The organism is Herpetosiphon gulosus (assembly GCF_039545135.1).
In the GTDB taxonomy this organism is placed as follows: Bacteria; Chloroflexota; Chloroflexia; order Chloroflexales; family Herpetosiphonaceae; genus Herpetosiphon; species Herpetosiphon gulosus.
The window spans coordinates 1-115,343 of sequence record NZ_BAABRU010000012.1 but is presented as its reverse complement, the minus strand read 5'-3'; the positions used below and the strand labels follow the sequence as shown (position 1 = coordinate 115,343).

The window sequence follows — 115,343 nt, the reverse complement described above, 5'->3', positions numbered from 1 at the left end:
TAGGAGGATAAACCTACAACGAGTTGTTTGAGATGCAGGTAAGGTTATGTCCTCAACTAGGGCATGTTGTTGATGTTGAGAGCATCAAGAGCTACAGAGAACAAGAGAGTTTTTTGTATTCCAATTAATCTCAATTAAATACTATTAGTTAGCCAATCTTTAATAAGCGATTGTTTAACTTGATTTGGCCTCTTTTCCATTCCTTTGGTGCATGTCGCTATGCACTAAGCTTTTTTGACGCGTTTACTTTTATCGAGAGAGTATTTATGTCACTATCATCACGCCTGAAACGAACTGTTTCAGGGGCGTTATTAGCTGCGGTGACCGCTTCAACTATTCCAGCGTCACCAATTGCCGCTCAATCACGCGATACCAATCCAACCACACCATCGTCAACCCCAGAATCACCCTTAGTCGCGACTGTCCGCGAACGCAGTGCGCCAAGTTTGCATGTAACCTTGCACACCGAGCGCTCGTTAGTTGCCGTTGGCGAAACCCTCGGCTTAACCCTTGATCTCAATAATATTGGCAATTTAGTTGCCTCAGATATTGTGGTTCGCTTGCCAGTTCCAGCCCATACCACACCCCTCACCAAGGCCAATCTTTCCGCTGATGGGAGCTATTGGGAGTGGTCGTTGTCCACACTTGCGGCGCATAAAAGCACACGCATGGGTGTGCAAGTCCAAGTCAATCACGCTCCTGATGGGGTTATTCTGACTACCGCTTCAGTCGGTGCAGCGAAATTAGAGCAACCCGTTCAATCACGCGCTGGGGCGATCATTGCTTCTCCCAGCACCGCTCGCTCGGTAACAGCAAGCCGCGGCAGTAGTGCAACAACCGTTCGAACCCTTGATGCTGCGATCGAAGTTGCCATTGCCAAACCAACGGCTGACACAACCCTGACGATTGAACCGCTGGTCAAAGTCGCCAAGCCAAATCCGCAACGCGGCTTACCAGCATTTCGCGTCACCAGCACCACCAACACTGGCGAAATGACGCTGAAAGTCCGTTACACCGAGGCCCAATTGCTGGCCCTTGGCATGTCGGCCAGTGACTTAACCCTCATGACCTACGATGAAACCGCCAACACGTGGACGGTTGTCCCAACGACCCTTGATCTGCAAAACCGCACTGCGGTGGCACGGATTGCGGCTGGTGGCAATTACCAACTCAGCGATGGTTCGTCGCCATCAGAGGCATTCTTGCCAAGCCTGCAAGGTTGGCAAACCAGCCTCTTCACTGGTGCTGCCAGTTCATCGTACCCAATTGATGTGCCAGCAGGCCCAGGCGGTATCAAACCCAATGTTGCTTTGAGCTATAGCAGTAGCAGCACCGATGGCAAGGGCGGCTTACGCGCCAAGCAACAAGCAGGCTGGGTTGGCCGTGGCTGGAGTTTGGATACTGGCTCAGTCTCGTCGAATAAGGTTGCCGATGGCCGAACGTACTATTCATTAGTGTTCAATGGCCAATCATTCGATGTTACCCGTGGAGCAGCCTTAGTTGGCTCGCCGGTTGAAGCCAATCTATCACATTGGACATGGACACCAGTCAATGAAACCTTTGCCAAAGTAACGGCCTTTGAGCTTGGTGATTCGACCGCAAGCCGCGGTGGGAGCCGCTATGGTGCGCCACTCAAACGCTATGGCTGGCGAGTGTGGGCCAAAGATGGCACCAAGTACGAATTTGTTGACGATGCATGGTGGGGCTGGGATACCTGTGCCGTTGATGGCGCTGCCAGCATGGAAACCTATAAATGGTTACTCACAAGTGTCACCGATGTCAACAACAACGTAATCACCTACAACTATGGTCGCGATAGCCTCGCCCGTACAACCTGTAATGGGATTGCAGGCACCGTTGATCGTGAAATTTGGCCAACCAATATCACGTGGGGAGCCAATAGCGGCACAGGTGCAAGTGATCGCTATAAAGTTGAGTTTAATTCATCAACACGGACTGGTGATTTAGCGTTTGAAAATGCTCCTAATCAGCTTGGTGGACCATCAGGAGCACCACGCGAGAGCCGCCAACTCGATACGATCAAGGTCTATAGCAAACCAAGCAGCGCTTGGGAATTAGTGCGTCAATATAACTTGGCTTACGATTATAGTACGCTCTCAGACGCATCAATCAAGGCCAATGGGGTTGGCTCACCCGACACCACGAGCCAAAAACTCACCCTCAAGAGTATCCAACGGGTGGGTAACAATGGCACAAGCGCCTTGCCAGCAACCACCTTTACCTATGGGACAGATCGTGGGACAAATGAACACTATCCATTAGGTGCGTGGAACCGCTTGACCAGTGTCAATAATGGTCAAGGTGGAACGCTGACCTTTACCTATGAAAATATCGGTTTTGTTGTCAACAATCGATTCCTCGAAAACTATCGTCGGGTAACGGCGAAAACCACCACTGACGGGCGCGGCAATAGCTACACCACCAACTATAGCTACACCAGCCCTGCCCTGAATTCGCTGGGGTCGATCTTAGATCCTGGGAGCTTAGCCACCCAAACCTACGCTAACTCCGCGATTTTGTACTACAACAAGTATCGCAATAACACCGATATGAGTTCATGGTTGGTGCATAAAGCTTATAGCGAATTCCGTGGTCATGCCAAGGTAACTGAGCGTGATGCCAACGGTAACGAAACCGACCACTATTTCTATCAAGGCGATACCACTTGTAACCCAGCCGTGTATGGCTCACAGATGGAAACGGATGCCTGTTTCATTGAAATTCGTAACCGCGAAATCTTGAAAGGCAAGGAATATCGCACGGTTCAACGCCAAGGCACAACCAGTACGATGTTGCGCGAAAGCGGCAATTTCTATATGGTCGAATTCTATGGGTTTATGGAATCGCCATTCGCAGGCTTGTGGCGCTCATTTGATTACACCAACGAATCATTCAGCGTCAATTATGATCCCGCTCCTGCTGGCGGCCCTACGGCAACCGTTAACCGCACCAAATACTACTACGACCCAGCCAATCAAGGTGGCGTGCAGTATGGCAATGTCACCAAAGTTGAAGAGTTGGATGTTAGTGGCGCGGTCTATCGCTCAACCACCAATACTTATACACCCAATACAAGCACGGCCTATATTGTTGATCGCTTGACCACGCAAGTTATCCGCGATGGTCAAAATCGCTTGTTGGCCTTGACCGAAAATCGCTACGATGGCGCGGTAACGACTCCAGCGGTTGGGACGCGTGGCTTGCTGACCTTGGTGCGCAAATACAATAATGTGCCATTATCAACCAGCACAACTGGCGTAACCCTCACCAGCAGCGATGCCAGCTATGGCTACGATGCCTATGGCAACCAAACCACGGTTACAAGCTATGCTCAACCAGGCACGCGCTTGTTCAATGGTTCAACCACCACATTTAGCACACCAGGTAATGGCTCAAGCAGCAGCACGGTTACCACAACCTACGATCCAAACTTCCATGCCTTCTCAACCAGTGTGGGCCAACCAACTGGCAACACCAATAGCCCAAGCTTAAACGAAAGCGCTGGCTATGATTATCGTATGGGCACCTTGACCAGTGTGACTGATGCTAATGGTAATATTACCAACGCTGAATATGATGTCTTTGGGCGTATGTCCGCATTAATCAAGCCAGGTGATAGTAGTGCCTTGCCAACCGTCAAAGCCTACTATGCCGATAGCGCCCTGCCCTTCCGCTATTGGACGGAAACCCGCGAGCATGCTGGATTAAGTGGCGTTCAGATTAGTAGTCAGTTCTATGATGGTTTAGGCCGCAAGATTCAAACCAAACAAGAAAGTATCGATGGCAGCCAAAATATTGTGGTTGACACCAAATATGATGGTTTGAACCAAGTTACTCAAGAATCACAACCACGCTATGTCAGCGAAACCAGTGGCACCTTCGGGGTTTACACAACGGTTCCCGGCAGCGGGGTAAATTGGACGACCAAGACCTATGATAGTCTCAGTCGCTTGTTAACCGTAACCACTCCCGATGGGGCCAAAACCACCAAACGCTACTGGCAATACAATAACCTCAGTTTGGTCGATACGATTGACCCCAATCGCAATCGGACGCAACATCGCACCGATCAATTTGGGCGGTTGGTGCAGGTGCAGGAACTCAGTGGCAATTGTACAAGCTTTGCCTTCTTGAGCGACTTCAGCTGTACTGGCAATTACACCACCACCTGGGCCAGCTATGGCATGACAACCTATACCTATAGCCCGCTTGACTTGTTGACTACCAGCACCGATGCCAGCAACAATGTAACCAACATGACCTACGATTCATTAGGTCGCAAGCTGACCATGAACGACCCCGACATGGGTGCATGGAGCTATGGCTACGATGTTGATGGCAATCTGACCAGCCAAACCGATGCCAAAAACCAAACCTTGAGTTTCGAATACGATTTACTCAACCGTTTGACGGCCAAAAAGCAAGGCGTAACCACACTTGCCAGTTATACCTACGACCAATTTGGTGGATCATATCCTTATGGCAAAGGCCAACTAACCACCATGACCGATGCCAGTGGCAGCACGACCTATGGCTACACACCACGGGGCGAAATTCTAACCATTGATCAAACCGTTGATGGCACAACCTATAGCACCTATAACACCTATCGTGCTGATGGGAAACCAAATACCGTCGTCTACCCAACTGGCGAAATCATCACCTATAGCTATGATGCGGCTGGCCGTCAAAATGGCCTCAGTTCAAGCCTTGGTGAAGTCTTCCAAAGCAATGTGAGCTACGATGCCTTAGGCCAAAAAACCCATGAAATCTTTGGCAATGGCCAACAAACCCAATATAGCTACGATGCACTTTCAAAACGCTTAACCAGCACGATCACTGCCGATGTTGCCACCTTGCAAGAGCGCTTCCGCCGCGACTTTACCTATGATCTCGCTGGCAATGTGCAAACGATTGCCTCGATGGATAGCTTGAACGCGAACGAAATTATGCGCTACAGCTATGATCATCGGGAGCGCGTAACGAATGCTTGTGCCGTTACGAGCAGCAGTAGCAGCGTGTGTATTGGCGGTGCAACCTTCAATCAAAGCTACAGCTACGATGTGCTTGGCAATATCACCACCAAAGCAGGTGTAAGCTATAGCTATACCAATGGTAAACCGCACGCCGTTTCCAGCGTTGGTGGACAAAGCTACACGTATGATAACAACGGCAACATGGTCAACGGTGGTGGACGCAGCTATACTTGGAACATCGAAAACCAGCCAACCCAAATTAGCACCAGCACCGTCACCGAAACCTACAAGTATGACGGTGATAATGATCGCGTCAAGAAAACCACCACGACTGGCGGAACAGTCAAGAGTGTGCTCTACATTGGCAGCGTTGAATACTGGAGCGATGGCAAAGTTGTTTCTAGCTATGCAGGTGTTGCTGCTCGTACCACTACAGGTAACCCAAGCACGAGCAATCGCGGTAGCATAATCTATCTCCATGTTGATCACCTTGGTTCGGTTGGAGCTATTACCAATAACAGTGGTATCGTGATCGAAGCTGAACGCTATGATCCATGGGGTGCAACCCGCAGTGGCAACCTCACCAGCACTGAGTTTGGCTACACTGGTCAACGCAAAGACGATGGCACAGGCTTGCTGTTCTACAACGCTCGCTACTACGATGCGGCAATTGCCCGTTTTGTGAGTGCTGATAGTATCGTGCCCGGTACCACATCAGGCGAAGGCGGTTCTGCAAATTCAATAGGCCGAGATGATACCCAAGCTCTTAGCCCTTTGACTGTTGATTTCCATGAAACACTATTTATCAACTCTTTAGGTGAAGAATTACGATTTATCCAAACCAAAGGATTTTGGTTTCAACTTAGTGATGACGAGAAAAATTCTAATCAGATTAAATCTTATTGGGGTCCCCAAAATGCTCAATCTCTAAACAGATATAGCTATGTATCCAATAATCCTTTAATCTATATTGACCCAAGTGGTCATATTAAGTGTGGAAAAGGTTTTTGGGGATCACTGTGCCGTGGTGCTGGTCGTGCTTTCAGGTTTGTACGCACGAGCTTCTTTATAGCTGTTGATATCTATGGTGTGCTTACTGCGGGAAACATGCTAAGAAATCCTAAGGCTTTCTTTAAAACCCTAATGAATCCATCAATTTGGACGGTAAGAGGCTTTTTGGATGCTGGTACCGTATATTTAGGAATCCCCACTCTTAAAGGCCATTTGAAAGAAATGTGGGATTTATGGGTAGAAATTTGGGATTCATTAGGTGTGTATGAAGCATTTGGTTCTGCCTCAGACGATACTTGTATAACTTATAGTAGAGCACATCCTGAGTGTTATCGAATTCGATGAGAATAAGATAATTTCATAAGTAGGGTGTTATCTTTATTAGCACCCTACTTATAATAAATATTAATTGATAATATTTGGAGGATTTTATGGGCACAAAAGATGGTTTGTATAAAAAAATTAGTATATCCATTGGATTTATATTAATAATCACTACCTTACTTTATACACTTTCATCATTTAAATCGCATATATTAGTGATGATTTTTAGTTTTTCTTTATCGTTTATTGTTCTTGGTAAATCTATCAAATCAAGTCTTATATGGGGATTATTATTCTTAATAATAGGTACATTTATTAATAATATTTATAATGTGTTTATTGTAGTTATTTTAATAAATGGCTTAATTTCATTAAAGAAAATCAAAAATAATAAAAAGTAAAATAATTTTTCCTGCTAATTTACCCACTGTTGCTAGTTCAAATCACAAAATCAAAAAATGATAATTTGCCATTCATGAACTGCGACAAACAATTAAAGATACCGCAACAAAGTCCAATCACATATCCATACCACGGCCTGTGCGATGCGTGAGTTGCTTGATCTGAAAGACCCGTTCCAAGACACTGAAGGTTGTTTCAATCAAAAAGCGGCAGTTCCACCTGCCGCACTCGCAGATTTTGATCTGATGCGGTACGATTGACCCGAACAATCATCAATCGAGAGATTGGTTGGGATGATATTCCGATCTCAATTGGTAATTGGGTTCCATGTTTAATTCAGTCCTTCGTTGTAGAATAGCAGCAGATTCTCCACGATATATTGCCCAAACTCTATGCGGAGCGCAATGCTTGAGCCAACTCAGCAGCATCAAATCAACTCTTAGCCAACTCAATGGAGGAGCTTTGTGGTTTCACGGCCCAAGCTGTGATCTCGAAAGCTTCGTTATTCGCGTTGGCGAGCCGCGCACGCGAGAAATTCAATATTATCAATTAACCATCAACTGTGCTTGGCGTTTACGTCAGCAGCAACAAGTTTTGCTCAGTAGCGAAGATTGGCTGTATGACAACGATAACAATATCGAATTTGAGCCAAGTGTTGCAGCGTTTTGGGCCAAGCACGATCCCGCCAGTTTAATTATTTGGTCGATTGACGTGCAACCGCAGAGTGGCGATCTCTGCTTTTCAATCAATTATGATTATAAACTCGACATTCTGATCAATGCCGCAGCTGGTGAACATTGGGTTTTACACCGCGATGGGCTAGAAATTTGGCGTTATCGCAGCTAGGAGTTTATGCACAAAATTCCGGTCATTCAACAAAAACTAGCCACTTTACTTGGCCAAATGCTGTGGGATGGCTTTGATGTTGCAGGCATCTTGTGCTTGCGGATAGGCGAAAAGCGCTTAACAATCAACCGTAAACAGCAAGAAGTTGAGTTTGGGCGTTATAGTTTGCATATTGGTGGTGTATGGCGTTTCTGGCATCACCAACGGCTCGTTATTGCCAATGGCGATTGGGCGCAGCCTGATCCGACGGGAGTTGAACCTTCAGCCTTGCACAGTTTTTTAGCGACGTTTTGGCCTCAATCCTTGTTTATCCGCAGCATTCAGATTAATCCCATCGGCGATGTCCAATTGCATTTGAGCCAAGGATATTGCTTCGAATTATTGATTAGTTCAACCAATAACGAATATTGGCGTTTGATCAATAATGATACAGGCGAACATTTTATCGTTGAAGCTCACGACGATGAAGCTGCGGAAGATTTAGATTAATCCGTAGCCTGTTTAGCCTCGGGCTTTGGTAGCAATCAGCAGTCGAGGCTTTTTAGTATGCTTCGACTAGGTATTTTGCCGATTGAGAGATTAACAATGCAGCCAATTACCCATATTAAACCCTATATTTCTAGCGAAATGCAGGCCTAAACGAACACTCGAGCCTTGGTAGCAGCGCCACCTGCAAAGCTAGCCAATGAGCAACCTTGCTCAAATGTTGGCGTATAACCAATGAGTTTCAAATTGAATTGAATGGAGTGGTTATGCAACAGAAATATGTCAATACTCTCAACTTGATTAGTGGATTTTTGGGAACATTCCTTGGATTGATCATCGCATACCAAGCGATTTCAACCGATAAGCTCTGGCCAAATCTTTGGGGTGGTGTAGGGCTTGGTTTATTGGGCTTAGATAGTTTGCTTGATAAAAAAATTAACACTCTTGCTAAGTCACTTATTTTGATCGCTGGAATATTATGTTTAGCTATTTATATTATTGGATTACTTTAGTTAATTGCGAAAGAGAGCCTGAGATGCGAATAGTACATTGGATCATTATTGGATCTATAATTATTGCTGCAATGATTGGAGGTTATCTTTGGCTGAATCAATCAGAGCCACGCCCAATTCCACCAGCAGGCTGGCAAACGATTGAACAAGATAATTTAATCGTTTCATTGCCTCCAGAATATATTGTCTTGAATCCAAAGCTGGCGAGTGCCAATCTTGATTTTACCAAGACTTATAGTGGAACATATGCAACTTTAGCAAAAATTACCAATGCTCCGGTCAAGATCGATTTTTTAGCTGTGAATCCTGAAAATGGCGATACGATAGTGGTTTTTGATAAAACATTCAATAAAAATTCTACTCTATTGAGTGAACAATTAATTGAGATTTCAGATTTGATGAGCAGTATTCGCAACTATAACCAACAAACAACTGATACATTTGTTACTAGCAGATTAATCACAAAATATGATCGCGAATTAGGTGCTCAAAAGATCAGTGAGAGTAATCAAAATGAAAAAAGTAAAAATATCTTTGAGCTAATTGGCCAGAATATCGTATTAGATGATGATTAAGCCACGATCGCCTTTTGCATACGATTGTGGCTAGCTTCAATTGCCCAACGAGCAGCAAAGCTTCATGCCAACCCATGGCAAACCATGGCTGAAGTTAAGTAAACTACTCAAAAATCCAACTTGACAGACCCTAGCTCTGTGTGTATACTCTGCACAAATAACTTTTGTAGGAAACTACCAAATGAGTAATCGTCCCGCGTTTATTATTATTAGCAACCTCCTTAGCCTCGTAATCGTCGTCATTACGCGGTCACTTTTGTGTGGGAGGGGCTAACAAGCCTCGCGGGTAGTTCAAAAGAACTCAAGCCCCTCCCAATCGGGAGGGGCTTTTGATTTTTGATTAAGTTAGCTTCTGGAGGATAAACACATGCGGAACTTGTTGACAACTCTCGTCACCATGATCACTCCTCGTCCGCAGTTTATTATGCTCCAACCCATTCCCAATTGGTCGTGTCGCGTAGGCCGTCGCCTGCGCTAGAGCGATAACCCGAACCGTTGCGATGATTGCAACAAACCCCGGAGCAGTGTCGCTCTTTCGTTCAGCTCATTGTTGAGTATGTTCGCCCATCTTGCCTGTGTTCAGCATCGGGACTGACAAGGCTTGCTTTCCTATTGCCAAAATCTTGCGATCTGCGGCCAATCCACCTGAAGCATTGGCTCAATCGCCTTTCAATGATGGCCTGTCCAGCCATCAGTTCTCTATGCGGGGAGCATCTATGCGTTCAGATACGATCAAACGGGGCTTTGCACGCGCTCCACATCGTTCACTCCTACGTGCGACGGGCCAAATTCAAGACGATAGCGATTTTCAAAAGCCATTCGTGGCGATCTGCAATTCTTATATTGATATTATTCCTGGCCATGTTCACTTGCATGAGTTTGCCAAAATTGTTAAAGATGCAGTTCGCGCAGCTGGCGGCATTCCTTTTGAATTCAACACGATTGGGGTTGATGATGGCATCGTGATGGGCCACGAAGGTATGCGCTATTCCTTGCCCTCGCGCGAGTTGATCGCCGATTGTGTTGAAACCGTCGCAGCAGCGCACTGTTTCGATGCGATGATCTGTATCCCCAACTGCGATAAAATCGTGCCTGGCATGCTGATGGGCGCTGCCCGCGTCAATATCCCCACCGTCTTTGTATCGGGCGGGCCAATGCAGGCTGGCCGCGATAAAGATGGCAATAAAGTTGACTTGATCAGTGTGTTCGAGGGCGTTGGTCAACATGCTTCTGGCCGCATCAGCGATGAACGGCTGCTGGATTTGGAGCGCAACGGCTGCCCGACCTGCGGCTCCTGCTCCGGCATGTTCACCGCCAATTCGATGAATTGTTTGTGTGAAGCACTGGGAATCGCCCTGCCCTACAACGGTTCATTACTGGCTACCGACCCCGCCCGCCACGAGCTAGCCCGCACCGCCGCCGCCAAAGTCCTCGAGTTGCTCCACCAAAATATTTCCTTCAGCGATATTGTCACTCCCGAATCAATTGATAACGCGATGGCGCTCGATGTTGCCATGGGCGGCTCGACCAACACCGTCTTGCACGTTTTGGCCTTGGCGCGTGAAGCAGGCTTGGATTATCCAATCAGCCGCTTTAATGAAGTTGCGGCGCGTGTGCCTCACTTGGCCAAAGTTAGCCCAGCTTGGGATGGCAATCGCCAATGGCATATGGAAGATGTGCATCGCGCTGGTGGCGTACCAGCAATCATGGCCGAATTGGCCAAAAAGCCCGATGCCCTGCACCTGAATGTGCCAACCGTGACTGGACAAACCTTAGGCGAACAATTGCAAGGCATCGCCAACGAAAACCCTGAATGCATCCGCCCAATCGAAAATCCCCACTCAGCCCAAGGCGGTTTGTGCATTTTGTTTGGCAATTTGGCTCCCGAAGGTTCGGTGATCAAAATTGGCGCAGTTGATCAACATCAAATGACATTTAGCGGCCCGGCTCGCTGCTTCCCCAGCGAAGAAGCTGCCACCTACGCCGCCCGCGCTGGCGAAATTCAAGCTGGCGATGTGGTGGTAGTGCGCTACGAAGGCCCACGCGGTGGCCCAGGTATGCGCGAAATGCTGGCCTTGACCTCGTTGCTCAAAGGCATGCCCTTGGGCGAACAAGTGGCCTTATTGACCGATGGTCGCTTCAGTGGTGGCACACGTGGCTTGTGTATTGGCCATATCTCCCCCGAAGCCGCCGAGGGTGGCCCAATTGGCCTGATCGAAAATGGCGACATCATTCACATCGATTTAGCAAATCGCCTGTTGGCAGTCGAATTAAGCGAAGCTCAATTTGCCGAACGCCGCGCTGTGTGGCAAGCCCCAGAACGCAAACATCAACGCGGCTGGTTGGCACGCTACACCCGTTTGGTGACGAACGCCAGCAATGGCGCGGTGTTGGAAGCATAGATAATTTATTGATATTAAACCTTACGCAAGGCGAGGTATACCGATGAAAACGCTAACTGGTGCTCAAATGATGTGTGAAGCGTTGCTAGCCGAAGGCGTTGATGTGATGTTTGGCTATCCAGGTGGGGCGATTATGCCGTTCTACCATGCGCTGCCTGAATATCCCCAATTGCGCCATATTTTGGTGCGCCACGAACAAGCGGCTGGGCATGCCGCCGAAGGCTACGCCCGTACTAGCGGAAAAGTTGGGGTTTGTGTCGCTACCAGCGGCCCGGGTGCAACCAATTTGGTCACTGCAATTGCCGATGCCATGATGGATTCAGTGCCAATTGTGGCAATCACAGGGCAAGTTGTCACCTCGTTGATCGGCAAAGATGGCTTTCAAGAAACCGATGTAACGGGCATCACCCAGCCAATCACCAAGCACAATTATTTGGTGACCGATGTGCGCGATTTGCCCCGCGTGTTCAAAGAAGCCTTTCATATTGCGCGAACTGGCCGCCCAGGCCCAGTGCTAATCGACGTTGCCAAAGATGTGCAAAACGCCCGTGGCATGTTCGAATATCCAGAATCGGTCGATTTGCCAGGCTACAAGCCCAACTACGAAGGCAATCGCCGCCAAATCAAAGAAGCTGCTAATTTGCTGAATCAGGCCAAAAAGCCCTTGATTATGGCAGGCCATGGCATTTTACTAGGCCACGCCAGCGTCGAATTACGCGAATTTGCCGAAAAAACTGGCATTCCGGTGATTACCACCTTATTAGGAATTAGCTGTATTCCTGAAGATCATCCGTTATCGTTGGGCATGCCTGGCATGCACGGTTGGGTCCATGTCAACCGCGCCATCCAAGAATGCGATGTGTTGTTTACAATCGGCGCACGTTTCGACGACCGTGTGACTGGCAAATTGGATACCTTTGCCCGTAACGCCAAAATTATTCACGTTGATATTGATCCGGCTGAAGTTGGCAAAAACGTGATTACGGCTGTGCCAATCGTGGGCGATGCCAAGCGCGTGCTGGAAAACTTGACCGAAATTGTCAATGCCAACGAGCATAGCGAATGGCTCAACCATATTCGTGAGATTCAGGCCACTCGCTCCAAGCGCCAACGCGATCCAGAAAGTGGCATGTTCACGCCACACCATGTCTATGCCGAATTCACGCAGATTATGCAAGGCGAGTTTCGAGTTTGCACCGATGTGGGCCAGCACCAAATGTGGGCTGCTCAGCTGATCGAATATATGAAGCCACATACCCACATCACTTCAGGCGGTTTGGGAACCATGGGCTTTGCCTTGCCAGCAGCAATGGGCGTGCAAGTCGCTTGCCCCAACGAAGAAGTTTGGGCCATTGCTGGCGACGGCGGATTCCAGATGAATTTGCAAGAGCTAGCCACGGTGGTGCAAGAAAGCCTGCCCTTGAAGATTTGTATCATCAACAATGGCTATTTGGGCATGGTGCGCCAATGGCAGGAGCTTTTCCACGAACGTCGCTATTCGGCAACGCCAATGTGGAGTCCCGATTTTATCAAGTTGGCTGATGCTTATGGCATTCCTGGGCTGCGAGTCGAGCGCCCTGAAGATGTAGCCGAAGCGATTCATCAAGCCCGCGCAACCAATGGCCCTTTCTTGATTGAATTTGTGGTTGAGCGCGAAGTCAACGTGTACCCGATGGTGGCTCCGGGCGCGAGCATCAGCGATATGTTCGAAGACCCCAACGAAGTCGAAATCGAAGACGTTGTGGCAGTCAAATAGGCTCACAGGAGATTTTTGCAATGAAACATACCTTAGTTGCTTTGTTACGTGACCAACCTGGGGTGCTGAACCGCTCAGTGAGCCTGTTTCGCCGCCGTGGTTTCAATATCGAAAGCTTGACCGTTGGCCATACCGAAACGCCTGGCATCTCGCGCATGACCTTGGTGGTCGATGGCGATACCACCAGCGTCGAGCAAGTGATCAAACAACTGTATAAATTGATCGATGTGCTGAAGGTCAGCGATGTTAGCCAAGACCCCAACGTTACCCGCGATTTGTTGCTGGTCAAGGTTTATGCACCACCAGCCAAGCGCAGCGAATTGATGCAATTAGCCGATATTTTCGGAGCCAAAATTGTCGATGTTGTGCCCGATGCCATGATGATCGAACTCAGCGGCAGCCCTGAACAACTCGACCGCTTTGTTGATCTAATTCGTCCATTTGGCATTCGCGAACTAGTCCGAACTGGCTGCGTAGCAATGACTCGTGGCGCATCGACTGTCAGCGGGCCATATCAAAACCAAGAATTTCGCGCTGCTTAATTGAATTCAACGAGGCAATCGCCTCTTCATTAATAAAGGATCACGACCATGCTGCAACCAATGTTTGAAGAAGAAACCACCGCGACCGCTGATAAAGCCCACTATAGCGACGAAGATGTCAATTGGGATACCTGGTGGGGCGATTACGGCGAGACCATGGAATAAACACGGGTAGCAATTGTTCATCGTTCAGCCCATTAGTTATATTGAGGAACTCATTCAATGGCAAAGCTTTATTACGATAACGATGCAGATCTTGGACGCTTAGCTGGCAAAACTGTGGCGATCATCGGTTATGGCTCACAAGGCCACGCCCACGCCTTGAACTTGAAAGATAGCGGCGTGCAGGTGGTGGTTGGTTTGCACGAAGGTAGCAAATCAAAGGCTAAAGCCGAAGCTGCGGGCTTGCAGGTCTTGAGCGTTGGCGAAGCCACCAAGACTGCCGATGTTGTCATGGTGTTGGTGCCAGATACCACCCAAGCCCAACTCTACAGCGATGAAATTGCCCCCAACTTAAAGCCCAACGCAACTTTGATGTTTGCTCACGGCTTCAATATTCGTTATGGTCAAATCGTGCCACCTGCCGGAGTTGATGTTTCGTTGATCGCCCCCAAATCACCTGGACATCGTGTCCGTGAAGTGTTTGAGCATGGCGGCGGCGTACCTGGCTTGGTCGCGGTGTACCAAGATGCCAGTGGCGAGGCCTTGCAAAATGCTTTGGCTTATGGCAAGGGCATCGGTTGTGCGCGGGCTGGTGTGCTTGAAACCACCTTCGCCGAAGAAACCGAAACCGACCTGTTTGGCGAACAAGCCATCTTATGTGGCGGCGTTTCAGCCTTGGTCAAAGCTGGCTTTGAAACTTTGGTCGAAGCTGGCTATCAACCAGAAGTTGCCTACTTTGAATGTATGCACGAACTCAAGTTAATTGTCGATTTGTTCTACCAAGGCGGCTTGAGCTATATGCGCTACTCAGTCAGCGATACCGCCGAATGGGGCGATTACATTGCTGGCCCACGCGTCGTGACCAGCGAAACCAAAGCTGCCATGAAACTGTTGTTGGAAGAGATTCAAAATGGCGCATTCGCCGAAGATTGGATCGAAGAAAACCACACTGGCCGTGCTCGGTTCAACAAATATCGCTCAACCGATGTTGGTCACCAAATCGAGCAAGTTGGCCGCGAATTGCGCTCAATGATGCCATTCGTCAATCCAAAAGAAATTAACCCAGGCAGTTAATTAGGGAACGAGGGCTTAGTGTCTTACGTTCCCTCACCCCCTAGCCCCCTCTCCCGCCCGGCGAGGAGAGGGGGAACCCTGAATCGAATTCTCCCCTCGCCCACGCAATGGGCGAGGGGTTGGGGGTGAGGGAACGATACAAACCTTCACAATCGCCCTCATTACGGAGAACTTTATGACCAGCGATTATGTACGCATTTTCGATACAACCCTGCGCGACGGTGAGCAATCACCAGGCTGCACCATGCATCTGCACGAAAAATTGGAAGTTGCCAAGCAATTGGCGCGAATGGGCGTGGATATTATCGAAGCAGGCTTTCCGGCAGCCTCACCAGGCGATTGGGAGGCGGTCAACCAAATCGCCAAGAGCGTTGGTACTGCTGATGGCCCAGTGATCTGTGGTTTGGCTCGCGCAGTCAAAAGCGACATCGAAGCCTGTGCCACGGCGATTGCACCAGCGGCCAAAAAGCGCATTCACACCTTCCTTTCAAGCTCAGATATCCATATCGAGTATCAATTGCGCTCGACCCGCGAGGAAGTGCTGACGAAAACCCGTGAGATGGTGCGTTTGGCAAGCTCGCTTTGCGACGATGTTGAATTCTCGCCGATGGATGCGACCCGTTCCGACATCGAATTTATGTATCAGATGCTGGCGATAGCGATTGAAGAAGGCGCAACAACCTTGAATATTCCTGATACCGTGGGCTATTCCACGCCTGAGGAATATGCAGCGTTGCTTCGGGGGATTATCGAAAACGTACCTGGCGCTGCTGATGTAATTATCTCGACCCACTGCCACGACGATTTGGGCTTGGCGGTGGCTAATTCGTTGGCTGGCGTTCGGGCTGGCGCACGCCAAATCGAATGCACAATTAATGGCATCGGTGAGCGAGCTGGTAACGCTTCATTGGAAGAAGTCGTGATGGCTTTGGAAACGCGCAAGCAATTTTATGGCCTGAGCACTAATATCGACACCACCCAACTAACCCCTAGCTCACGCTTGTTGAGTGCCTGCACCAACACCCAAGTGCCACCCAACAAGGCAATTGTTGGTGCGAATGCCTTCGCCCACGAATCGGGCATTCACCAAGATGGTGTGTTGAAGCACCGCATGACCTACGAAATTATGAGCGCCGAATCGGTTGGTCAAGATGGTAATGCCTTGGTTTTGGGCAAACACTCAGGCCGCCATGCCTTCCGCCATCGGGTGCAAGAGTTGGGCTATAGCTTCGATGAAGCCACGATCAATCACTTGTTTGCTCGCTTCAAAGATGTGGCTGATCGCAAGAAATATGTTGATGATCGCGATGTTGAAGCCTTGATCAGCGATGAAGCAGGCCGCCCAAGCCCAGTTTATGAATTGGAGCATGTGCAATTTGCCTCAGGTGTTAACGCCATTCCAACCGCGACCGTGCGGATGCGCGGCCCCAACGGCGAAGTCAAAATCGAATCGGCCCAAGGCACAGGCCCAGTCGATGCCGTTTATTCGGCGATCAACAAAGTTGTGCTAACTCCGGTTACCTTGCTCGAATTTGCGGTCAACGCGATCACCGAAGGCATCGATGCAGTTGGCGAAGTCAGCGTGAAAGTCGTTGAAGGCAAGCATAAACATGTACGTGGGGTGCTAACCGACAAAGCAGCAGATGCCAAGGTTTGGCGGGGCAATGGAGTCAATGTTGATATCATCGTTGCTGCAGCCGAAGCCTATGTTAGCGCCTTGAACAAATTACTGAAAGCTCGTCAAGAACGGCTCAAGCAAGAAACCACCGCCCGCATGGAAGTTGCCAGCACCGCCCCCGGCGTGGATCTGTTCGGTGGCTCGACCCTTGGTCGTTATGAATAATTGCTGGGGTTGCTCTCGATCAACCTCATTAGCCCAAACGAACTTATGAAAATTGCTTATCTTGGCCCGGCTGGTACATTCAGCGAAAAAGCAGCGTTGGAAGCGGGCGACCAACAATCCACCTATTTGCCAATGGCAAGTATGCCCGCTGTGATTACGGCTGTTGAAACTCGCGCGGTTGATTTAGGCATTTTGCCAATTGAAAACTCGCTCGAAGGGGCGGTCAACGTCACGCTTGATGTGCTGATTCACGAAACGCGCCTGCGGATTTGCCGCGAAATCGTGATTCCGATTCGGCATATGCTGGTGGCCAAGCCCGATGTGCAACTCGATACGGTCGAAGTGCTCTACACCCATCAACAACCGCTGGCGCAATCGCGCCGTTTTATTGAACGCTGCTTGCCGAATGTGCCAACCGTGGCCGCGTTAAGCACTGCTGCTGCATTGGTCGAAGCGCTCGCCGATGAGCGCCGCGCCGCCGCATTGACCACCTTGCATGCTGCCGAACGCGCCCAAGCCAATATCTTGGCCTACGATGTTCAGGATAACAATAATAATCGCACGCGCTTTGTGGTGTTGGCTCCTGAGGATGCCGCACCAACCGGCGACGACAAGACTTCGCTGATGTTTACTGCCAAAGTTAATCGAGCAGGAGCATTGTACGAAGCCTTGGCAATTTTCGCCCAAGCTGGCATCAATTTGAGCAAAATTGAATCGCGGCCTGCCAAAGCCGAGCTTGGCGATTATGTCTTTCTGGTTGATATTGATGGCCATCGCCATGAGCCAGTCGTTGCTGAAGCCTTACAAAAGCTGGCACACATCGCTGGCACAGTCAAGATTTTTGGTAGCTATCCAAAGTTTAGAACATAGAACATAGAGCATAGAACATAAATTAATTAATGAAACAATTGCGATATCCCCTCACCCCAGCCCCTCTCCCACGGAGCGGGAGAGGGGAGTTTAGCCTAACCAATTCCCCTCGCTCGCGTTCGGGAGAGGGGTCAGGGGGTGAGGGGACGCAAATCCTTGCCAAAATCATAAATCAATTGCTCTATGTTCTAGGAGTGTGACACATGCAAATATTTTTATACGATACAACGCTGCGGGACGGCACTCAACGCGAAGGGCTTTCGTTATCTTTAGCTGATAAATTGAAAATCGCTCGCGAACTTGATCGCTTTGGCATGCACTATATCGAAGGTGGCTGGCCTGGCTCGAATCCCAAAGATGCAGCATTTTTTGCTGAAGCTGCCAAAATGGAGTGGAAGCATGCCAAAATTGCTGCCTTTGGCTCAACTCGCCGCGCCAACAGCAAACCTGAAACCGATGCCAACCTCAAGGCTTTGCTCGATGCTAACACGCCTGTGGTAACCTTGGTTGGTAAATCATGGACTTTGCACGTGACTGAGGTGTTGGAAACGACGCTCGAAGAAAATTTGGCCATGATTCGCGATAGCGTAGCCCTGATGAAAGCCCATGGCAAAGAAGTGATCTACGATGCTGAACACTTTTTTGATGGCTACCGCGCTGATAACGACTATGCCCTAGCCACGATCAAGGCGGCTGCCGAAGCTGGCGCAGATTGGATTGTACTGTGCGATACCAATGGCGGCTCATTGCCCGATTGGATTAGCGCCGTAGTGCAACGGGTTAAGGGTAAAATCAACACCCAACTGGGCATTCATACCCATAATGATAGCGAGTTGGCGGTGGCAAATTCCTTGGCCGCGATTGTTGGCGGCTGTCGCCAAGTTCAGGGTACGATCAACGGCTATGGCGAGCGCTGCGGTAACGCCAACTTAATCTCGATCATTCCCAATTTGCAACTGAAAATGGGCATGTTCTGTGTGCTGCCTGATCAACTGCAACGTTTGACCGAGCTTTCGCGCACAGTCAGCGAAATTGCCAATTTGAACCCCGACGAGCACGCCGCCTATGTTGGCAACAGCGCGTTTGCCCATAAAGGCGGAATTCACGTTGCTGCTGTGGCTAAAGTTGAGCATTCATACCAGCATATCGAGCCAGTTCAAGTGGGCAATCGTAAACGGGTAGTGATCAGCGAGCTTTCAGGCCGTGGTAACATCAAAATGCGAGCCGAAGAACTAGGCGTGGAAAGCACTGGCCTTGAACGCGGCGTGCTCGAACGCGTCAAATTGCTCGAAAGCAAGGGCTTTCAGTTTGAAGCCGCCGAAGGTTCATTTGAACTTTTAGTACGGCGGGCTGCTGCCGATTATGAAGCACCCTTCAAATTGCTCGATGTTGTGACAATTGTTGAGCAACGGCGTGGAGTCGAGATGCAAGCCGAGGCCACCGTTAAGCTGCAAATTGGCGATGAAATTTATCATACAGCGGCTTCGGGCAATGGCCCAGTTAACGCACTTGACCAAGCGATGCGCAAAGCCTTACTCTCACGCTATCCCGAATTGGCCGAGGTACATCTGGTCGATTACAAAGTGCGGATTCTCGATTCAGAATCGGCGACCGGAGCCACCACGCGGGTGTTGATCGAGGCCGCAATGGGCGACGAACGTTGGACAACCGTCGGTTGCTCTGAAAATATTATCGAAGCCAGTTGGCAAGCCTTGGTCGATTCGCTGGAATTGCCCTTGGTTCGCGCTCGCAGCAACCAGCCAATGCTACTCAAACACGCCGCAACCGTGGCCGCCTAAGGCCAAGCATCAGTCAGTCTTGCTATAAAAGGAACACTGCATGTCAATCAAACCGACCAAATTTATTTGGATGAACGGCGAATTGGTGGAATGGGAGAAAGCCACGGTGCATGTGATGAGCCATGCCTTGCACTATGGTTCATCGGTGTTTGAAGGCATTCGCGCCTACAACACGCCCAACGGCCCAGCCTTCTTCCGTTTGCAGCCGCACCTGCGCCGTTTATACGATTCGGCCAAAATTTATCGCATGCCGATTCCTTTTGATCAAGCGCAATTGGCTGATGCCTGTCATGCGGCGGTTCGCGAAAATGGCTTAAATTCGGCCTATCTGCGGCCCTTGGCTTGGCGTGGTTATGGCGTTCTTGGCGTAAATCCGCTAGCAGCGCCAGTTGATGTGATGATTGCCGCTTTGGAATGGGGTGCCTATCTTGGCCCCGAAGCGCTAGAATTAGGCGTTGATGTTTGCGTTTCGTCGTGGAATCGCACAGCGCCCAACACCATCCCAACCATGGCCAAGGCTGGCGGCAATTACCTTTCATCACAATTGATCGTGATGGAAGCAACCCGCAATGGCTACGCCGAAGGCATCGCGCTTGATGTGAATGGCGTGTTAAGCGAAGGTAGCGGCGAAAATCTGTTCATCATTCGCGATGGCGTGATTTATACCACACCTGTCACCGCAGCAATTTTGCCCGGCATTACCCGTGATAGCGTGCTGACCTTGGCCAAAGAATATGGCTATGAAGTGCGCGAACAAGCCTTGCCCCGCGAAATTCTATATCTGGCCGATGAAATGTTCTTTACTGGCACAGCCGCTGAAGTCTCGCCAATTCGCTCAGTTGATGGCGTGCAAGTTGGCGAAGGCAAGCGCGGGCCAATCACCACCGTTCTGCAGGAGGCCTTCTTTGGCTTATTCAACGGCAAAACCGCAGATAAATGGAACTGGCTGGAGTATCTGCGATGAACATTCGCTATAGCAGCGACAGCCAAATTAGTGCCGAGCAATTTGTGGCGGTGCTGAATGCCTCAACCCTTGGCGAACGCCGCCCTGTTGATGATCTGGCTCGCATGCAAACCATGCTTGCTAACGCCGATTTGGTGGTGACAGCATGGGATGGTGAAAAGCTCGTCGGGGTTGCCCGCACGATCACCGATTGGTGCTATGCCGCCTATCTCTCCGATTTGGCGGTTGACCAAAACTATCAAAAACAGGGCATTGGCCGCCAGTTAATTGAGGCTACCCGCGAAAAACTTGGCGATCAATGTTCCTTAGTCTTATTAGCAGCACCCGCCGCCGCCGATTATTACGCCAAAGTCGGCTTCGAATGGATCGAACGCGGCTGGCAAATTAAACGCACACATTAATGGCTATTGGCTATTTGTAATGATTTACTGGGTTAGCACTGATAATCATCCCTCACCCCCTAGCCCCCTCTCCTGCATGCAAGGCGAGGGGAACCATCCCATCATGATTATTGATCTCCCCTCTCCCGCCGCAGTGGGCGAGGGGTTGGGGGTGAGGGCACGTTGGAACGTGTGTACTCCTATGAACCAAGTACAGCTATAACCTTGCAAGAAATCACAAAATGTCCGATAGCCATCAGCCTATAGCCTCATAATCAAACTGGAGAACCCAATGGCCAAGACATTGTTTGAAAAAATCTGGGATGCTCATGTTGTTCAAGCTGCTGACGCTGAATCGCCAGCAACCTTATATATCGATTTGCACTTGGTGCACGAAGTAACTTCGCCGCAAGCCTTTACAATGTTGCGCGAACGTGGCTTGACCGTGCGTCGCCCAGCCCAAACCCTTGCCACGATGGACCATAGCACCCCAACTACGCCACGCGGCGCTGATGGGATTATTCCGGTGACTGATGCAATTGCTCGCAAGCAGCTTGATCAATTGATCAAAAACTGTAGCGATTTTGGTATTCCACTGTACAACTTGGGCACGGAAAACCAAGGCATTGTCCACGTGATCGGGCCAGAACAAGGCTACACCCAGCCTGGCATGACGATTGTTTGTGGCGATTCGCACACCAGCACCCACGGCGCATTTGGGGCATTGGCCTTCGGGATTGGCACCAGCGAAGTAGGCCATGTGTTGGCAACTCAATGTTTGTTGCAGCAAAAACCTCAAACTGCCGAAATTCGCATTGATGGCACGTTGCGTCCCGGTGTGACCGCCAAAGATATCATCTTGGCGATTATTGCCAAAATTGGGGTTGGCGGCGGCACGGGCTATGTGCTCGAATACACTGGCTCGGCCATTCGCGCCCTGTCGATGGAAGAACGCATGACCATCTGTAATATGTCGATTGAGGGTGGGGCACGGGCTGGCTTGATCGCTCCCGATGAAACAACCTTTGCTTGGCTGAAAGATCGCCCACATACACCCAAGGGCGAAGCATGGGATGCTGCGGTCGAATACTGGCGCACCTTGCCCAGCGACGAAGGCGCAACCTACGATTTGCAAGTGGTCTTAAATGCCGACGAATTGGCTCCGATGATCACCTACGGCACCAATCCAGGCATGGGCATTCCGGTCACTGGCAATGTGCCAGCACCCAGCGATTTAGCCGATGATAGCCAACGTATGGCCTTGGATAAAGCCTTGAATTATATGGGCTTGCAACCAAACCAACCGCTGATCGGCCAAAAAGTCGATGTGGTTTTTCTTGGCTCTTGTACCAACTCACGGATTTCGGATTTAAGAGCGGCAGCCAAAGTGATTGAAGGTAAAAAAGTTGCCGATGGCCTGCGTATGTTGGTCGTGCCTGGCTCGCAACAAGTCAAGCGCCAAGCTGAGGCCGAAGGTTTAGACCAGATTTTCCGTGCGGCAGGCGCTGAATGGCGTGAAGCAGGCTGCTCAATGTGTATTGCCATGAACGGTGATCAGTTGCAACCTGGCCAATATGCGGTCAGCACCAGCAACCGTAACTTTGAAGGCCGCCAAGGCAAGGGCGGGCGAACCTTCCTCGCCAGCCCATTGACCGCCGCCGCCACCGCAATCAACGGCCATATCGTCGATGTCCGCGAAATCTTATAAAAGGATGAATTATGAAGGATGAGGGATGAAGTTTTAGAAGGATGAATCGATACTATTGACGAATTCAATAACAGCTATTCATAATTCATCCTTACGATATTTATTCATAATTCATCCCTCATCCTTCATCCTTTCAAATAGGGGGTTTTCAAAAATGCAACCAATTAATACATTTCAGGCCAAAGCCGTGGCCTTGCCAATTGAAAATATCGACACCGACCAGATTATTCCAGCACGCTATTTGAAAGTTACCGATAAAAACGGCTTGGGCGAAGCGCTATTTACCGATTGGCGCGGCGAGCCAGATTTTGTGCTCAACCAACCCTATGCCCAAGGTGCTGGCGTGCTAATTGCAGGCCATAACTTTGGCTGTGGCTCCTCGCGTGAGCATGCACCGTGGGCCTTGCAAGGTTTTGGCTTCCAAGCCGTGATCAGCACCTATTTTGCAGATATTTTCAAAGGCAATTCTTTGAAAAATGGCCTGTTGCCAATCGTAGTTGATGCCCCAACTTTGGCGCGTTTGACCGAGCAATGCCTAGCCAATCAAACCATTGATGTCAGCGTTGACCTTGAAAACCAACAAGTGCATGTGGCTGGCGAAACCATTAGCTTCCCAATTGATGCCTTCTCCAAACATTGCTTATTGCATGGAGTCGATCAATTAGGCTATATTCAAGCCCAAGAAGCTGCAATCCAAGCCTATGAAGCGAGCCATACCGCCCGCGTCAATACTGTTGGAGCCTAACATAGCTTGGTAGAGTGGCGATCCCTCATCCCCAACCCTTCTCCCATGCGTGGGAGAAGGGAGCTTTGGCTTTGTGGTTCCCCCTCGCTCGCGGGCGGGAGAGGGGGCTAGGGGGTGAGGGATCGCCACCGCTTGTTGGTTAAATTAGCAAGGAGTGTTTTGATGCAAGCAACAATTGCTTTATTACCAGGCGATGGCATCGGCCCCGAAGTTGTCGCCGAAGGGGTTGAAGTGCTCAAGGCCGTCGGCGAACGCTACGGACATAGTTTTAGTTTCAGCGAAGGCCTAATCGGCGGTTGTGCGATCGATGCCCATGGGACAGCCTTGCCTGAAGCCACAATCGACGTTTGTCGAGCCGCCGATGCAGTCTTGCTAGGCGCGGTTGGCGGCCCCAAGTGGGATGACCCCAAGGCCAAAGTGCGCCCCGAGCAAGGCTTATTGGGAATTCGCAAAACTTTAGGCTTGTATGCCAATTTGCGCCCAGTCACCGTTACGCCAGCCTTGGCTAGCCGCTCGCCCTTGCGCCCCGATTTGGTCGAAGGGGTCGATTTATTGGTGGTGCGCGAATTAACTGGCGGGATTTACTTCGGCGATAAAACCTGCGTCTACATTCGCCCCGACGAAGAGCAAGCCGTTGACACCTGTGTCTACACCACCAGCGAAATCGAGCGCGTGGTGCGGCGAGCTTGCGAATTAGCGCGGACTCGCCGTGGCAAAGTTACCTCGGTCGATAAAGCCAATGTCTTGGAAACCTCACGTCTGTGGCGGCGCGTTGCCAGCCGCGTGGTTGCCGAAGAATTCCCCGAAATTCAGCTTGAGCATATTTTGGTCGATGCCTGTGCAATGCACTTGTTGCGCCGCCCAGCCGACTTCGATGTGATTGTGACTGAAAATATGTTTGGCGATATTCTGACCGACGAAGCGTCGATGTTGGCTGGCTCGTTGGGCTTGTTGCCATCGGCCTCGCTTGGCGCGGGCAAAGCTGGCTTGTACGAGCCAATTCACGGCAGCGCTCCCGATATTGCAGGCAAGGGCATAGCTAATCCTTTGGCAACAATTTTGAGCGTGGCTTTGCTGTTGCGCTATTCCTTGGGCTTGAAGGCCGAGGCTGAGGCTGTTGAAAAAGCGGTGTATGCGACGATCGATGCAGGCATTTTGACTGGCGATTTAGCACCTGCAGGCCAAGGTCGCTCAACCAAAGAGGTTGGTGCAGCGGTATTGGAACGCTTGGGCTAAGCAATCAATTACGCCCCTGGTTCAATGGCGAGCTAGGGGCGTTTAAATTTTAGGCTTGCTGCCCCAGCAATTCGTATAACCCCAAAACCCCCAAACCAGTGCCCTCCCAAGTGAATTTGGCGGCTTGGCGTGGGCCTGCCTCAGCGAGTGTTCGGCAAAAATCAGGCTCAGTCAATATGGTTTGCAAGGCTGCGGTGAGCACTGCTGTATCGTGTGGATCGACCAACAAGGCCGCGTTGCCTGCAATTTCGGGCAAACTTGAGATGGTTGAGCTAATCACTGGCGTGCCACAGGCTTGAGCTTCAACAATCGGCACGCCAAATCCTTCATACAACGAGGGATAAACCATGGCGGTCGCGCCGCTGTAGAGTTTGGGCAAATCGCTGTCGCTCACAAAATCCAAGAAAATTACTGCTTGTTCAAGGCCATGGCGTTGGACTGCTGCATAAATTGGCTCGGCCAACCAACCACGTTTGCCGCCAATCACCAAGGGCTGGCTGCGCAACTCAGCAGGCAACTGGCCAAAGGCTTCGATCAAACGCTCAACATTTTTGCGCGGCTGAACCGTGCCTACATTTAAAAGGTAGCGTTCGGGCAAACCCAAGCGTTGGCGCATTTCGGCAATTTCCGCCGCAGGCCGAGGATAAAAATCGCTGCCACTGCCCGAATAAACGATTGTTGATTTAGCGGGTGCTGTGCCAAGCAAGCGCTCCATATCGGCTTTGGTTGCCCGCGAATTCACATGAATATGGTCGGCACGGCGCACATTGCGTGGTACAACCCCACCCAAATAGCGCCGCAACTCGGGCGGTGCAGTTTCAGGGTGAATAATATAAGCAAAATCGTGAATTGAGAGCAACGTTTTAGCAATGGTTGGTGGCAACACAAAATCAGTGCCATGCACCACATCAACCGCCCCTACAATCGTCTCGACAGGCAAGGGCATGCGCAAACGTTGCCAAAGAATCGTCAACAAGCGCTCAGTAATCGGCATCGGGCGCGGCTTGATATTGGGCAAACGCCGTTGAAGCTCATGCAAGGCCTGCATCTGAGCACTTTTTGGATCAAGCCCACGCGCAGCATACCACAACGAAAAGCGATGCTGAGGCGCTGCCTGCGCGGCAACTTGAGTTATTTCGCGAACAAAGCGGCCAATTCCGCCGCCCTGCCGAACTGCTGCATTGTAATCAATTGCTATGTGCATAATTTTTTTAGAGGTCGGGGGTCAGGGGCTGGGGATCAGTTGACCATTCAATCCCCAAACTCTAACCCATAGCCAATCAATATTCGCTAGCGAATAGGAGTTAGGGATCGGTTGACCATTCAATCCCCAAACATCAATCCACAGCCAATCCACTTCCGATAGCCAATAGCCTCATGTTCTCTGCGCTTCTGCGTTAAAACCTAATTCCTAAGTTCTAACCTTCATACCTTCGCGTCCTTCGCGTTCTTCGCGATTTCGATTCTTCGTGCCCTTCGCGATTACGAGTTTACTAGCCCCTGAACCCTAACCCCTGCCCCCTCGTCAGCACCTGACCAATTTGCTCAAGGTGTAGCTCGCCGTGACGGGCATAGTAACGGGCCACTTGCTCCAGCGTCATTTCGCCATTTTCAGGATGCCAACCAGTGCGTTCGAAGCTAGTCAAATCAAGCGAATTGACTAAGGTTGCCGCCCGCTCTTGCAAGCCCTGCAAAATCGTTAAAGATGTTTCGATTGGGCCAATGCTGTCGGCGGTTGTGACCCACGTATCTTGGTCAAACGGTTTGAGCGTTGGGTAATCTTCCAACAGCAACAGTTTCATGCGAATAAACAAATTCATCTGGCCATCAGCAAGATGATGGATGTTTTGGGCAATCGTCCATTCATTTGGGATATAGGCCGTGTTCAATTGCGCAAGATCTAAGCGATCAACTAAGGCATGCAATTGGGCAGGCAAGTGTAAAATGGTCGCTACAAGTGCATCGCGTTCGCTAGCAGTTAACATGGCTGGCTCACTTTCGTTTGCTGAACAGATACAAAACCAACCCCAAAATCACGATGCTCCAATAGTTGATGATGCGATCGAGAAACGCTACGGCTGTGCTCGTGGTTTGGCCAACGCTAAACAACATCATCACGCCAGCAATCCCAACCTCGACCAAGCCCAAGCCACCAGGCAAGGCAGGCACGGCGGTCAACAACGAGCTAGCCAACGCTACGAAAATAATTGCTGATAACGATAAACCCAAGCCACCCATGGCCTCAATCACGAAAAACAAGCGCATCGACTCGCCTAGCCAAACGATAATCGTCAAAATCAACAAAATTGGCAAGCGTGAAGGCCGAAATGATGAAAGTGTGCCTTCCTCGAAGCGAGCATAAAAATCGTGGAAACGTTGGGGCAAGGCGCGACGAATCAACGGACTCAGATAGCGCATCGACATCAAACCAATCACCAGCAAAATCGTAAAAACAATTCCGATGATAAATAATTTTTCGGTCCAGCTATTGAGATGGCCTTGAAACACCAATAAGCCCGAAACCACCAACATGCCAAAGAGCACAATCATATCGACGATGCGTTCGGCGAAAATTGTGCCCAAGGTGCGTGAGAATGAGGCGTTGCCGTTTTTCTTGACCAAATAGCCACGATAGGCATCGCCTAGTTTGGCAGGCACAACGCAGTTAGCAAACCATGAAAGCCCAATAAACTCGCTTAATGCCGCAATCCCCGACCAATTTTTACGTGATTGCGGGCTATCGACTTCAAAGCCAGCGCTACGCAAAATAATCCGCCAGCGCCAAGCGCGAATTGGAAAAAGACCATAGAAAACAATAAAACCAGCGCTATAGAGCCAAAGATTGGTTTGAAGAATTTGCTGCCACATCTCAGCGAGGTTAATATCGGCTCGCCAAAACGCTAAGCCCAGAATCGCAAAAGCAATGCCAAATGATGCCAGCGATTTGAAATTCAGAAATTTGTCGCGCAGCGAAAAGCCGCTCGAACGCACATCGGCTAAATCTTCGGGTAGTGCCTCAGCGGGTAAAGGAGCAGCTTCGGCGGCCTGTTCAACCAGTTGTTCGAGCGATTCGGTTTCAGCCGGACGCGGCAAGCCTTGGTTGGTTTGCTCAGGGCGTAAACTAGCAGGATTTGCTTGCGTTTGCGATTTCATAATGATCCAGTTTGTTTCTAACACGATGCTAAATATCAGCAGCGCAGCCGATCTAGCAATCGTACTCGGTTTTATACCAATGCCAATAGCGCTCTAGGCCATCCTCGATATCGGTGGTTGGCTTCCAACCCAGCAATTGTTGCGCCTTGGTGGTATCGGCAAAGGTAATTGGCGGGTCGGCAGATGATAAAGGCTTGGCTTCAATAATTGCATTCAAGCCAGTAATTGCTTGCAGCGTATCAATAAAGCTGCGCAGCATCACCGGAGTTGAGTTACCTAAATTGAAAATATCAAAGGTGCGATCGCTATCAAGCACCGCAATCACCCCTGAAACAATGTCGTCAACATACGTCCAATCGCGGTAAACATCAACCCCGCCATTGTAAAGCACAATTGGCTCTTGCTTGCGCATGGCCTCAACAAAAATCGTTGGGGTCATATCGGGGCGACCTTTGGGGCCATAGACCGTGAAAAAGCGTACCACGCGGGTTGGAATTTGGGTTTGATAATGGAAGGTATAGGCCAGCAGTTCGGCAGCTTTTTTGGTAGCAGCATAAGGCGATAATGGCCGATCGGTGGCTAATTCTTCGTGCCATGGGGTTGGCGCAAGCCCATACACCGACGAAGTTGAGGCTTGAACAAAGGCCTGAATGCCATAGTTAATCGCTGCTTGCCAGACATTGACCGAGCCTTCAACATTGACCGCGCTATACAAAGCGGGATATTGCAACGAATAGCGTGGGTTGGCCATGCCTGCCAAATGGGCCACATGGCTGGGTCGATGTTGCTCAAACAAGGCCAATAAACTGGCTGGATCACGCAAATCGCCTTCCCACAGCACAAAATTGGGATGATCGAGCAAACGTGCTACGTTACGGCGTTTGCGTTCAGGGCTGTAATAATCGTTGAAATTATCGAATGCAATGACACGTTCGCCACGCTGCAACAGTGTTTCGCACAAATGCGAGCCAATAAAACCCGCACCACCCGTTACTAAATATGTCATGCACGCCACCCTTGGCGCTGTGTCAGAACCACACATAAGGCCCACACCGCGCTCAAATGAATTCCAAAATTCAACACATGGAGATTATCGAAAACGTTATGCAATTGAATGGCGGTTATGATACCACAGCAGCCAATTGCTACCATCTGCCAAACTGTGCCGCGCGTCGCCTGAATTGCCAAATAGGCTTGACGATAAACCGCCGCAATCAGCACGAGATAGGCAATCAAGCCTAAAATGCCAGCTTCTGCCGCAATATGAATGTAGTAGTTGTGCGAGTGGCCTTGCGATTCCGACCAGCGCCCCACAAAAAATTCAGGATAAGCCCGATTGAAGTTGTCGGGGCCGACCCCAAGCACTGGATGGGCCAAAAACATATTTGCCCCCGCTTGCCAATGAGCCATGCGTTCGACGACCGCAAAATTTTCATCGGTAACCGTCACCCGTCCAGCATCAAAAATCCGCAAATTGTTGGTCAGGCTGCTAATTCGCTCGGTAATTACTGGGGGAAATAGCTCAGGCTGGCTGATAATCGCCAGCAGCAATATTCCACCAAGGCCAATTAATGGCAGGGCACGCCGCCGATCAACCGCCAGCAGCATCACCACCAGCGCACCCATAATCCCAATCCAAGCGCCACGCGAAAAACTGACCCCAATCGCTGCCAAAATGATCAGGCTTGCGCCAGCACTCAAGGCCGAGCCAAGCAAATAGTGCCAGCGTTGGCGTTGTTGCCACCAAAACCAGAGCAAGCCCAAGGCCACGCTCAAGGTCATGGGCCACATCAACTCCAAAAAGCCAGCAAAGGTATTGGGCTTGCCGATTGTGCCATAAGCCCGCACGGTTTCGCCAATGGCAAACGGGCCAGCACCCACACGATATTGCTGAATGCCGATCAATGCCTCGATGACCCCAACCGTGAACATCACCGCAATCAGGCCAATCGCTCGTTTGGGTGTGGTGATTGTGGCAACCGTCACCACAAAGGCCAAAAAGGCCATGAACCAACGCACCACCTGCTTCAAGGCATCAACCGCGTTGTATTCGGTTAGCCCCGCCGAGAGCAGCAAAGCCATCAAAAACAGGCTCCATGGCACCAGCAAGGTTGTGTCGATGATGATTTTGCGCTGGGCCATGCCATACAACAGCCACGCCCCCAAGGCCATAATCCCAATTACATGGGTTGCAGTCAAGCCTAGCGGAAAGCTCAATAACTCTTGGAGCATGACTGTGGCAACCGTCAAACTCAAACCTACGGCAGGCTGAATCAACATGCAAACCAAGAGCATGCCACAAATAATCAAGGTTGCTGCCTGCGTGAAGGGCAGCAGAGTAATAATTGCCACTCCTGCCAGCCCTAAGCTAGCCAGCAACCAATCCAATGGCTGCACGGAGCGCCAAGTTAATGCGTGACGCTGCATGGCCTTCCTCGGCTCCTTCGTTGCAAATGCGGCAAATCGATCGCATACCAAAAGCCCGAGCCATCCACGCCGATGCTCAGGAGGTTTGGATTGCCAAGCTTGGGCTTATTGAATTTCGCCACGTTGGCGCAATTGCTCAGCAAACCACGGAATCGTTTGTTCCAAGCCTGCTTGCAAGGTGACTTGTGGCTCCCAATTCAGCACTCGTTTGGCTTTGCTAATATCGGGCTGGCGATTTTGGGGGTCGTCTTTAATTCGCAGTTCGGGCTTAACCACCGTGCCAGCTGGATTGCCCGTCATAGCATTGACGATTTCGGCAAACTCGCGCATGGTGAACTCGTGGGGATTGCCAATATTAACTGGCTCGACCTCATCGGAGAGCAACAAACGATACACGCCTTCGACCAAATCGCCAACAAATTGGAATGAACGGGTTTGTAAGCCATCGCCGTAAAGGGTCAGCGGCTCGCCACGCAACGATTGTTGAATAAAGTTGGGCACAACCCGACCATCAGCCAAGCGCATGCGTGGGCCATAGGTGTTGAAAATCCGTACAATCCGCGTTTGCACGCCGTGGTAGGTATGGTAGGCCATGGTCATGGCTTCGGCAAAGCGTTTGGCTTCATCGTAAACCCCGCGTGGCCCGATTGGGTTGACGTGGCCCCAATAGGTTTCGGGTTGGGGGTGAACTTGCGGATCGCCATACACTTCTGAAGTTGAGGCGATCAAGAAGCGAGCACCTTTGGCTTTGGCCAAACCGAGGGCATTATGCGTCCCCAAAGCCCCAACTTTGAGCGTTTGAATCGGCAGTTCAAGATAATCGATTGGCGAGGCTGGCGAGGCAAAGTGCAACACTGCATCGAGCGGGCCAGGCAAGAAAATATAGTTGGTCACATCGTGGCGAATAAATTGAAAGCCTTCGCGGCCAACTAAATGGGCAATATTTTCCGGATTGCCAGTGATGAAATTATCCATCCCAACAACCGAGTGACCTTCGGCCAGAAACCGCTCACACAAATGCGAGCCTAAAAACCCTGCTGCTCCCGTGATCAACACGCGCATCGTGAACTCCTTCAAACAGAATATCGGCGCAGAAGTCGCCCTATTCTAAACGCAGATTGCTTGGCTGAAAATTAATTATCGCTAAGCGTTGCTTCGACGAAGCAGCTGCTTATTGTAATGATGTATGACGTTAATTCCCTCACCCCCGACCCCTCTCCCACTGCGGCGGGAGAGGGGAGCACTTGTAACTCGGTTCCCCCTCGCCTCGCTGGGCGGGAGAGGGGGCTAGGGGTGAGGGGCTGTCATTAATTAACCATTACATTTATTCATTGGTTGCCGATTCTGATTCGAGTTCAGTATCGGGGCGTTTTTTACGCGCCAACAAACCGCGCCGTTTGAGGCGTGCACTTTCACTTTCTTTGCGATAATCGACCAATTTGCTTTCTTCGGTCATGCGGTCGGTAAACATAATCCCATCAAGGTGATCAAACTCGTGCTGAGCGATGTGCCCAACTTTGTAATCTTCAGCGGGAATATGGCGCAAGCGCTGTTCGCGACCTTTTAAATCGTAATATTTGATCGTTACCCATTTGTTACGCGGCACTTTGGTATAGCGGCCAGGCAGGCTCAAACAGCCTTCTTGTAGCATATGGGTTTCTTCGCTGGCTTTGATAATCTCTGGATTGACCATCACATACAGCACGGCGGGAGCAATTTGGGTCTGAGTACCATCTTCATGTTCTTCGTATTGGGCTGGCTCTTCAATTACCACCACGCGCCGCGAAACCCCAACTTGCGGCGCGGCAATCCCAACGCCCCGAGCTTCACGCATGGTTTCAATCATATCATCAACCAAACCAGCCAAACTTTGATCAAAACTGGTGATGCGTTTGGCCTTGGCCCGTAACACCACTGCATCAGTTGGATCTTCTATTTGCAATACCCGACGTACTGCCATGGGGAAACCTCCTTGATTATTGCTAAGGTTCATTATAGCACCCTCATTTCTTAATCTGATCTTTACATACTGATGAGTTGGACTTGACATGGTTTACGTATGCTTTGGCTGTGTCCAGTTGAAATGAATGGTGTGTTGCCAACTTGGAGGGATTTCAATGACCAGCCACGATCAGCGTGCAGAGCGCAAAAGTATTTGGCACGATTTATTAGAACGTCGGATCAATCGCCGGACCCTTGTTGCCAGTGGTGCTGCCGCTGCTGCGGTCGCGGCCTTGCCCTTAGATCTGCAAACTGCTGAAGCGGCGCACTATAATGCCCCTTTGTCAGCCCCAGCCTTGACCCAACGCCAACCGCAAGGTTCGTTGCCCTTCAAACCAATCAGCACCAGCACCGCCGATGATTTGATTTTGCCCGAAGGCTTCCGCTACGATTTATTGGCCCACCGTGGTCACGCTATGGGCGATGGCAGTTTGTTTGGCGAAAATGCCGATTTCATTGCCTTCTTCCCGATTGATATGTTGCAAAAAGGCCTCGACCAAAATCGCCCACAATTTGGCTTTACCCGCAGCGATTTATCAAGCACCGATGGCCTGTTGTTGGTCAATCACGAATACGTCAACCCCATGTTTATCTCGGGCTACACTGGCTCGGGCGCAAAATCTGGCGATCAAATCAACGCCGAGAAGCATATGGTTGGCATGAGCGTGATTCGGGTTAAGCGCAATAGCGATGGCCGTTGGTATTTCGACCAAACTGATACCGCCCACAATCGCCGGATCGACGCAACCACTCCAATCACATTAACTGGCCCAGCCGCCACTATCGATGGCGGCCCAATGGCGATTGGCTCACTTGGCAATTGTTCAGGTGGGGTAACGCCTTGGGGCACGGCACTGAGCTGCGAAGAAAACTTCCAAGATTATCCCAACCCAGCGCCAACTGGCTATGGCTGGGAACCAGAAATCTACGGCAAGCGCCACTATGGCTGGGTTGTCGAAGTTGACCCATTTGATAAAAACAGCACGCCCCGCAAGCACACTGCCATGGGCCGCTTCCGCCACGAAAATGTAGCGGTGCGGGTTGGCAGCGATGGCACAGTTGTGGCCTATATGGGCGACGACAAAGCCGATTCATGTGTCTATAAATTTGTGGCCGACCGCAAATTGACCAACTTGGCTGATCGCCCAGGCAATATGCAAATTCTCGAAAGCGGCCAACTCTACGCCGCCGACTTTGCCAATGGCAAGTGGATTTTGCTCGATTACAACAGCCAAAGCGCCTTGCAAAGTGCCAAAGATAGCAAAGGCAATTTGCTATTCAGCTCGCAAGCCGATGTCTTGGCCGATACCCAAGCCGCTGCCATGGCGCTCAAAGCCACACCCGTCGATCGCCCAGAAGATATTGAAATTCACCCACTTGATGGCAGTGTTTACGTTGCCCTGACCAACAACACGGGCCACGGCAACTTCCACGGCCAAATCGTGCGCATGGCCGAAACCGATAATAATCCTGCTGCAACCAGCTTCGAATGGAGCATCTTCGCGGTTGGTGGCTCCCAAAGCGGCTTCTCATCGCCCGACAACTTGGTGTTCGATGGCGAAGGCAACTTGTGGATGGTAACCGACATCTCATCATCACGCACCAACAAAGGTATCTACAAATTCCAAGGCAACAACGGTCTCTTCTTCTTCCGCACCAGCGGCCCCGATGCTGGGATCGCCTTCCAATTTGCCTCAGGGCCAGTGGAATGCGAATTGACTGGGCCATGCTGGTCGCCTGATGGCCGAACCCTGTTCTTGGCGATTCAACACCCAGGTGAAGAATCCAAGAGCTTGACCGAACTGAGCAGCCACTGGCCAATCGGTGGTAACGAAGTGCCACGCTCAGGGGTTGTCGCAATTACAGGGTTCAAGCGCTAGAATTTAGACCGCAGTTATAGCGCAGCCTCCAATGATGTGGGCTGCGCCTTTCTTTTGAATTGTTTGGAGTTACGATGACTATGCAAGAACTTTTGGTTCATGAGCGCACGTTGTTGGGCGCTTTGGATAGTTTTGCTGGCACGTTGGTGCGCACCCGCCCGCAACTGGCCGCCGATTACAACGAATATCTCGACGATTTTGCTCAGCGCTGGCTTGATAGTGGATATCCCAACGAGCTTGATAGTATTTCGACCTACTGGGTACAGGCTTATTTGAGCAGCCTCAGCCTGACCCAACGGGAAATTGCCAAAGCCGCCTTACATAGCTTTTTCGATTGGGCCGTGGGCCAAGGGTTAATTGATCAAGCACCATTGAGTGGCGGCTATCTTTCTTGAATTGTGCTGGCTTGCACTAAACCACATTCTGCCCAACAACCTCAAATCCTCTACTAAATCTGAGCGCTCGCCGCTTGGTTATCGGCATCAACCACTGATGCTGGTTTGGGCGTGAGCAAAAAGCCGTCTTTGCTCACGCTAGAGCCTATCTTATGTTCACTATACTAATGATTCGCCACCCTTCCGTCCCTCCACCAGAGGGAAACACAGGGTGTTTTGATCCCCCTGCACCCCCTAAAATTTATTTGATGGATTATGCTACTCAATAGCCTTACCCAGTTGAATCGCATTAGAATACATAACTTCAATTGCCTCAACTGGCAGCCTCGCGTACAATCGGGTTATGCACGAACGCTGGAATCGCTTGTTGTATAGTCGTTGGTGGTATGCTGCGGCCTTGCTCTATTTGGCGGCTGCGCTACTTTGGCCCGCACTCGGCAAACGTTCAGCCCCAATCAGTCGCTTGGTTGAGGTGATTATTTTGCTGGTGTGTGTCGGGCGTTTTTGGCTGCCTGCAATCCAACGCCCATATTCGGCTTTGGCTAAAGGCTGGCGGATTTTGGCGGTGCAATGGGGCATGTTAGCCTTCTATCGCGGCTTGGGTGGTTCGCTAACCAGCATCAAAGGCTTAAGCCAAGTTGTGCTGCCAATCATTATTTATGTGCCAACCGTGGTGATGGCTGGGGCATTTTTTGTCAGTTTACCCTTCAGCCAGCGCCGCCGTAGTAGCATTGTGCTCGATTGGTTTGCTCTCAGCGTTGGCTTGATGATTATCACGACCATTGCGATTCGCCAAGTTGTGCCGAATGTTGCTTGGTACGATGGCCTGTTTGTCGGCGCTGATCTTTCGTTGCTGTATGCGCTTGATCTGATTCGCCAGCAACAGCCCCAACGTTGGCAGCAGTTGTTTCGTCAACTGAGCAGCGGCATTTTGGCCTTGAGCTTGGTCGATTTGGCCTGGATTTTCGACCGCAGCAAGTTGGTTGTTTTACCAATTGGCGCATTGTATTGCGTGGCTTGGCTGATTTTAGCCCACGCTGCGGCGATTCACCCCAACGCCAGTAGCCCACGCAGCGATCAGCTAGCGATCGATACCTTTGCCAAACGTAGCATTCCCTATGTGATTTTACTTGGCGGCTTGGCTTTCACAATTGCCACTGGCGAGCTGAATTTTGCACTCTTGCTGTTGCCATTATTTTTGCTACGAATCAGCGTTGAGATGAGCGAAGCTCAACAACTTTCACTACGACTCGAACAAGCGCGACGCGAGGCCACCCACGCCCGCGATGAAGCCGAATTTCTCCGCGAACTGTTGCGCTCGTCAATTCATGATTTGCGTTCACCGATCGATGGAGCTACTGGATTAATCAATGTGTTGGAATTACAGCCGCAACGCCCACAATTATGGACTCTGTTGCGGGTACAGATTGAAGATATCGGCCAGCAAATGCACGATCTGTTGGATATTGCCCGAGCACAAACCAAGGCCATGCTCCAACAAACTCCAGTCGATTTAGCCGAACTGTGTTGTGCTGAAACTGCCCGTTTAGAGGCTAGCGCCGCCTTTGCCCAAAAAACCAATAAACCTCAAATTCAACTTAATATTCAAAATCTGCAAGTGCATACCAACCAACGTTTGCTTGGTCGAGTAATTTATAATTTATTAAAAAACAGCCTTGATCATGGCGGCGAGCAAATTTGCTTAATTGTTGAGATTCATGCTGAGCAGATTAACCTTATTATTCACGACAACGGGGTGGGCTTTCCCCAGCATGTGCTCGATTTGGCTCCTAGCAACAGCGACGGGCGTGGCTATGGCTTTGGTTTACGTGGCGTTTTAGCCAATCTAAGCCTGATTGGGGCCAAACTTCAGTTGGAAAATCGCCAAGGCGCTTGGGCTTGTATCCAATTGCCCGCCTATCAGCCTAGCTTTTGAGGAGGATTATCGGTGAGCTATCATGCATTTGTGGTCGAAGATAGTGAGGTTCATGCCACTTTAGCCGAGCTGTTATTACAAGAAGCAGGCTTCGAAGTCACAATCTGGCGTTCAATTCGCCAAGCTTGGCATTGGTTCGAACACGATCAAACCAAGCAACCAATGTTGGGCTTGTTGGATATTAAGTTGCCCGACCCAACCTTGCCGCGCTTGGAAAGCACAGTTTTGGCGGCAGCAATTAGCGATGCCGTCGCCCAAGGCCGCCACGCTCCAGTGCATTTGGTAGCGATCAGCAGCGAACTAACGCCGCAACGCGAATGGGCAGCGCTGGCTACTGGTTGTAGCGCCGTACTAAGCAAACCACTAACGCCACTCAAAGCCCAATGGCTCGCCGAATTAATCACCCAGCCAATGCCAACCCTCAGCGACGAAATTAGCGCGGTCGCCTTTCGCCAAGGCCAGCTCGATGTGCTAAATTTATTGGAGCTACAACAACGTCCGCCACGACGAGTTTGGCAGATTGAAGATGTACGCAATCTTTTGGCGGTGCTCACAGCGGGGTTTCATGTGGGAGAGCAAGGGCGAGAAGCAGGGTTAAATTTACAACATGAATTTGGCGGATCAACCGCCGCTCATGTTGCATTACGGGCATGTTTGCCAGTATTAGAAAGCGAGCAAGCTCGTTTGCTAGGGCTGTTGCTGCATGGGGTTGCCCAACAAACCATCGCTGGCCGTTTGGGGCTTGGGCGACGCAAACTTGAGGGGCAAATTGAGCAACTCTTGCAACAGCTAGCAATTTTGCTGAGCCAGGGTTGATCGCTGGCTCAATGCTCGTTCATGGCATGGTGTTCATCTTCACGCGAGAGATAATAGGTCATACTATGCAACAACGCTACTGGATCGATATGGCGTACCCAAACATTATCGGGCGTTTGCACCACAATTGGCGCATAGTTCAAAATGCCTTGAACCCCGTTTTGCACCAACACATCGACAACTTCTTGAGCGCGAACCGCTGGCACAGCCACAATTGCCAAACGAATGTTATGCTCTTGCAAAATTTTAGGTAAATCGGAATCGGGCTGGACGGTGTTGCGGCCTAGTTGCAAACCAATTTTCGAGCTATCGTTATCGAAAACCCCAATGATGTCGATGCCCCGAGTGCGAAAGCCCTCGTAGCGAGCGATAGCCTGACCAAGTGGCCCGACCCCAACCAAGACTACGGGCCAAACTTCGTGCAAACCCAAAATCCGTCGAATATGCCCCAGCAAATACTCGACGTTATAGCCAATGCCTTGCTTACCAAATTCACCAAAATAAGAAAGATCTTTACGAATTTGAGCGGCAGTAACCCCAATTCGTTCGCCCAACTCCTGCGAGGAAACCGAACGAACACCTTCTTCAGCCAAATAACTCAGGCTACGTGCGTAAATTGGCAATCGCCGCACTACAACATCGGGAATTGCGTTGGGGGAGATGTCCATCCCGCACACTCCTTTGGAAACACCACAAAACGAGCCGCTCTTGCCAAGCGAATTTGAGGCTGCCCAACCGAGGCTCGCGCCACGTCGCGCAGCTTAATTGATATTGTGAAGTATAGTGCAAACTATTGATATGTCAAGCGCTTTTAGGCGATTCTAATGCTTTGTTTAGCTAGCGCGATCAACGATTTTGGGGGTGCTTGATTGATTTGGAGCGCTGGTATGAGCCTCATTTGCTATGCAGTGGATACTCAGTAAACACTCGGCCTGTTTTATCCACAATTTCGACTTTAACCGCTGGATTCGACAACGAGACCAAGAGTGCCCGCAACCCCGACTCTGCTGGAAAGTACAACACTTGGCCATTTTTCAAAGAAATTTTAGCCAAGCGGGCAACATCTTTGGGCATATAACCATACACAACATAAAAAGGCTCATCGGGAATCGAATCTTGATACACAAATGGTTCAGTTCCTTGATCGAGGGCATAAAAACTTGAGCGCTTTGAACGAAATTGCTAGGTTGCCTGATCGTGCCAGCCGCTCAACACCCCCATGATCAAGCCATTCTTGGTTTTGAATGAAAAGACAAAAAGCTGATCAACCTCTAAACCTGGAACTGCCTGAATCGCCAAATCGTGCATATCGGCGAAGTCGGGAGTTTGTTTCACAGTTTGTTCGATCGTTTGTTGCACACTGGGAGCAATTGGCGGCAGCGGGGTTGGCTGAAGGGCAGCATTAGCACAACGAGCAAGCATCAAGCAAAGTAGCAACCAGTAAAGATATTTCATAGATAGCTCCTCTCTCTAAATTTTTACGATAAAGCCTTGAGGGTTTCGAGGGTCAATGGTTTTTGACGAAACCACGGATAATCAAATACCCGTTCGCGTTCTTGATCCAGATCCATCGTTGCCGAAGGAAAGCCAGTGCTGGGAGTGCCCTCAGCTTTACGCACTACCAAAATTGTTATTGGGGGTAAATCTTGGTTTTTGCAATAACGGAGCAGATGATCAAGGTGCATTGCCAATCCATGGGGTGGCAAACCAACCAATTTACCGAGGGTTTCATAGGTTAGGGTCTGGCGCTGATGAGCAAAACCCATCAATACTTGATAAATTTGCAGTGCCCGTTCGTAGGTTGTCATCTCTGGCATAACAGCGACTCCAATCGTAATACAGCTTTATTTCAATAATTGATTATCAAACATTTACAGCTTTTTCGTCAATAGTAATGAGGGATCGGCTGTTGGGGATCGGGGATCGGATACTTAACGCAGAGGCGCAGAGCAATGGCAGAGCAATGTTGGGGCTAGGGGTCAGGGATCAGGAAACACAGTGGCAACACAGAAAGCGGATTGGGTATAGCAGAATAATCAAAACAATCTGTGCTCATCTGTGGCTAAAATCATCCTTCGCGTAAATCTGATCCCTAACCCCCGACAACTGACCCCTATGCCCTACATTCGCTCAATACAAGCAGCAAGCGCAACAACAGCCGGCCCGACCCGATTGAGAAATTGGGCTGGTTGCAGATCGAGCACGCGCCAACCACACTCAGCAGTAAATCGGCTGCGAATTTCCTCTTCGGTAATGGCGCGGGGCACATTGACGCTGGCAAATTCGATGCCAAACGCCAACACATAATAACGCCCTTGGGGTTGTAAGGCTTGAGCTAATTCGTCAATAAATGCTTCAGTATCGGCTTGATTAAACAAATGATAAAAGCCAGTATCGACGATTGCCCCAAATTTGGTTTCAAGCAAGGAGGGCTTGAGGCCATCGCCAACCACAAAACGAAGGCGTTGAGCAACCTCGCGAGGCAGGGCTGCCGCTTTGGCTTTGGCTTGCGCAATCGCAGTTGGCACAAAATCAACTCCGACCACCGTATAGCCACGTTGTGCGAGGCCAATCGCCAAATCGCCCGAACCACAACCAACGTCGAGAATGGGATTTTGCGGTGGAAAGGCGTTGATTAACTCAATCAAAGCTGGCTGAGGAGCAGAAACATCCCATGGGGGCACATCGTTATAGACATATTTGAAAAATTCCAGCGGTTCTTCACCAAAACGACTCATCACACACCTCCTAAGGCTTAATCGTGTTCACTATAGCCAGCTCAACCCAATCTGCTATCAGCCTTACAACTGAGTTTCGCCCAAAATTAGCTGGGCAAGCACTGCCAGTTACTGTTTTAGCCCAGCATTTGGCAGTAAAAACCATTGTTTGGCTCAACTACTCAGCTAGAGTAAACCGCGAGATCGGCGATTCAAGTGGGTTTCGTTTGTAATGGAGGACTTTTAAGGGTTGTGGATTTCTAGAGATGTTAGGGTTGCAACGATCAACCTAGCGATGTATCTAGCGATACATTGGCTCAATCAGCCCCAGAATTATAGTAATCCCAGCTTCAGTTTCAATCAACCAATTACGAGGAAGGATGAGTATGCGCTGGCGATTTACGATTATTATCTTGCTCACGAGCTTCGTTTTAGCTGCGTGTGGTCAACCTCAAACTGCCCAACCAACCACAATCACCACTATAACCGCAACTGAAAAGGCGCAAAGTCGCGCTCAAGCCACGACCCAACCCACCGTTGCTGGCACTGCCCCCCCAGTGATCCAAGGGATTTCGGCAGATCAAATTAATGGCTTCATCGCCATTGGAGAGTTAGAGCGGCCACTGCTCAGCCGTGATTATGTTGCTGCGGAGAATCAAGATATCGATGGCGATATGGGCTATTCAACCATGGCAATGATGATGATCTATATGCCAGATTTACTAGCCCAAGCGAGTGATCCAGATCCAGCTGACCCCTATGCACTGTCGATGTTGCCAATTGATGATTATCTGACCCAAAGTTCAGTTGAAGCGACGATTGCATTTTATCAAGCAAGTTTTGCGACCAAAGGCTGGCAGGCTCAGCCAGTTCAACAGCAATCGACCGACGAAGCAGCCCTGTTTTTTGAGCAAGGCCAACATGTTGTTACGGTGCTGATGTTCGTGCCGCTGCATAGCACTGAACTCTATGTCATGCTGATACTCAGCCAAAAGCCTGTCGATGCGCCTGCGCTAACCCTGCCATTGCCAAGCAACCACGATATTTTCGCAGCCAATGCGATTCCCATCCCGCCAGGTGCAACGCTCAACACCAATCTGGGCAATGACCCATTAGCAAAATCGGATATTCACGAGCCACAGTCGAGCCTTGAACAATTTTGGGCTGGTGCTGTTGAATTCGAGGGCTATCAAATTTTGGAGCTGAGCAGCAGCCAAGAAGAAACTTTTGATTTTTACGAAACATTGTTGGTGCATGCTGGCTGGCACAATAACTCACGGATTCTTGGTCAAAATGATCATGGTATTCCCGGTATGGGGAAGATATTGCTGCGCTTTGTCGGTAACGATATTCAAGTGCTCACCTTGCATCGGATGATTCACACCCTCAATCAACCAACTGATGACAAATGGCTTTTAGCCATGAGCTTGCTCACGCTCAAGCCAACTGATCCGACGACCTTCAATTTTGATCCAAGTGCCTTCGCCACACCTAATCAATTTGTTGTACCAACCCCGCCCGAACAGGTGGAGTATCAAGTAGGCAATGATCCGATCCTCGATACATTAATCCAAAGTTGGCAAGTTGAGTTACAAGAAAAAGCCCGAATGCAAGCTGCTGGTTTTGGCATTCGAGAACCACTCACCATCTGTAATAGCATGCCCAACATCAATTACCATAGTTTCTTTATTAGCCAAACCAGCCCACGCCAACTAGCCGAATTTTATGACCAAAAACTAGCCGAACAGGGCTTGCCGTTATACCAACCAAGCAGTGATACCATCCGCACCTACTATGCTGATACTGGGATGGGAAAACATGTGGTTTCGCTGGTTATGCTGGATCGGAGCAGTTATAACCAGCAGCAAAGCGGAACCTTGGCGATTATTCAAGAAAGTACCTCGGAGCGGCGGATTATGTTTCGTGGCGAGGATCATTACGATAATCAGGTTATCGATTTTGTCACGCCATTGAGTCATACCCTACCACTTATGCCAAACTCCATAGCCTATACAATTGGAACTGATGAGTCGGTTGATGATAGCATTCAAGATTGGTTAAATGATCTGCGCTATGAAAGCTATAGCGACGATTGTGAAGAAGTAACCTATCTTGATGGAACAACAGCCTCGGTATTTGTGCCTCAAACTGGCAACGAAATCGTTGAATTTTACGACTCAATCTGGTTGGGTCAAGGTTGGAAGAAATTTACTTTAGAAGAAGGTCATGAGCGATATACCAAAGAAGAACAAGGTGGCGCAGTGCTGCACACCATTAACCTGCGTTGGGAAACAAAACTCACCGACCTAATACCCAATGAGCAATTGTTTCTCTTGATTAAGATCGATTCAAACATTACCTATCGCTAAATCACTCCCAATGCTCGCAAACTGCGTCATGGCGACAAACCCATGGCGCAGATCCTCGTTTTAGCCCGCAATGCTGCGTTTCATCTAAATCCTTGCTCCCTGATCTCGAACCAACCACAACGATAGCATTGTTATGATGCAGCGCATTATGCTGCTATAATGCATGCTGGAAGTCTGAGAGGCATAGGTTCTAACCAGGGCAATCAAAGGAGCAACTGGATGAAAATCTTTTTGGATACTGCTGATGTCGAAGAGATTCGCCAAGGGGTGGCGATGGGTGTGGTTGATGGCGTGACCACCAACCCTTCATTAGCAGCAAAAGCAGGCCGCAACTTCCGTGATGTGGTTTTAGAGATTGTTGAAATTTGTCCCGGCCCAGTCAGTGCCGAAACCGTGGCACTGCAAGCCGATGAAATAGTCCGCGAAGGCCGAATTTTGGCCAAATGGGCACCAAACATTGTGGTCAAAGTGCCTTTGATGGCTGAAGGTTTGAAGGCTGTCAAGCAATTGACCAGCGAAGGCATCAAAACCAATGTAACCTTAATTTTTTCAGCCTCACAAGCCTTGTTGGCAGCCAAAGCTGGGGCCACCTTCGTTAGCCCGTTCCTTGGGCGGCTCGACGATATCGGCCAAGATGGCATGATCTTGATTCGCGATATTGTCCAGATTTTCAAAAACTACAATGTACAAACTGAAGTTTTGGCAGCCTCAATTCGCCACCCAGTTCACGTTTTGCAATCGGCATTGGCTGGCTCGCATGTTGCTACCATGCCATTCAAAGTGCTGCAACAACTGGTCAAGCACCCGTTAACTGACAAAGGCATCGAAACCTTCTTAGTCGATTGGCAACAAGTGCCCGATGCCGCAACCGTGTTTGCTGAGTAATCAATGAGTAATGCACCTTCATCAGGGCAATCACCGGCACCGCGTTTTCAACGCAGTAAACGCCCCCCGCTGCTTCGTCGGAAGGAGCGGGCGGGGCGTAAGCCTTGGGTGAACCCATGGAATATGGCCAACATTTTAAGTTCGATCCGCATCATCGCAACGATTCCGTTGTTAATGTTGTTGCTTAACGACACTGCCATTAGCTATTTCTGGGCGTTTTGGTTTTATGTGGTGGTCGCGCTCACCGATATGCTCGACGGCCAATTGGCACGAAAATATGGCTGGGTCAGCAATTTAGGCATCTTCCTTGATCTGACTGCCGATAAAATTTATACCGCCGGAATCCTGGTCTGTTTGGTTGCCACCAATCTGCTTGACCCATGGGCGGCGATTATTATTTTGGTGCGCGAATTTGTGGTGACTGGCTTACGCTCACTCGCTGCTTCCGAAGGCGTGGTTATTCCATCGGGGCGTTGGGGCAAGCTAAAAATGATCATCACAATCGTAGCGCTCGGCTGGATCATGGTTCGGGCCAACCTCGACCGTGACGGCTGGTTTAAGTTGATCGATTTTGCTGGCGGTTTGACTTGGCTTAGCCATTTATCGTCGATTGTGCTGTGGCTTGCTGTATTGCTCACGATTATGTCGGGAGTTGAATACATCTGGGGCGCTCGGGCGATTTTCCGCCAACCACCACGCCAAAAACAAGACTAAGGAGGCTCTGTGTACTATTTGCTGATTGCAGTGATCAGTTATTTGCTTGGGTCGATTCCTTTTGGGTTGTTGATTGGGCGCATGGTTGGTGGGATCGATGTGCGTTCGTATGGCTCGAAGCGCACGGGGGCAACCAATGTGCTGCGCACCATGGGGCCACGTTATGGCGGCTTGGTTTTTGTGCTCGATGCGCTCAAAGGCATTGCCGCAATTTGGGCCGCCCGTTGGCTCATGCCCGATAATGCTTGGGCCATGGTGCTAGCCGCCACAATTGCCGTGGTTGGCCATATTTACCCAATATTTGCTGGCTTTCATGGTGGCCGTGGGGTCGCAACTGGCTTGGGTGGCGTTTTAGGCATCTTCCCATGGGGCTTTTTGGCAGCGGCCTTGGTTTGGTGGGCGGTTGTACTATTGACCCGTTACGTTTCGTTGGCCTCAATTTTGGCCAGCATTGCCGCCGCGATTACTGCTGGCGTGTTTTTTATGCTCGATCAAAGCCATATTGCGATTGTAACATATTGTGGTTTGATCGCCTTAGCGGTGGTGGTTTCGCATCGTGATAATATTACCCGGCTGCGCAATGGCACCGAAAGCAAGTTTGGTCAGCGGGTCAGCGTCGAATAGCCAACCTATCGAGAATCAGACAAGCCTAAATTCGTGTACAATATCAACACATGATTTCTTAGGTTGTTGAACTCTGAGTTTAATTTGCGCTTATGACGCATGCTGCAGCAACACTTGCGGCCATTGCTGAAGAAGTCGCCCAATGCACTGCCTGCCCACTCTGTCGCACCCGAACCAACGCAGTGCCAGGCGAAGGCCCAGCCAATGCCGAGATTTTATTAATTGGGGAAGGGCCAGGCCAACGTGAAGATGCGCTTGGTCGGCCTTTCGTCGGGCCTTCGGGCGATTTGTTGGAACAATGGTTGGCCGAAATTGGCCTAACCCGTGAACAAGTCTTTATCGCTAATGTGGTGAAATGTCGGCCACCTGGCAACCGCGACCCTGAGCCAAGCGAAATCGCGGCTTGTGCCCATTTTTTAGATCGCCAGATTGCGGCTTTGGCTCCCAAGTTGATTGCGACGCTTGGGCGACATTCGATGAATAAATTTTTCCCTGGTGGCAAAATTACCAAAATTCATGGCATTCGCGGGGTTAAACGCCAAGGCCAAACAGTTTTTTTGCCCTTATTTCACCCAGCCTATGTGCTGCGTAACATGAATGCCATGCCCGAGGCAATCGCCGATATCAAGTTGATACCACGGCTAATTGCGCGGCTCAAACAGCGTTTGCAAGAAGAAACGAACCAAACAACTGAGCCAAATCTGCCCGAAACCGACGAGCCAACAACGCCACCACAACAAATGTCAATGTTTTAAGGTCTCATCGCCGAAACCCCAGAACATCCAATTGATTGCTAGACCTAGTAAGGATGCTGAATGAGCTTTTTTCGGCAACGTCGATCATTAATTGTGCTGAGCTTGCTGAACATCGGCTTATTACTCGCAACATGGTGGCTTTTATTGCAGCTTTTGGGTTTAGAACTAACGGCATTACCTAGCTCATGGCGGCAACAAGCCCCGACCTGGACTGATGGCCAAAAAGTTACGGCGTTTTTCTTGCTGAGTTTGAGCTTAACCTTGCCACGCATGCTTTGGCAATTAATCTTGGAGTGGAACACCAGCTATCATGTTGAGGCTGATGGGTTGACGATTCGAACGCTAGGTTTGCTGCAATACTATCCATGGCAAGCGTTGGCTCAATTGCGGCCAAATTATAGCTATGACGATTACGTTCAGCGGATTGATGTACTGATCGCACCAGAATTTAGCCAAACTCGTTGGTATCGGCGTTGGCTTTATCGCCATTATTACAACAAAGTGCCGTTATATGCCACATCGGGGCAACTCGTAAGCTTGCTGAGCCAAATTAAACAGCATTGTGGCTAGCATAGGCTTTTGCCCAATTGGGCAAAGGCTTGATCTGAAGAACTGCTACTCATCGTTATGTGGAGTGGTACAAGAAAATTCTATTTAACAACTCTCTCAGCCACATCGGGTTGGGATTATTCAGAAAGGAGCCATGACGACAGTGCAGGCCTACTTGCACTGTGGTTTGTATTCGTATGACTAAAAACAAATTACGGGTTATCCCACTTGGGGGCGCATCGGAAGTTGGCCGCAACATGTGGGTTTTTGAGTATGAAGAAGATATTGTCATCTGCGATATGGGTGTGATGTTTCCCGAAAGCGAGATGCTAGGCGTTGATTTGGTGTTGCCTGATATCACCTATTTGCGCGATAAAGTTGCAAATATTCGCGGTATCTTGCTGACCCATGGCCACGAGGACCACATTGGAGCCGTGCCTTGGTTGATTGGCGATTTGGGCTTTCCAACGGTCTACGGCACAACCTTAACCCTCGGTTTGCTCTCGAACAAGCTCAAAGAACATCGGTTAACTGATAAAGTTGCAACCAAAGTAATTGCCCCAGGCGATAAATTGCAGCTTGGTTGCTTCACGATTGAGCCATTTCACATTGCCCACTCCATCCCCGACTCGGTGGGCTTTGGCTTGACCTCGCCTGCTGGATTGGCTTTGTATATCACTGACTGGAAGCTTGACCATACTCCTGTTGATAATTGGCCAACCGAAATTGATCGTTTGGTTGATTTTGGCCGCCGCAACCCAATTGTGTTGGTCACCGACTGCGTGCGGGTTGAATCGAAAGGCTATACCCCATCGGAGCGGGTGGTTGGCGATGCCTTTGATCAAATTTTTGCCACAGCCCCGGGGCGGGTAATTATGGCAACCTTTGCCTCAAATATCTCACGGGTGCAAATGGCAATTAACGCAGCGATTGATTATGGCCGCAAGGTTGTGCCAGTCGGTCGCTCGATGGAAAACAACACCTCAATTGCCCGCGAATTAGGCTACCTTGAAGTTCCCGATGGCACGTTGATTCGGGCAGGCGATATGAAAAACTTGCCCGATGATCAAATTGCGATTGTGTGCACGGGCAGTCAAGGCGAACCAATGGCCGCGCTCTCACGCATGGCCAACCGCGACCATCGCCAAATTTCAATTCAGCGCGGCGATACCGTGGTAATCTCGGCCTCACCAATTCCCGGCAACGAAGTATCGGTCTATAAAGTGATCGATAATTTGTACAAACTTGGGGCAAATGTGATCTATGGTTCAGATTTGCCTGTGCACGTTTCTGGTCACGCGGCCCAAGAAGAGCTAAAAATGCTGCTTAACTTGGTACAACCGCAGTATGTTATCCCTTTCCACGGCGATTATCGCCACCTAGCTCGGTATAAGCAATTGGCCGAAGGTATGGGCTTTAATGGCGATAATGTGCTGATTGCCGAGGGCGGCTCGATTATGGAATTCAGCCAAAATTATGGCAAACTGGTTAGCCGCGCCCCGGTTGGTCATGTCTTCGTCGATGGCGTTTCGGTCGGCGATATTGGTGGGGCAGTGGTTCGCGACCGCCAAATGCTTTCCAAAGATGGCATCTTAATGGTCGTCGTTTCAGTCGATCTACAAACTGGCAACTTGGTCGCTGGGCCTGATATCGTGAGCCGTGGCTTTGTTTCGACCCGCGATTCAACCGATTTGATCGAGGGAGCCAAAGAAGCAGTACGAGCCTCGTTCAGCGAAAGCTATGTCGTGCCAGCTCGGGCATTTAGCGATGGGGAAGAAACCGCCGAGGGCAATTCGCCAGCAGTTTCTTCGCCAGCTGCTCGCAAAATCAAAGAAGTGGTTGGGCGTTTCCTGTACGAGCGCACTCGCCGCCGCCCAATGGTTATTCCAGTGGTGATGGAAGTTTAACATACCACACGCAAAAGCCGCCTTGGAGCATTTCCAAGGCGGCTTTTGCTTTAACCGATCAAGTGGCAGTTACTGAAAAATCTCAGTAACTGCCAGCTTGTTTTAGTTCTTGCTGACCATTGGTAAGTAGATCTTACGGGTTGGATCAACATTCTCAGTCACGTTGATGGTAACTGGAATTTGAACATTTGGTTGGGTCGTATCGTTGGTCTGGATACACAGGTTGACTGTGTGGAGACCAGCGGCCAAGCCATTGGTGTTGAATTCAAGTGCCACATTGGCTGAGCCATCGGCTGCAATCGTGCCACTATTTGGCACTGCGCGAACCCATGAAGCAACATTTGGTGAACATGAGACACCAGTCAAATCCAATGAAATATCGTCAAGGAAGAAGTTGGTATTACCGCTTGCATCAACGAACGACTCGATCAACAAGGTGTGGCTGCTGGTATCAGCCAAGACATCGCCGGTAATTGGCACATTTACCAAGGTATAGGTTGGGAAGCTGCCAACTTGGGCATTGGTTACGGTATAAACCGTTGTACCATCGATCTTAACCTTGAGGTAGTCGGTATCAACGCCACTTTGTTCGTTCATGAACAACCAGAACGACAAAGTGCCTGAAGCGTTACCGATTGCAGTAAAGGTTTGCGACAAGGTACCCAACTCATCTGGTGGGCTATCGGCTGGGTCAAGCCCGCCAAACCAAGCAAACCAGGTTCCAGTGTGTGGAACGTCGGCAGTGCCAGTTGAACAGCTGGTTGTACAGAATACAACACCGAAGTTGGTTGAACTTTGGCTCCAGAATGGATTGCTGTTGGTATTACCTGAAGCAACAGTTGCTTCGAAGCTACCATCTTGAATTGCTTCTTCAGCAGGAGCGGTTTGCTTGCTGCCGAGGCCACGTAGGTTAGCAGGAACTGGCTTGCGGGTTGGAGCTGCTTCGCCACTGGTTGGGGCTGGGCGGCCACTGGCAGCCAATTCAGCAATTGTCCACGTCAATGGTGCAGCACCATTGTTATCCAAGGTCAGGGTTTGCGTTGTGATGGTGTTGATTCCAACAGTCTCGCTGATTGGCGTGGTATCCACATCCAAACATGGTGCATTCAAGCGCAGTTGACCGTTTTGGGTAACCGCACCAGCTGCAGGAACCGTCACATTATAGGTTTGGGTGACATAGCCAGCCTTGGCAACCGTAATCGTATAGCTACCAGCAGCTAAGCTATAGCTGTATGATCCAGCAGCGCTGGTGGTCAAGACAGTTGCTGGCGTAGTGTTGATGGTCACAGTTGCGCCACTTAATGGAGCAGGTGAGACATCACATGCAGCTAAGCCTTGAATTGTCCCACTAATTGAACCGAAGTTCGGTGGAGCGGTAACCGTCAAGGTTACAGGGATAGTTACGCCTGGTAGCGGTGCATTGTGGGTCAAGACCAAGTTACCAGTGTAGACCCCAGCTTGGGTCAGGCCGTTGGTCGAGAAGACCACATTGACCACTTGATTGGTGACTGGCGTACCAGGTAAGCCAGTAATCGTGTTTGGCGTTTCAGTCAACCATGAAATAGCATCACAGCTAGCGGAAACACACAAGGCCATTTCGCTGCGCAGGCGAGCTTGGTTGAAGCTGAATTGAGCAGCTTGAGCTGTGCTTGCACCACGAACACCAACGGTTGCACTCAAACCATTGTCGTACAACGGATCGCCGTAATCGAGATCTTTGTATTGGTAAATCATGCCACCTTGTTCGTTGATCACAACTTGGAAGGTTGCACTACCAATGCCGTTATAGTGTGGGCGATTTTCCCATTGAATGATCAATGAGCGGTTTGGCGCAGTACCGACAACTTTCCAGTAGGTTGCCCCTGATTCATCATCAATATCATCCCAGAATGGTGAGATAACATTGTTGGTTGCACCAGTTAGCAACGATTCGTTGGTTGCGGCGACATCACCAGTGGTTACACCAACCAAGACAACACCGTTGTTAGCAACCCGCAAGTTGCGGCTGCTGGTGTTGAAGATGGTTACGGTGAATGGGCTGGTAATATTGGCTTCAGCATCGTCAGTCAAGTTCAGGTTTGTACCATCGTTGGCTTCGATCCAGCTATATGGAATTTCCGAGATGGTATAGCCAGCTTGGCTAACGGCGCTGCGGCTTTGCTCGCTGATTGTTGCATTGAGCGGAGCAGCACCCTTGCTGGTTACAACCAAAGTTTGAGTTACAGGGGCAGCACCCAATTGGAGTGACGCACTCAACGACTCTGGGCCAGCAGTCAAACAAGGCTTGTTCAAGCGCAAGGTGAAGTTTTGGGTAACTTCAGCACCATCAGCAACCGTGACGCTTTGCGATTGACCAAGATGATCAACGGCGCTAGCGGCAACGGTATAGGTACCACCTTGAGGCACGAAGAAGGCATATTCACCATTGGCATTGGTAGTAACTGTTGCCGTTACCCCGCTGGTATAGGTGATCAAAATCTTAGCGCCAGCGGCTGGAGCAGGAATCGTATCACAAACACCTGATGAAACAACCGTACCGCCAATCCGTGCTTGGGTAGCGGCTGGGTTGACAATCATCGTCACTGGAATGTTAAAGGTTTGGCTGATCACTGCTGAGTAGCCAAGGCTCAAACTACCAGTGTAGGTGCCAGGTTGGGTAATGACGGTTGGGTTCCAGCCAATTGCCACATCGGTGCTTGCACCACCAGCAATCACGCCAGTCGCAGGGGCTTCCTGCAACCATGGAATGCTATCGGTGTTACCAGCAATTGCTTGCAGCACGCGATCAAGCACAGTGCGCTCAATCGTATCGCCAGCAGCTGACGTACCCAAGTTTACGAAGTCGGTTGCAAGGTAGACAACTTTGTAGTTATTGCGTTGGATGAAGCTACCGCCAACTGCATTATTGACATAGCGGAAGATCACCGTCGATGAACTACCTGGGGTGTAGAAGTCAGGGTACGCGTCGGCTGAGGCTGCATTCACACCAGCCATGAAATCGAAGCCGGTCAAGGCTCGATTGGCCTGACCTGGATCATCACCACCATAGGTTGAGTCAAGCACGGTTCGGTAGAACGTACCTGAGTTGGTGAAGAAGCCAAGGTCGTTATCAGCAATAAACAACTTACCGCCTGCGTTGAGGTATTCGGTAAGTTTTGCTTCGCTGGCATTGTTGGCGGTTGCATTAGTTGTGCCAAGGAAGATTACTGCATCAAAGGTTTGCAAGTTGGCCAAGCTACGGGCTTCGAATGCAACGTTATCAATTGATTCAAAGGTATAACCAAGCGCTGTCAAGGCTGTGGTTGCAGCAGTGGCCGAAGTGGCCGAGTTGCGTTGAACCACCAAGACGTTGCCGCCAGCTCGATTGACTGCTGGGGTAAAGCCAGTTGCGCCATTTTCGCGAATGGTGTAGGTAAATGGCTGAGTACCATTGTTGGTTAATTCTAAGCCAACAGTATCGGTGAATGGTGCATCACCAAAGGTAAAGGTGCGGGTCAAGCTGGCTGGGGTATAACCAAAGGCTGGGGTAATTTCCAGATCTTGGGTTGTCGTAACCCCATTGCTAATCGTCAAGCTAGCGCTATCAGCAGCAAAGCCAATCTTCGAAGCCGTCAGGGTATGGCTACCTGGCTCCAAGCGAATAGCAAAGCTACCATCAGCTTTAGTCTTAACATATTGGTTGCTGATGGCGACCGTTGCATCGGCAACCGGTGCGCCGTTCGCGCTGTTGGTCACAATCCCTGCGACCGCGCCAGCCGCCAAAGTGAAGTCTTGGGTCGCCGTGCCAGCATCAACCACCGTTACCGATTGTGATTGCGTGGCATATTTCGGCGCACTGACCGTTACCGTGGTTGAGCCAACATTAGCCACCGGAATGGTGTATTGGCCTGCGGCGTTGGTTGTGGTGCTATAGCCAATCACCGAAACATTTGCCCCCATAATTGGGTTGCTTGGGCTAAAGGCATCACGCACCGTTCCAGTGATCGAGCCATAGCTCAACACAAAGTTTTGGGTCGTGGTGACATTTTCGGTAATTGATACGCTTGGGACAACTTGGAACGCACCTTGCAAGCTAGCGGTTACAGCATAGGTACCAACTGGTACGATCATGCTGTAGTTACCACTGGCGTTGGTCAAAGCACTTGAACCACCGCTGGTGCGAACCATTGCGCCAACAACTGGGTTGCTATTGCTTTGGGTTACTTGACCAGTCAAGGTACCGGTTGGGCCAACTGAGCCGTTGTAAACATACAAGGCAAAGTCTTGGTCGGTGGTATCAGCATTGCCTGGGATGGCATCGCCAGCAATGTTGCGGGCAATGACTTTAACTTGAATCGCGCCACTTGCGCCTGCTGGCAAGTACACACCTTCGATGTTGTTCTTGTTATCGGCAGTGCCACCAGTGGTTGAAAGTGCCCCGTTGAAGACGTTACCTTTGTAGGTTTGGCCACCAACTGTCACTTCGAGATCAAGGTCGTTGACATAGCTGTTACCAGTGGTGCTACCAACTGCGTCAGTCCATGCCAAGGTAATTCGGATTGGTTTGGCTGAATCGGCAACTTGGCCAATTTGGGTAAATTCTTCACCAGTTGCGCCAAAGGTGCGGGTTTGGTCAACCACAATCCGTGGGGTGTTGTCCAAGGCCGGAGCCAAGTTCATATCGCCCCAACCTTGGTTGTTTGATGGCAAGGTACCACCAGTACCGCTACCATTCATGTAGCGGGTTGAAGCCAACATATAGGCTTTCAACATCGCTGGGCTTGGAGCAACACCGCCACCAAAGCTGGTGCGATATTTGGTGTAGAGCAATGAAGCAGCCCCTGCAACCGCTGGGGTTGAGTGGCTCGTACCGCTCGACCAAGTGTAAAGTGTTTGGCCAGTTGGGTAGTAGGCACTCCCAGCAATCGCACAAACGCTAGCACCACTAAAGTCAGCTTGTTGTGAAGCTGGACCCATCACGTGCGTTCCAGGAGCCATAATGTCGGGTTTTACCCGTGCATCATCGGTTGGACCACGGCTTGAGAACGTAGCGATATCATCAGCGTTATCGGCATTTGGCTCATCACAACCATCCATCACGCCTTCGTCGCGCACGTTTTCGGTTGCGCCTACGGTGATAACGTTCTTGGCAGTACCAGGCGAGCCAACTGTGTTCGTCCCTGAGCCAGCGTTACCAGCAGCGACGATGTGAGCCATTTCTTGGTTGCCAGCAGTGGTGCTGCTTGCATCACGAGTTCCTTGGTCGTAGGCTTGTGATGAAGCGGTATACGCGCCACCACTGTTTGAGCCCCAACTGTTGGATGAGATGGCAGCACCATGGGTATAGGCCATCGCAATGATTCCAATGTAGTTGCTACCGCCACCACAATTGGTCAAATCAAAACTACCACCATTGTTGAAAATCTTGGTGCTGGCCATGCGCCCGAATGGCGAAATACCTAGACCAACGCGATAGCCTCCAGCAATGCCAGAGCTAGCACCGTCAACGTGTGGCGAGCCAGTCAGGTTGTTGTAGCTACCAACAATCCCTACATTGAGGTGACCGTGGCCATCTTGGTTTGATCCAGAAGCATCAGCTGTACAGTTACCAACTGCGGCGATCCGCGAGGCACCAGGCCGAATCCCATTAACATAGAAGTCGGGGTGAATCGGCGAGGTCGTGCCGTTATCCAAGCCATCATCGATAACATCGACAATTGGATATTGGTTGGGGTCAGTTGGCACGCCCTGGCTTTGCAACCATGAGAGGTAGCCTGGGCCGTTTGGCACCACTTTGCCACCAGCAGTGGTTACGTTACCAGCAATAATTTGACCTTGGCGCTCATCCATTTTTTGAGGAGCTTCCCACGCCTCAATATTGTAGACATTGGCGCGGCGAGCAATCGGAGCCAAGGCAGCTTCGCTGACTTGAACCGAAATCGTGGTGAAGTTGAGCACTTGCCAAGGGGTCGCGTAAACTTGAGCGCTTGCATCAAGTACTTCGCGCACATCACGCTCAACCGTAGCACTGTTGTAGAACTGAATCGTAATATCGACCAGCCCCTTCGCATCGGGGTTGCTGGCCTTTTGGCGGAACTCAGGAGCTAAGCGATATTCGGGGTGGTAAGCACCAGCCCATTGAATCGCCCCATTGCTCTTGCTGAGTGCATCAAGTTTGGCCACGGTTTGGCCATTTGCCCAAACGAGGTAGGCGTTGTTGGGCATATAAATCACGCGTTCCGCGCCAGCTTTGGTCAGTTCATCCAACCAAGCATCCTTGAGCGGCCCCGCAAATTGCACCAACCACAATTGTTGGTCGGCAGTTGGGCTTTGGCTCAGGCTTGGCTGTGGCGTGGGAACGCTCTTTAAAGGATTAAAGCTGATTCCCCGTAAGCCAATCGTATCAAGATCGGCAGCTTGTGCGCCAGCTAATTGATTGAGGCTATTGGCGTTGCTTGTGGCAACTTGCCAGACTGAAAAAGAGCCATAATCGGCAATCAATGTGCCATTCGTGCGAACAAATTTGTTGGCTGGGCTGTTTGGTTCAACGAGGAACTTGGTCGTTGCAGTCGGAGCACGCAATACTTCAGCACGGGCTGGTTGCGCCGCACCTTGAAGTCCCAATGAGAGCGTCATTGCAATGAGGGCTGCTTGCCGAATGAAGGGGAATTTGGCCATGCCATCCTCCACACACAAGTGTGTATGTAATACCAGTCAATTCCAAGAGGTACAATCGTGAGCATGTGGCTAAAATGTCAAAAGAGTAATATTAAATTGTATCCCTCCTTTCAGCAAAAGGGGATTGTCGCGGTTTGGTGAGAGTTATAGCTTAAAAAAGCCCGTTCACTGGCTATGGGCGTATTCTAACGCTTCAGTTTGAGGCGCTACGGGGCAACAATCTCTTAAATCCATTATCCCTTTGGGGATAGGACTATTGTACTAGCAAGCATTTTTTTATGCAAATTTAACTTAATTGCCCATTCTAATCAGCAAAATCTAATCTTTGCTTAACAAAAACCCCCTGTGATCCTCAATTCACAGGGGGTTTCGCTCAACGAATTTTAAAATCAGGGTATGTACTTAGTTGCGCATAATTAGCGGTAGATACAGCGGATAGTTCGGGATCGTTGCTGGTTCAACGGTTAAGCTGACGGGAATCCGTAAGTTTTGGCGATTGGGGTTGTTGGTGATCAAGCATAAACTTGCAGTATGCGTGCCAACTGCCAAGCCCGTTGGATCAAGCGCGACATCAATTGTTTGCTCGCTATCGGCGGCAATACTGCCACTGTTCGGAACAACATGCAGCCAATCCACTGCATCGCCCTCACAGCTTTGGATTAAATCAAGGCTTAGATCATCAATAAAGAAGTTGGTATTGCCGCCTTGGACAATCTGAGCTTCAAAGCGAATGTTATGCAGCTCGCGACCACCCAACACTTGCTCATTAATCGGCACGGTTACCAGCGTGTAGCTGCTGTAATTGGCCCGATCAGCGTTAGTCACCCGAAATACTTCATTATTGTTGATCAGCACCCGCATATAATCATCAGGCCGATCCATCGGCGCGGTAACCGATAACCAGAAGCTCAATGTACCAGCACTAAAGCTGGTTTGGCTGAAGTCTTGGCTGAAATAGCTGGTTTCAGTGCCAAAGTTTGACCCAATCCCACCCATCCAGATAAACCAATCACCAGTATGCGGCACAATATCATCACACTCTACAGTGCAGAGCAAGCTGGCAAAGTTGCGCGAATCTTGGCTCCAATAGGGGTTGGTCGCCACATTATCGCTAATCGTAGTGGCCTCGAAGCCGCCATCAAGCAAACGTTCGCTGGTCGGAACCAGCTGTGGTTGAACTTCAGCTTGGCGGGTTGATGCCCGTTGGGCATTGGCCGCTAAGGCTTTTTGGCGTGGTAAGCGTTCTTCAATCTGCCAATCAAGCACACCTGCGCCAATGTTGCTCAAGCTAAAGCTGGCAGTGATCGGGGTATTCAATTCGGTGGTGGCGGTAATCGCTGGCGTGCTGCTCATATCCAAACATGGCGCTTTCAAGCGTAACAGCGAATCTTGCTGATAGGTCTGGCCTGCCTCAACCGTTAATGGATAGCTGACACTGGTAAATGCGCTAGGGTAGCCTTCAACCAAGACGTTGTAGCTGCCCGCTGGAATTGGGCGGCTATAATTGCCCATGCCATTGGTATATAAAACTGTTGGCGGCTCAGTGTCAATCGTAATTTTGACGTTGGCCAACGGTATTGGGTTGACATCACAAACCAAGGTTGTTTCAACCAAACCATTCAGCACGCCATAACCTTCGGGCAAGGTTACATTGACAGTCACTGGAACAACTACTGGCGGTTGCGGCGTGGTATGGTTCAGTACCAAATTGGTGGTGTAAACGCCAACCGTCTCAAAGTTGCTGGTATCGATGGCAACGCTCACTTGTTGGAAGCTCGATGGCGTACCAGTCAAATTGCTAAGTTTATTTGGGCTAACACTCAGCCAATTCAAGCTATCGCAGGTTTGTGAGATACACAAAGCCATGCGATCGCGCAATACTGGCCGATCAATGCTATATTGGGCAATCTCGCTGCGTGTGCCGCGCACCCCAATCGTAGCACTGGCCCCAAAATCCAAGAATGGTTCGTTGAAATCAACATCCTTGTATTGGAACAAAATATCGCCTTGTTCTGAGAGCACCGCTTGGAAGGTAGTGTTATCCCAGTTGTTGTAGTGCGGGCGATTTTCCCATTGCACTACCACTGCGCGATTGGGCGCTTCGCCGACGACTTTCCAATACACACCACCAGTTTCATCATCCAAATCATCCCAGTAGGGCGCAATCACATAATTATGGATGGCATTCTCAAGGCTGGGATTGAAGATTTCAATCAAGCCAGTTAGGTTGTTGAGGATCATCACCCCATTATTCGAGATACGCAAATCGGTGGTGCTCACGCCATACAAATTAATCGGAAATGGCGTGACGATATTGACCAAATCGTAAGCACCCATATTCAAATTCGTGCCGTCGCTGGCTTCGATCCAGTTGTAATCAACTTCGGTCAGCGTTAGATCGCCGCTGTTGACGGTTTTGGCACGGGTTTCACTAATTGCCACATCGAGCGGTTGCGCTCCGGTGCTGATTACAAACAGCGGCTCGGTTGTGCTTTCACCAAACACCACATTGGTATTGATCGCATGTGGCCCAACAATCAGACAACCTTTATCCAGTCGCAATTGCACATTATTAACACTTGGCTCACCGTCAGCAACAGTAACGCTTTGGCTACTACCAACGTGGTCGGTAGCACTAAATTCAAGGCTATACTCGCCGCCCGCTGGCACAAACACCACATATTCGCCAGCACTATTGGTACGCACGCTTGTAACCAAGCCTTGTTGATCGTTGATCGTCACCAATACATTAGCTAATGGTGCGGGGCTATTGCTACAAACTCCCGATCCAGTTACAACCCCACTCAGTCGGGCTTGGCTGGAATTGGGTGTAATTGTAATGCTGACTGGAATTTCGGCAGTTTGGGTGTAGACCGCTGTTTGGGCTAAAACCACCGTGCCAGTGTAGGTTCCAGGTTGGCTCAGCCGATCGGGGAACCAGCTAACTACCACCGAGCTAGTTTGGCCTGCTGACACCTCGCCGCGCAACGGCCCAAGTTCCAACCAAGAAATATGATCAGCCCCACCAAACAGTTGATCAAGGCTCGCCTCAATAATATCGCGTTCGATCGGCTCACCAAAGGCGCTCGTGCCAAAGTTACGGAAATCAACTGCCAAATAAATTGCTTGGTAGCCGTTGCGCTCAATGTACGAGCCGCCAACCGAGCCATCACTATAGCGGAAGATCGCCCGAGATGAACTGCCAGGCGTGAAATAATCGGGCGTGAAATCAACCACCATGGGATTGATTCCGGCCATGAAATCTAGCCCAATTAAGTTGTAATTAGCAGTTTCAGGATCGTCGTCGCCATAGCTCGCATCAAGATATTGCTGATAAAAACTGCCAGTACGCGTGAAGAAGCCCAAATCGTTATCAGCAATCAACAACCGCCCGCCAGCATCGAGATATTCGGCCAATTTGGCTTCTTGCGGGTTGTTGGCAGCAGTATCGGTTGTCCCAAGATAAATCAGCGCGTCGTAGGCCTGAATATCGGTCAAACTCATTGTGGCAAATTCGCCAAATTCAATCTGATCGTATGCATAGCCCAGCTGATTCAGCGGGATGGTTACGGCGTTAGCATCATCGCTGCCAGTGCGCAGTACCACCAAAATCCGTTGTTGGTTGCGGGCAGGCGTAAAGCCAGCATCACTCAATTCACGCAGGCTATAGCTAATCGGCTGAGTGGTATTGTTGGTTAATTCTAAGCTCAAGCTATCGCTAATCGGAGCCGCGCCAAACTCGAAACTTTGGCTCAAATTGCTTGGTGTATAGCTCAACAATGGGACCAAACTTAGGTTTAATGTGCTGGTCATGCCATTGCTGAGGGTCAAATTCTGCGTTTCGGCGATCAGGCCAACTTTGCTGGCCCCAACGCTATAGCTGCCCAACGGCAAGCGCAAACTGTAGTAGCCCGCCGCATTGGTTTTGACCGAGTAACTCCCAAGCGTGACCACAGTATCCTTGACTGCTAGGCCACTGCTGGCATCGCTAATCAGCCCTTCAACCGCGCCCGCCGCCAAATTGAAATTGCCTGTGGTGGTCGTATTGGCAACTACATTCAGATTTTGCTGCTGGGGAGTGTAACGCTCAGCCTGAACATTCAGCGCCACCATGCCCGGCGCGGCCACCGGAATTTGATACGAACCAGAACTGTCAGTAAAGGTGCTGAAGCCAGCGGTTGAAACCAAGGCTCCAACAATTGGCAAACTTGGCGTGAAGCTATCGCGCACCACCCCGCTAATGCTGCCATACACCAAGGTAAAGTTTTGGCTAATTTGGGCATTTTGGCCAACAGTTAGCGTTGGCACGCTTTGAAATACGCCATTTAAGCTAGCCGTCAGGGCATATGTGCCAACCGGCAATACCAAACGATAGTTACCATTGGCATCGCTCAAGGTGCTCAAATTATTGCTGGTGGCAATTCGCACATTGGCAACAGGTGCATTGCTGGCGTTGCTCACCCGCCCTGACACCGTGCCGATCGCACCTTCGCTAGCATTGTAAACATAGAGGGCGAAATCTTGGTCGGTGCTATCAGCATTGCCAGGAATTGCATCGCCAACAATGTTACGAGCAATCACCCGCATCTGAATCGCGCCACTTGCCCCGGCTGGCAGATAGACCGATTCGACGTTGTTCTTGGCATCGGCAACGCCACCAGTTGTTGAGAGCGCTCCATCGAAGACATTGCCTTTATAAACTTGACCACCAACTGTCACTTCAAGATCAAGGTCGTTGACAAAGGCATCGCCAGTAGTCCCCCCCGCTGCATCCGTCCACGTGATGGCGACGCGCAAGGGTTTATTGCTATCGGCAATTTGGCCAACTTGGCTGAAACTTTCGCCGCTCGCCCCGAACACATGGCTTTGATCAACCACAATTCTAGGGGTGCTATCGAGGGCGGTTTTCAAGTAGACATCGCCCCAACCTTGCTGATTGGTTGGCAAATTGCCGCCAGTGTTCATGCCATCCAAATAGCGGCTCGAAGCCAACAAATAGGCCTTGAGCATAGCTGGGCTTGGGGTTGCCCCATTGCCAAAGTTTGTACGATATTTGGTATAGAGCAATGAAGCTGCGCCTGCCACAGCAGGAGTTGAGTGGCTAGTACCGCTCGACCATGTGTAAAGGGTTTGGTTATCGGGATAATATGGATTAGTTAGACCACCACAAACACCAGCGCCCCAAAAGCCCGATTCTTGGGGCGCTGGGCCAACCACGTGCGTGCCAGGAGCCATAATGTCGGGTTTGATTCGGCTATCATCGGTTGGGCCTTTGCCCGAAAAAACCGCCAAATCATCGGCATTATCGGCTTGCGAAATCTCACAACCGTTGCCATCCAAAACGCCTTCATCACGCACATTTTCGGTTGCGCCGACTGAAATCACGTTTTTGGCGGTGCTCGGTGCGCTAACCGTATTTGCACCAAATTCACCCACATTGCCTGCGGCAAAAATATGCAACATGGCTTGGTTACCCGTATCGTCGCTGCTCGCGTCGCGGGTTAGTTGGTCGTAAAGCTGCGAATAGATGTTATACGCGCCCATCGAACCAGGCTGGCCCCAGCTATTCGAGGTAATCGCCGCTTGATGCTCGTAACCAGCGGTCACAATATCGGCGTAGCTATCGCCACCATCACAATTGCTAATGCTGAATGCGCCACTATTGCGAAAGATTTTGGTGCTAGACATACGGGTGTAGGGCGCAATTCCAAGCCCAATATTATAGCCGCCAGCAATCCCCGAGCTAGCTTCATCGATATAGGGAAAGCCTGTGAGATTGTTGTAGCCGCCGATAATTCCGGCGTTGATCTGACCATGACCCGCCAAACTATTGCCGCGCGGGTCGGTAGTACAATTGGTCGTGGCGCTGATGCGCGAAGTTCCAGGTCGCACGCCATTCAGATACAAATCAGGATGCAATGGATTGATCGTGCCATCATCAACGCCATCATCAACTACATCAACAATTGGATATTCAGCGGGGTTATTGGGCAAGCCTTGGCTTTGCAACCAGCTTAAATAGCCAGGCCCACTTGGCACGGTTTTGCCATTCAGCGTCGTCACATTACCAGCGATAATCTGGCCTTGACGTTCATCAAACAGCTCTGGCTCGCTCCAAGGCTCAATATTGTAGATATTGGCTCGTTGGGCCAAACTTGCTAGTTCAGTTTCACTGAGTTGGACTGAAAGCGTGGTGAAATTGAGCAGTTGCCATGGCCGTGCATGCAGTTTGCTACTCGCCGCAATTACTGCATCAACCGAGGCTTGCACATCGCCAGCATTGTAAATTTGCACGCTGACATCAACCAATTCTGCTTTCTTGGGGCTACTTGCCTTAGTGCGTAACTCCTGAGCCAAACGATATTCAGGCTGATAAACCCCCATCCATTGAATAACCTGGCTGGTTTGTTGTAATTGATTGAGCTTGTTCAGGCTCGCGCCATCAGCCCAAACCAAATAACTATTGCTCGGTACATAAATCACCAATTCGGCTCCAGCCTTGGTGAGTTGCTCCAGCCAAGCATCTTTAATTGGGCCAATAAATTGCACCAACCACAATTGAGGCTCAGTGGTTGGGCTTTGAGTTAATTTGAGGCTTGGTTGGGCCTTCAATGGGTTAAACCGAATCCCGCGAAAATTAAGCGTATCCAAATCGCTGGTTGTCGCACCAGCCAATTGCTTAACCTGGTTCATTTGGCTATCGGCAATCTGCCACAACCCAAATGCCCCATAATCGACCAGCAATTTACCATGAGCTTGGGCGAAACGACTCGCCGAGCTACCAGTATCGATCAACAGTTTGCTGGATGCTTGAGTATTTGCCGAAGTTTGGGCGGCGCTTGGTTGCACAACAGGCAATGCCAAACCCACTAGCAGCAACGCCAAAACCAGTTGGCGCACCAAAGAAAATCGGGCCATGCTATTTCCTCCACACAGCGAGATTACGGCAACAAGTGCCAACCACAGCCGATTCAATCGACCAGACCAGCGCGATTGAACCGACTGCCCCCTGACTTGAGCACAGCAAAGCCAACCTAGTAAGGTTGTAAGTGTGTCAAGCTTCGATTATTCAGTTGTTGCAGCATTGCAGAGAAAGTAGCCAAACCAGCATTCGTACTCGAACGTGTTCGCTAAAGAGACCGGTTCCAGAGACTGCGATCCAAAGGTGTTGCGTTTAAGAATGCTTGGTACTATGTCCGCCAATGGACGAATTAAGCGAGCAGCCTTCCTCGGACGGTGCGTGGTGTAGGAGCAACAGCGGGCCTAGATGACGCGAGGTATGAGGCACTTCATCGTGGGGCTGAGCAATAATCGTGATTGATTATTGGGATCGGTCTCATTTTACTAAAAATTTTATTTTTTGCAACTAACTCAATCTTTGGATTGATGTCTACAAATCAAGCCGTGGTATAATCGCCCTAAATAACTTAATCTGGTTCGCGGGAGTATTAAGCGCGTTTTTACAGAGAGTAGCTGGCTGGTGCAAAGCTACACCTAGCGCCCAACTCGCCCGTTTATGCCCCATCAGGGAACAGCTTCGGCTTAGTAGTTGGTGGCGGGTGCGCCCGTTATTGCGCCTACGAGTGATGTGCTTCGGCTCATAAGCAGGGTGGTACCACGGGGTTTTGCTCCGTCCCTGACATGGGTTCGGGGTTTTTTGTTTTAGATTTTTGTTTAGTTCCCTCACCCCATAGCCCCCTCTCCCGCCCAGCAGGCGAGGGGGACCACCGTAGCATGACAAGTGGAATGCCCTCTCCCGCCACAGCGGGCGAGGGGTTGGGGTGAGGGAATGCCAATCGATGCTGAATCCCACCCAATCACGGAAGGGTGGTGAAATGATGATTGGTTGAGCAGAAAAGTTGTAGATTTTTACCAATTGCAGATATTTTTAGCCAAGGAGTTGATGATGGCCACTCGCTATGATAGTAGCATCACCGAGCCAAAATGGCGCGAACGTTGGGAACGCGACGGCATTTATCGCTTCGAGCCAGACAGCGATAAACCTAAACATTATGCTGTCACCATGTTGCCCTATCCATCGGGCAATTTGCACATTGGCCATTGGTATGCCATGTCGCCCAGCGATGTGCATGCCCGCTATATGCGCATGCGTGGCTACAACGTCTTTTTCCCAATGGGCTTCGATGCCTTTGGCTTGCCCGCCGAAAATGCCGCGATCAAAAACAACTTAGATCCGCGCAAATGGACTTATTCCAACATTGAATACATGCGTGGCCAGTTGCAATCAATGGGCATGATGGTCGATTGGGATCAGCAAATTGTTAGCGCCGACCCTGAATATTATCGCTGGAATCAGTGGTTTTTTATTCAATTTTTCAAACGTGGCTTAGCCTATAAAAAATTCTCAGCGGTCGATTGGTGTCCCAAGTGTAATACAACCTTGGCCCGCGAACAGGTTGTCGGCGATGAACGGCGCTGCGAACGTTGCGACAGCTTAGTCACCAAGCGCGATTTGGATCAATGGTATTTCAAAATTACTTCATACGCTGATGAATTGCTGGATTTCTCGGGGTTGGATTGGCCTGAGCGCATCACAACCATGCAACGCAACTGGATTGGTCGCTCAGAAGGGGCCGAAATCACCTTCAAATCTGAGGCTGGCGACCCAATTACGGTCTTTTCAACTCGCCCCGACACCTTGTGGGGGGCAACCTTTATGGTGTTGGCTCCTGAGCACCCGTTGGTTGCCAAATTAACCAGTGTCGAGCAAAAAGCCAGCGTCGATGCCTATGTAGCCGAAGCCATTCGCAAAACCGAAGTTGAGCGCCAATCGACCGATGACGAAAAGCCCAAAACTGGCGTATGGATCGGTGCGTATGCGATCAATCCAACCAGCCAAGAACGTGTGCCAATTTGGATTGCCGACTATGTGCTGATGACCTATGGCACTGGCGCGATCATGGCAGTGCCTGGCCACGATGAACGCGACTTCGCCTTTGCCAAAACCTTTGGCTTGGCAATCAAACGCGTCGTTGTACAAGCTGAACAAACTGCCGAAACCCCCTTGGAAACAGCCGAACCAGCCTATGGCACGGTCGTCAATTCAGGCCAAATCGATGGCTTAAGCTCAGCCGAGGCCAAAGAAGCCGTGATTAACTGGTTGGAAGCTGAGCAATTGGGCAAACGAGCGATTAATTATCGTTTGCGTGATTGGCTGGTCAGCCGCCAACGCTATTGGGGCACGCCAATCCCGATGATTTATTGCCCAACATGTGGTACTGTACCCGTGCCAGAAGATCAATTACCATTGTTGCTGCCCGATAGTGTTGATTTCAAGCCAACAGGCGAATCGCCCTTGAAATTGCACCCAACTTGGCGCTTTACCACATGCCCAACCTGTGGCGGCGAAGCTGAGCGCGACACCGACACAATGGATACATTTGTCGATTCGTCGTGGTATCAAGTGCGCTACTTAAGCCCACACGAAACCAATGCGCCCTTTACCAAGGCTATTACCGACAAATGGTTGCCAGTTGATCAATACACAGGTGGCCGCGAACATGCCGTGATGCACTTGTTGTACACCCGTTTTTGGTGGAAAGCCATGCGTGATATGGGATTGGTCAGCGCTAACGAGCCAATGACCCGCTTGATCAACCAAGGTGTGATTTTAGGCGAAGATAGTAATAAAATGTCGAAATCACGTGGCAATGTGATTGACCCAGATATGTTGGTAGCGCAATATGGTGCTGATACCGTGCGCACCTTCTTGATGTTCATCGGCCCGTGGGAGCAAGGCGCCCCTTGGAACAATCGCGGGATCGAAGGCTGCGTGCGCTTTTTGGATCGGGCTTGGCGTGTCGTGACTGATACGCCGCAACGTCACGATGCTGCGGGCCATGCCAGTACCTTAGAGCGCCAAACCCATCGGATCATCAAAAAAGTTGGCGACGATTTGCAGCGCTTTGCCTTCAACACCGCCATTGCTGGCCTGATGGAGTTTGTCAACGAATTGATGAAAGCTCGCGAAACCGATGTTTATGGCACTGCAACCTGGCGCAAGGCAACCGAAAGCTTGACCTTGTTGTTAGCACCAATCGCCCCGCATATTGCTGAAGAATTGTGGGAATTTTTGGGCAACAGCCAAAGCGTCCATTTGCAGGCCTGGCCAAGTTACGATGAAGCCATGTTGATCGACGAATCGATTGAATTGCCAGTGCAAATAAATGGTAAAGTTCGCGGTAAAATACAGGTAGCCGCCACCGCCGATGAACCAAGCATCATTGCAACCGCTTTGGCTGATGAAAAGATTGCCCCCTTGGTCGAGGGCAAAACCATCATCAAGCAAATTGTGGTACCAAATCGCTTGGTCAATATCGTGATCAAATAAGTTTTTGGCCAAACAACGGAAGGGTCGTAGAGAAACCCTTCCGTTGGCCAACCTAAGAAGCGAGATACCTTGGCAATTCGGAAACGTTGCCAGCCATTCAAGGAGCCTGCATGACCAACTATTACGAAATGTTCAAGCAGCACGAAGAATCGATCGTCGAAACCATCATTACTACCTTGCAAATCCAAATTCCTACCTACGGCAAAATATCACGTGATGACGTTCGCAAACGCGTCATCGCTGGGCTTGATCCCTATGCTCGCGATTTAGATACAGAGCACCCCAAAGCTTTTCCTGATTATTGGCGCGAAACGAGTTACTTACGGGCGCAACAAGGTATTCCGATTGGCGATTTCTTGCAGGTTTTGCTCCTTTCCACCGATATTATGATTCAGGGTTTGCGCCAAGCCTACCCCGAAAGTACCGTTGATCAAATTAATGTGATTGAAAAAGGCCATCAAATTACGACCGCCGCAATTGCAGGTGTTTATGAAGGCTTTCAGCAACACAAAGATGAAATTATCTCATCGCAAACCTATGCCTTGGCCGAAGTTTCATCGCCAATCGTGCCTGTTTATGAAGGGGTTTTGGTTTTGCCCTTGATTGGCTCAATCGATTCGATGCGAGCAGGCCAAATTATGGAATCGCTGCTTGAATCGATTAATAGCTACAGCGCTGATGTCGTGATTTTAGATATTACGGGTGTTCCAGTGATCGACACTGGGGTTGCCAACTATCTGCTGCAATCGGCTCGCGCCGCGCGTTTGCTCGGTTCAACCGTGGTTTTGGTAGGGATTGGCGCTGAAATTGCCCAAACGATTGTTCAATTGGGCATTGATCTTACGGGCATCGTCACCCGTGCCAACTTACAATCGGGCATCGAATACGCCCTAGATTTACAAGGTTTGGCGATTCGCCCACGTTAATTAGGCTCAACGCTGTTAAATCAGCATAGTTTTAGAGACTCGGCAGCTCGCAGTAGGTTGACATTTTTATCGCAATCAAAAAACCCTAAGGTTTAGGAGGACTCGCAACTATGTCCGATTTAGCAGCTTTTTATACCAAACACTTTGATGAAATTATCGACTCGACGATCGAATTAATTCAAGCCAATGTGGTTGAATATAGCAAAATGGCGCGTGATGAACTTAAAAAACGAGCTGTTGCCGCTATTGATGCATTAATTCGCGATTTACGTCAGCCAGATGTTCATGCGTACCAACAACATATGCGAGCGATCAGTTATGAGCGCTTCCGCCAAAATATTCCATTAAACAGCGTTCAACAAGTCTTACGTAGCATTAATCAAGCGACTGCCAATACATTTCGCAAATACTATGCTGAAGATCCAACCCTTTTGCTAGAAATGGTCGAACGCTTGCATGAGCTAACCGAAGAAGGCATGATGGGTATGTTCAATGGCTATGAAGATGCCCAGATCGAAATTATCTCCAACCAAGAATCCGCTTTAGCCGAAGTTTCATCACCAATTGTGCCGGTTTATGGCGGAATTTTGGTATTGCCACTGATTGGCTCGGTTGATTCGCGGCGAGCTGGCCAAATTATGGAAGCCTTACTCGAAGCTATCAACACCTATAGCGCCGATGTTGTGATTTTGGATATTACGGGCGTTCCGGTGATCGACACTGGCGTTGCTAATTACCTGTTGCAAGCTGCCCGCGCTGCGCGTTTGCTCGGCTCAACCGTGGTGCTGGTCGGGATTGGCGCTGAAATTGCCCAAACGATTGTCCAATTGGGCATTGATTTGACTGGGATTGTTACTCGCGCCAACTTGCAAGCTGGGGTTGAATATGCGCTTGAATTACAAGGCCTAGCTATTCGCCCACGCTAAGCATTAATCGCATGAGCCACGCCATTATTTTAAGTTTGGCGTGGCCTGGTTTTTGGCAATAATTTGACCAACTGCTGACTGCAAGGTTGCGGCGGTAGCGACATTCAGCAAATCAGTGCCCATCCCAACCAAGGCTTGAGCCACCTCAGGCCGCACCCCAATTAATGTCGTTTGTGCACCAAGCAAATAAGCTGCCCGTAACATTCGCTGTATCCCAATTGCACCTTCAGCATCGATCAACTGCACTCCCGTCAAATCAATCAACAACCGTTGAACTGGTTGCTGATTCAAGGATTCCATCAGAACTCGTTGGCATTCAGTAATTCGCTGCTGATCGAGTACTCCAATTAGTGGCAGAACCAGCACGCCTGGCAAAACTGGAATCGTTGGAAATGAAAGCAACTGCACTGCCTGAGCCAATTGATGGCGTTGGGATTGTTCCTGCTCAAGTTGTTCTACTGTCATACTCAAGCGCCGCCGTTCCTGCTCCAGCAAAGCCGTGCGCCGCTCCAACTCGGTAATATCCCGAATAAACAACATCGAACCTTGGCTCTGCCCTGCACTATCCAAAATTGGCGATACCGCATTTTCCAGTAAGCGCAACGGGTTTCCCAAGGCTAGCGTTTGGGTAAAAGCTTGTACTTGTGGCTGAGCTAATGCTTTAGCCAACGCCTCAACATCAGCAGCAGCAACCCCAATCGCTTGGAATGTCTGTGGAAGTGGTTGTTGAGTTTGCAAACCAAGCTGGTGGGCTGCATTATTGAGATACACAATCATTCCTTCGCGATCAACGACTACCATCGCTTCGCTCATGGTTTGCAAAGCCTGCTCCACCGCCACTTGCTTGGTCTGAAACAAACTGCCACGCAAAACAATGTAGGTCAAACTTAAAACCAAGGGCAACGTTTGTAGCACACTTGCCAACTGACCACTTGGCTCAAGCTTAACAATCCCCAATACCGAGTTAGTCAATGCTGAAAAGAGAATTGCAAAAGCCAACCAACTAATGGAGCGGCGGGTTGCTGGTTGTCGCCAAAATGCCATGCCCAACAATCCAAGCTGTACCAACCACCCCAGGCTAAATAAAGCCAACATTAAACCCGCCGCTGGCCCAGCGATTGGCCGATAAATTCCATCTACGAACTCGATATCCGCAGTGAACCAGCCAAATTGCCCAAGCAGATCAAGCGCTAATAAGCCAATCGATAGGCCATACACCAATGAAATCAGACGAATTGGGCGTGAGCCTTCCCACCATTGTGGCATAAACAACGCCGCAAACAAGAGCAACATCAACCAAAAGAGCAGCCCAAGGCTCACTAGGGCCATTCCAACCAACCCGTATGCAATAGCACGATCATTTGTTAAATTACGGGCAAGCGATGTGCTATTAATCACCACTAAGCATAAGGTTAACCCAAAAAAGATTCGGGCTGGGCGATAATGGCTAGCGCGGGCCAAAATAAACGTGCCCAAAGCCGTTTCAAGCACCACAAATACCAAATTAATCCAATAAGCAAGCATTTATTTTTGATCCTAGGTTGATTGGTGTAACAACTGTATGATAGCGGATCGCCTAGAGCTTGCCCATCCTTTATAGGGGTCGGTTGAGGTGAATTTTGCCAATTGTAATGCTTTGCTCATCCAGTGTTTTAGTTCAAGCTATAGAAAAATAGTGCATGCTAGATCTTGGTTGTTTGGAGTCAGCTATTTCAAAGATGTTCAATCATCTAGCATGCTTATCCGTGTATCAATTTACCGATTGAACTTACGCCATGGCGCAGCTCGATGCCAAACAATCAAGGTTATTGCCACCGAAAATAGGGTTACCACGCCCCAACCAATTTGATCAGCATCACTAAAATCGACCCGCATAAAGCCCATGAGAAATATATTCAGCAATAGCAAGCTACTTCCGGTGATTACCAAGGTTGTCAATGCATACATTCTTTGCCAAATCAAGGGATTCAGCAGTAACAACCCAATCGGAAACCAAATGAATGTTGCATAATCTAATAGATACCAAGGATCATCAAGCCACCAACGGACAATTCTTGAAGCACTAAAAATAGTTAGAAAGACCATCAGCGAATACAACCCAATATTCACGAGATACAGGGATTGTTGGAAGTGAATATAGTTAACGACCAGTTTCTGATACAGGGTTTATTGCGAATGGGTCTTTCTCGCAAACACCTAGGTATTGTTCGTCGGTTAAGATAATTGTTTCTTTAGCTTTGACATCATTGACCATTCCACACCATCCCGCAAGCGCCTCGTGGATTTTAGCAATATCGCCCTCTTGCAGCATTGCTTCAGGTATTTGCTCGGTAAGTGTTTCAAGATCTTCATAAAGTTGCTGGATTCGAGCACGGTTGGCTGGACTAACTGAGCCATCCTCTCTAATTGAGCTGATAATAGACCCTATTTGGGATGAGTAGTAATAGAATAAACGCACAAATCCGATAACATCGCCTGAGCCAAGGCCTAGATTCCACCAAGGTTTGATTGACCAATCTAAGGCAGCATTATAGTTATAGGTAAATTCAGAAGCTGAGCTACAATGAATTCGTGCAGTATAAAGATAGGTCACAACATCTGCTTGTTGCTTACTATCAACCGCTCTTAAAGCCCAAGTAAGTTTATCAGCACAATGATACCAACTGAACCATAATGATTGCCCTGTAGTCGCAATTTGCCCGCGCTGGCGATCTTCTACTACCTCTAGGTTGTGATTGATTGTATAGCTGTAAAAACTAAGCACCAAACAGCTCAGCGCTAAAGCGGACATTAACCAACGTTGAAATGAGGTCATTGTAACTCCTTTGTTGCGCCATAACGATAGCCTACTGTTTATACCAAGCTATCGTTATGGCTATTCAAACTAACTACTTATTACAAGGCCCACTCTTATAATCAATTAAGAATGTTTTATTATATAAACCCTGATTTAGTTCTTTTTTGGTCACATTATCATATAATGAAACATCCCAGAATATTTTTAATTGCATATCTTTTTTAAAATTTTGTTTCTTACACGCTACATTCAGTAAGGCCATAAAATAATTTTCTCTATTAACTAATATCGCTTGTTGGAATGGTATTTTTACTACCTTGATTTTCGTATTAGGATTATCATCCCAGTCGTTGAGGATCATACTATTTGATAAAGCTGGTTTATCATCCATAGCTGGGGTACCTTCTGGGAAGAGTTGAGCTACATCACCAACTGAGATTGGGGTTGAGTAGAATTTTGAAACCATATCAATTGATTTAATCAAATCCCCAATGAATTGATCAAACCACAGTGAATTATTCTTTTTAAATCTAGTCGCCTTACCTCCAAATAATGCATGGCTTAGATAATCACCTTGTGCTGCATTACCTGTTAAACCATTGCCTGAGGATACAAACTTAACTGTTACTGGATCATCCTTAGATCCCAAGGTCACGCCTGCATTATCTTCATCATAGATATCACATGAACTGTCAGGCCAAGATTGCCCTGGTGTAACATATCCATTCGTTATCGCTGCAAGGACTTCTAATTGGCTTCCAAATTCTCCACTATTTATACCAATATCAATATCTGGAACTGTAATTACAATCCCAAAAATGAGCTGTTGGAATAATGAACAATCTTTGCCAACAGTCCTGCGAGTCCAAGTCCACTTCTTTTCATGTGGGTCACCCAGCGCTTCAAAGGTTGATTCAGGCTCAACCAGTTTGCCAAACCAATAATCGCTGCCATACTCAGCAGGGCTAAGCGAGCTAGATTGGAATATTGGGGTTAGCAGCATATTACTTGGGTCATTCAGACCAAGATCAATCAGCGTGGCTTCGCGTGTTCCCTGACGTTTGAGATATAACGATAGATTTTCGTTAGTGATTGAAGGATCGGTTTGTGGTCCAAATGGCTGCTGCCGCATAGCAAAATATAAAGAATCAAAGGTTTTGGTCGTGTCTTGAAGCTCAGCCACAATATCGCCAGATGTACCAAGGTTTGAATGATAGAGATCGCCCGTTAAGGCAAATGAGTAGCTCACACCACTATAATTTACTTGCCCCGCCATATCTAAATATTCATCGTACACAACGAGTGAGGTAATGGTCATTGTCGCGGTTGTAGTAGGACCACCTAATTCGGTGAGTGGGACATTCAAATAGGCTGTGCCATTAGCAGCGATCGGATTCGTAAGCGTGGCGCGTGGGCTGAGCAAAGCGACCTTATCAATCCGCACAATTGGGGCAGAGACCCAATCAGGGGCAATAAAGCGAATTTTGATCGTTTGATTTTGGAATTGCTGAATTGGCAATTGCGCGATCTTCCAGCCATCATTCAGTGCATAGCGCAATTGATGCTGATCAATCCTGGTTATCGTTGTAAAATTGGCTCCAGAGAGTACTTCAACTGCTAAATGATGCTGGGCATTACCATGATCTTTATTGCCAATTTGATACTTAAAACGTAAGAATTGACTATCGCTTGCAAGATCAAAACTCGAACTGGTAACATGCTGGCCGCCTCGCGAAAGTTCAATAAAAGCATTATCGGGAGCAGCTTGACTTCCCTGAGTGCTAGAAGTTGGGCCAGCAATCAACTCAAGATTATCAATCCACGAGGTGGAGTAACCATGGCCTTGATGCTTAAATTGAAGCTTAATTAGCTGATTTTGGAATTGAGCTAGATTGAGATTAGCCTCATGCCAGCCATTATCAGGATCATTGCCGCTGCCATGAACCCAGCCAATTGGCGTAATAATTTCGAAATTATTGCCACTTAACACATTTACTTCGATTACTGAACGCCACCAGGACTCAGGATGTTGGGTTTTATAGCTAAATTGCAGTGCTTGGGTATCTGATAAGACAGTCCAAGCGTCACTCGTAAATGTCGCATTATTCCCAGCAAATTGAATGCTCTGCCCATTAGAGCCATTTGCTGCTAGGTTAACGGGTGCATGTTCACTGCTCGACCAACCCTCGACTACTTGAGCGATTTCAAAACTATCTAGTCGCAAATAAGCCATTTGATGAGTTTCTAATTGAAAGCGTAATTTGATAACTTGGCCTTGGAATCGTTGTAGATTGATGGCTAGACTTTGCCAGCCCTGGTTGGTTGAGCTAAACAAATAATAGTGAGGCAAGGCTGTGGAAATATGAAAGGATTCGCCACTTAGGATACTAATTGCAACTCGTTGACGGGCTGCATCATCATTTATAAAGCCTGATTGATAAGCAAAACGCACTTGTTGGGCAGTCAGCGGCACGGTAAAATCAAGTGAGGTTAATTGGGTGGTATGCCCATGCAGATACAAATGATTTCCTTGGTCTGGATTAGTATCTACCTTAATCAGTTGATGATTCGAAGTTTCCCAACCCGACACATCTTGTACAAGCCGTAAAGTACTAATTTGACTGGTCGGATTACCCCAAGTTGGGTTAATAAATTGCAATTTAATCGTTTTGCCACGATAACCAACAAGATCAATTCGGCCTTGCTGCCAACCGACTTGGCTAGAACCAAAAAATTCATGGCTGCGGGGAAACTCGCGAATTTCAAAATTCTCGCCACTGAGAACTGCAACTGCCAGCAATTGGTTAAGATTAGGATTATCCAAATCGCTAACTAGATATTCAAAGTGAATACTGGTGGCAGCAGTTGGCACAGCAAATTCAGTACTTGTTGCGGTTGCATGGATTCCCGTCAAGCTGATAGGTGCTTGTCCTAGCTCAGCTAATAGCACATTCGATAGCTCAAAATCAGCATTTTCAAGTACATCAAAGGCAACTAAATCTTGCTCAAAATCAGTATTTAATAGTGTAATGTCGTTGCTTGATGAAATGTGGGCACTATTTGTACGCACAAAACTGGCATTGGAAATATCCCAGCCTGGCACAGCCCAATTTAGAGTGAAGCTATCAAGCGAGGTAACTTGTGGCTCATGGGGCCACCAATCATTAATGATTTTGATTTTGATGGTTTGGCCATGAAAGGCTTGAAGATCGAGCACTGCTTCGCGCCAACCATCAGTCAATCTTCCGCCCACTGTCCATTGATCAATCCGGGTTACTGTGGCAAAGTTTGCCCCACTCAACACCTCAACAAACACTGGCGCATGACCATCGTTCAGCCAGCGGCCTGTCCGATAACGAAATGCGAGGCTCTGGGTTTGGTTGGTAATATCAATCGGGGCTGAGGTCAGACTGGCATTAGCTCCAGTGATCACCGCATGAGCACCGATTAGATCGTCATGGTGAATCGCGAATTCGCCAATATTTGATAGCTCCCAATCAGGAATTTCTTGGGTCAAACGCAGATTACGCACCTGTGCCGACGGTTGATCAACCCACCACCAGTCGTTAATAAAGCGCAGCTTAATTGTTTGACCACGAAATGCTTGGATATTTAATAAACCAGTTTGCCAGCCTAGCCGATATTGGCTCTTGATGCGGTTATGGCTGATATTGGTAACAATATTAAAATCGGCTCCGCTCAGAACTTCAACATGCAGTGGCGTAATGCTATCGGCAGTTTTGCGTCCAACCAAATATTCAAACAGCAACATTTGGGTAACTTCGGGCACAACTAGTGAATCAGTTGTAAAAGATTGGTTGGCATGTTCAAGGCTGAACGTTTCAGGGCTAAGCGTGGCTAAAATTTCGCGATCTCGCGCAAATTCACAATTTAATGGGTAATTTGTGCGTGGCAAAGCTTGGTTGGTATGATTAACCCTAGCATTTTGTGGCTGATTTGGCGTTGGATCTAAATCTGGTAGCTCAAGGCTTGTCGCCGATTCAGGACATGGATCGGTTTCTACATTAAGCGAGGAGGATTCACCATCATCAGCATCAAGCAAAATATTGTTTAATGTTGCTTGATCAGCGGCGGGTTGAAGCTTGGGCGCGGTTGATTGCACTGGTTTTGAAGGGACGATACCAATCATCATACTACTTACAATCAACATACTCATAACACGGCGTATTGGAATCATCTCGGCCTTCCTTGTTTTGCTAGAAGCTGACAATCGTAGCGCTACCCCAACCCTAGATACACAAACCCACTATTTTTGGCATGCTAGCCAAACCATTTGGCTAAATTGGCTAAAATTAGGTCAATTAGGCTAGTATGAGGCAACCACATGGCACGGTATAAAAAGGTACTTTGGGGTATTTTGGCAAGTTTGATCCTGCTAACGATTATCGCTATAGGTGGATTGAAATTCACCGCAGGCAAACGTAATAACTATCAATACGATCCGGCTTATCCTTTGGAATTTGCTTATGCCCAACCTGGCAGTTTAGCAATAACCCAACATGATGTAGCGTTAGCCGATGGGCAAAAGGCCATCATCTATTATCCAAAGGATTTAGTTCAAGCATATCCGGCGATTATTTGGGGTAATGGCACAATTGCATCGCCAGCAAAATATGCTGGTTTATTTGAGCATTTGGCAAGTTGGGGCTTGATTGTAATTGATAGTTATAGTGAAACAACAGGCGATGGTGCGGCAATTATTCAAACACTCGATTATTTAATCGCTGCTAATGATGATCAATATAACGAATTATTTCAAAAAATCCAGCTTGATCAAATTGGCGCAGTTGGCACATCACAGGGAGCAACAGGCGTAATTAATGCTTACAATCGTTATCCACAAGGCCACATGATCAAAACCTTGATTACCAATGCATTGCCCCAACAACGCTGGACTGATGAAGCCCATCGCTATAATCCAAGTTTGATCGCGATTCCGTGGTTAATTCTGAGTGGTACACGCGATTTAATTGTTTCGCCTGCCTCAGCCAACCAAGCTAGTTTAGAACAATCTAGCGCCACCGAACGCTTCTTGGCAATGGCGGTTGGTGCAGGCCATACCGAAATCGAACAAGATGGCGGTAGTTATCGCGGGTATTTAACCGCTTGGTTACGAGCATACCTTGCTGCTGATCAACAGGCATTGAGCATTTTTCAGCCAACTCATGGCGAAATTTGGACAAACCCATATTGGACGCATGTTGTAGGATATTCAGGTACTAAATAAAGCAAAAAAGGCTATACGACAACCAATCAGAGAGCGAATTAGCAAAAAGGCTACTTTTTACTTGACACAGAACGCATGTTCTACTATACTCACAACCAGCATATTTGTTCTCAAGTGGTTGACTCACAGGAGGTTCGCTATGGCCATCACAAGTCGCGATCTACGTTCAGCGGAGGTTGTGCGCCGCACGAGACCTACCACCGTGATTACCTTACCGCAAACGCGGCAGCGGTATGCCAGTCGCTCAGTAGGCTTTGGGGTGCATAATAAATTCGCTTATGCCATCTGTATTATTCTGGCGTTGTTTTTGGCCAATGCCATGTTTAGCCCGATTGTTTCGTGGTTCAAGGTTAAGTACGACGATGTGAAATATGGCCGCCCACGCACCATGCAAACCACCGCATTCGTTGGCCACGATGAAGCCAATGGTTTGCCCTCACACTTTGTCGCAATGAATATGGAACGCCGCATCGTGATTGTCGAAATGCCTGGCGGAGACCCAGCTAAAGCTCGCACGATCGTTGGCCCGTATCTATTTGGGGCTGGCGAAGATTTGACCCCAGTCACCCTGCGCTTTGCCGATGTCAATGCCGACCAACGTTTGGATATGTTGGTGAGCGTCAAGCAAGAAGAGATGGTCTATATCAACGATGCTAGCAGCAATCAATTTCGTATGATTACCAGCGAAGAACTCGCCAAACTACAGAATTAATCTTCGAATATTTCAGGGCAACCGAGAGTCAACCGCAAATATGTGAGTATCTACACCGATTCGGAGTCGCAACTGCGGCTCTGAATCTTTTTAACTGCAACTTGCACAATCGCCTAAAATCAGCTATACTCAACAGCGTTGCTTTGGCAACAAATCCCTTAGCCGATGTGGCGGAATTGGCAGACGCGCTACGTTCAGGGCGTAGTTCTCGCAAGGGAGTGTGGGTTCGACTCCCACCATCGGCACCACTCGACAATCGCGAATATTCGCGGTTGTTTTGTTTTAAACCTGCTACCTCAGCCATAAACGGCTGTGATAAGATTATGGCTAGTGTTGTTTAATATCGAGGTATAAGGATGAAACCGCTTAACCTCATTCTTTTTGGCCCCCCAGGTGCGGGGAAATCGACTCAAGCCGCTTATTTGGATAAACTGGCTGCGATTGATTCAATATCTACCGGCCAACGCCTACGCCAAACCGTCGAAACTGGCTCCGAGCTAGGCCAAGAGGTCGCTCAGGTCATGGCTGAAGGCCGTTTGGTTGACGATACATTAATGAACAAATTGCTAAATGAATGGTTGCTGGGAATTCCTAGCGAGGTTGGGGTGCTGCTCGATGGCTATCCGCGCACGCTGAGCCAAGCCCAAAGCCTTGATCAATTGATGCAGACCATTAGCCGTCCGCTTGATGTGGTAATTGCCCTGACCCTCTCTGATGAAGAAGCAATTCGGCGCTTAAGTGGCCGCCGCATCTGTCGAATCAAAGGTCAGCCCGACCAGATTTTGCATATTAATGATCAAGCGGCTTTAGATGATTGTCGCGCCAATGGTGGCATGTTAATCGAGCGCGATGACGATAAGCCAGAGACGATTAAACGTCGTTTAGCTGAATACAATGCCAAAACTGAGCCACTGCTCCAATTCTATGGCGAACGCGATTTGCTGATTTTGATCGATGCTGATGGTACACCTGATCAAGTTTCCAAGGCGATTGAGCAAGCCTTGCAACAACGTTTTAATGGCGCTTAGAAGCAGCAAAAGATTAATATAACGCTTATTAGCTTTTGCCAAAAACGTGCTACACTACATGCAGGTGCAGCAATGCACAAGCTATCAAGGAGGACTTTCAATGGCCAAGCCATTAGCAGTTAGCGATGCCGAATTCGAATCAGCAGTGATTAATTCCGATATTCCCGTTTTGGTTGATTTTTGGGCACCATGGTGTGGGCCTTGTCGCTCAATCGCCCCTGTGCTCGAAGAGTTGGCTGACGAATACCAAGGCAAATTGTTAATTGCCAAGGTTAACACCGATGAAGATAGTGGCAACGCTATGAAGTTTGGGGTCCAAGGTATCCCAACTTTGATCTTCTTCCAAGGCGGTCAAGAAGTCGATCGGATCGTCGGCGCTGGCCCTAAGAAGATCTATCAAGAACGAATCGAAGCGATTCTTAACCCAGCTAACGAAGCATAATTAGGCTTATTCGTAAGCAACTACAGCACCGATCGTTATGATTGGTGCTGTTTTTTATTGCCCAACATTCCTTAGCATGCTAAACTGCTTGGAGCAGGTTTGATCATGGAGTTTGGCTATGCGGCGAGCATTCAATCAACTTGGGGCTTGGTTGTATCGAGCAATGCCTGGGCTTGGTCAACGTTGGGCCAAACGCTTTCAGGTGCAATCAGTTGCAGCCCAAATTCCATGGACTCCGCTGCGTGGCACGTTAGCCCAACAGCGGATCAGTTTAATTACAACTGGCGGTGTACATCTGCGCACTGATCCAGCCTTTGATATGCACGACCCGCACGGCGACCCCAGTTTTCGTTTGATTCCCGCCACTGCCAGCCCCAACGATTTGATGATTACCCACGATTATTATGATCATCGTGACGCTGATCGCGATCTAAATATTGTCTTGCCGATCAGCCATTTTCAGCAACTCGCCGCCCGTGGCACAATTCAAAGCCTTGGGCCATGCTACAGTTTCATGGGCCATATCACCGATGAACATATTGAGACATTAATCAAGCAAACTGCCCCAACTGTTGCTCGCAATTTGCGCGAAGCAGGCGTGACAGCAGCAGTGCTTACTCCGGCCTGAGGCATCTGTAATCAGTCCGTGGGACTGATCGCACGAGTTTTAGAAGCGGCTGGGATTAGCACTGTCAGCTTTTTTCTGCTGGCTGAAATTGCTCAACAGCTGGGGATTCCACGTGGGTTAAGTGTGAAGTTTCCATTTGGCCATGTTTTGGGCGAGCCAAATAATCTTGTCCAGCAACAACTATTAATTAACCATGGCTTGAATCTATTGCTCAACGCACCACAAGCAGGCACATTCATTCAATTGCCCTATCGTTGGAAACGTGAAGATTGGCCGCGTTTACTTGAGGCGCAACAGGCTGATTTAGCGCAATCTGATGCACAATAATTGCAAAAACATGGTATGATTTTGAGCCATAATCAACCAATTGTCAGCAAGCATATTAATTCAACTGAATGGTGGCCCCACCATGGAAGAACACGATCAAATCGATGCCAGCCTTCAGGAAAATCTCTTATCGTTTCGGATCGACACTCTCACGATTTTAGTCTATTTGTGTTTGGGTTTTGGCGTGCTTTGGTTCGCCATGCTGCTGACCCAAGTTACTAGCAATGCAGGCGATTATACCCGCAGCGGCCCGCCGTGGGTACTATTTGCGGTTGGCACAGGCATGGCTTTTATGGGCCTGCGCTACAACAAAATTCGCTTGGCGCGAGGTGCTTTCTTTTTCTCAATTGTCGGCACGCCAACGATTAGCCTCTTTTTGCTGCCTGGCACAACCCAATTTATGAGCTACTCGCTGGTCTTGGCGGTGATTATCGCTGGGATTTTGTATTCGCCTCGCGCACCATTCACGGTTGTTGCGCTTGTGGTGGTTATATTTGTAATGGTTGGGATTGCCTCAGCCCTCAATTTTACCAATCACTATGGCTCAATCACTCAATTTATCACCACGTTTACACCGCCATCAGTTACCTTGATGTTGGCAGCACTTACCAGTTGGCTAGCTACTCGCGACTTGGTGGCAACCGTTGAATGGGCCATGGAAAGTCATCGTTTGGCTGAACGCCGCGCCGAACGCTTGCGGGTCAGCGAAGCCCGGGTTGCTCGTACCTTGCTAGAGCTTGAGGGCGCTTACGAAATGCAATCGCGCTTGAATAGCCAGTTACAAGTTCTCAATAAAGAGCTAGAGGTAGCACGGACTGCCGCCGACGAGGCTAATACGTTAAAAACCCGCTTCTTAGCCAATATGTCGCACGAACTGCGCACGCCACTCAACGCCATCATCAACTTTACCCAGTTTTTGGGCAAACCACGTTATGGCGATTTGACCGCTCGTCAAATTGAGCTGCAAGAACGGGTCTTGGTCAATAGCGAGCATCTGCTTGGCCTAATCAACGATATCTTAGATCTCTCGAAAATTGAAGCTGGACGCATGGAATTGCACCTTGAACTGCTTGATTTGCAGCCAATTTTCAATGGGGTTATGGCAACAGCGGTTGGCTTGACCAAGAGTAAAGGTCTCAACCTCGAATCAGATGTTGAGGAAGAAATCCCGCCTGTGCGCGGCGATAAAGTGCGGGTACGCCAGATTTTGCTCAATCTGCTTTCCAACGCTGCCAAATTTACCGATAGCGGCGGTATTACACTCCGCGCCTTCGAGAGCGATGGGATGGTGCAAATTTCAGTCATCGATACTGGCGCAGGTATTCCAGCTCACGAATTGCCCTTGGTGTTTGAAGAATTTCACCAAGTTGAGCAAGCCGCCTCAGCTCAACGTCAACAAGGCACAGGTTTGGGCTTGCCAATTAGCCGCCACTTGGTAGAATTACAGGGCGGCACGATGTGGGCCGAAAGTCAGTTTGGCAGTGGATCGAGTTTTAGCTTCACCCTGCCAATTGCCGAAAATCTCACGCCTGAAGTCGTTATTTTCGACCCGCAAACGAAACAGACAGCGCTATGATTGATCCAAACTTTGCCCATGTGCTGGTTGTTGAAGACCGTGATGATACCTTTTTCGTGGTGCAAGATCTGCTGATCGCTGAAATTGGGGTTCGCTCGTGCCTGCGCTGCCGCGACGGTCGGGCCTTGATCACGATGCTCGATGCACCAACATCAGGGCTATTTGACTTAATTTTGTATGATATTAAGCGGCCCTTGCGTGATGCCTTTGCCCAATTACCAATGTTGCGGGTGCATCCAAAATTGATTGGCACGCGCATTATAGCCTTAACCGCCAATATCATGCCCGATGACGTAGAACGAACGCGGAATGCTGGCTTCGATGGATTTATTGGCATTCCAGTTAAACAAGATCGTTTTCCCAACCAAATTTGGCGCATTCTACATGATGAATGGGTTTGGGAACCACGTTAGCCAACCCAAAGGTCGAGAGGCGCTTTTTATGCAAACAATGTGGATGCTCGCAGCAGGCGATTTGCTGACATTTTCGTTGACTACCGCTGCTCTGTGGTGGCTTACCAGTATGATTGGCTTGATGGATGCCGAAAGTGGCTATTTGGCTGGCCTCGGCGCATTGATGATCAGCCTCGGTGGTGCGTTATCATCACTCAATCGGTTTAGTCGTTTGGCCACGGGGCAAAGTCTTTTTGGTTGGTCGATCGATCTGTTTCAATTTTTAACCCCAGGCTTTGTCTGTTTAGCCTATGGCCTGTGGTATGGTCAACAAGCCTTGCGCCTACGCCGAACAACCCAGATTTGGCTAGCCCCAATGCTCACCATTTTCGCGATTCAGAGCTTTGCCGCCTTGATGATTGGCCGCCAAAATGGGCCAAGTCAGTTTATTGTGCTGTTAAGTTTTACCAGCATCGCCAGTTTTATCATGATTGGTCTGTGTATTCGTCAAGCCCGTTGGCAAGGGTTGCGCACCGTCATCATCTTTTCGGCAGCCTACCTTACAATGGTCAGCAGCATGAATATCATTGCCCATAGTTTTAACGAACAAAACGACCTCATGATTTCGATGGTCTTGACGACCAATATGTTGGCGGCGCTCTGTTTTGCTGGGGCTGGCTGGATTTTATATCAAACCACCAAGCGACGGCAGCAGATCCAGCGAATTATGGCGCTGCTTGATGATAGTTTGGCCCAACCCAAATTAAATGGGCGGGCTGGGCCAATCCATTAATTACAATAAACTACGTTCGATAAATTCGCCCATAATGCGATTAAATTCTTGCGGTTTTTCCAAGCTGACCATATGCGCTACGTCGGGGAAGGCTACATATTGGGCGTTGACAACATGTTCAGCTAAATATTTGGCTGCATCAACACAATCAGATTCATCAAGCAAGCCAATCAGAATTAACATTGGCACCTTAATTTCAGCTAAACGGCCAACTGCTGGTGGTTCCAAGGGTTGGGCTTGGGCTTCGATAGGCTGATTAATCAAGTTCTCGTAGGTCATCGAGCGCACAGCTTCGTAGACTGCTGAATCAGCTCGCCCTGCTGGTTGGTTCGGGCCATCAGCCCAAAAACGCGCCTCTAGTTCGGCCAATAAAGCCCAATCTTTGGCTTCTTGCGCTGCTTGCATCTTGCCAATTGGCTCAACCAATTCAGGCGGAAGTTCTTCCGAGCCAAAGCCACCCAAGCCTGAGCCAAGCACCACCAAGCCGTTGACCCGTTCGGGAAAACTCAAGGCTGAATCAATCGCAATGCTGCCACCGCGTGAGTTGCCAATCAAGACTGCCTGATCAACCTTGCAATGATCAAGCACTGCCAAAAGATCTTGGCGATTGGAGAAACTCACGGCTTCGGTCTTGGAGCGTCCAAAGCCACGGGTATCATAACGAATCACGCGATAGTTGGGCGAAAAATGGGCAACTTGAGCATCCCACATACGCAAATCGGCCACCCCAGCGTGAATAAACACCAACGGCAAGCCACTGCCCACCGCTTCATAATACAATTCACCACCATCAACAGCGACATAGCCTGTTTCAAGCGCTTGACTCATTTAGCATTCTCCTGATGAAAATTCGTTGTTACTAGTATAAACGCACAGTTGTTCGATATCGAGCGACTAAAGACCGAGATTTCAGCCAAGCAAACTAGTTTATGGTACGATCAAGCTAGAACGTTTTAGAACAGAAAGCATTATGAGCGAATTAAGTACCTTACAAACCGATCTACTGGCTTGGTTTCAAGCCAATGGCCGCGATTTACCATGGCGACGCACCCGTAATCCTTACTATATTTTAGTGTCGGAAACCATGCTCCAACAAACCCAAGTTGATCGGGTTATTCCCAAATATGAGGCATTTTTGGCTTTGTTTCCGACGGTCGAGGCCTTGGCCAGCGCCTCAACCGCCGATGTTATTCGTTCGTGGCAAGGTTTGGGCTACAATCGCCGCGCGGTCAATCTGCAACGGGCAGCCCAGGCAATTGTCGCCGCAGGCTATCCCGCCGATCCAGCTGGATTCCCCGCTACGCCTGAAGGTTTGCGCAATTTGCCAGGAATTGGGGCTTACACTTCAGGGGCAGTCGCATGTTTTGCCTTCGAGCGTGATGTAGCCTTTCTTGATACCAATATTCGGCGCGTGGTACGGCGTTTGTTGGTTGGCCCCGAAGATGCCCCGCCTGAAACCAACGAACAAACGTTGATCGATTATGCCCAACAATTAATTCCCAAAGGCCAAGGCTGGGCATGGAACCAAGCAATTATGGAGTTGGGAGCGTTAATTTGTAGCGCCGCCAAACCCCAATGTTGGCGTTGCCCTGTCAATCAACATTGCCGAGCCTACGCAATTTGGCGCGAAGCCAACACTCAGCTTGATATGTGGCAACCGCCAGTGATCAAACCACGCAAAAAAGCCGCCGAGCAGCCATTTCATACCTCAAACCGCTATTTTCGTGGGCGCATTATCGATGCCCTGCGAGCACTTGAAACTCAGCAAAGCCTCGATCTGGCTAGTTTAGGGCCGCAAGTTAAGCTAGATTGGGTTGGTAACGAGCAGGATCTCACGTGGCTAGCCAAGTTGGTCAATGGCCTAGCCCAAGATGGCTTGCTGATTTGGCAACAGCAACCAGAGCAAGAATTGGCTGATTGGAGTGTGCGGCTACCAGCTTAACCAAGGTGAAGGACTCGCTACGTATCGTTGCGAAACTATTTCGTTGCTGCTGGGTGAATACCTGTATTCTAAACCCATAAACAAACGAGGCCAAGTGAAGCATCATCACTGCTGGACACAATCGTTAGAGAAACTCTTCTCAACGAACGATGATGAATTCGCCAACTAGCTTCAGCAAATTCCTTCATTACGAAGGCAAGCACATTAAAAGCATCGCATCTGCGTTTATTCAGCAAAGCAGTCAATGCTAGGCCGTTGCTGCCACCTGAATAACCAGAAACGTTCGAGCAGCGTACCGTCGCAATGCCTGAACAGAGTATTCGCCATGCCTTCAACTGGTTCGCAAACCTGAAGTTGGTTCATTACTCATTCGGTTCGCTCTTGAGCTTGATGCTTTGATCGCGATTGATACCAAGTTTGGTAGTTTACGAAGCTAGCCTGTTATAACCACCGGTACGAGGCCAATGCCCTCCTTTTCACGATTGCTATCGTGTTGATATTGGCCGAAACGTCGCCGGATGCGCTGGCCTTGATCGTTGGCTGTTGCCGCGCCTTGGCACCCCATGGACGGGCGCAACAAATCCACCGCGCCTCCTGCTAAGCCAGCAACGGCGTAGACACCTCCTTCCGCCGCACCTTTGCCCAGCGTCCCCCTCGCTGGGCAAAGGATTTTTAGTGCCCTAAAAGATCAAGTTGCTCTTGTTCGAGTTTGATATTCTGTTCTAACATTGCGGTAATTAAAGCTTGGCAATCGTGGAGCAAGCGGTGCTGTTGGAGTTCGGCGAGGCTCTGGCGTTCTTTTTGAGTGAGCGCTTGGGTGGCATTAGCTACGCGTTGAAAAATCACTGGATCAGGCTGCCACAGCCGAATTTGAGCAACGTGCTGGCGTAGATGCGCCAAAATTCGTAAACCACCCACATCGTAATCGCCCCAGTGATACCAAGCTACATCAGGCAAAGCTATGGCAAGTTTGCCCAAAAATTGGCAGAGGCTCGGGCTAGCAAAACCACCTGTGTAGATCAACAAGGCCTGTGGTTGGCGGGCAAGCATGCTGTGGAAGCTGGTTAAATTTTCAATCGTAATAATTTCAGTACCGGTTGAATCCAACACCTGCGCTTGGCGCAAGATCGAGCTAGGCAAGCCCAAACTTGGCCGAAACGCGCCTAATTCCAGCCGATTTCCATGCAATTCCAAATCTAAATCGCCAGCAAGCAGCACATATTCTGGCACTTTTTCGAGATTAAAGGCTTGCAGCAAAGCCCGATCATCATCGCCAAACTGCTTGGCTTGCGGGGCAAATTGGCGCAAAACCCGCAAAACTGCACTTTCTAGCTCGCTAAATCGTTTGCTCTGGCCCAGCCAACCAACACTAAACAAACGCTCCAAAATTGGCGTTTCCAGTTGAGTCAGGCCATCAATCGCCCGTAGCAAATCGCGATTCCAAGCAGGATCGGTTAAATCAAGCGGTTGGATCGAGCGCTGCTGGATTAATTGCTGTTCAAGCCACGCCAGCCAATCGGCCATCCACCCCTGCGCTGATATATATTCAGCCAATAATTCGCGCAAGGCCTGCTGTTGCTCGGCCAAGGGTTGGCGTTTCAGCAAACGATACAGCACTACTGCATCAAGCAAATCAACCGCTTCAAGCCAATTGCCTTCTTCCCATTTGCGCCAATGCAGCTTAATGAGCTGATTTTTGGCCAGCTCAATCAAGTAATTATTGGTTTGTTGGCGCTCATCAACCTGTTTTTCATCAAAATAACGCGAAAATTTGGCTGCTTTAATCTGCACCCGATTAACTCGCTGGCGCTCAGGCTGCTCGTGTTGATCAAGTAATTGCTGCAAAATTACATTGCTAGTTTTGTTCAGATTCAGCATTCAGCGCCTCTAAACGGGCTGCATAATTACGATAAGGCTCGACCAAAACCCGCTGCTGGCGATCTTTCAAGCCAGTCAAAACCAGTGTTGTGCACATTTTGGGCACTAAATATTCGCAGCGCTCAATCGGTGTGGCCGTGATGATTTGCAAACCAAAATGGTGAAACAAATCAAGCGTTGAGCCAATCCGATCTTGATCCATTTTGGAAAAAGCTTCATCGAAGGCCACAATTCTGATGGTTGAGCGTTTGCTGCGTTCGTTAATTTTATAAAGCTGCACAAACGAGGCGGCAATTGTCACATAAAACGGGGTTTGAGTTTCGCCGCCAGAAGTTTGGCCCATAATTTTGCTCAAGCGTGAACGAGTACCATCACGCTCAATCACATCAATATCGTAGCTCAAGTAGCGCCGATAATCGGTAATCTGGGCTTGATCAAGCTTTTCTTGGTCGGTTAGGCCAGGCTGAATTAATAATTGAAAGAAGCGATCGAATGTGGCTTTGTGCTGCTGATAAAAATCGCTATCCTGAATCATTTCGCTGGTAACATTCGCCGATTGTTCGATCAATTGGTAAAAATCACGCAACGAATCGGCAATTTCATAGCGAAAATGATAACGCTGGCCATTAAAATCTAAGCCTTGCAAGGCATCATTAATTCGATCAAGCTCGGCTTTGGCGCGGCCAATATTTTCACGCAGCTTGTGCAAAACATGTTCGCGTAGCTCGGTTTCAGTTTCATGTTTGGCTTCAGCGATCTTCTGCACAAAATGCGGTAAATCTGTAGCCTCTAGCTCAGCGCGTTTCTCTTGAAAGCTAGTTTGCTCGATATCGGCTAGCTCACGCGCTCGGAAATCGCGATTGTAGAGAATAACTTGTTCGCGTAATTGTTCTTGGGTATTGTTGAAGCGGGTATTATAGCCGCGACCTTGTTGCTCAGCGGTTTCTTGTAAACGGCTAAATTGCGCTTGGTCGGTATTTTCGCGCTGAAAATCGTTGAGCGCATCGTCAATTTGGTCGGGATAACGCTGCTGAGTATGCTCAAACATGCTTTGCGCATTCAATAATTGATGCTGGTTTTCCTGAAGTTGCTGTTCGATTTGAGTAATTTGATTATTTAGTGTACCGATAATTCGCTCTAAACGGCGAATATTAAGTGCATACTCTTCATGAATTATGTGTAAACGTTTAACTTCAGCTTCAAGCGCCGCCACACCGCTGGTATCAATGCTATCGTGTTCGCGTTGCAATTCAGCAAGCGTCACTTGTAACTGACTCGAATCAAGTTCTTCCTCAAAATACGAATCCAAGCCTAATAACAAACGTTGTAATTGGCGCAATTGTTCAAGGTATTGGCGTTGAATTTGTTGTTCTGGGCGTAATGTCACCAATTCAGCTTGAATTTCGGTTAATTGCTGGCGGCGACTTTCAATTTGTGAGCGTTGGGCACGTTCACCAATAAACCAAGGCCGAAATCGCTGCGGATCGATCGCCCGTGCCGTCCATTCTTGATACACCATCACTTCGGCAGTAATTGCCCGACGATGTTGACGCAAATCTTGCACATGTTCACAGGTGATGATATTACCAAGAATGGTGGCAATATAGTTATCGATTTTTTTAGATTTGCCTTGTACTTTGGTTGCAAGTGATTTAGGCAAAGCATCTCGTGATTCTTCATTCGCTTTTTGTAAATCAACCAAACCAACATCATAAATCCGTTCTTTTTCGCGCAACTGATCGAGCAGATCAAGCGCTTGACCATAATATTTAGGCTCGACGATAATATTGAAACGGCGTTGGCCAAGCATTGCTTCAACTGCATCTTGCCAATGTTGATCGGGAATTTCTAACAGCTCACAAAGCAAAAAGAGTTCAATATTTAATGCTGATTTTAAGTACTTACGCACATTTTCCACATTTTGGGGATAATGATTTTTGCGATTCGATTGCTCAAGACTAGCAATTTCTTGAATCAATTGTTTTTCTTGCTCGATTAAACGATTGATTGTATCAGTCGTTCTGGTCATCGCTTGCTGTTGTAATTCTAGTGCCGATTCGGTTTGAGTACTTTGCTGTTGCAATAATGGCAAAATTTGCTGAGCTTGGGAAATTTGCTCAGTCTGCTGCACTAGATTAACTAAATCTTGCTCAGCAATTGGTTGTAATTTGTTCAATAATTCAGCAATTTGGCTTAATTTCACTTGGACTTGTCGCCAACGTTGATTAATTTTTTGAATTTGTTGTTGCAATTGTTGAATTTCAGCCGCAAGTTGATTTTTACGGCGCACAACATCCGATTGACTTAATTGAACTTGGGCTTCAATCAAAGCAGCTTGGGCACTTTGTTGTAAACCAAGTTGTTGCTCAAGATCAGCCTGATTTAATTCGTAATCGCGGCGAGTATCAATTAAACGTTGTTGTTGTTGATTAATTTGTTGCTGAATTGTGGCAACTTGGTAATGTGCCGCCAGAATTTCAAATTTGCCATGCAGGCCACGCAAACGCTTAGCTTCTTCTTGGGTTTTGATAATCAGATTGAGGCTTTTTAATTTTTCTTCAACTTCTTTAGCTTTTCGCTCCAAATCACGTAAGCGTTCGACCACACTTTGCAAGGTATGAACATCCAGCGAATTTGGCTCCAGCAGCCATTGCTCAACAAACTCTCGAATATTGCGAATTGGTTGGAAGGTCAAGGCCCGCAGAAATAAATCGAAAAAGCGTTGATTTAAGCCGCCCAGCCGATTCAATAAGGCCGCTTGGTATTCGCCAGTTTGATCGAAACTTTCAGCGGTTGAGCGATTGCGTGCCATAGCTTTGATTTCGCGGCGAGTGCGAGGCTTGCCTTGTTCAATAAATACATCAGGATTTAATTGACCATCGATGATAAAAAAAGTTTTTTCAACGCTTTGAGTGGCGGCGCGGGCTTCCAAGCAAACCCCGCTAACAAAGGCTTCATGCTTGAGATCGTCAGTCCACTCTAGCACCACATAACCAATTGTATCGCCAGGTCGCAGCCAATGTTGCTCGCCAATTTTGCCACGCACATAGCTATCCAACGAACGCTGTGAGCGATCTTGGGCGGCACTGTTGAACCGCACCCGCCCCAAATCGGCCACCAACACCAATTGCAAAGCATCAAGAATCGATGATTTGCCCGAACCATTGTGACCCGCCAAATACAAACTATCTTGCACATCCAACAGATGCCAATCGAAGCGATGCCAATGATACAGAAAAATGCGACTAAGCTTGATCATTCTTGCTCCTCGTCAGCACTGTTGGGGCGTTGATATTCGGCTAGGCGTTCGGCCAAGGCGGCGATGCCACTGGCCGGAACGATCACTTCAAGTGCTGGCAATAATTCGATCACTGCATCGGGGTCGTTGGCGCGTAGCGCTTTGCTATTAGGGGCACGCACGAGTTTTAGCCCATTGAATAGACGTAAAGCCTCGTCGAACGCGCCTTTTTTACGAATCGTTTGGCCAGGAAAAAACTCGCCATAGCGGCTATAAACATCGCTCACGGTGGTGGTTGGATAGCGCGTCAGACTCGGATTGAGCGACTCATATTGTTCGGCGTAAATCAAACGTAGCAATAAGAGCCATAGAGTTGTTTCGCGGTTGAAGCGGCGGCGATGGCTACCATCACGATGAAATACATGAAAAATATGTAAATTTTCGGCGTAATGTAGCTCCCAGCCTGCGACCGCCAAGTAATCGCGCACCAAATCGATCCGGCGTACCAACCAAGCAAAAATCCGCCGATCCTGCTCATCTTCGCGCCAAATCAAGCCATCGCTGAGCAAACGCCGCACACTATCGGCAAATAATTGCTGCTCGGTTGATGAAAGTTGGCTATATTCTTCAGCAAAATTAACTAAACTCATGCTGGTTGCTCCGTTGAAACCCGCCGCACCAAGAAATCGCGAAAGCCCACGCCATCACGCTCGACCCAAACGCCATCATCGATTGGCTCAACCGTATAGCCCAACGAGCCATCGCCATATGAACGCAAATAAATAATCAAGGATAAATCGTCAACACCCTCAAGCTCAATCTCCGAGCCTCGCCGTTGCTCGGCATCACCCAACAACTGCAAAGCATAACGCCGCACCCGATCGCGGCTGATCGAACGGCGCAATTGGCGTAATGTATCGGCCTGCGCTTGCGCAATTTCGGCCTCGCTGAGCGGCGCATAGCTCTCAGCTTGAATTTCAAATGGCACGGCGGCGCGAGTTGGCGCACTCAACGATTGCTGATCGGTCAATTGAAATTCGTAGATGCTGAGCATTTCGCTAATTTCGGGGCTGGCTTGCTCGAAGGCTTGTTGATTGGGCAACACTTGGCTCAAAATGCGGTGGAGTTGGCCGCTGGTGCTGGTGCTGGCACTCAAAAATAATTCAATATTACGCACCGCCGAATCCACAAATTGGCTATGGCGCAGATCGATCACGCCAATTAATTGATCAAGTTGGTCGAAATGGCTGCGAATTGTATCAATTTGGTCAGTTAATCGATTGTAAGCGACCTCAAAACTAGCGGCTTCGCCCCGACTAACCAAATGTTGCGCCGATAACTCCAACAAATTGGTGCGCTCGATTTTCTGCAAAAACTGCAAAATCGCAGGTCGATAGCGCGAAAGGTGGTCGGATGTGCGCAGTTGATGATAGGCTTGATCGACAATATCTTTGCGATAGGTACCAAAAACATGCTCCAGCACATCTTTAGTTTTGAGAGTTTGCAGCACTTTTTGAATATGCAAACCAATGTTGTGTTGCAATTCTTTGAGCGCCTGAGTCAGAAAAAGTGTCTGTTCATAGGCATTCGAGAGCCGATCGTGGGGTGCATCGCCAGTGCAGGCTTTTTCGAGCACATCGTGAATGCCACAGATCATGCCGCGCAAATGTTGACGCTGCTTGGTTGCAAGGTCTTCAAAGAGTTGCAACAACCGAAAAGCATAATCGGGCAAGATAATCGCCGAGGAATAATCGCTTTGCTGCTCAAAGCGCAGCCAGCCCCATGCCCGCAGCGAACGCAAAATTGCCGAAGCATGATTATTCTGCTCAAGTTCCGATTCTTCTTCTTGGGCATCGCTGGTAAGGGCTTCGGCGTTGGGTAACTCTAATTGTTGCTCGACGAGGCTTAATGCCCGTTCGCGGCTGAGCGGTTGCGATTGTTGCTTGGTGGCAGCAAACAACGCTAGCAAAACCTGGGTGTAAATTGCAGCGCCAGGGCTAGCCAATGGGCGGAAAAGAGTGGTAGGAACGGTCTCGAACAAACTCATGGTAGCACGCATTTCTCCGGCGGATGCCATGACCAAGTGAGGATTGCCTAATCATAACAAGCTTTCCTCACCCTCGCAAGCAGCGACTTCGTAGCAAAATTCCCAATCTTGACAAAGCATAACGCAGTGCGTATAGTTAGTTTGTGTACGGACTATTTGTATACGAGGGATCAGGAATGAGGGGATAGGGGTCAGGAATAAAAATCAAGGGCCAGAATTTAACCGAGCAGGACATTGGCTGAATCGTTGGGCATGCACAAATAATGAATTGAGAACTCATTCGTGCTCTTCGTGTCCTTCGTGGTTAAATTAATCGATTCGCTATTCTTCATCAAGCTTACAAGGACGTAGCATTGTGGAAGCGCACTATCATTTGTGTTTTCAAGTTGGGCGGGTAGCTCGCCAATTGATCAGCCACTACAATCGGGTGCTAGCTCCGTTGGGGCTGACCACCGCTCAATACTTCGTCCTCGTTGCAATCAAGCCCGATGAAGCCCCAACCATGGGCGAACTTTCCAACCGCACCTATCTCGATAATTCAACCCTAACGCCAATCGTCGATCGTCTTGAGCGTGATGGCTGGCTCGAACGCATGTCCGACCCCAGCGATCGGCGCACGACCCGCATTCAATTAACCAGCAGTGGAATCGAACGCTTGCCCGATGCTCGCCAACGTGGCGATGCGGTCGAAAACGCTATGCGTGCGCAATTGGGCGATCCATTAGTCGATTTATTGACTGATGGTTTGCGCAAAGTTGCGCGGATCGAACTTTAATGATGTTTCCTAACCTGTAATCAGCCACCAAGTGCTGCAAAACCCTCGCTGATTACAACCGATTGTTGATAAAAATCGCTTCCAACCAGAAAGAAAGGTGGTTCAATGACGTACCGCATTCAACGTGCAGTGGTAATTGGCTCAGGCACAATGGGTGGTGGCATCGCCGCACATCTGACCAATGCTGGCGTTCGCACCGTGTTGTTGGATATTGTGCCAAGCACGCTCACGCCTGAGGAAGAGGCCAAAGGGCTTTCGTTGCAAACCAAAGCCGTGCGCAATCGGATTGTGCAAACTGGCTGGGATCGGGTGGTCAAGAGCAGCCCCGCCGCGCTGATGAACAAAAAAGCTGGCGAATTGGTGCAGCTTGGCAATCTCGAAGACGATTTTGCAGTTGTCAGCGAAGCCGATTGGGTGATCGAAGTTATCGTTGAAAAACTCGAACCCAAGCAACAACTCATGGCACGCATCGATGAAATTCGCAAAGCTGGCAGCATTATTTCATCGAACACCAGCGGGATTCCAATTCACAAAATTGCTGAAGGTCGCTCCGACGATTTCAAAAAGCACTTCCTTGGAACCCACTTCTTCAACCCACCACGCTATCTCAAATTACTCGAAGTCATTCCAACCCCAGATACCGATCAGGCAATTATTGACTATATTCGCAGTTTTGGCCAAGAACGCTTGGGCAAAGGCGTGGTGATCGCCAAAGATACGCCAAACTTTATCGCCAACCGTATCGGCACCTTTGGCGGCGCGTATGCCATGAAATATATTGTCGATAATGGCTACACGATTGAAGAAGTCGATGCTTTGACTGGAACCTTGATTGGCAACCCCAAATCGGGAACCTTCCGGCTTGGTGATTTGGTGGGCATCGATGTGATGGTTGGGGTTGCCCACAACCTCTACAATCTCGTGCCCAACGATGAATCACGCGACGCGCTGCTGGCTCCCGCCCCAGTGCAAGGCTTGTTGGAACGGGGCTGGCTTGGCCAAAAATCGGGTCAAGGTTTCTACAAAACTGTCAAAGGTGCGAATGGCAAGGAATTTTGGGTGCTCGATTGGGAAACCGGCGAACATCGCGCCCCACGTGAAGTTGATTTGCCAATCATCAAGCAAGCCAAAAAACAAGGCAATTTGGCGGCTCGCTTGCGCTTCTTGGTCAACCAAAGCCAAGATCGTGGCGGTAAACTGATCGCCGATACCTTGCTGCCATCGTTGGCCTATGCTGCTCGCCGCGTCCCAGAAATTAGCGATCATCTGTATGATGTCGATAATGCTTTGCGCTGGGGCTTTGCCAAGGAGATGGGGCCATTTGAAATGTGGGATGCCATTGGCCTCGCCGATGGTGTGAAGCTGATGCAGGATCGCGATATTCAGGTGGCTGATTGGGTTTTGGCATTGATCGAAAAAGGTCATACTTCGTTCTATCGCCAAGATGATGGAGCCAACCAAGCCTATAGTCCAGTCACTGGCGAGTACGAAGCCGTGCCAAGCTCAGCCTTGAAAATCGACCTTGACGAGTTGCGCAGTGCTGGCAAAGAAGTCGCCCGCAACGATTCAGCCAGCTTGCTCGATTTGGGCGATGGCGTATTGTGCTTCGAATTTCATTCCAAGATGAACGCGCTTGATAGCGAAATCACCGAAATGGGCTTCAAAGCCTTGGAATTGCTCAAAGACGATCGTTGGAGAGGCATGGTCGTTGGCAACCAAGGCTCAGATTTCTGCATCGGGGCCAATATCTTTATGCTGATGATGGCGGCTCAAAACGATCAATTCGATCAGCTTGAGCAGATGTTGAAAACCTCGCACGACTTGATGCAAGGTATGCGCTTCTCGCCCAAGCCAATTGTCACCGCACCATTCGGGCGCGTGCTCGGTGGTGGCGCTGAAGTTTCGCTGCACGGCTCACGCATGTGTATCGCTGCCGAAACTTATATGGGCTTGGTTGAAGTTGGGGTTGGCTTAATTCCTGGGGCTGGCGGGGTCAAAGAATTTGTGCGCCGGATCATTACTCCTGCAATCAAACTGGCTCCCGAAAGCGATCCAACGCCATACTTGCAACGAGTATTCGAGCAAATTGGTATGGCCAAAGTTGGCACTAGCGCCTTTGAAGCTCGCGATCAAGGCTTTGTAACCGAAGCTGATCGGATTGTGATGAATGCTGATGAGTTGCTTGGCCGAGCTAAGCAGTTTGTGCTTGATCTGGCGGCGGCTGGCTTTACCCCACCTGCCCGCGAAAAACTCTATGCTGCTGGCCGCGATGGCTTGGCTGCGATGCGAGTCGGCGTGTGGATGATGCAACAAGGCGGCTATATCTCCGAATACGATGCTTTTATCGGCAACAAACTGGCTTATGCAATTGCGGGCGGTGACCTCAGCAGCCCACAATGGGTCGATGAAGAGCATTTCTTGGCGATGGAGCGCGAAGTATTCTTGGCACTTTGCCGCGAACCCAAGACCATGGAACGCATTATGTTTATGTTGCAAAACAACAAGCCATTGCGGAATTAGAAGGACTGGGGTTGGTTATTGGGGCAAGAAAGCGCATTCCCTCACCCCCTAGCCCCCTCTCCCGCCCAGCAGGCGAGGGGGAATCCCTCCAGCATTAACCGTGGAACGCCCCTCGCCCACCGCAGTGGGCGAGGGGTTGGGGTGAGGGAATGTAACTCAACCTGAATCCCTGAACCCTATTTACACATTCAACAACCGATCCCCATATCCATAAAGGAGTATTCAACGATGAATGAAGCTGTGATTGTAGCTGGTGCGCGAACCGCCGTCGGCAAATCCAAGCGCGGAATGTTTCGCAATAGTCGGCCTGACGATTTGGCAGCAGCAGCGATTAAAGCTGTGGTTGAACAAGCACCAGGCCTTGACCCCCGCGAAATCGAAGATTTGATTTTGGGTTGTGCTATGCCCGAGGGTGAGCAAGGCCTGAATATGGCCCGAATTGCCTCACTGCGGGCGGGCTTACCAATTGATGTACCAGCCCAAACTGTCAATCGTTTTTGTGCATCGGGCTTGCAAACAATTGCCTTGGGCGCTGAACGAATTATGGCGGGCGGCGCTGATGTGATCATCGCTGGCGGCGCTGAATCGATGAGCATGGTCCCAATGTCGGGCAATAAATTCGCGCCAAACCCATGGATGGCCGAGCACTACCCCGAAATTTACATCAACATGGGCTTGACCGCCGAAAATGTTGCCCGTCAATTCAACATTAGCCGCGAAGATGCCGATGCCTTCTCATATCGCTCGCATATGAAGGCGATCGAAGCAATTCAAGCAGGCCGCTTTGCTGATGAAATTGTGCCAGTCGATGTTGAGTTTGCTGAAGCCGAAGCTGGCGGCGCAATCAAGCGTAGCAGCGCGACGGTCAAGGTCGATGAAGGCCCACGCCGCGATACGACATTAGAAGGCTTGGCCAAATTGCGCCCAGTGTTTCACGCCAAGGGCACTGTGACCGCTGGCAATTCATCGCAAACCAGCGATGGTGCTGCCGCCGTGCTCTTGATGAGCCGCCAAAAAGCCGATCAACTTGGAATGAAACCCTTGGCCCGCTTTATTGGCTTTGCGGTTGGTGGCGTTGGCCCTGAAGTTATGGGCATTGGCCCAGTCGTGGCGATTCCCAAAGTTTTGAAGAAAACCGGCTTGAATCTCAGCGACATCGATTTGATCGAATTGAACGAAGCTTTTGGTGCGCAAGCCTTGGCGGTTATTCGCGAGCTTGGCATCGACGAAAGCAAAACCAACGTTAATGGTGGGGCAATCGCCTTAGGCCACCCACTTGGCTGTACTGGCGCGAAACTGACCGTTCAAATCATCAACGAACTGCGTCGTCGCAATGGCCGCTACGGCATGGTGACGATGTGTATCGGCGGTGGCATGGGCGCTGCGGGCATTTTCGAGTTGTTGTAAGGCTGAAACCACGAAGAACACGAAGCGCACTAAGAGCCATTAAACCAAGTCTTCGTGAAACTTCGTGTGCTTCGTGGTTAAACAAAGCTAAAATTCCAATTCGCGATAGCCGACTTGGCAGGGTGCGCCAAAACTATAGGCCACCCGTTGCTGGGTCAATTCGTACAAACCCGACCAAAGCGTGCTCGAAAATTCTTTATGACAACAAACTGGCACTTGATGATCGCTCATGGCTTGGGCGGTTTGTAACCAAGGGTCGCCCTGTTCATGGCTCACGGTAGCACATAAAAAGGCTTCGCGAGCTTTGGAATCGTCACGTTGACGGCGGCCTTGCAAGCGCACCAAATTGGGATGATCAAAGTGGTTGGTGGTTGCCAGCAGTCCATCCGCTTCTAAAACGCCGATCGGTTGGCTAGGATAGCACTCTAAACGAGCGAAATGACCATGGCGATCAGCAACAGTGTAGTTAAAGGATGAGAGCTGGGGCAATTCGCGAAACAAGCTAATCACTTCGGCGGTGCTGGTACATAAATCTAAAGCCAATCGCGGCAGCAGATGAAACGGCACACCTGGTTGCAAATGCTCCTGCCGATCAGCCATCACTTTATGCAGGCCAACAAACAAGCCATGTTGGTTGATGCCATCGTAGCGACCGCCAACCAAACCACCATTCATGCCAATATGCTTATAGCCATAACTGCTGCTGGTGGAGAGCAAATCGCGGGTTGGCATATTGATGTAAAAATCGTAGTTACGCCCAACAAATACGTGGCCGCTGGAATGTTGCCAAGCCACGGCTGAGCAAGCTTGAGGTAAGGCCGCCGCCCGCAGAAACAAACTACGTTCGGCTGGTGCATCGAAGGCATCAGCAAAGGCCGCCAATTCATCCCACAAGGCTGAATGGGTATGCCGAATAATCGCCGCACATTCGGCCAAAAAAGCCAAATCGTGCTCCCAGGCGCTTGAGCGAAACGGCGAGGCGACTCGTTGCAGCACACTCGCCAAATAACGCCCAATCTCGCTTGGCGAGCCAATTAATTGTAAAAAACGATACATAGTAAGTTAGAAGTCAAAAGGCAAAAGGCAAAATATTCAATCCAAGAATTCATGTTTAAATGATACACCCTAATTTAAGCACTGAAACCATTGACTAAACCCTGCTATTTTGATTTTTGACTCCTGACTTTTGCCCTTATTTAGGAGGTTTCCCCGATGGAACTCAACGAAGAGCTACGCATGTTGCGTGAAACCGTGCGCGATTTTGCGGTCAAAGAAATTAAGCCAATTGCCCGCGAAGTCGATGAAGCAGAACGTGTGCCATTCGAAACAATTCGCAAGGCTGGTAATTTGGGCTTGCTCGGCATTCCTTTCCCCGAGGAATACGGCGGCGCTGATGCAGGGATCGTCGGCTATTGTATTTTGCAAGAGGAAATTAATCGTTATTGTGCCTCAACTGGCACAATTATCGGCGCACACGCCCAGCTTTGTGGCATGTCGATTTTTCTATCGGGCAACGACGAGCAGAAATCACGCTATCTTAGTAAGCTCAACGAGGGCAAATTGTTGGGTGCTTGGGCACTCACCGAGCCAAATGCCGGCTCCGATGCGGCCAGCATTACCACCACCGCAACCCAAGATGGCGATGATTGGATCATCAACGGCGGCAAGATGTGGATCACCAATGGCTCGTTTGCCGATGTGATTGTGGTCTTTGCTTCGACCAATCGCGAGCGCGGTGCACGCGGCGGTATCAGCGCATTTATTGTCGAAAAAGATTTCGAGGGCTTCAAAGTTGGCAAAGTCGAGGAAAAAATGGGCTTACGAGCCTCGCATACCGCCTCGATCTTCTTTGAAAATTGCCGTGTGCCCGCCAAAAATGTACTGGGCGAAATCGGGGCTGGCTTCGGGGTTGCCATGAAAACGCTGGATATTGGGCGCTGTGGTTTGGGGGCAAGTGCGCTTGGCTCAGCCAAAGAAGCCTATGATTTGGCCTTGCACTATAGCGTTGAACGCCAACAATTTGGCCGCCCAATCGCCGATTTCCAAGCAATTCAGATCAAGTTGGCCGAAATGCGCACCAAAATCTATGCCATGGAGCAAATGGTTTATCATTGCGCCGCCTTGGTCGATGCCAAAAAGCCAGCCACGCTTGAATCGTCAATGGTTAAGTTGTTCTGCACCGAGGCTGCTTCGCAAATTATCGACGAAGCGATTCAAATTTATGGTGGAATGGGCTTTAGCCGCGAAGTACCACTCGAACGAATGTATCGCGATGCCCGCGTCACACGGATTTTTGAAGGAACCAACGAAATTCAAAAATATGTAATTGCTGGCGAAGAACTCAAAAAATTAGGCCATAAAATCAAAATGTAGTGACATTGCTTGACGCGAGTCTCAGCATAATGGCATTGTGAGCGCTGCTCATAATGCCATTGTTCATTTAAACAAGCGAGATCGATTATGCGTCAAAGTTGGAAGAGGCCTTAGTGCCAGAAGATTATAGTGAGGAGACCATTGTTGTTCACGATGATATGGTAGCAGTCGTCACGTTAGGCAAAGGCGAAACCATCGCTCGCTTACCATAAGCGTCGAACCACAGCCAAATTTACCTAGTTTTTGCAATCGTAGCTTGAAAAGTTGCGATCTTTTGAGTTTGCTGCAACATTTGCTAACAAGTGCCGTACAGATATCCGAGCAGAAGCGAGTTCAGCAATGAATTCTCGTACTTACCCGCGCCAAGCTTTGATGGCGCGGTGGTATTTTAAAGCATTTGATGGTTAACCAAGGCTGCCACCACCGCCAACACCAGCATTTCGGCAATTTCGCAGAGCGCACCATAGGTATCACCAGTTAAGCCACCCAACGAGCGCACCATCCAACGGGCAACAACGATGATAGCCACAGTCACCACAACAAATATTAATCCAGCCCACCACCAGAGCAACCCCGCCGCGACCAAACCAGCACAGCTCGTCGCCCACCAAAAATCACTGCGCCGCGTATGGTCGTGAAATGTGCGCCCAAGCCCGCCTTCAGCCGCAGGCGGAAACCAGAAAATCCCAATAATATCGACCCAACGGCCAAGCGTTGGAGCCACAATCAACGCTCGCCAAGCAAAATCGCCGCAACCAAGCACAAACAGCCATTTTAGCAACAGAATACCAATTAATGCAATTGCACCCATCGTGCCAATCCGGCTATCTTTCATAATTTCTAGCTTGCGCTCACGCGAACGCCAGCTAAACAGCGCATCGGCACTATCAGCAATGCCATCCAAATGCAAGCCGCTGGTGATTGCGCCCCACGTGAGAATTGCACATAAACTGCCTGTGGTCGCTCCCCATAGCCAGGTTGCTCCAACCCATGTCGCTGCAACCAAACCGCCGATCAGTGTTCCAGCCAGCGGAAAAGCCACCATTGAACGGACTAAGGCTTGTTCGCTAAGCGCAGGTTTGCCTGGAATTGGCAAGATTGTGAGAAAGCGCAGCGCCTCAGCCAGATGCTTTATCACCATAATCTCCTTTAAACAGCAACGCAAGGTTTTATCGAGATACGATAAAACCTTGCGTCAAGCGAAAAACTTAGGCTACTTCTTCGGAAACCGCCACAGGTAAGGCGTTGCTCGCATAGGTACAATCGGGGTAGCGCGTGCAAGAGAAGAAGGTACGGCCACCACGCGCACGTTTGGCGACCACTTTGCCCTCGCCACATTGTGGGCAGGTTGGAGCATCGTTGGGCGTTAATCGCACAATCGAGCGGCATTCAGGGTAGCCAGTGCACGATAAGAATGGCCCAAATTTGCCCTCTTTTTGCACCATTGGTCGATTACATTTGGGGCATTTTTCCTCGGTTGGCTTGGGCGGCGGAATCACCACAAAATCTTTGCCTTGCGCCCGTACCTTGCGAATGCCTTTACAAGTTGGGTAGTTGTTACAGGCCAGAAACGGCCCAAAACGACCTTTTTTGAGGCTCATTGGGTTGTCGCATTCGGGGCAATTGGTGTTGCCAAAAATTTCAGGCTGCGAGGCGATATGAATCCCGCCTTCGCCGTCACGCTCTAAATCGCCAGTCCAACTACACTCAGGGTAACGCGAACAAGCCAAGAATTCGCCATTACGACCCCATTTGATCACCAGATGGGTGCTACATTGAGGGCAGGGCAATTCAGTTTTGATTTCTTCACGCTTGACGTTACGCATTTCAGTTTCGGCAGCATGCAAGCGCAAAGCAAACGGATCGTAAAATTCGCGCAGCACTGGCACCCAACGGCGTTGGCCTTCAGCAATATCGTCAAGTCGCTGTTCCATATCCGAAGTAAAGTTGTAATCGACAATATCTTTGAAGTGCTCAACCAGTAAGTCGGTGACAACCCGACCCAAGGTGGTGGGCATCAATTTCTTTTCGACCAACTCAACGTATTCGCGGGCAACGATGGTTGAGATCGTCGGCGCATAGGTTGATGGGCGGCCAATCCCTTCACTTTCCATCTGCTTCACCAAAGTAGCTTCGGTATAGCGTGGTGGTGGCGTGGTGAAATGTTGTTCGCCAAACAGATCATGCAAATCGAGTGCTTGACCTTCATTGAGCGGCGGCAATAAGGCCTCTTTATCCTCATCTTCGTCGCCTTCATCGAGGCTAACATTGTAGACTGCCAAAAAGCCATTGAATTTAAGCACTGAACCAGTTGCGCGGAAGGTAAATGGCGCACCAGCAGCAGTTTTGATTCCAGCTCCAGCCCCAATATCGACACTGGTGCTATCGAAAATTGCCGCCGCCATCTGCGAAGCCATAAAGCGCTTCCAGATCAAGTCGTAAAGCCGAAATTCATCGCGACCAAGCGCAGCTTTTAATTGATCAGGGCGACGCACGACACTGGTTGGGCGGATCGCCTCGTGAGCTTCTTGAGCACCTTTAGCCTTGGTTTTGTAGATATTAGGTTTGGCTGGAGCGTACTCTTTGCCATACAACTCAGTGATCAGCGTGCGAGCTTCGTTTTGGGCATCGACTGAAACGTTGGTTGAATCGGTACGCATATAGGTAATCAAACCAACTGTGCCATCTTTGCCACCAATATCGACCCCTTCATACAGTTTTTGGGCCACTTGCATGGTGCGTTTGGAGCTAAACCCAAGCTTGCGGCTGGCTTCTTGTTGCAGGGTACTGGTGATAAATGGCGGAGCTGGCGAGCGACGTTTATCCTTGCGGGTCACTGTGCCAACAAGATAATTTGCCCCTTCCAAGGCAGCCAACACTGCATCAGCAGCATCTTTGCTGGGAATCGCAAATTTATCGAGCTTTTTACCATTACGAGCATGCAAAATTGCCCGAAAAATGTCGTGCTTGCCAAGTTTCTTCAGCCCAGCTGGCGATAAATCGGCCTCGATTGTCCAATATTCTTTGGGCACGAAGCTTTCGATTTCGCGTTCACGCTCAACCACCATGCGCACAGCAACCGATTGCACCCGCCCAGCCGAAAGCCCACGCCGCACCTTGGCCCATAAAATTGGCGAAATTTTATAGCCAACCAAGCGATCAAGCACCCGTCGGGCCTGTTGGGCATCAACCAAGTTGGCATCGATTTCGCGTGGGTTGCGAATCGCGTTCTGAATCGCATCCTTAGTAATTTCATTAAAGGTAATCCGGTAGACTGGTTTGCGTTTGCCGATATTGGCTGCTTGCAAAATATGCCAGGCAATTGCCTCACCTTCGCGGTCGTGGTCGGTTGCGAGATAGATGGCATCAGCAGTCTTGATTTCACGCTTCAATTCGGCAATGAGCTTATCTTTGCCCTCGCTAATTTCATAGACAGGGGTAAAATCATTGTCAATATCAATGCCAATTTTACTCTTGGGCAAATCGCGCACATGGCCCATGCTTGCCATAACGCGATAGCCAGCACCCAGATATTTTTGAATAGTTTTTGCTTTGGCTGGCGACTCAACAATCACCAATTTATGATCCATAGGGTTTTCCTTAAAAGTTCACACTATGCCACCAACCGACGCATTCAAAACGCGGCGAATCAGTTCAAAGTTGACGTGTACTGGGGCAGCGTCGCTTTAGGTGGCCTCGTTGAGGCACGATCTGGAATTCGTGCGGCGTGAAGTACAGTGCCACAACTATCCACTTCTGTCAACAGGGAGGCAGCAAAAACTATCAAATCCAAAGAATATTAAACACGATTAAATAGGCCTATTTAAACTTGAAACAGCAAAAATCTTAAAAAGCGCCAATCGAGGTATCGTTAATAATCCTTGATTTTATCGACCCTAGGCAAACTTCCAATCCCCAACCTCCACCAACCGCTTCCCAAACATCCATCTTGACCAAACGTCGATTCATGCGTATAATGACTCGCGTTAAGCCGCATTAGCTCAGTGGTAGAGCAACCGCCTTGTAAGTGGTAGGTCATCGGTTCAAGTCCGATATGCGGCTCCAAACACCAAAGCCCTCAGCAATATTGCTGAGGGCTTTGGCGTGACTTGGTTATTCGTCGTTGCCATAGGCATCGAGAAACAGCACTTCATCGGCACGAACGACGGTTTTGGAGCGGCGCTGTCCACTTTCTTTGTCTTCCCACGAGCGGGTGTGCAAGCTACCAACGACCCGTACCCGACTGCCTTTGTGTAACCGATCTTGGCAAATATCGCCTAGGCCATTCCAAGCTTCGATGGTTGTCCATTCGGTATCAAACGTTTGTTCGCCTTGTTCATCTTTACTGCCAAAACGCTTGGTTGCTACGCTGAAATCGCAAACCCCAACTCCCGATGGTAAAAAGCGTTGGGTTGGTTCGCCACCCAGCCAGCCGATCAATTCAACTCGATTTACGGTTCCTTTAACGTTCATTGGTGTTCCTCCGGTTTAATGTACTTACTCAGTTGCCCATATCTAGATGCTATGTTTGCGAATTTTTCGGCTAGCCATTGGTCATTGTTTCACTATCCATTTGAGCTAGCCACCCATAGGACTTTTAGCGGCGCACGCTACGTTGTTGCAGTTCTTGTAACAATGCCCCTGCTTCGTTAACCGAGAGATCATCAAGCTGTTGTGCACCGAAGCGTTGGCGAATTTCAGCGCTCAGATCAACGCCTTGTTGGCCTGCGACCCGTTGCAATGCTGCCAATTGGCGCGTGCTGGCTGGCGGCTCACTAGCAGTCGAATCGAGCATGTTGCTGGTGCTGCTGGCACTGGCGCTAGCCGCAGCGCTGGATTGGCTGGTCGCAGGCTTGTGATCTAATTGCTGCTTCAAGCCATCAATAATTTCTGAAGCTTGGCCCTTGGTCAGGGTTTCGTAGGTCGCGTTGTGCTCTTGCAACGTTGTTTGCATCTGACCATCGTTGATCGCCAAGGTATTAATCAAATACTCAAGGTAGGAGCGTTGTTTGTCGCTCGCAGGCGAATCGGGGTCGGCAATGCGTGGCGTAGTCATCGCAGGGTGAGCATCGCGCAAGGCACTAATTTGCGCCTCAACTGCTGCCTGCTGCGCCCGAAAAATCCGCCAGCCAGTTTCAACCGCTTGACTGATTGCTGCATCATCAGCCGTTGGAGGGAGTGCAATTGTTTCTTCAATCGTTATATAATCATCTCCAGAGCGAATTGCAGCGCGGTAGGTGCGGGTAACTAAAGCTTCCTGTTCCATCGTTTGTACTCCAGTTCATCGTTTAATACTCATCCCAGCGTTTTCTATCACGACCCGCTTGGTTTTGAGCTGAGTATAGTTGACGATTGTGTCAAATAACGTCACAAATCGATCTTGCTGGCCGCGAAACATCATTAAACTATGGAGGATGCTATGTCGAGCTTTCTTGCCGATGATCAAAACCCGATTTTTTATAGTGATACTGGCGGCCAAAAACCAGCAATCATTTTTATTCATGGTTGGACGAGCGCTGGCTCACATTGGGTTGGCATTACCACCGCCTTGCGCCGTTGGTATCGCTGTATCGCAATCGACTTGCGCGGCCACGGACGCACCCCAGGCCAAGGTGAACTGACAATCAGCCGTTTAGCCAAAGATTTACATCAATTGATCGAACACCTCAAACTTGAGCAACCAACGATCGTTGGCTGGTCGATGGGTGGCCTAACAACCTTTGAATATGCGCGTCAATTTGGGGTTTCCCAGCTCAAAAGCATCGTACTGGTTGATCAAACTCCATGTATGCAAACCAGCACAGAATGGACCATGGGTTTGTTTGGAGCCTACACGCGCGACCATATCACCAGCATGCGCCAACTATTTGAGAGCCAACAACGACGAGTATTACGCCGCTTTGCCATGGGTGTCGTTCACCCCAATCGCACATTGTTGCGTTTTGCAACCTGGCTAACCTCGCCCTATCGCCGCAACTACGATCGTAAAGCATTGTTGCCATTAGCCGAAGATATGGCCGACCGCGATTATCGTGATTTGTTGGCAAGCATGGATGTGCCAATTTTGTTGTGTTATGGTTCGCAAAGCTGGCTTTACCCAGGCAAAGTTGGCGAATATTTACACGAGCACTTGCCACAATCAACCTTGATTCACTTTGAACGCAGCGGCCATTGCCCACCATTCGAGGAGCCAGTTAAATTCGTTCGGACACTCTATCAATTTATGCACCAACAACTGCCAACCAGCGCGTAGCAGTTGTGACGAGAGGAGAATCAATGTTTTTTCAACGTTCATGGCGTTATTTCAGCGTGGCAATTTGCTTAATCGTAATCGCTGCCTGCGCCAACCAAAATGCTACAGCAATTCTTGCAACGGCAACCGTCAACAACAAAGCTGGTGAGCAAGCCCGCTCCGATAAAGATGGCGTAAATCAAAATCCAACCAAAACGCCGCGACCCGCTGCCACTGCAACTCCGATTATCACGGGGCCGCATTTCAAGCACGTTGGCGGATTGAAACTCAAGCCACCAACCAGCGGTCGCCACGCCGATCTCACGTTGTATAACGATTTGGTGTTGCTCGGTTCGCAGCCAGGCTCATGCCCCGCCGAAAATCAAATTACATTAATTGATGTGAGCGATCCAGCTAACCCAGAGTTGGCAGGCTATTCGCCAACAGTCAAATATGCCTCGCTTGAAGATATGGATGTGGTGCGGATTGGCGAGCAAGATATTGCAGTTTTGGGGATTCAGCCCTGCCGCGAAGCAACCAAGCCAGGCATTCAAATTGTGGATATCACAGATCCAACTGCGCCGCTAGAATTGGCTCGTTTTGAAACCAACCTTGGCGTTCATGAACTTGATGTAACGATTACGGCCAGTGGTCAGGCCTTGGCTTTATTGGCCGCACCCACCAACAATGCTTTTGGCACAACGCCCAAGCCCGAAGATCGCGGCGAATTGTGGATCGTCGATATTAGTGACCCTAGCCAGCCGAGCATGCTCAGCCGTTGGGGCATCGATCAAAAGCCCAATTGGCAAGCCCTAGATTATGCTGATCGTACTCGTGGCAATTTCCCGGGGATCTTTTTGCATAGCGTGCGGGCCAGCAGCAACAGCCAACGTGCCTACCTCTCATATTGGGATGGCGGCGTGATTATCTTGGATATTCAAGACCCCAAACAACCAATCTACCTTGGCCAAACACCCTATCCAGCGCTAGCCGAAGGCGATGCACACTCAGTCGTCGATTGGAACGATGGGCAAATGCTGGCCTTGAACAACGAAGATTTTAGCAACGATCAGGCGAAAATTAGTCACCCAGCTTTGGCCGAGCCAGATTACGCCCACGAATTGCCGCTTGGCGGCAAACTTGATGCCCCGCTGAGTGCCAAGGTTTTAGCTATTGGGCAGGCCTGCGATGCTGAAGCTGAGTATCCTGATTTTCAAGGGTTGTTTGTGTTGGCCGAAATGGCAGGCTGTTCGATTGAGCAAAAGCTGCAAATTGCCCAAAATGGTGAGGCCGCAGCATTGTTGATTTATGCCAATGCGCCATTTGAGGAGCTGCAATTTGGCGATGATGTTGATTTGATCGATGATTTTGATCTGCCGATGTTTACTATTAGCAGCACAACCGCCGCTGCCTTGCTTAGCCAACCTGAGGCTGAAACAACACTCGAAAGCTGTTTTGATGGCGGCGGCGCAATTCAATTCTTTGATCTGAGCGATCCCAGCCAGCCTGTTGAAGTTGGGCGCTACAACACGCCAAATTCAATTAATGAGACGTTGCGCTCCAACCCAACAGTGCATAATTCTGAAGTACAAGGCCAATATTTGTATGCTTCGTGGTATCAAGATGGCCTGCGCATGCTCGATATCAGCGATCCGAGCCAACCTCAATCAGTGGCAATTTGGCCGATGAATAATTCGCCAAAAGTTGCCTTGTGGGGCGTGCAAGTGCGTGATCAATTTGTCTATGTTAGTGATTTCAACTATGGCTTGTATGTGTTGGAGTTTCAGGCAGAATAAATAAAATCAGCTTGCATGAGAAAACCATGCAAGCTGATTAATTAACGAGCAACGAAGGCAGCCAAAACCGCTTGCAATTGATAAATATTGATCCGGCTGTTGAATTGCTTTTGAATTGGCACAGGATTGCCCGAAATCCAAATTTTCAACTCGGCATCGAGATCAAAATGGCCAGCAGTTTCGATGCTAAAGTGGGTAATACTGCGATAGGGAATCGAATGATATTCGACTTTGCTGCCAGTAATGCCCTGTTTATCAACCAAAATCAAGCGTTTATCGGTAAAAATAAAGAAATCGCGAATCAGTTGATAGGCGCGTTGCACTTGCTCGCCCCAAGCTAGCAGTTGAGCAAAATCACGTTGGGCTGCTTGCGGATCAACTTCCGAAGCATTGCCCATTAATCCATCAAATAACCCCATAGTTGTTCCTCCTAAATTGTGGTTCGCTATGGGGTTATACGCCGCTAGTAGGCGATTGTTGCGCTATTAACTACCTATGTGGGGCAAGGCTAATTCAGCATAGCCACAATAGCCACAGCCATGCAATTCCAAAATTTGAAAATCCTGGCGAAACGAGCTAAACCGGCCTTGCAAAATATCTAGCGAAGTCGAGCTTTCGCGAAATTGCTTGAAGCCCAAGAATGTCATCTGAGCTTGGCAACGCAGGCAGACCAATTGGTGCACACTTGGTGCTGGCGGTGCTGGCTGGGGAATTCCCAATGAGCCATCGCGCAACCAGCCACAGCTTGCGCATTCTTCCCAATCATCGGGCACATCATCGCCACAATACGGGCATTTGAGTGGCTCAAGCGGCAAGGCCAACGAGCCATCACGCAGCCAACCACAGGTTGCACACTCTTCCCAATCGTCGGGAACATCACCGCCGCAATAAGTACAAGCTTGCATCATAAAATCCCTTCAACTCAGAATCCCGACTAACTACCAATGTGAGGCAAGGCTAATTCGGCATAGCCACAATAGCCACAGCCATGCAACTCCAAAATTTGAAAATCCTGGCGAAACGAGCCAAAACGGCCTTGCAAAATATCTAGTGAAGTCGAGCTTTCGCGAAATTGCTTAAACCCTAGGAATGTCATCTGGGCTTGGCAACGTAGGCAGATCAATTGGCGCACGCTTGGTGCTGGCGGTGCTGGCTGGGGAATTCCCAACGAGCCATCGCGCAACCAGCCACAGCTTGGGCATTCTTCCCAATCATCGGGCACATCATCGCCACAATACGGGCATTTGAGTGGCTCAAGTGGCAAGGCCAACGAGCCATCACGCAACCAGCCACAGGTTTTACATTCTTCCCAATCGTCAGGAACATCGCCGCCACAATAGCTACAGGCTAGCGTGAACTACCACGCCCACGAGGGGCGTGGCTTCTGCCTTCAACGACAGCTACCAGCCTTTCGCTGGGTTTACACCATCTCGAGCAGCGTTTTGGCTTTCCGTCGTCCCAACGGCAAGCAGGCGTAGCCCTTCATGCACGATGTTGATCGCGGCGTTGATATCCCGATCATGGGTCGTGCCACAGGCGTGACACATCCATACACGAACCGCCAACGTCAAGGCGGTTTTGGTCTGGCAGTGATGACAGGTCTTTGATGAGGCATAGAAACGCCCAACTTTAATAACCCGCCGTCCGTGCCATTCCGCTTTTTCCTGCAATCGTTGCATGAAGGTACTGAGGGAGGCATCACTGAACGATTTGGCCAGCTTGGTTCTCGCAAGGCCTTTGATATTCAGGTCTTCGATGCACACCATGTCGAATCGTTGAACAATCCCCAACGCATGCTTATGCAGCCAATCCATGCGTTGGTTGTTGATTTTCTGGTGAATTTTGGCAACCCGCTTACGAGCTTTCAGGCGGTTGGTACTTCCTTTTTGTTTCCGTGATAAGGCGCGTTGGGCGCGGGCAAGTTTCTTCTGGCTGCGGCGGGAGAACTTCGGTGGAGCAGTTTTCTCGCCTGTTGACAGCGTGGTGAAGGATTCAAGCCCGACATCAATGCCCACAGACTGATTAGTCGGTGGTTCAACATCAGGGCGGTTAATATGGCAGACAAACACCACCCACCATGCGCCTGTTGGATCTTGCTTAATCGTTGCACCCTTCGCTATCCCCAGCAGTGGTCGATGAATCACCGCTCGCATCGGCCCGATTTTTGGCACGCTGATCGTCCGTTCATCAACCACGACTACCCCTTGTGGGAACCGCATGCTATGCGGGGTGATTTTGCGCGACTTGAAGCGCGGGTATTTGGCGCGTTTGGCGAAAAAGTGAGTAAAGGCCGTTTCCAAATCCATCAGACTTTGTTGCAACGGTTGCGAATGGCAATCGCGCAAAAAGGCCGTTTTGGGTTGACGTTTCAGGTCAACCAACATCGCCGCAAGCCGTTGATAACTCAGTCGTTGACCCGTTGCTTGGTACTGGGTTTGCTTGCAGTGCAGCGCCCAATTCCAGACAAAGCGTCGGCAACCCGCCCACTGTACCAAGGTATTTTGTTGGTCAGTAGTAGGATACAGTCGATACTTGAAGCAACGGGTCACGGTTCGCATGATTAGACTTCCTTTTGGTTGGCGATATCCATAGCGATGGTTTGAGCGGAAACCGTTCCCGCCGAACCATCACCCAGCGGGTACCCGGCAACCGTCTGTCCAGCGTCCACTACCCCAAAAATGGCGGCGTTTCAGTAGTAGGAATGCGCGAAACCCATCCACCGCAAGGATGTTTTAGCCGATTGATATTCACGAGACAGCCTATTTCTCTCTTTAATTGCTCTCAGATAGAACTAGCACGCATTCATCCCGCGCGGGGAACCCACCACATGGGTCTTGGGGCGGGGTGTTTTGCGGCGTTCCGTATAAACAATCTCTCTTACATGGAAATAGCATGCTCAATCGCTTTTCTGATAAAATCCTTACCAAATGATTCAACTTTCAAATGACTTATTGTACCGTCTTTAAATCTACAAATAAAATCTTCATCATTAGTAGAATATCCTATTTCAATAAGATCAGGTAGCAGTGGTATATTAAGATGTTCTATTTTTTCATAGTGAAACGGATCAGTTTCATATGCAACATGTACAGTAACACTATTACCTGTATGATTACTTAGTGTAATACTAGAAAACCCAAAGAAAAATAGATATCTTCTATCAATTCCATTATATAAGATAGTTATCTTAAAAAACCATGTCCTTTTAGTTGTCTTTTTTTGTTTTAACAGAATATATTTTTCGAGTTCTATTATATCATAATGATTAAAGTATATTTTTATAGATTTCGAATCAGATGCATCATTTATTGATTCTGTAAGATTTCGTACATAGCCTTGCAATAAATTCATTGAACTTCGCCATATCTCAAATTCATTTTTTATTTTCATATCCTCTCTACTATTTACTTTATCCATCAATAACCTTGCCCACTCATCTTTCTCTCTTTGATCATAGGCTGCTTTATAATATTCTTCTAGGCTCTCATCAACTGAATCAGTTATCAAAGATATAAATGCGGTTAAATCACTAGATTGTGTATTTTCTAAAGCATCATAATATCTGATTCTATCATCTTTAGTAATAATCGCAATAGGATACCCAAATTTAATTAATATTAAATTCATTATAATTCTCGCAGTTCTTCCATTTCCATCAATAAATGGATGTATATAAACAAACCAAGCATGGGCTATAGCAGATAAAATAATTGGATTTATTGAATAATCATTAAATTCAATGTTATCCAACCATTTCGAAAAATTATCAATCTCAGATTGAATTTGAAGAAAAGAAGGTGGTGTAAAATTAGATCCTGATATTTCAACATTAGAAACTCTAAACATACCAGCTTCTTCACTTATATCCTTCAATATAAGTGAATGAATTTGCTTAATATCAGATATTTTTATTTTTTCATTTGAATTACCTGCTATATCCATAAAAAAATCTAATGCGTGAGAAAGATTTACCGCCTCAATACTATCTTTTAATGGCTTACCTGATATAGTTAAACCTTGTTCAACTACTAATCTTGTCTCACCATAATCAAGCATATTACCTTCTATAGCATTTGAATGGTATATATTTTTTATTTTAAAGTAATTAGATATATGTTTAAGTGACTCTTTAGAAAGTTTCCCTGATGTTCGTAAATCAGAAATACGGCTTTGTATAGTAGATAGTAAACGGCTTATATTACGGTCATAATAGTACGGTGTTCCATTGATATTAAACATAACGAAGTCCTTTATCTAGTTTTCGTCGTTATCAATTCATAGAAATTATTATTTTGCATCGCCGATTTCAAGAAAGAGAGAATGATACGTTGGGAGCAATGAGGCGTTGCAAGGGGCAAAAGCAACGGCGCAAGCACGAAGCTCACGCCGTTGGATTGATTTAGTTGGAGCCGCCAACTTCCAGCGGCATTTCGCTGGCGAGGGTTTCGGCTTCGGTGGTCACTGGCAAGCCAAGCTCATGGCGACGCTGATCGGCTAGGCGGCGCTTTTCGGCGACCATTTCGGGGGTGACATATTGGTCGAAGGTGCGCAGGCCTGCTAATTTCAGGCCATGCTTTTTGAATAAACGATACATCTCCTTGACCCGATCCATTTCGATGTTACGGCCAAGCGTGTAGTCTTCAAACTTGCCATCAAGCGCCAACAAAGCCGTCTCCGAGAGACATGCATAGGCTGTGCCTGGCGGCAAACCAATATCAAAGCCAAAATCAACCTCGCCGGGTAAGGTAATTTCGCCCGATTCGATCACCAACACATCGGGGCGTTTAGCGGCTTCATCTTCTTTGATATCAGGCGGTCGCGCCACATCACAGACCACCGCGCCTGGCTTCAAACGCTCAATATCGACAATTTTGGTGTTGAGGGCGGTGGTCGTAGTAACAATTAAGTCGGCGCTACCAACATAATCGTCGGCTTTGGTGGCAATCGTTACTTTGGCGTTGGGCGTTTCAGCCTCAATTTGTTTTTTCAAGGCAATCAAGCGCTCAGGTCGCGGCGCAATCAACACCACATCGCCAATCGCTTGAGCCAACAAACGCGAACAAACTGCGCCAATCGAGCCAGTTGCCCCGATCACCACTGCCGTGCCTTGATCAACCCGACCGCCCATGAGAATGACCGCTTGTTTGGCGGCTTCAAGGGTGGCGGCCACGGTCAACGAGTTACCTGAGGTGATGCCAATATCGGATTTTTGGGCAACCGTGATCCCAGCATCGCCAACCACCGAGGTAAATGCCCCCAAGCCCATCAGCTTCGCGCCCATGCGTTCGGCCATGCGGGCAGCTTTGATCAAGCGGCGATAGGTAAAGGCGGTTGGACGGCGCATCAATTCGCGGGGTGTAGCGCCCAAAGTCAGCAAAATGCCTTCGATCTCCTTGCCTGTACCAGTTGATTTGATGCCCTTCATGCGTGAGAGATAGAGTGGTGGCAAGTGGGCCATAGCGCGTTCGACCCAACGTTGGGGCACAAATTTGAAGACTTTGAAGCGGGGATCTTTATAAATAAATTTGGTTGAGAGCGGGTGAATCACAAAGGCAAATTTTTCTAATTCTTCGTCGTTGGTCAAACGCTGGATGTGCGGCTCCCAATTGGCATCAGCGGTAATTTGCAAGACCGTTGCTTCATCAAGCGTTCGCTTGCCTGTGACGGCCAAAATCATGGCCTCGAGCACATCTGCCGAAACAAATGGGTGTTCTTCGCTAATTTTGGGCGTGAGGGTAATTAAGGTATGTGCTCCACGCTGGCGCAAATCTTCAATTTCAGCAGGCGAAGGATCGTCAGTCAAAATTGTGCGTCCTCGCAGATCTTGCGGGGCATAGCGCCGAATAAAGGCAAAATCGCCAGCCAACACATCAGCCCAAGCGCAATCTTTTTCAAGGCGGCTATCGTGGGTCGCGCCCTTGCCAATCGGGTGAATTCGCCGATAAGGCTTTTTGGCCAAATCGGGCATGGCAAATTTGGCGTAGCGCTCCAGTTGGCTGAGCGAACTCAGTGTGAAGGGCAAACCATAATGCACCTTGGGATCAGCAAAACGCAAATCAACATTGTAGCCGCTCAGTGATTCGGCCAAAGAATAGCGTTCAATCCCTGAAAAGACCAAAACACGGCGATAGTTGAAGCGGCCTGGCTCACGCGACACCGCCTGAGCGACCGTCCAACGTTCGAGGGTCGATTTAAGCAGTACCCCATCGGCGGTTGGCGTAACCCGTGCTTGATTAACAATCGTATAGGCTTGGTTATGTTGATAGCTGGATTTGCCAACGCGAAAATGAGCAATTACGCCACCAAGCGCAATTGCATCAACCTTGCCATCGTGCTCACGAATCAGTTGCTTGACCCGTTCGACATCGCCATCGGCTCCAATGCGACGCACCCGTAGCTCTTCGCCCAACAGCGTTGTTGTAAAGCTAAAGTCACGCCGCGAACGTCCGAGCGTGATACAGACTACTTCTTTCATACCTGAATCCTCATTGCAAGCCCAGCGAACCGGAGGTTGATTAATCGCGCTTGAATTTATGTAGTAAAAATAGTGAAGTGCGGCAATGTGTAGTGTAGCGCTGATTATAGCCGATGATCGTATGCGAAGGCAATGCATACGAGGGGTCAGTGATCAGGGGCTAGGGGCCAGTTGTTTGATCCACGAAGTACACGAAGAGCACGAAAGGCGAGGGAACAGCGGCCAGGGTTCAGGAGTCAGAACCCACAATCCTAAACGATTGCCCCTATAGTCTGTCCCCTGATACCTAGCCCCTCCTGATACCTAGCCCCTGACCCCTATCATCTCTGCGACTCTGCGTTAAAACCTGCTCCTTCTTTTGAATTTCGCCTTCTGCCCTTTGACTTTAATTGCGACGTACAACGAGGCCCAAGGCCAACAAGGCCATTGCCACTAGCGCCCAAACCCAAGCATAGGTTGGTTGGTTGCCACTGGTATCAGGCAAGGTGATTGGCACACCTGGCGCTGGAGTAGCAGTTGGAACTGCTGGCACTGGCGTAGCAGTCGGTTGGCTGGCATTGCCAAAATAGTGAGCATACAAATCGGGTACAAGGGTAAAATTAACTTTATTCACCACTGCTGGATCAATTGTGCCAGCATTTTTGACTGATTCAGCGATCAAATCGCGAATTTCACTGGTCGATTGATAGATAATTTTGCCTTCGCGGAACATCGCAAAACCCCCGCCACCACCAGCTCGATAGTTGTTGATTGCAATGCGCAAAGTTTGCTCAGGCGTAATATCAACCCCATTCAGTTGCAATTTGGTCACACGCTGGCCAGCTGGCTTGGTCAAATCGTAAGTATATTCGATGTCGGTGTATAAATCCCAGTTGTAATCGCGGGCATTATCATTGACTACCGCCTTGGGATCGCTGGGCAAGGCATTGGGGTCAAGCTGGCGGAAATATTCGGCGTTACGCTCCAACGCGCGGCGCAAAATATCACCATTAATTTCCATCACATACAGCGTGTTATCGTAAATATAAATGCTGTAGGCATCGCGTAGGGTAATTTGGCCCGCTGGAATCATCCCGCCATCGGTAAAAATTGCCGCCAACGAGAGATCAACGGGGTAGCCTGCATCAGCAGCGGCTTGCTTTTGAACATTGTTGATCAAATCGGCCAAAGCGCTATCACGATAACGCGCCTTGGGGCCGCCAGCAAATTCGGCACTAGCAGTACCAACTGGTTGGCTGATATAGCTCAAGGTCTGGTCGTGATACGGTTGTACCAAGGCTTTGATCTCTTGATCTTCGGCAACATTGGTCACTGAAATATTGATTGAATCTTTGTTGATCACATTCCAACTATCGCCATTTTTCTCGACGGTAATCGTCACTTTGCCCAAAGCGCGGCCCCAATACGATGGCTCAATCAACAGCACATTGTTGATCACTGCCTTGGGCACGCTCAAGTGTGAGTGACCAGTCAAAATCACGTCAACACCAGGCACTTCTTGGGCGAGTTTAATTGAAACGTTTTCACCTGGCAACGAGCCAGTATCGCGCCAAGTGCTGGGGTCAGTTAGCCATGCTTCGGGTTTGGTCGCTTCGGCAGGCTGTTTTTCCCAGCCCGTGTGTTGCAGCAGCACCACGATATGCGCACCTTCAGCACGAATTTGCGGCACATATTGCTTAGCAACTTCTACCGGATCGGCGAATTGTAGGCCTGCAATATTCGCGGGTTTTTCCCAAGTTGGCACGGTTGGCGTGGTCAAGGCCAAAAAGCCCACTTTCACGCCGTTTACATCCTTAATCATGTAGGGCTTGAAGGCTTCGCTCCCATCGCTTTTGCGCACGTTGGCGCTCATTACTGGGTATTGAGCTTGGCTGATATAGCGATTCAGCACATCCATCCCATAGTTGAATTCGTGGTTACCCAACGATGAAACATCATATTTGAGCGCATTAAACACCGCAGCCATAGGATGCGCGGCATTTTGGTCGATCACATTGTAGTAGTAGGTCAAAGGCGTGCCTTGAATCGTATCGCCATTATCGACCAACAAGAGATTGGGATCGATCGCCCGTTCTTGTTTGATGAGGGTTGCGACCTTGGTCATGCCCCATTCGGCAGGCTTGTTGGTGTAGTAATCCCAGGCCATTAAATTACCGTGGATATCGCTGGTTTCCAAAATAGTGACCGTGCGTTGCTCATTTTGGGCACTTACAACCCCACTCTGTAAGCCGAGCGGAGCCAAAACTGCCACCAATAGCAACAACGCGAACGCACGTAGCAAACGCATAAACTCTATCCTCCTAAAACACTGATATGCTGGATGTTTGATCCAAGCATATAGTGCTATAATACGCCGCTCACGAGATTCGGTCAAAAATATTAAGTTCTGTTCAAACAGGCATCAAGCTATCTTAAACAGTTGGTTGATGCAATACTCCCAATAGATCCCATGGGTCAGGATCATGCCATATATGCCAGATAACCGAGCCGATTTGAATCATTGCTGGAATAATTAATCCACCAATATACATACTCACGACGACTAATTCTGCCCCCATATGTGGTTGCACAAATGGCCGATAGAGATAGACACCAATCAATAACAGCATACCAATAATTCCACAAATGATGGTTAACTGTTTCCTATTGGTATCGCCAATCAGTTTTACACAAAACGTTGTCAACACTATATGCGTGGTTACGACAACTAATCCGACTGGAATATACAGATACATACAATAAATAAACATAAATATTGATAGAATATATTTATTTACGTAGACCATTAAAAATCCGATAGGAATAGATGTAATTAGTGAAGTGATTAGCGTATTTTTTAATATAAATCGAACAATTGATTTAACTGGCAAATTTTGTCTCTGTTGAGGAACAAAATACATTGAACTACCTACTGCTAAATTGCACAGGAATAGGATAGAGCAAAAATGCCTTCATTAAACAAAAATTGTGCAACAAAACTGTTACACAATCATCGTCAAGGGTTATGCTGGTGATCAACTAAACATCAAGATCGAGCATTTTGCGCAGTTGTTCGCGGCGTTTGGGCTTGCGGCGCGGGCGATAGAAGGGATCGCTGGCTTGGAGTTCGCGTTTGGTTTGTTGCGAGCGGCCATTGACCAAGCCCCGCACATAGGCTGTTAGATCAGCCAACGAGGCCGCTTTATCGGCCAGCGATAAAATCCAGCCTTCGCGGGTCATCGGAGCAGGGCCGATGGGGTACATATGGCCAATAATCGCTTGGCAGACAGCAAAATCTTCGCCCTGTTCTTCGGCCCAGCGAGCGGCCACCGCCCCATGATTTTCCAGCGTGCCATAGCGTGAATCGATATCATGCAGTAAGGCAGCACGAGCGCAAACCCGTACATCAGCCTTGAGCAAACGAGCAATTCGGTAAGAATAGCGCGTAACTCGCATCAAATGTTCGTATTTAGCAATCCCATGGTGCAGGTGGCTGCGGGTTTCAAGCACCTTGGGATGAGCAAGTAAATCCTCAATCAAATCATCCATCGTTCTTTCCTCCTGGCCGATTCAATTGATCTGGTCAATCGTGATCACCATATCACAAACTGTACCATGCCCAACTTTTTATTGTCAATCTGTTTTTTAGGGGTCAGGTTTTGATCCACGAAGGACACGAAGGACACGAAGAATGAAACCACGAATGACGCGAAGAGCGCGAAGGTTAAGTTTTTAGCCACAGATTCCACAGATTAGTTTGATTATGCTGCTAACCCCAAGCTCCTTGCTGTTTCGATATTGTGTTTCCTGACCCCTGATCCCTGACCCCTGACCCCTCACATCCCTCTGCACCTCGGCATTAGATATTAGCTCTTTTGCCTTTTGATTTCTGACTATGTTCTTTGCTCTATGTTCTATGTGTAATGGTTTATCGCGTTAACAACGGCCAGCATGCCCTCACCCCCTCTCCCCCTCTCCCGCCCGCGAGGTTTAAGGGCGGACAGGGACGCACAACGCATGTTCACAGAACGACCTCGGGTTGGTATACTCGGTGGTGCTGAAACCAAACCGATACCAAAACCGAGGTCGTATGCCGAGTATACCAGCCCTTGCCCA

The 115,343-nt window shown here is 49.1% G+C and carries 84 protein-coding genes, 2 tRNA genes and 2 pseudogenes; 50 read left to right on the top strand and 38 right to left on the bottom strand.

Going from position 1 to position 115,343, the window contains the following annotated elements:
• The first annotated feature begins 266 nt into the window (after positions 1–266).
• Complete coding sequence (locus tag ABEB26_RS16935) at positions 267–6,353, top strand: RHS repeat domain-containing protein (RefSeq protein WP_345723223.1); 6,087 nt, start codon at positions 267–269, stop codon at positions 6,351–6,353.
• Positions 6,354–6,439: 86 nt separating this feature from the next.
• The gene (locus ABEB26_RS16930) at positions 6,440–6,733 is read left to right on the top strand and encodes a hypothetical protein (protein ID WP_345723222.1); all 294 of its coding nucleotides are present in this window, start codon (positions 6,440–6,442) and stop codon (positions 6,731–6,733) included.
• Positions 6,734–6,770: 37 nt separating this feature from the next.
• Here ABEB26_RS16930 and ABEB26_RS26965 read toward each other — a convergent pair.
• Positions 6,771–6,976 (bottom strand): annotated as a pseudogene (locus ABEB26_RS26965) (transposase); the annotation flags it as partial.
• A gap of 166 nt (positions 6,977–7,142) precedes the next feature.
• On the opposite strand from ABEB26_RS26965, the gene ABEB26_RS16925 reads away from it, so the two are divergent.
• From ABEB26_RS16925 to leuB, 16 genes are all read left to right on the top strand, one after another.
• Positions 7,143–7,580 (top strand): hypothetical protein, encoded by a 438-nt coding sequence (locus ABEB26_RS16925; protein WP_345723221.1) that lies wholly within the window; start codon positions 7,143–7,145, stop codon positions 7,578–7,580.
• 6 nt (positions 7,581–7,586) lie between these two features.
• Complete coding sequence (locus ABEB26_RS16920; protein WP_345723220.1) at positions 7,587–8,069, top strand: hypothetical protein; 483 nt, start codon at positions 7,587–7,589, stop codon at positions 8,067–8,069.
• Between the two features lie 263 nt (positions 8,070–8,332).
• Positions 8,333–8,578: a hypothetical protein gene (locus ABEB26_RS16915; RefSeq protein WP_345723219.1), complete on the top strand. Its 246-nt coding sequence runs from the start codon at positions 8,333–8,335 to the stop codon at positions 8,576–8,578.
• Positions 8,545–9,153, top strand: coding sequence for a hypothetical protein (locus ABEB26_RS16910; protein WP_345723218.1), 609 nt, complete (start codon positions 8,545–8,547; stop codon positions 9,151–9,153). The genes ABEB26_RS16915 and ABEB26_RS16910 overlap by 34 nt, the downstream gene beginning before the upstream one ends.
• A gap of 716 nt (positions 9,154–9,869) precedes the next feature.
• Positions 9,870–11,555: a dihydroxy-acid dehydratase gene (gene ilvD / locus ABEB26_RS16905; RefSeq protein ID WP_345723217.1), complete on the top strand. Its 1,686-nt coding sequence runs from the start codon at positions 9,870–9,872 to the stop codon at positions 11,553–11,555.
• Positions 11,556–11,598: 43 nt separating this feature from the next.
• Positions 11,599–13,311, top strand: coding sequence for a biosynthetic-type acetolactate synthase large subunit (gene ilvB, locus ABEB26_RS16900; protein ID WP_345723216.1), 1,713 nt, complete (start codon positions 11,599–11,601; stop codon positions 13,309–13,311).
• 20 nt (positions 13,312–13,331) lie between these two features.
• A complete protein-coding gene (ilvN, locus tag ABEB26_RS16895; RefSeq protein ID WP_012191972.1) occupies positions 13,332–13,853 on the top strand; it encodes an acetolactate synthase small subunit in 522 nt (173 codons plus the stop codon).
• A 222-nt stretch (positions 13,854–14,075) separates the two neighbouring features.
• Complete coding sequence (gene ilvC, locus ABEB26_RS16890; protein ID WP_345723215.1) at positions 14,076–15,089, top strand: ketol-acid reductoisomerase; 1,014 nt, start codon at positions 14,076–14,078, stop codon at positions 15,087–15,089.
• Positions 15,090–15,264: 175 nt separating this feature from the next.
• Complete coding sequence (locus tag ABEB26_RS16885; RefSeq protein WP_345723214.1) at positions 15,265–16,932, top strand: 2-isopropylmalate synthase; 1,668 nt, start codon at positions 15,265–15,267, stop codon at positions 16,930–16,932.
• Between the two features lie 45 nt (positions 16,933–16,977).
• A complete protein-coding gene (gene pheA, locus ABEB26_RS16880) occupies positions 16,978–17,802 on the top strand; it encodes a prephenate dehydratase (protein ID WP_345723213.1) in 825 nt (274 codons plus the stop codon).
• 203 nt (positions 17,803–18,005) lie between these two features.
• A complete protein-coding gene (gene cimA, locus ABEB26_RS16875; protein ID WP_345723212.1) occupies positions 18,006–19,601 on the top strand; it encodes a citramalate synthase in 1,596 nt (531 codons plus the stop codon).
• A 40-nt stretch (positions 19,602–19,641) separates the two neighbouring features.
• Positions 19,642–20,565, top strand: a complete 924-nt coding sequence (locus ABEB26_RS16870) for a branched-chain amino acid transaminase (protein WP_345723211.1) — start codon at positions 19,642–19,644, stop codon at positions 20,563–20,565.
• On the top strand, positions 20,562–20,966 hold the full coding sequence (locus ABEB26_RS16865) for a GNAT family N-acetyltransferase (protein ID WP_345723210.1): 405 nt from the start codon (positions 20,562–20,564) through the stop codon (positions 20,964–20,966). The genes ABEB26_RS16870 and ABEB26_RS16865 overlap by 4 nt, the downstream gene beginning before the upstream one ends.
• A gap of 271 nt (positions 20,967–21,237) precedes the next feature.
• A complete protein-coding gene (gene leuC / locus ABEB26_RS16860; RefSeq protein ID WP_345723209.1) occupies positions 21,238–22,653 on the top strand; it encodes a 3-isopropylmalate dehydratase large subunit in 1,416 nt (471 codons plus the stop codon).
• Between the two features lie 154 nt (positions 22,654–22,807).
• The gene (leuD, locus tag ABEB26_RS16855) at positions 22,808–23,398 is read left to right on the top strand and encodes a 3-isopropylmalate dehydratase small subunit (protein WP_345723208.1); all 591 of its coding nucleotides are present in this window, start codon (positions 22,808–22,810) and stop codon (positions 23,396–23,398) included.
• 162 nt (positions 23,399–23,560) lie between these two features.
• The gene (gene leuB, locus ABEB26_RS16850) at positions 23,561–24,634 is read left to right on the top strand and encodes a 3-isopropylmalate dehydrogenase (RefSeq protein WP_345723207.1); all 1,074 of its coding nucleotides are present in this window, start codon (positions 23,561–23,563) and stop codon (positions 24,632–24,634) included.
• Between the two features lie 49 nt (positions 24,635–24,683).
• On the opposite strand, the gene ABEB26_RS16845 is transcribed toward leuB, so the two are convergent.
• The 7 genes from ABEB26_RS16845 to def form a co-directional block, all read right to left on the bottom strand.
• Positions 24,684–25,838 carry a glycosyltransferase family 4 protein gene (locus ABEB26_RS16845; RefSeq protein WP_345723206.1) on the bottom strand — a complete coding sequence of 385 codons (1,155 nt, stop codon included), beginning with the start codon at positions 25,836–25,838 and terminating at the stop codon, positions 24,684–24,686.
• A gap of 289 nt (positions 25,839–26,127) precedes the next feature.
• Positions 26,128–26,619, bottom strand: a complete 492-nt coding sequence (locus ABEB26_RS16840) for a DinB family protein (RefSeq protein ID WP_345723205.1) — start codon at positions 26,617–26,619, stop codon at positions 26,128–26,130.
• 7 nt (positions 26,620–26,626) lie between these two features.
• Positions 26,627–27,787, bottom strand: a complete 1,161-nt coding sequence (locus ABEB26_RS16835) for a lysylphosphatidylglycerol synthase transmembrane domain-containing protein (RefSeq protein ID WP_345723204.1) — start codon at positions 27,785–27,787, stop codon at positions 26,627–26,629.
• Positions 27,788–27,839: 52 nt separating this feature from the next.
• On the bottom strand, positions 27,840–28,793 hold the full coding sequence (locus ABEB26_RS16830; protein ID WP_345723203.1) for a GDP-mannose 4,6-dehydratase: 954 nt from the start codon (positions 28,791–28,793) through the stop codon (positions 27,840–27,842).
• Positions 28,790–30,214: an O-antigen ligase family protein gene (locus ABEB26_RS16825; RefSeq protein ID WP_345723202.1), complete on the bottom strand. Its 1,425-nt coding sequence runs from the start codon at positions 30,212–30,214 to the stop codon at positions 28,790–28,792. Before ABEB26_RS16825 ends, ABEB26_RS16830 begins: the two co-directional genes overlap by 4 nt.
• Before the next feature lie 105 nt (positions 30,215–30,319).
• A complete protein-coding gene (locus tag ABEB26_RS16820) occupies positions 30,320–31,276 on the bottom strand; it encodes a UDP-glucuronic acid decarboxylase family protein (RefSeq protein WP_345723201.1) in 957 nt (318 codons plus the stop codon).
• Positions 31,277–31,538: 262 nt separating this feature from the next.
• Positions 31,539–32,174 (bottom strand): peptide deformylase, encoded by a 636-nt coding sequence (gene def / locus ABEB26_RS16815; protein ID WP_345723200.1) that lies wholly within the window; start codon positions 32,172–32,174, stop codon positions 31,539–31,541.
• 157 nt (positions 32,175–32,331) lie between these two features.
• On the opposite strand from def, the gene ABEB26_RS16810 reads away from it, so the two are divergent.
• From ABEB26_RS16810 to ABEB26_RS16795, 4 genes are all read left to right on the top strand, one after another.
• On the top strand, positions 32,332–34,095 hold the full coding sequence (locus tag ABEB26_RS16810; protein WP_345723199.1) for a PhoX family protein: 1,764 nt from the start codon (positions 32,332–32,334) through the stop codon (positions 34,093–34,095).
• Positions 34,096–34,169: 74 nt separating this feature from the next.
• Complete coding sequence (locus ABEB26_RS16805) at positions 34,170–34,490, top strand: hypothetical protein (RefSeq protein WP_345723198.1); 321 nt, start codon at positions 34,170–34,172, stop codon at positions 34,488–34,490.
• Positions 34,491–34,833: 343 nt separating this feature from the next.
• Positions 34,834–36,426, top strand: coding sequence for a sensor histidine kinase (locus ABEB26_RS16800; protein ID WP_345723197.1), 1,593 nt, complete (start codon positions 34,834–34,836; stop codon positions 36,424–36,426).
• A 12-nt stretch (positions 36,427–36,438) separates the two neighbouring features.
• The gene (locus tag ABEB26_RS16795) at positions 36,439–37,242 is read left to right on the top strand and encodes a response regulator (RefSeq protein ID WP_345723196.1); all 804 of its coding nucleotides are present in this window, start codon (positions 36,439–36,441) and stop codon (positions 37,240–37,242) included.
• 8 nt (positions 37,243–37,250) lie between these two features.
• Here the strand turns inward: ABEB26_RS16795 and ABEB26_RS16790 are convergent, their stop codons facing one another.
• From ABEB26_RS16790 to ABEB26_RS16770, 5 genes are all read right to left on the bottom strand, one after another.
• Complete coding sequence (locus ABEB26_RS16790) at positions 37,251–37,910, bottom strand: redox-sensing transcriptional repressor Rex (RefSeq protein WP_345723195.1); 660 nt, start codon at positions 37,908–37,910, stop codon at positions 37,251–37,253.
• A gap of 226 nt (positions 37,911–38,136) precedes the next feature.
• Positions 38,137–38,367 carry a hypothetical protein gene (locus ABEB26_RS16785; protein WP_345723194.1) on the bottom strand — a complete coding sequence of 77 codons (231 nt, stop codon included), beginning with the start codon at positions 38,365–38,367 and terminating at the stop codon, positions 38,137–38,139.
• Positions 38,368–38,424: 57 nt separating this feature from the next.
• Positions 38,425–38,697 carry a hypothetical protein gene (locus ABEB26_RS16780; RefSeq protein WP_345723193.1) on the bottom strand — a complete coding sequence of 91 codons (273 nt, stop codon included), beginning with the start codon at positions 38,695–38,697 and terminating at the stop codon, positions 38,425–38,427.
• Positions 38,698–38,720: 23 nt separating this feature from the next.
• Positions 38,721–39,059 (bottom strand): hypothetical protein, encoded by a 339-nt coding sequence (locus tag ABEB26_RS16775; protein WP_345723192.1) that lies wholly within the window; start codon positions 39,057–39,059, stop codon positions 38,721–38,723.
• A gap of 303 nt (positions 39,060–39,362) precedes the next feature.
• Entirely contained in the window at positions 39,363–39,980 is a 618-nt protein-coding gene (locus ABEB26_RS16770; RefSeq protein WP_345723191.1) for a class I SAM-dependent methyltransferase, read from the bottom strand.
• Positions 39,981–40,345: 365 nt separating this feature from the next.
• Here ABEB26_RS16770 and ABEB26_RS16765 point away from each other — a divergent pair, with 365 nt between their 5' ends.
• From ABEB26_RS16765 to ABEB26_RS16735, 7 genes are all read left to right on the top strand, one after another.
• Positions 40,346–42,328 (top strand): hypothetical protein, encoded by a 1,983-nt coding sequence (locus ABEB26_RS16765; RefSeq protein ID WP_345723190.1) that lies wholly within the window; start codon positions 40,346–40,348, stop codon positions 42,326–42,328.
• 219 nt (positions 42,329–42,547) lie between these two features.
• Positions 42,548–43,213 (top strand): fructose-6-phosphate aldolase, encoded by a 666-nt coding sequence (fsa, locus tag ABEB26_RS16760; protein WP_345723189.1) that lies wholly within the window; start codon positions 42,548–42,550, stop codon positions 43,211–43,213.
• 123 nt (positions 43,214–43,336) lie between these two features.
• Positions 43,337–43,927, top strand: a complete 591-nt coding sequence (pgsA, locus tag ABEB26_RS16755) for a CDP-diacylglycerol--glycerol-3-phosphate 3-phosphatidyltransferase (protein WP_287045355.1) — start codon at positions 43,337–43,339, stop codon at positions 43,925–43,927.
• A 9-nt stretch (positions 43,928–43,936) separates the two neighbouring features.
• Entirely contained in the window at positions 43,937–44,551 is a 615-nt protein-coding gene (gene plsY / locus ABEB26_RS16750) for a glycerol-3-phosphate 1-O-acyltransferase PlsY (RefSeq protein WP_345723188.1), read from the top strand.
• Positions 44,552–44,643: 92 nt separating this feature from the next.
• On the top strand, positions 44,644–45,306 hold the full coding sequence (locus ABEB26_RS16745) for a uracil-DNA glycosylase (protein WP_345723187.1): 663 nt from the start codon (positions 44,644–44,646) through the stop codon (positions 45,304–45,306).
• 60 nt (positions 45,307–45,366) lie between these two features.
• Complete coding sequence (locus tag ABEB26_RS16740; protein ID WP_345723186.1) at positions 45,367–45,876, top strand: hypothetical protein; 510 nt, start codon at positions 45,367–45,369, stop codon at positions 45,874–45,876.
• A 176-nt stretch (positions 45,877–46,052) separates the two neighbouring features.
• Positions 46,053–47,762: a ribonuclease J gene (locus ABEB26_RS16735; RefSeq protein WP_345723185.1), complete on the top strand. Its 1,710-nt coding sequence runs from the start codon at positions 46,053–46,055 to the stop codon at positions 47,760–47,762.
• 102 nt (positions 47,763–47,864) lie between these two features.
• Here the strand turns inward: ABEB26_RS16735 and ABEB26_RS16730 are convergent, their stop codons facing one another.
• Together ABEB26_RS16730 and ABEB26_RS16725 are read right to left on the bottom strand one after the other, a co-directional pair.
• Positions 47,865–54,419, bottom strand: a complete 6,555-nt coding sequence (locus ABEB26_RS16730; protein WP_345723184.1) for a carboxypeptidase regulatory-like domain-containing protein — start codon at positions 54,417–54,419, stop codon at positions 47,865–47,867.
• A 402-nt stretch (positions 54,420–54,821) separates the two neighbouring features.
• Positions 54,822–61,337 (bottom strand): carboxypeptidase regulatory-like domain-containing protein, encoded by a 6,516-nt coding sequence (locus ABEB26_RS16725; protein WP_345723183.1) that lies wholly within the window; start codon positions 61,335–61,337, stop codon positions 54,822–54,824.
• 988 nt (positions 61,338–62,325) lie between these two features.
• Between ABEB26_RS16725 and leuS the strand changes: the two genes are divergently transcribed.
• The 3 genes from leuS (at position 62,326) to ABEB26_RS16710 (ending at position 66,622) form a co-directional block, all read left to right on the top strand.
• The gene (gene leuS / locus ABEB26_RS16720) at positions 62,326–64,770 is read left to right on the top strand and encodes a leucine--tRNA ligase (RefSeq protein WP_345723182.1); all 2,445 of its coding nucleotides are present in this window, start codon (positions 62,326–62,328) and stop codon (positions 64,768–64,770) included.
• A gap of 110 nt (positions 64,771–64,880) precedes the next feature.
• The gene (locus ABEB26_RS16715) at positions 64,881–65,696 is read left to right on the top strand and encodes an STAS domain-containing protein (RefSeq protein WP_345723181.1); all 816 of its coding nucleotides are present in this window, start codon (positions 64,881–64,883) and stop codon (positions 65,694–65,696) included.
• A gap of 110 nt (positions 65,697–65,806) precedes the next feature.
• A complete protein-coding gene (locus ABEB26_RS16710; protein WP_345723180.1) occupies positions 65,807–66,622 on the top strand; it encodes an STAS domain-containing protein in 816 nt (271 codons plus the stop codon).
• Between the two features lie 24 nt (positions 66,623–66,646).
• On the opposite strand, the gene ABEB26_RS16705 is transcribed toward ABEB26_RS16710, so the two are convergent.
• The 4 genes from ABEB26_RS16705 to ABEB26_RS16690 all read right to left on the bottom strand — a co-directional run bounded on the left by ABEB26_RS16705 (position 66,647) and on the right by ABEB26_RS16690 (position 72,936).
• Positions 66,647–68,146 carry an STAS domain-containing protein gene (locus tag ABEB26_RS16705; RefSeq protein WP_345723179.1) on the bottom strand — a complete coding sequence of 500 codons (1,500 nt, stop codon included), beginning with the start codon at positions 68,144–68,146 and terminating at the stop codon, positions 66,647–66,649.
• A gap of 231 nt (positions 68,147–68,377) precedes the next feature.
• On the bottom strand, positions 68,378–68,707 hold the full coding sequence (locus ABEB26_RS16700; RefSeq protein ID WP_345723178.1) for a hypothetical protein: 330 nt from the start codon (positions 68,705–68,707) through the stop codon (positions 68,378–68,380).
• A 55-nt stretch (positions 68,708–68,762) separates the two neighbouring features.
• Entirely contained in the window at positions 68,763–69,437 is a 675-nt protein-coding gene (locus ABEB26_RS16695; protein WP_345723177.1) for a hypothetical protein, read from the bottom strand.
• A gap of 73 nt (positions 69,438–69,510) precedes the next feature.
• The gene (locus tag ABEB26_RS16690; RefSeq protein ID WP_345723176.1) at positions 69,511–72,936 is read right to left on the bottom strand and encodes a hypothetical protein; all 3,426 of its coding nucleotides are present in this window, start codon (positions 72,934–72,936) and stop codon (positions 69,511–69,513) included.
• Between the two features lie 828 nt (positions 72,937–73,764).
• Between ABEB26_RS16690 and ABEB26_RS16685 the strand changes: the two genes are divergently transcribed.
• From ABEB26_RS16685 to ABEB26_RS16640, 10 genes are all read left to right on the top strand, one after another.
• Entirely contained in the window at positions 73,765–74,667 is a 903-nt protein-coding gene (locus ABEB26_RS16685; RefSeq protein WP_345723175.1) for a poly(ethylene terephthalate) hydrolase family protein, read from the top strand.
• 139 nt (positions 74,668–74,806) lie between these two features.
• Entirely contained in the window at positions 74,807–75,379 is a 573-nt protein-coding gene (locus tag ABEB26_RS16680) for a hypothetical protein (protein WP_345723174.1), read from the top strand.
• 161 nt (positions 75,380–75,540) lie between these two features.
• Positions 75,541–75,627, top strand: a tRNA-Leu gene (locus ABEB26_RS16675).
• A gap of 108 nt (positions 75,628–75,735) precedes the next feature.
• Positions 75,736–76,407 (top strand): adenylate kinase family protein, encoded by a 672-nt coding sequence (locus ABEB26_RS16670; RefSeq protein WP_345723173.1) that lies wholly within the window; start codon positions 75,736–75,738, stop codon positions 76,405–76,407.
• 100 nt (positions 76,408–76,507) lie between these two features.
• A complete protein-coding gene (gene trxA / locus ABEB26_RS16665; protein WP_345723172.1) occupies positions 76,508–76,849 on the top strand; it encodes a thioredoxin in 342 nt (113 codons plus the stop codon).
• A gap of 118 nt (positions 76,850–76,967) precedes the next feature.
• Positions 76,968–77,477 (top strand): glycine/sarcosine/betaine reductase selenoprotein B family protein, encoded by a 510-nt coding sequence (locus ABEB26_RS16660; protein WP_345723171.1) that lies wholly within the window; start codon positions 76,968–76,970, stop codon positions 77,475–77,477.
• Positions 77,478–77,495: 18 nt separating this feature from the next.
• Positions 77,496–77,804, top strand: a complete 309-nt coding sequence (locus ABEB26_RS16655; RefSeq protein ID WP_345723170.1) for a hypothetical protein — start codon at positions 77,496–77,498, stop codon at positions 77,802–77,804.
• 82 nt (positions 77,805–77,886) lie between these two features.
• Positions 77,887–79,380 carry a sensor histidine kinase gene (locus tag ABEB26_RS16650; protein ID WP_345723169.1) on the top strand — a complete coding sequence of 498 codons (1,494 nt, stop codon included), beginning with the start codon at positions 77,887–77,889 and terminating at the stop codon, positions 79,378–79,380.
• Complete coding sequence (locus tag ABEB26_RS16645) at positions 79,377–79,793, top strand: response regulator (RefSeq protein ID WP_345723168.1); 417 nt, start codon at positions 79,377–79,379, stop codon at positions 79,791–79,793. The genes ABEB26_RS16650 and ABEB26_RS16645 overlap by 4 nt, the downstream gene beginning before the upstream one ends.
• Before the next feature lie 28 nt (positions 79,794–79,821).
• Entirely contained in the window at positions 79,822–80,565 is a 744-nt protein-coding gene (locus ABEB26_RS16640) for a hypothetical protein (protein ID WP_345723167.1), read from the top strand.
• Here the strand turns inward: ABEB26_RS16640 and ABEB26_RS16635 are convergent, their stop codons facing one another.
• A complete protein-coding gene (locus ABEB26_RS16635) occupies positions 80,566–81,393 on the bottom strand; it encodes an alpha/beta fold hydrolase (RefSeq protein WP_345723166.1) in 828 nt (275 codons plus the stop codon).
• Positions 81,394–81,535: 142 nt separating this feature from the next.
• Here ABEB26_RS16635 and ABEB26_RS16630 point away from each other — a divergent pair, with 142 nt between their 5' ends.
• On the top strand, positions 81,536–82,507 hold the full coding sequence (locus tag ABEB26_RS16630; protein WP_345723165.1) for an A/G-specific adenine glycosylase: 972 nt from the start codon (positions 81,536–81,538) through the stop codon (positions 82,505–82,507).
• Positions 82,508–83,179: 672 nt separating this feature from the next.
• Here ABEB26_RS16630 and ABEB26_RS16625 read toward each other — a convergent pair.
• The 4 genes from ABEB26_RS16625 to ABEB26_RS16610 are packed head-to-tail and all read right to left on the bottom strand — an operon-like array spanning position 83,180 to position 89,670.
• Entirely contained in the window at positions 83,180–84,385 is a 1,206-nt protein-coding gene (locus ABEB26_RS16625; RefSeq protein ID WP_345723164.1) for a Wadjet anti-phage system protein JetD domain-containing protein, read from the bottom strand.
• On the bottom strand, positions 84,363–87,644 hold the full coding sequence (locus ABEB26_RS16620) for an ATP-binding protein (RefSeq protein WP_345723163.1): 3,282 nt from the start codon (positions 87,642–87,644) through the stop codon (positions 84,363–84,365). The genes ABEB26_RS16625 and ABEB26_RS16620 overlap by 23 nt, the downstream gene beginning before the upstream one ends.
• The gene (locus tag ABEB26_RS16615) at positions 87,641–88,273 is read right to left on the bottom strand and encodes a DUF4194 domain-containing protein (RefSeq protein ID WP_012191921.1); all 633 of its coding nucleotides are present in this window, start codon (positions 88,271–88,273) and stop codon (positions 87,641–87,643) included. Before ABEB26_RS16615 ends, ABEB26_RS16620 begins: the two co-directional genes overlap by 4 nt.
• Positions 88,270–89,670 carry a Wadjet anti-phage system protein JetA family protein gene (locus ABEB26_RS16610; protein ID WP_345723162.1) on the bottom strand — a complete coding sequence of 467 codons (1,401 nt, stop codon included), beginning with the start codon at positions 89,668–89,670 and terminating at the stop codon, positions 88,270–88,272. The genes ABEB26_RS16615 and ABEB26_RS16610 overlap by 4 nt, the downstream gene beginning before the upstream one ends.
• A gap of 355 nt (positions 89,671–90,025) precedes the next feature.
• Between ABEB26_RS16610 and ABEB26_RS16605 the strand changes: the two genes are divergently transcribed.
• The 3 genes from ABEB26_RS16605 (at position 90,026) to ABEB26_RS16595 (ending at position 94,372) form a co-directional block, all read left to right on the top strand.
• The gene (locus ABEB26_RS16605; protein ID WP_345723161.1) at positions 90,026–90,445 is read left to right on the top strand and encodes a MarR family winged helix-turn-helix transcriptional regulator; all 420 of its coding nucleotides are present in this window, start codon (positions 90,026–90,028) and stop codon (positions 90,443–90,445) included.
• 105 nt (positions 90,446–90,550) lie between these two features.
• Positions 90,551–92,965, top strand: coding sequence for a 3-hydroxyacyl-CoA dehydrogenase/enoyl-CoA hydratase family protein (locus ABEB26_RS16600; protein ID WP_345723160.1), 2,415 nt, complete (start codon positions 90,551–90,553; stop codon positions 92,963–92,965).
• A gap of 228 nt (positions 92,966–93,193) precedes the next feature.
• On the top strand, positions 93,194–94,372 hold the full coding sequence (locus tag ABEB26_RS16595) for an acetyl-CoA C-acyltransferase (RefSeq protein ID WP_345723159.1): 1,179 nt from the start codon (positions 93,194–93,196) through the stop codon (positions 94,370–94,372).
• Positions 94,373–94,459: 87 nt separating this feature from the next.
• On the opposite strand, the gene ABEB26_RS16590 is transcribed toward ABEB26_RS16595, so the two are convergent.
• Positions 94,460–95,428, bottom strand: coding sequence for a C45 family autoproteolytic acyltransferase/hydrolase (locus ABEB26_RS16590; protein WP_345723158.1), 969 nt, complete (start codon positions 95,426–95,428; stop codon positions 94,460–94,462).
• Positions 95,429–95,584: 156 nt separating this feature from the next.
• Between ABEB26_RS16590 and ABEB26_RS16585 the strand changes: the two genes are divergently transcribed.
• Entirely contained in the window at positions 95,585–96,745 is a 1,161-nt protein-coding gene (locus ABEB26_RS16585) for an acyl-CoA dehydrogenase family protein (protein ID WP_345723157.1), read from the top strand.
• Positions 96,746–97,133: 388 nt separating this feature from the next.
• On the opposite strand, the gene cobS is transcribed toward ABEB26_RS16585, so the two are convergent.
• Both cobS and topA read right to left on the bottom strand, forming a co-directional pair.
• The gene (gene cobS / locus ABEB26_RS16580) at positions 97,134–97,886 is read right to left on the bottom strand and encodes an adenosylcobinamide-GDP ribazoletransferase (RefSeq protein ID WP_345723156.1); all 753 of its coding nucleotides are present in this window, start codon (positions 97,884–97,886) and stop codon (positions 97,134–97,136) included.
• Between the two features lie 67 nt (positions 97,887–97,953).
• Complete coding sequence (topA, locus tag ABEB26_RS16575) at positions 97,954–100,335, bottom strand: type I DNA topoisomerase (RefSeq protein ID WP_345723155.1); 2,382 nt, start codon at positions 100,333–100,335, stop codon at positions 97,954–97,956.
• 400 nt (positions 100,336–100,735) lie between these two features.
• On the opposite strand from topA, the gene ABEB26_RS16570 reads away from it, so the two are divergent.
• A tRNA-Thr gene (locus ABEB26_RS16570) sits at positions 100,736–100,810 on the top strand.
• Between the two features lie 48 nt (positions 100,811–100,858).
• Here the strand turns inward: ABEB26_RS16570 and ABEB26_RS16565 are convergent.
• Both ABEB26_RS16565 and ABEB26_RS16560 read right to left on the bottom strand, forming a co-directional pair.
• A complete protein-coding gene (locus tag ABEB26_RS16565; protein WP_345723154.1) occupies positions 100,859–101,218 on the bottom strand; it encodes a single-stranded DNA-binding protein in 360 nt (119 codons plus the stop codon).
• A 124-nt stretch (positions 101,219–101,342) separates the two neighbouring features.
• Entirely contained in the window at positions 101,343–102,011 is a 669-nt protein-coding gene (locus ABEB26_RS16560) for a hypothetical protein (RefSeq protein WP_345723153.1), read from the bottom strand.
• Between the two features lie 153 nt (positions 102,012–102,164).
• Between ABEB26_RS16560 and ABEB26_RS16555 the strand changes: the two genes are divergently transcribed.
• A complete protein-coding gene (locus tag ABEB26_RS16555) occupies positions 102,165–102,998 on the top strand; it encodes an alpha/beta fold hydrolase (RefSeq protein ID WP_345723152.1) in 834 nt (277 codons plus the stop codon).
• 23 nt (positions 102,999–103,021) lie between these two features.
• Positions 103,022–104,773, top strand: coding sequence for a PA domain-containing protein (locus ABEB26_RS16550; RefSeq protein WP_345723151.1), 1,752 nt, complete (start codon positions 103,022–103,024; stop codon positions 104,771–104,773).
• A gap of 41 nt (positions 104,774–104,814) precedes the next feature.
• On the opposite strand, the gene ABEB26_RS16545 is transcribed toward ABEB26_RS16550, so the two are convergent.
• From ABEB26_RS16545 to ABEB26_RS16505, 9 genes and pseudogenes are all read right to left on the bottom strand, one after another.
• Entirely contained in the window at positions 104,815–105,192 is a 378-nt protein-coding gene (locus tag ABEB26_RS16545; protein ID WP_012191890.1) for a PH domain-containing protein, read from the bottom strand.
• A gap of 66 nt (positions 105,193–105,258) precedes the next feature.
• Entirely contained in the window at positions 105,259–105,681 is a 423-nt protein-coding gene (locus tag ABEB26_RS16540) for a zinc ribbon domain-containing protein (protein WP_345723150.1), read from the bottom strand.
• 26 nt (positions 105,682–105,707) lie between these two features.
• Positions 105,708–106,106: pseudogene (locus tag ABEB26_RS16535) on the bottom strand (double zinc ribbon domain-containing protein); the annotation flags it as partial.
• Between the two features lie 67 nt (positions 106,107–106,173).
• Positions 106,174–107,331 (bottom strand): RNA-guided endonuclease InsQ/TnpB family protein, encoded by a 1,158-nt coding sequence (locus ABEB26_RS16530; RefSeq protein ID WP_345723149.1) that lies wholly within the window; start codon positions 107,329–107,331, stop codon positions 106,174–106,176.
• A gap of 319 nt (positions 107,332–107,650) precedes the next feature.
• Complete coding sequence (locus tag ABEB26_RS16525; RefSeq protein ID WP_345723148.1) at positions 107,651–109,012, bottom strand: Fic family protein; 1,362 nt, start codon at positions 109,010–109,012, stop codon at positions 107,651–107,653.
• Positions 109,013–109,172: 160 nt separating this feature from the next.
• Positions 109,173–111,248, bottom strand: coding sequence for a serine carboxypeptidase (locus ABEB26_RS16520; RefSeq protein ID WP_345723147.1), 2,076 nt, complete (start codon positions 111,246–111,248; stop codon positions 109,173–109,175).
• A gap of 385 nt (positions 111,249–111,633) precedes the next feature.
• Positions 111,634–113,535, bottom strand: coding sequence for a bifunctional metallophosphatase/5'-nucleotidase (locus ABEB26_RS16515; RefSeq protein ID WP_345723146.1), 1,902 nt, complete (start codon positions 113,533–113,535; stop codon positions 111,634–111,636).
• A 124-nt stretch (positions 113,536–113,659) separates the two neighbouring features.
• Positions 113,660–113,857, bottom strand: coding sequence for a hypothetical protein (locus ABEB26_RS16510; protein WP_345723145.1), 198 nt, complete (start codon positions 113,855–113,857; stop codon positions 113,660–113,662).
• A 409-nt stretch (positions 113,858–114,266) separates the two neighbouring features.
• Positions 114,267–114,776, bottom strand: coding sequence for an HD domain-containing protein (locus ABEB26_RS16505; RefSeq protein WP_345723144.1), 510 nt, complete (start codon positions 114,774–114,776; stop codon positions 114,267–114,269).
• Between the last annotated feature and the right edge of the window lie 567 nt (positions 114,777–115,343).

Coding starts and splice junctions, on each gene's coding strand:
- ABEB26_RS16935 (WP_345723223.1), top strand. CDS start 267: ATGTCACTATCATCACGCCTGAAACGAACTGTTTCAGGGGCGTTATTA.
- ABEB26_RS16930 (WP_345723222.1), top strand. CDS start 6,440: ATGGGCACAAAAGATGGTTTGTATAAAAAAATTAGTATATCCATTGGA.
- ABEB26_RS16920 (WP_345723220.1), top strand. CDS start 7,587: ATGCACAAAATTCCGGTCATTCAACAAAAACTAGCCACTTTACTTGGC.
- ABEB26_RS16915 (WP_345723219.1), top strand. CDS start 8,333: ATGCAACAGAAATATGTCAATACTCTCAACTTGATTAGTGGATTTTTG.
- ABEB26_RS16910 (WP_345723218.1), top strand. CDS start 8,545: ATGTTTAGCTATTTATATTATTGGATTACTTTAGTTAATTGCGAAAGA.
- ilvD (WP_345723217.1), top strand. CDS start 9,870: ATGCGTTCAGATACGATCAAACGGGGCTTTGCACGCGCTCCACATCGT.
- ilvB (WP_345723216.1), top strand. CDS start 11,599: ATGAAAACGCTAACTGGTGCTCAAATGATGTGTGAAGCGTTGCTAGCC.
- ilvN (WP_012191972.1), top strand. CDS start 13,332: ATGAAACATACCTTAGTTGCTTTGTTACGTGACCAACCTGGGGTGCTG.
- ilvC (WP_345723215.1), top strand. CDS start 14,076: ATGGCAAAGCTTTATTACGATAACGATGCAGATCTTGGACGCTTAGCT.
- ABEB26_RS16885 (WP_345723214.1), top strand. CDS start 15,265: ATGACCAGCGATTATGTACGCATTTTCGATACAACCCTGCGCGACGGT.
- pheA (WP_345723213.1), top strand. CDS start 16,978: ATGAAAATTGCTTATCTTGGCCCGGCTGGTACATTCAGCGAAAAAGCA.
- cimA (WP_345723212.1), top strand. CDS start 18,006: ATGCAAATATTTTTATACGATACAACGCTGCGGGACGGCACTCAACGC.
- ABEB26_RS16870 (WP_345723211.1), top strand. CDS start 19,642: ATGTCAATCAAACCGACCAAATTTATTTGGATGAACGGCGAATTGGTG.
- ABEB26_RS16865 (WP_345723210.1), top strand. CDS start 20,562: ATGAACATTCGCTATAGCAGCGACAGCCAAATTAGTGCCGAGCAATTT.
- leuC (WP_345723209.1), top strand. CDS start 21,238: ATGGCCAAGACATTGTTTGAAAAAATCTGGGATGCTCATGTTGTTCAA.
- leuD (WP_345723208.1), top strand. CDS start 22,808: ATGCAACCAATTAATACATTTCAGGCCAAAGCCGTGGCCTTGCCAATT.
- leuB (WP_345723207.1), top strand. CDS start 23,561: ATGCAAGCAACAATTGCTTTATTACCAGGCGATGGCATCGGCCCCGAA.
- ABEB26_RS16845 (WP_345723206.1), bottom strand. CDS start 25,838: ATGCACATAGCAATTGATTACAATGCAGCAGTTCGGCAGGGCGGCGGA.
- ABEB26_RS16840 (WP_345723205.1), bottom strand. CDS start 26,619: ATGTTAACTGCTAGCGAACGCGATGCACTTGTAGCGACCATTTTACAC.
- ABEB26_RS16835 (WP_345723204.1), bottom strand. CDS start 27,787: ATGAAATCGCAAACGCAAGCAAATCCTGCTAGTTTACGCCCTGAGCAA.
- ABEB26_RS16830 (WP_345723203.1), bottom strand. CDS start 28,793: ATGACATATTTAGTAACGGGTGGTGCGGGTTTTATTGGCTCGCATTTG.
- ABEB26_RS16825 (WP_345723202.1), bottom strand. CDS start 30,214: ATGCAGCGTCACGCATTAACTTGGCGCTCCGTGCAGCCATTGGATTGG.
- ABEB26_RS16820 (WP_345723201.1), bottom strand. CDS start 31,276: ATGCGCGTGTTGATCACGGGAGCAGCAGGGTTTTTAGGCTCGCATTTG.
- def (WP_345723200.1), bottom strand. CDS start 32,174: ATGGCAGTACGTCGGGTATTGCAAATAGAAGATCCAACTGATGCAGTG.
- ABEB26_RS16810 (WP_345723199.1), top strand. CDS start 32,332: ATGACCAGCCACGATCAGCGTGCAGAGCGCAAAAGTATTTGGCACGAT.
- ABEB26_RS16805 (WP_345723198.1), top strand. CDS start 34,170: ATGACTATGCAAGAACTTTTGGTTCATGAGCGCACGTTGTTGGGCGCT.
- ABEB26_RS16800 (WP_345723197.1), top strand. CDS start 34,834: ATGCACGAACGCTGGAATCGCTTGTTGTATAGTCGTTGGTGGTATGCT.
- ABEB26_RS16790 (WP_345723195.1), bottom strand. CDS start 37,910: ATGGACATCTCCCCCAACGCAATTCCCGATGTTGTAGTGCGGCGATTG.
- ABEB26_RS16780 (WP_345723193.1), bottom strand. CDS start 38,697: ATGAAATATCTTTACTGGTTGCTACTTTGCTTGATGCTTGCTCGTTGT.
- ABEB26_RS16775 (WP_345723192.1), bottom strand. CDS start 39,059: ATGCCAGAGATGACAACCTACGAACGGGCACTGCAAATTTATCAAGTA.
- ABEB26_RS16770 (WP_345723191.1), bottom strand. CDS start 39,980: ATGAGTCGTTTTGGTGAAGAACCGCTGGAATTTTTCAAATATGTCTAT.
- ABEB26_RS16765 (WP_345723190.1), top strand. CDS start 40,346: ATGCGCTGGCGATTTACGATTATTATCTTGCTCACGAGCTTCGTTTTA.
- fsa (WP_345723189.1), top strand. CDS start 42,548: ATGAAAATCTTTTTGGATACTGCTGATGTCGAAGAGATTCGCCAAGGG.
- pgsA (WP_287045355.1), top strand. CDS start 43,337: ATGGCCAACATTTTAAGTTCGATCCGCATCATCGCAACGATTCCGTTG.
- ABEB26_RS16745 (WP_345723187.1), top strand. CDS start 44,644: ATGACGCATGCTGCAGCAACACTTGCGGCCATTGCTGAAGAAGTCGCC.
- ABEB26_RS16740 (WP_345723186.1), top strand. CDS start 45,367: ATGAGCTTTTTTCGGCAACGTCGATCATTAATTGTGCTGAGCTTGCTG.
- ABEB26_RS16735 (WP_345723185.1), top strand. CDS start 46,053: ATGACTAAAAACAAATTACGGGTTATCCCACTTGGGGGCGCATCGGAA.
- ABEB26_RS16730 (WP_345723184.1), bottom strand. CDS start 54,419: ATGGCCAAATTCCCCTTCATTCGGCAAGCAGCCCTCATTGCAATGACG.
- ABEB26_RS16725 (WP_345723183.1), bottom strand. CDS start 61,337: ATGGCCCGATTTTCTTTGGTGCGCCAACTGGTTTTGGCGTTGCTGCTA.
- leuS (WP_345723182.1), top strand. CDS start 62,326: ATGGCCACTCGCTATGATAGTAGCATCACCGAGCCAAAATGGCGCGAA.
- ABEB26_RS16715 (WP_345723181.1), top strand. CDS start 64,881: ATGACCAACTATTACGAAATGTTCAAGCAGCACGAAGAATCGATCGTC.
- ABEB26_RS16710 (WP_345723180.1), top strand. CDS start 65,807: ATGTCCGATTTAGCAGCTTTTTATACCAAACACTTTGATGAAATTATC.
- ABEB26_RS16705 (WP_345723179.1), bottom strand. CDS start 68,146: ATGCTTGCTTATTGGATTAATTTGGTATTTGTGGTGCTTGAAACGGCT.
- ABEB26_RS16700 (WP_345723178.1), bottom strand. CDS start 68,707: ATGGTCTTTCTAACTATTTTTAGTGCTTCAAGAATTGTCCGTTGGTGG.
- ABEB26_RS16695 (WP_345723177.1), bottom strand. CDS start 69,437: ATGACCTCATTTCAACGTTGGTTAATGTCCGCTTTAGCGCTGAGCTGT.
- ABEB26_RS16685 (WP_345723175.1), top strand. CDS start 73,765: ATGGCACGGTATAAAAAGGTACTTTGGGGTATTTTGGCAAGTTTGATC.
- ABEB26_RS16680 (WP_345723174.1), top strand. CDS start 74,807: ATGGCCATCACAAGTCGCGATCTACGTTCAGCGGAGGTTGTGCGCCGC.
- ABEB26_RS16670 (WP_345723173.1), top strand. CDS start 75,736: ATGAAACCGCTTAACCTCATTCTTTTTGGCCCCCCAGGTGCGGGGAAA.
- trxA (WP_345723172.1), top strand. CDS start 76,508: ATGGCCAAGCCATTAGCAGTTAGCGATGCCGAATTCGAATCAGCAGTG.
- ABEB26_RS16660 (WP_345723171.1), top strand. CDS start 76,968: ATGCGGCGAGCATTCAATCAACTTGGGGCTTGGTTGTATCGAGCAATG.
- ABEB26_RS16650 (WP_345723169.1), top strand. CDS start 77,887: ATGGAAGAACACGATCAAATCGATGCCAGCCTTCAGGAAAATCTCTTA.
- ABEB26_RS16645 (WP_345723168.1), top strand. CDS start 79,377: ATGATTGATCCAAACTTTGCCCATGTGCTGGTTGTTGAAGACCGTGAT.
- ABEB26_RS16640 (WP_345723167.1), top strand. CDS start 79,822: ATGCAAACAATGTGGATGCTCGCAGCAGGCGATTTGCTGACATTTTCG.
- ABEB26_RS16635 (WP_345723166.1), bottom strand. CDS start 81,393: ATGAGTCAAGCGCTTGAAACAGGCTATGTCGCTGTTGATGGTGGTGAA.
- ABEB26_RS16630 (WP_345723165.1), top strand. CDS start 81,536: ATGAGCGAATTAAGTACCTTACAAACCGATCTACTGGCTTGGTTTCAA.
- ABEB26_RS16625 (WP_345723164.1), bottom strand. CDS start 84,385: ATGCTGAATCTGAACAAAACTAGCAATGTAATTTTGCAGCAATTACTT.
- ABEB26_RS16620 (WP_345723163.1), bottom strand. CDS start 87,644: ATGATCAAGCTTAGTCGCATTTTTCTGTATCATTGGCATCGCTTCGAT.
- ABEB26_RS16615 (WP_012191921.1), bottom strand. CDS start 88,273: ATGAGTTTAGTTAATTTTGCTGAAGAATATAGCCAACTTTCATCAACC.
- ABEB26_RS16610 (WP_345723162.1), bottom strand. CDS start 89,670: ATGAGTTTGTTCGAGACCGTTCCTACCACTCTTTTCCGCCCATTGGCT.
- ABEB26_RS16600 (WP_345723160.1), top strand. CDS start 90,551: ATGACGTACCGCATTCAACGTGCAGTGGTAATTGGCTCAGGCACAATG.
- ABEB26_RS16595 (WP_345723159.1), top strand. CDS start 93,194: ATGAATGAAGCTGTGATTGTAGCTGGTGCGCGAACCGCCGTCGGCAAA.
- ABEB26_RS16590 (WP_345723158.1), bottom strand. CDS start 95,428: ATGTATCGTTTTTTACAATTAATTGGCTCGCCAAGCGAGATTGGGCGT.
- ABEB26_RS16585 (WP_345723157.1), top strand. CDS start 95,585: ATGGAACTCAACGAAGAGCTACGCATGTTGCGTGAAACCGTGCGCGAT.
- cobS (WP_345723156.1), bottom strand. CDS start 97,886: ATGGTGATAAAGCATCTGGCTGAGGCGCTGCGCTTTCTCACAATCTTG.
- topA (WP_345723155.1), bottom strand. CDS start 100,335: ATGGATCATAAATTGGTGATTGTTGAGTCGCCAGCCAAAGCAAAAACT.
- ABEB26_RS16565 (WP_345723154.1), bottom strand. CDS start 101,218: ATGAACGTTAAAGGAACCGTAAATCGAGTTGAATTGATCGGCTGGCTG.
- ABEB26_RS16560 (WP_345723153.1), bottom strand. CDS start 102,011: ATGGAACAGGAAGCTTTAGTTACCCGCACCTACCGCGCTGCAATTCGC.
- ABEB26_RS16555 (WP_345723152.1), top strand. CDS start 102,165: ATGTCGAGCTTTCTTGCCGATGATCAAAACCCGATTTTTTATAGTGAT.
- ABEB26_RS16550 (WP_345723151.1), top strand. CDS start 103,022: ATGTTTTTTCAACGTTCATGGCGTTATTTCAGCGTGGCAATTTGCTTA.
- ABEB26_RS16545 (WP_012191890.1), bottom strand. CDS start 105,192: ATGGGGTTATTTGATGGATTAATGGGCAATGCTTCGGAAGTTGATCCG.
- ABEB26_RS16540 (WP_345723150.1), bottom strand. CDS start 105,681: ATGATGCAAGCTTGTACTTATTGCGGCGGTGATGTTCCCGACGATTGG.
- ABEB26_RS16530 (WP_345723149.1), bottom strand. CDS start 107,331: ATGCGAACCGTGACCCGTTGCTTCAAGTATCGACTGTATCCTACTACT.
- ABEB26_RS16525 (WP_345723148.1), bottom strand. CDS start 109,012: ATGTTTAATATCAATGGAACACCGTACTATTATGACCGTAATATAAGC.
- ABEB26_RS16520 (WP_345723147.1), bottom strand. CDS start 111,248: ATGAAAGAAGTAGTCTGTATCACGCTCGGACGTTCGCGGCGTGACTTT.
- ABEB26_RS16515 (WP_345723146.1), bottom strand. CDS start 113,535: ATGCGTTTGCTACGTGCGTTCGCGTTGTTGCTATTGGTGGCAGTTTTG.
- ABEB26_RS16510 (WP_345723145.1), bottom strand. CDS start 113,857: ATGCTGTTATTGATTGGTGTCTATCTCTATCGGCCATTTGTGCAACCA.
- ABEB26_RS16505 (WP_345723144.1), bottom strand. CDS start 114,776: ATGGATGATTTGATTGAGGATTTACTTGCTCATCCCAAGGTGCTTGAA.